The organism is Massilia sp. UYP34, from assembly GCF_056279385.1.
Map to the genome: position 1 here is coordinate 1 of NZ_JBWBRF010000002.1, position 115,343 is coordinate 115,343.

At 68.4% G+C, this 115,343-nt stretch carries 86 protein-coding genes and 2 pseudogenes (1 of these 88 running past the window's edge); 51 read left to right on the plus strand and 37 right to left on the minus strand.

Annotated features, from left to right (window positions below; translation table 11 throughout):
* Positions 1 to 173: 173 nt before the first annotated feature.
* A pseudogene (locus tag ACZ9AQ_RS03490) lies at positions 174 to 386 on the minus strand (IS481 family transposase); the annotation flags it as partial.
* A 724-nt stretch (positions 387 to 1,110) separates the two neighbouring features.
* Positions 1,111 to 1,608, minus strand: coding sequence for a hypothetical protein (locus tag ACZ9AQ_RS03495; RefSeq protein ID WP_429202821.1), 498 nt, complete (start codon positions 1,606 to 1,608; stop codon positions 1,111 to 1,113).
* A gap of 664 nt (positions 1,609 to 2,272) precedes the next feature.
* Between ACZ9AQ_RS03495 and ACZ9AQ_RS03500 the strand changes: the two genes are divergently transcribed.
* The 3 genes from ACZ9AQ_RS03500 (at position 2,273) to ACZ9AQ_RS03510 (ending at position 5,138) form a co-directional block, all read left to right on the plus strand.
* The gene (locus ACZ9AQ_RS03500; protein WP_429202819.1) at positions 2,273 to 3,763 is read left to right on the plus strand and encodes an arylsulfatase; all 1,491 of its coding nucleotides are present in this window, start codon (positions 2,273 to 2,275) and stop codon (positions 3,761 to 3,763) included.
* A 92-nt stretch (positions 3,764 to 3,855) separates the two neighbouring features.
* On the plus strand, positions 3,856 to 4,716 hold the full coding sequence (locus ACZ9AQ_RS03505) for a bile acid:sodium symporter family protein (protein WP_429202817.1): 861 nt from the start codon (positions 3,856 to 3,858) through the stop codon (positions 4,714 to 4,716).
* A gap of 38 nt (positions 4,717 to 4,754) precedes the next feature.
* On the plus strand, positions 4,755 to 5,138 hold the full coding sequence (locus ACZ9AQ_RS03510) for a DUF1622 domain-containing protein (RefSeq protein WP_429202815.1): 384 nt from the start codon (positions 4,755 to 4,757) through the stop codon (positions 5,136 to 5,138).
* 20 nt (positions 5,139 to 5,158) lie between these two features.
* On the opposite strand, the gene ACZ9AQ_RS03515 is transcribed toward ACZ9AQ_RS03510, so the two are convergent.
* Positions 5,159 to 5,998: a universal stress protein gene (locus tag ACZ9AQ_RS03515; RefSeq protein ID WP_429202813.1), complete on the minus strand. Its 840-nt coding sequence runs from the start codon at positions 5,996 to 5,998 to the stop codon at positions 5,159 to 5,161.
* On the opposite strand from ACZ9AQ_RS03515, the pseudogene ACZ9AQ_RS03520 reads away from it, so the two are divergent.
* Positions 5,903 to 7,516, plus strand: a pseudogene (locus ACZ9AQ_RS03520) (cation:proton antiporter domain-containing protein); the annotation flags it as partial. The gene ACZ9AQ_RS03515 and the pseudogene ACZ9AQ_RS03520 sit on opposite strands and share 96 nt — an antisense overlap.
* A gap of 202 nt (positions 7,517 to 7,718) precedes the next feature.
* Positions 7,719 to 8,156, plus strand: a complete 438-nt coding sequence (locus ACZ9AQ_RS03525) for an NAD-binding protein (protein WP_429202811.1) — start codon at positions 7,719 to 7,721, stop codon at positions 8,154 to 8,156.
* 34 nt (positions 8,157 to 8,190) lie between these two features.
* On the opposite strand, the gene ACZ9AQ_RS03530 is transcribed toward ACZ9AQ_RS03525, so the two are convergent.
* Positions 8,191 to 9,363 carry a GGDEF domain-containing protein gene (locus ACZ9AQ_RS03530; RefSeq protein ID WP_429202809.1) on the minus strand — a complete coding sequence of 391 codons (1,173 nt, stop codon included), beginning with the start codon at positions 9,361 to 9,363 and terminating at the stop codon, positions 8,191 to 8,193.
* Positions 9,364 to 9,732: 369 nt separating this feature from the next.
* Here ACZ9AQ_RS03530 and ACZ9AQ_RS03535 point away from each other — a divergent pair, with 369 nt between their 5' ends.
* A complete protein-coding gene (locus ACZ9AQ_RS03535; protein ID WP_429202807.1) occupies positions 9,733 to 10,179 on the plus strand; it encodes an Hsp20/alpha crystallin family protein in 447 nt (148 codons plus the stop codon).
* 430 nt (positions 10,180 to 10,609) lie between these two features.
* On the opposite strand, the gene ACZ9AQ_RS03540 is transcribed toward ACZ9AQ_RS03535, so the two are convergent.
* The 3 genes from ACZ9AQ_RS03540 to ACZ9AQ_RS03550 all read right to left on the minus strand — a co-directional run bounded on the left by ACZ9AQ_RS03540 (position 10,610) and on the right by ACZ9AQ_RS03550 (position 14,925).
* Positions 10,610 to 11,461, minus strand: a complete 852-nt coding sequence (locus ACZ9AQ_RS03540) for a universal stress protein (RefSeq protein ID WP_429202805.1) — start codon at positions 11,459 to 11,461, stop codon at positions 10,610 to 10,612.
* Between the two features lie 13 nt (positions 11,462 to 11,474).
* The gene (locus ACZ9AQ_RS03545; protein ID WP_429202803.1) at positions 11,475 to 12,287 is read right to left on the minus strand and encodes a universal stress protein; all 813 of its coding nucleotides are present in this window, start codon (positions 12,285 to 12,287) and stop codon (positions 11,475 to 11,477) included.
* A 112-nt stretch (positions 12,288 to 12,399) separates the two neighbouring features.
* Positions 12,400 to 14,925: a cation-translocating P-type ATPase gene (locus ACZ9AQ_RS03550; protein ID WP_429202801.1), complete on the minus strand. Its 2,526-nt coding sequence runs from the start codon at positions 14,923 to 14,925 to the stop codon at positions 12,400 to 12,402.
* Positions 14,926 to 15,730: 805 nt separating this feature from the next.
* Between ACZ9AQ_RS03550 and ACZ9AQ_RS03555 the strand changes: the two genes are divergently transcribed.
* Positions 15,731 to 17,041 carry a hypothetical protein gene (locus ACZ9AQ_RS03555; RefSeq protein WP_429202799.1) on the plus strand — a complete coding sequence of 437 codons (1,311 nt, stop codon included), beginning with the start codon at positions 15,731 to 15,733 and terminating at the stop codon, positions 17,039 to 17,041.
* Positions 17,042 to 17,125: 84 nt separating this feature from the next.
* Here the strand turns inward: ACZ9AQ_RS03555 and ACZ9AQ_RS03560 are convergent, their stop codons facing one another.
* From ACZ9AQ_RS03560 to ACZ9AQ_RS03570, 3 genes are all read right to left on the minus strand, one after another.
* A complete protein-coding gene (locus ACZ9AQ_RS03560) occupies positions 17,126 to 17,431 on the minus strand; it encodes a DUF1330 domain-containing protein (protein WP_429202797.1) in 306 nt (101 codons plus the stop codon).
* A gap of 177 nt (positions 17,432 to 17,608) precedes the next feature.
* Positions 17,609 to 19,291: a response regulator gene (locus ACZ9AQ_RS03565; protein WP_429202795.1), complete on the minus strand. Its 1,683-nt coding sequence runs from the start codon at positions 19,289 to 19,291 to the stop codon at positions 17,609 to 17,611.
* Complete coding sequence (locus ACZ9AQ_RS03570; RefSeq protein WP_429202794.1) at positions 19,281 to 20,768, minus strand: ATPase domain-containing protein; 1,488 nt, start codon at positions 20,766 to 20,768, stop codon at positions 19,281 to 19,283. The genes ACZ9AQ_RS03565 and ACZ9AQ_RS03570 overlap by 11 nt, the downstream gene beginning before the upstream one ends.
* A gap of 217 nt (positions 20,769 to 20,985) precedes the next feature.
* Between ACZ9AQ_RS03570 and ACZ9AQ_RS03575 the strand changes: the two genes are divergently transcribed.
* Positions 20,986 to 21,237, plus strand: a complete 252-nt coding sequence (locus ACZ9AQ_RS03575; protein WP_429202792.1) for a hypothetical protein — start codon at positions 20,986 to 20,988, stop codon at positions 21,235 to 21,237.
* A 102-nt stretch (positions 21,238 to 21,339) separates the two neighbouring features.
* Positions 21,340 to 22,728 (plus strand): FG-GAP repeat domain-containing protein, encoded by a 1,389-nt coding sequence (locus tag ACZ9AQ_RS03580; RefSeq protein WP_429202790.1) that lies wholly within the window; start codon positions 21,340 to 21,342, stop codon positions 22,726 to 22,728.
* Between the two features lie 13 nt (positions 22,729 to 22,741).
* On the opposite strand, the gene ACZ9AQ_RS03585 is transcribed toward ACZ9AQ_RS03580, so the two are convergent.
* A complete protein-coding gene (locus ACZ9AQ_RS03585; RefSeq protein ID WP_429202788.1) occupies positions 22,742 to 23,869 on the minus strand; it encodes a metallophosphoesterase in 1,128 nt (375 codons plus the stop codon).
* Positions 23,870 to 24,212: 343 nt separating this feature from the next.
* Between ACZ9AQ_RS03585 and ACZ9AQ_RS03590 the strand changes: the two genes are divergently transcribed.
* From ACZ9AQ_RS03590 to ACZ9AQ_RS03635, 10 genes are all read left to right on the plus strand, one after another.
* On the plus strand, positions 24,213 to 27,398 hold the full coding sequence (locus ACZ9AQ_RS03590) for a TonB-dependent receptor (RefSeq protein WP_429202787.1): 3,186 nt from the start codon (positions 24,213 to 24,215) through the stop codon (positions 27,396 to 27,398).
* Positions 27,399 to 27,460: 62 nt separating this feature from the next.
* Entirely contained in the window at positions 27,461 to 30,196 is a 2,736-nt protein-coding gene (locus ACZ9AQ_RS03595) for a beta-mannosidase (protein WP_429202786.1), read from the plus strand.
* Between the two features lie 14 nt (positions 30,197 to 30,210).
* Positions 30,211 to 33,552 carry a GH92 family glycosyl hydrolase gene (locus ACZ9AQ_RS03600; RefSeq protein WP_429202784.1) on the plus strand — a complete coding sequence of 1,114 codons (3,342 nt, stop codon included), beginning with the start codon at positions 30,211 to 30,213 and terminating at the stop codon, positions 33,550 to 33,552.
* A gap of 213 nt (positions 33,553 to 33,765) precedes the next feature.
* Positions 33,766 to 34,764, plus strand: a complete 999-nt coding sequence (locus ACZ9AQ_RS03605) for a LacI family DNA-binding transcriptional regulator (RefSeq protein ID WP_429202782.1) — start codon at positions 33,766 to 33,768, stop codon at positions 34,762 to 34,764.
* A gap of 21 nt (positions 34,765 to 34,785) precedes the next feature.
* On the plus strand, positions 34,786 to 36,003 hold the full coding sequence (locus tag ACZ9AQ_RS03610) for an AGE family epimerase/isomerase (protein WP_429202780.1): 1,218 nt from the start codon (positions 34,786 to 34,788) through the stop codon (positions 36,001 to 36,003).
* A 10-nt stretch (positions 36,004 to 36,013) separates the two neighbouring features.
* Positions 36,014 to 36,919, plus strand: a complete 906-nt coding sequence (locus ACZ9AQ_RS03615) for a carbohydrate kinase family protein (protein ID WP_429202846.1) — start codon at positions 36,014 to 36,016, stop codon at positions 36,917 to 36,919.
* A complete protein-coding gene (locus ACZ9AQ_RS03620) occupies positions 36,916 to 39,390 on the plus strand; it encodes a GH92 family glycosyl hydrolase (RefSeq protein WP_429202778.1) in 2,475 nt (824 codons plus the stop codon). Before ACZ9AQ_RS03615 ends, ACZ9AQ_RS03620 begins: the two co-directional genes overlap by 4 nt.
* Before the next feature lie 40 nt (positions 39,391 to 39,430).
* Positions 39,431 to 40,705 carry a sugar MFS transporter gene (locus ACZ9AQ_RS03625; RefSeq protein ID WP_429202844.1) on the plus strand — a complete coding sequence of 425 codons (1,275 nt, stop codon included), beginning with the start codon at positions 39,431 to 39,433 and terminating at the stop codon, positions 40,703 to 40,705.
* A gap of 243 nt (positions 40,706 to 40,948) precedes the next feature.
* Positions 40,949 to 41,758, plus strand: a complete 810-nt coding sequence (locus tag ACZ9AQ_RS03630) for an ankyrin repeat domain-containing protein (RefSeq protein WP_429202776.1) — start codon at positions 40,949 to 40,951, stop codon at positions 41,756 to 41,758.
* A 71-nt stretch (positions 41,759 to 41,829) separates the two neighbouring features.
* Positions 41,830 to 42,366 carry a hypothetical protein gene (locus ACZ9AQ_RS03635; protein WP_429202775.1) on the plus strand — a complete coding sequence of 179 codons (537 nt, stop codon included), beginning with the start codon at positions 41,830 to 41,832 and terminating at the stop codon, positions 42,364 to 42,366.
* A 54-nt stretch (positions 42,367 to 42,420) separates the two neighbouring features.
* On the opposite strand, the gene ACZ9AQ_RS03640 is transcribed toward ACZ9AQ_RS03635, so the two are convergent.
* A complete protein-coding gene (locus ACZ9AQ_RS03640) occupies positions 42,421 to 45,183 on the minus strand; it encodes a TonB-dependent receptor (RefSeq protein ID WP_429202773.1) in 2,763 nt (920 codons plus the stop codon).
* Between the two features lie 364 nt (positions 45,184 to 45,547).
* Between ACZ9AQ_RS03640 and ACZ9AQ_RS03645 the strand changes: the two genes are divergently transcribed.
* Positions 45,548 to 46,027 (plus strand): nuclear transport factor 2 family protein, encoded by a 480-nt coding sequence (locus ACZ9AQ_RS03645; protein ID WP_429202771.1) that lies wholly within the window; start codon positions 45,548 to 45,550, stop codon positions 46,025 to 46,027.
* A 113-nt stretch (positions 46,028 to 46,140) separates the two neighbouring features.
* Positions 46,141 to 47,475, plus strand: a complete 1,335-nt coding sequence (locus tag ACZ9AQ_RS03650) for an MFS transporter (protein WP_429202770.1) — start codon at positions 46,141 to 46,143, stop codon at positions 47,473 to 47,475.
* A 61-nt stretch (positions 47,476 to 47,536) separates the two neighbouring features.
* Here the strand turns inward: ACZ9AQ_RS03650 and ACZ9AQ_RS03655 are convergent, their stop codons facing one another.
* Positions 47,537 to 48,688: a sugar diacid recognition domain-containing protein gene (locus ACZ9AQ_RS03655; protein WP_429202768.1), complete on the minus strand. Its 1,152-nt coding sequence runs from the start codon at positions 48,686 to 48,688 to the stop codon at positions 47,537 to 47,539.
* Between the two features lie 212 nt (positions 48,689 to 48,900).
* Here ACZ9AQ_RS03655 and ACZ9AQ_RS03660 point away from each other — a divergent pair, with 212 nt between their 5' ends.
* From ACZ9AQ_RS03660 to ACZ9AQ_RS03680, 5 genes are all read left to right on the plus strand, one after another.
* On the plus strand, positions 48,901 to 50,235 hold the full coding sequence (locus ACZ9AQ_RS03660) for an MFS transporter (RefSeq protein WP_429202766.1): 1,335 nt from the start codon (positions 48,901 to 48,903) through the stop codon (positions 50,233 to 50,235).
* Positions 50,236 to 50,245: 10 nt separating this feature from the next.
* Positions 50,246 to 51,391 carry a glycerate kinase gene (locus ACZ9AQ_RS03665; protein ID WP_429202764.1) on the plus strand — a complete coding sequence of 382 codons (1,146 nt, stop codon included), beginning with the start codon at positions 50,246 to 50,248 and terminating at the stop codon, positions 51,389 to 51,391.
* A gap of 158 nt (positions 51,392 to 51,549) precedes the next feature.
* On the plus strand, positions 51,550 to 52,140 hold the full coding sequence (locus ACZ9AQ_RS03670) for a nitroreductase family protein (RefSeq protein WP_429202762.1): 591 nt from the start codon (positions 51,550 to 51,552) through the stop codon (positions 52,138 to 52,140).
* Between the two features lie 239 nt (positions 52,141 to 52,379).
* The gene (locus ACZ9AQ_RS03675) at positions 52,380 to 54,581 is read left to right on the plus strand and encodes an NADP-dependent malic enzyme (RefSeq protein WP_429202760.1); all 2,202 of its coding nucleotides are present in this window, start codon (positions 52,380 to 52,382) and stop codon (positions 54,579 to 54,581) included.
* Between the two features lie 61 nt (positions 54,582 to 54,642).
* On the plus strand, positions 54,643 to 55,410 hold the full coding sequence (locus tag ACZ9AQ_RS03680; protein ID WP_429202758.1) for a sulfite exporter TauE/SafE family protein: 768 nt from the start codon (positions 54,643 to 54,645) through the stop codon (positions 55,408 to 55,410).
* A gap of 33 nt (positions 55,411 to 55,443) precedes the next feature.
* Here the strand turns inward: ACZ9AQ_RS03680 and ACZ9AQ_RS03685 are convergent, their stop codons facing one another.
* Positions 55,444 to 56,340, minus strand: coding sequence for a LysR substrate-binding domain-containing protein (locus tag ACZ9AQ_RS03685; protein WP_429202756.1), 897 nt, complete (start codon positions 56,338 to 56,340; stop codon positions 55,444 to 55,446).
* A gap of 95 nt (positions 56,341 to 56,435) precedes the next feature.
* Here ACZ9AQ_RS03685 and ACZ9AQ_RS03690 point away from each other — a divergent pair, with 95 nt between their 5' ends.
* On the plus strand, positions 56,436 to 57,599 hold the full coding sequence (locus ACZ9AQ_RS03690; protein ID WP_429202754.1) for a mandelate racemase/muconate lactonizing enzyme family protein: 1,164 nt from the start codon (positions 56,436 to 56,438) through the stop codon (positions 57,597 to 57,599).
* A 51-nt stretch (positions 57,600 to 57,650) separates the two neighbouring features.
* On the opposite strand, the gene ACZ9AQ_RS03695 is transcribed toward ACZ9AQ_RS03690, so the two are convergent.
* Positions 57,651 to 58,472, minus strand: coding sequence for an SDR family NAD(P)-dependent oxidoreductase (locus tag ACZ9AQ_RS03695; RefSeq protein WP_429202752.1), 822 nt, complete (start codon positions 58,470 to 58,472; stop codon positions 57,651 to 57,653).
* A gap of 69 nt (positions 58,473 to 58,541) precedes the next feature.
* Complete coding sequence (locus tag ACZ9AQ_RS03700; RefSeq protein WP_429202750.1) at positions 58,542 to 59,630, minus strand: tartrate dehydrogenase; 1,089 nt, start codon at positions 59,628 to 59,630, stop codon at positions 58,542 to 58,544.
* A gap of 92 nt (positions 59,631 to 59,722) precedes the next feature.
* Between ACZ9AQ_RS03700 and ACZ9AQ_RS03705 the strand changes: the two genes are divergently transcribed.
* The 3 genes from ACZ9AQ_RS03705 (at position 59,723) to ACZ9AQ_RS03715 (ending at position 63,511) form a co-directional block, all read left to right on the plus strand.
* Positions 59,723 to 60,679 carry a LysR substrate-binding domain-containing protein gene (locus ACZ9AQ_RS03705; protein WP_429202749.1) on the plus strand — a complete coding sequence of 319 codons (957 nt, stop codon included), beginning with the start codon at positions 59,723 to 59,725 and terminating at the stop codon, positions 60,677 to 60,679.
* Positions 60,680 to 60,974: 295 nt separating this feature from the next.
* On the plus strand, positions 60,975 to 61,625 hold the full coding sequence (locus ACZ9AQ_RS03710) for a YitT family protein (protein ID WP_429202747.1): 651 nt from the start codon (positions 60,975 to 60,977) through the stop codon (positions 61,623 to 61,625).
* Positions 61,626 to 62,155: 530 nt separating this feature from the next.
* Positions 62,156 to 63,511, plus strand: coding sequence for an amidohydrolase family protein (locus ACZ9AQ_RS03715; protein WP_429202745.1), 1,356 nt, complete (start codon positions 62,156 to 62,158; stop codon positions 63,509 to 63,511).
* 4 nt (positions 63,512 to 63,515) lie between these two features.
* On the opposite strand, the gene ACZ9AQ_RS03720 is transcribed toward ACZ9AQ_RS03715, so the two are convergent.
* The 8 genes from ACZ9AQ_RS03720 to ACZ9AQ_RS03755 form a co-directional block, all read right to left on the minus strand.
* A complete protein-coding gene (locus ACZ9AQ_RS03720) occupies positions 63,516 to 64,820 on the minus strand; it encodes an ATP-binding protein (protein ID WP_429202743.1) in 1,305 nt (434 codons plus the stop codon).
* 100 nt (positions 64,821 to 64,920) lie between these two features.
* Complete coding sequence (locus ACZ9AQ_RS03725) at positions 64,921 to 65,601, minus strand: response regulator transcription factor (protein ID WP_429202741.1); 681 nt, start codon at positions 65,599 to 65,601, stop codon at positions 64,921 to 64,923.
* Between the two features lie 7 nt (positions 65,602 to 65,608).
* On the minus strand, positions 65,609 to 68,794 hold the full coding sequence (locus tag ACZ9AQ_RS03730) for an efflux RND transporter permease subunit (RefSeq protein WP_429202739.1): 3,186 nt from the start codon (positions 68,792 to 68,794) through the stop codon (positions 65,609 to 65,611).
* Positions 68,795 to 68,800: 6 nt separating this feature from the next.
* Positions 68,801 to 70,000: an efflux RND transporter periplasmic adaptor subunit gene (locus tag ACZ9AQ_RS03735; protein WP_429202737.1), complete on the minus strand. Its 1,200-nt coding sequence runs from the start codon at positions 69,998 to 70,000 to the stop codon at positions 68,801 to 68,803.
* A gap of 121 nt (positions 70,001 to 70,121) precedes the next feature.
* Entirely contained in the window at positions 70,122 to 71,438 is a 1,317-nt protein-coding gene (locus ACZ9AQ_RS03740; protein ID WP_429202736.1) for a TolC family protein, read from the minus strand.
* A complete protein-coding gene (locus ACZ9AQ_RS03745; RefSeq protein WP_429202734.1) occupies positions 71,435 to 71,752 on the minus strand; it encodes a DUF3240 family protein in 318 nt (105 codons plus the stop codon). The genes ACZ9AQ_RS03740 and ACZ9AQ_RS03745 overlap by 4 nt, the downstream gene beginning before the upstream one ends.
* Positions 71,749 to 74,844: an efflux RND transporter permease subunit gene (locus tag ACZ9AQ_RS03750; RefSeq protein ID WP_429202732.1), complete on the minus strand. Its 3,096-nt coding sequence runs from the start codon at positions 74,842 to 74,844 to the stop codon at positions 71,749 to 71,751. The genes ACZ9AQ_RS03745 and ACZ9AQ_RS03750 overlap by 4 nt, the downstream gene beginning before the upstream one ends.
* Positions 74,844 to 76,034, minus strand: a complete 1,191-nt coding sequence (locus ACZ9AQ_RS03755; RefSeq protein WP_429202731.1) for an efflux RND transporter periplasmic adaptor subunit — start codon at positions 76,032 to 76,034, stop codon at positions 74,844 to 74,846. The genes ACZ9AQ_RS03750 and ACZ9AQ_RS03755 overlap by 1 nt, the downstream gene beginning before the upstream one ends.
* A 130-nt stretch (positions 76,035 to 76,164) precedes the next feature.
* Between ACZ9AQ_RS03755 and ACZ9AQ_RS03760 the strand changes: the two genes are divergently transcribed.
* The gene (locus ACZ9AQ_RS03760; RefSeq protein WP_429202729.1) at positions 76,165 to 76,845 is read left to right on the plus strand and encodes a response regulator; all 681 of its coding nucleotides are present in this window, start codon (positions 76,165 to 76,167) and stop codon (positions 76,843 to 76,845) included.
* Positions 76,833 to 78,215, plus strand: coding sequence for an ATP-binding protein (locus ACZ9AQ_RS03765; RefSeq protein ID WP_429202727.1), 1,383 nt, complete (start codon positions 76,833 to 76,835; stop codon positions 78,213 to 78,215). Before ACZ9AQ_RS03760 ends, ACZ9AQ_RS03765 begins: the two co-directional genes overlap by 13 nt.
* A gap of 100 nt (positions 78,216 to 78,315) precedes the next feature.
* Here ACZ9AQ_RS03765 and ACZ9AQ_RS03770 read toward each other — a convergent pair whose 3' ends face one another.
* The 4 genes from ACZ9AQ_RS03770 to ACZ9AQ_RS03785 form a co-directional block, all read right to left on the minus strand.
* Complete coding sequence (locus ACZ9AQ_RS03770) at positions 78,316 to 79,155, minus strand: alpha/beta fold hydrolase (RefSeq protein ID WP_429202725.1); 840 nt, start codon at positions 79,153 to 79,155, stop codon at positions 78,316 to 78,318.
* 255 nt (positions 79,156 to 79,410) lie between these two features.
* Positions 79,411 to 79,773: a VOC family protein gene (locus ACZ9AQ_RS03775; RefSeq protein ID WP_429202723.1), complete on the minus strand. Its 363-nt coding sequence runs from the start codon at positions 79,771 to 79,773 to the stop codon at positions 79,411 to 79,413.
* 183 nt (positions 79,774 to 79,956) lie between these two features.
* On the minus strand, positions 79,957 to 80,616 hold the full coding sequence (locus ACZ9AQ_RS03780) for a response regulator (RefSeq protein WP_429202722.1): 660 nt from the start codon (positions 80,614 to 80,616) through the stop codon (positions 79,957 to 79,959).
* Positions 80,617 to 80,925: 309 nt separating this feature from the next.
* Positions 80,926 to 84,120, minus strand: a complete 3,195-nt coding sequence (locus tag ACZ9AQ_RS03785) for a hybrid sensor histidine kinase/response regulator (protein WP_429202720.1) — start codon at positions 84,118 to 84,120, stop codon at positions 80,926 to 80,928.
* A 109-nt stretch (positions 84,121 to 84,229) separates the two neighbouring features.
* Here ACZ9AQ_RS03785 and ACZ9AQ_RS03790 point away from each other — a divergent pair, with 109 nt between their 5' ends.
* A complete protein-coding gene (locus ACZ9AQ_RS03790) occupies positions 84,230 to 84,916 on the plus strand; it encodes an SOS response-associated peptidase family protein (protein WP_429202718.1) in 687 nt (228 codons plus the stop codon).
* Here ACZ9AQ_RS03790 and alr read toward each other — a convergent pair.
* Positions 84,913 to 86,112, minus strand: coding sequence for an alanine racemase (gene alr, locus ACZ9AQ_RS03795; protein ID WP_429202716.1), 1,200 nt, complete (start codon positions 86,110 to 86,112; stop codon positions 84,913 to 84,915). The genes ACZ9AQ_RS03790 and alr overlap by 4 nt on opposite strands.
* Positions 86,113 to 86,116: 4 nt before the next feature.
* On the minus strand, positions 86,117 to 87,406 hold the full coding sequence (locus ACZ9AQ_RS03800) for a D-amino acid dehydrogenase (protein ID WP_429202715.1): 1,290 nt from the start codon (positions 87,404 to 87,406) through the stop codon (positions 86,117 to 86,119).
* Between the two features lie 108 nt (positions 87,407 to 87,514).
* Here ACZ9AQ_RS03800 and ACZ9AQ_RS03805 point away from each other — a divergent pair, with 108 nt between their 5' ends.
* The 3 genes from ACZ9AQ_RS03805 (at position 87,515) to ACZ9AQ_RS03815 (ending at position 90,980) form a co-directional block, all read left to right on the plus strand.
* Positions 87,515 to 88,000 carry an Lrp/AsnC ligand binding domain-containing protein gene (locus ACZ9AQ_RS03805; RefSeq protein ID WP_005667188.1) on the plus strand — a complete coding sequence of 162 codons (486 nt, stop codon included), beginning with the start codon at positions 87,515 to 87,517 and terminating at the stop codon, positions 87,998 to 88,000.
* A 77-nt stretch (positions 88,001 to 88,077) separates the two neighbouring features.
* Entirely contained in the window at positions 88,078 to 90,276 is a 2,199-nt protein-coding gene (locus ACZ9AQ_RS03810; RefSeq protein WP_429202713.1) for a hybrid sensor histidine kinase/response regulator, read from the plus strand.
* 161 nt (positions 90,277 to 90,437) lie between these two features.
* Positions 90,438 to 90,980 carry a flavin reductase family protein gene (locus tag ACZ9AQ_RS03815; RefSeq protein ID WP_429202711.1) on the plus strand — a complete coding sequence of 181 codons (543 nt, stop codon included), beginning with the start codon at positions 90,438 to 90,440 and terminating at the stop codon, positions 90,978 to 90,980.
* A gap of 110 nt (positions 90,981 to 91,090) precedes the next feature.
* Here ACZ9AQ_RS03815 and ACZ9AQ_RS03820 read toward each other — a convergent pair whose 3' ends face one another.
* Both ACZ9AQ_RS03820 and ACZ9AQ_RS03825 read right to left on the minus strand, forming a co-directional pair.
* Complete coding sequence (locus ACZ9AQ_RS03820) at positions 91,091 to 91,558, minus strand: hypothetical protein (protein WP_429202709.1); 468 nt, start codon at positions 91,556 to 91,558, stop codon at positions 91,091 to 91,093.
* Between the two features lie 34 nt (positions 91,559 to 91,592).
* Positions 91,593 to 92,420, minus strand: coding sequence for a universal stress protein (locus tag ACZ9AQ_RS03825; protein WP_429202707.1), 828 nt, complete (start codon positions 92,418 to 92,420; stop codon positions 91,593 to 91,595).
* A 198-nt stretch (positions 92,421 to 92,618) separates the two neighbouring features.
* Here ACZ9AQ_RS03825 and ACZ9AQ_RS03830 point away from each other — a divergent pair, with 198 nt between their 5' ends.
* Complete coding sequence (locus ACZ9AQ_RS03830; protein ID WP_429202706.1) at positions 92,619 to 93,386, plus strand: ThuA domain-containing protein; 768 nt, start codon at positions 92,619 to 92,621, stop codon at positions 93,384 to 93,386.
* A 103-nt stretch (positions 93,387 to 93,489) separates the two neighbouring features.
* Here ACZ9AQ_RS03830 and ACZ9AQ_RS03835 read toward each other — a convergent pair whose 3' ends face one another.
* Complete coding sequence (locus ACZ9AQ_RS03835; protein WP_429202705.1) at positions 93,490 to 94,734, minus strand: metal-dependent hydrolase; 1,245 nt, start codon at positions 94,732 to 94,734, stop codon at positions 93,490 to 93,492.
* Between the two features lie 165 nt (positions 94,735 to 94,899).
* On the opposite strand from ACZ9AQ_RS03835, the gene ACZ9AQ_RS03840 reads away from it, so the two are divergent.
* Positions 94,900 to 96,477, plus strand: coding sequence for a methyl-accepting chemotaxis protein (locus tag ACZ9AQ_RS03840; protein WP_429202703.1), 1,578 nt, complete (start codon positions 94,900 to 94,902; stop codon positions 96,475 to 96,477).
* A gap of 158 nt (positions 96,478 to 96,635) precedes the next feature.
* On the opposite strand, the gene ACZ9AQ_RS03845 is transcribed toward ACZ9AQ_RS03840, so the two are convergent.
* Both ACZ9AQ_RS03845 and ACZ9AQ_RS03850 read right to left on the minus strand, forming a co-directional pair.
* A complete protein-coding gene (locus ACZ9AQ_RS03845) occupies positions 96,636 to 97,034 on the minus strand; it encodes a TraR/DksA family transcriptional regulator (protein WP_429202701.1) in 399 nt (132 codons plus the stop codon).
* 344 nt (positions 97,035 to 97,378) lie between these two features.
* Complete coding sequence (locus ACZ9AQ_RS03850; protein WP_429202700.1) at positions 97,379 to 98,335, minus strand: arsenic resistance protein; 957 nt, start codon at positions 98,333 to 98,335, stop codon at positions 97,379 to 97,381.
* Between the two features lie 136 nt (positions 98,336 to 98,471).
* On the opposite strand from ACZ9AQ_RS03850, the gene ACZ9AQ_RS03855 reads away from it, so the two are divergent.
* From ACZ9AQ_RS03855 to ACZ9AQ_RS03875, 5 genes are all read left to right on the plus strand, one after another.
* Positions 98,472 to 98,825, plus strand: coding sequence for a hypothetical protein (locus tag ACZ9AQ_RS03855; RefSeq protein WP_429202699.1), 354 nt, complete (start codon positions 98,472 to 98,474; stop codon positions 98,823 to 98,825).
* A 208-nt stretch (positions 98,826 to 99,033) separates the two neighbouring features.
* A complete protein-coding gene (locus tag ACZ9AQ_RS03860; RefSeq protein ID WP_429202697.1) occupies positions 99,034 to 100,863 on the plus strand; it encodes a DUF885 domain-containing protein in 1,830 nt (609 codons plus the stop codon).
* A 419-nt stretch (positions 100,864 to 101,282) separates the two neighbouring features.
* On the plus strand, positions 101,283 to 103,571 hold the full coding sequence (locus tag ACZ9AQ_RS03865) for a catecholate siderophore receptor Fiu (protein ID WP_429202695.1): 2,289 nt from the start codon (positions 101,283 to 101,285) through the stop codon (positions 103,569 to 103,571).
* A gap of 85 nt (positions 103,572 to 103,656) precedes the next feature.
* Positions 103,657 to 103,965, plus strand: a complete 309-nt coding sequence (locus ACZ9AQ_RS03870) for a YciI family protein (RefSeq protein ID WP_429202693.1) — start codon at positions 103,657 to 103,659, stop codon at positions 103,963 to 103,965.
* A 33-nt stretch (positions 103,966 to 103,998) separates the two neighbouring features.
* The gene (locus tag ACZ9AQ_RS03875) at positions 103,999 to 104,832 is read left to right on the plus strand and encodes a metallophosphoesterase (protein WP_429202691.1); all 834 of its coding nucleotides are present in this window, start codon (positions 103,999 to 104,001) and stop codon (positions 104,830 to 104,832) included.
* Between the two features lie 9 nt (positions 104,833 to 104,841).
* Here ACZ9AQ_RS03875 and ACZ9AQ_RS03880 read toward each other — a convergent pair whose 3' ends face one another.
* A complete protein-coding gene (locus tag ACZ9AQ_RS03880) occupies positions 104,842 to 107,121 on the minus strand; it encodes a penicillin-binding protein 1A (protein WP_429202690.1) in 2,280 nt (759 codons plus the stop codon).
* Between the two features lie 218 nt (positions 107,122 to 107,339).
* Between ACZ9AQ_RS03880 and ACZ9AQ_RS03885 the strand changes: the two genes are divergently transcribed.
* Both ACZ9AQ_RS03885 and ACZ9AQ_RS03890 read left to right on the plus strand, forming a co-directional pair.
* The gene (locus ACZ9AQ_RS03885; RefSeq protein ID WP_429202688.1) at positions 107,340 to 108,386 is read left to right on the plus strand and encodes an SDR family oxidoreductase; all 1,047 of its coding nucleotides are present in this window, start codon (positions 107,340 to 107,342) and stop codon (positions 108,384 to 108,386) included.
* 100 nt (positions 108,387 to 108,486) lie between these two features.
* Complete coding sequence (locus tag ACZ9AQ_RS03890; protein ID WP_429202686.1) at positions 108,487 to 109,302, plus strand: transporter; 816 nt, start codon at positions 108,487 to 108,489, stop codon at positions 109,300 to 109,302.
* A gap of 105 nt (positions 109,303 to 109,407) precedes the next feature.
* Here the strand turns inward: ACZ9AQ_RS03890 and fnr are convergent, their stop codons facing one another.
* Positions 109,408 to 110,169: a fumarate/nitrate reduction transcriptional regulator Fnr gene (gene fnr / locus ACZ9AQ_RS03895; RefSeq protein ID WP_429202684.1), complete on the minus strand. Its 762-nt coding sequence runs from the start codon at positions 110,167 to 110,169 to the stop codon at positions 109,408 to 109,410.
* Between the two features lie 198 nt (positions 110,170 to 110,367).
* On the opposite strand from fnr, the gene ACZ9AQ_RS03900 reads away from it, so the two are divergent.
* The 6 genes in view from ACZ9AQ_RS03900 to ACZ9AQ_RS03925 are tightly spaced (at most 17 nt apart) and all read left to right on the plus strand, a layout consistent with a single transcriptional unit that may run on beyond the window.
* Positions 110,368 to 111,051 (plus strand): TorD/DmsD family molecular chaperone, encoded by a 684-nt coding sequence (locus ACZ9AQ_RS03900; RefSeq protein WP_429202683.1) that lies wholly within the window; start codon positions 110,368 to 110,370, stop codon positions 111,049 to 111,051.
* Positions 111,038 to 111,253 carry a formate dehydrogenase gene (locus tag ACZ9AQ_RS03905; protein ID WP_429202681.1) on the plus strand — a complete coding sequence of 72 codons (216 nt, stop codon included), beginning with the start codon at positions 111,038 to 111,040 and terminating at the stop codon, positions 111,251 to 111,253. Before ACZ9AQ_RS03900 ends, ACZ9AQ_RS03905 begins: the two co-directional genes overlap by 14 nt.
* Positions 111,254 to 111,270: 17 nt before the next feature.
* Entirely contained in the window at positions 111,271 to 114,090 is a 2,820-nt protein-coding gene (locus tag ACZ9AQ_RS03910) for a formate dehydrogenase subunit alpha (protein ID WP_429202679.1), read from the plus strand.
* Between the two features lie 15 nt (positions 114,091 to 114,105).
* Positions 114,106 to 114,789: a formate dehydrogenase FDH3 subunit beta gene (fdh3B, locus tag ACZ9AQ_RS03915; protein WP_429202677.1), complete on the plus strand. Its 684-nt coding sequence runs from the start codon at positions 114,106 to 114,108 to the stop codon at positions 114,787 to 114,789.
* Positions 114,786 to 115,028, plus strand: coding sequence for a hypothetical protein (locus tag ACZ9AQ_RS03920; protein WP_429202675.1), 243 nt, complete (start codon positions 114,786 to 114,788; stop codon positions 115,026 to 115,028). Before fdh3B ends, ACZ9AQ_RS03920 begins: the two co-directional genes overlap by 4 nt.
* Positions 115,029 to 115,037: 9 nt before the next feature.
* Positions 115,038 to 115,343, plus strand: the start of a protein-coding gene (locus ACZ9AQ_RS03925; protein ID WP_429202674.1) for a formate dehydrogenase subunit gamma. The gene runs 798 nt beyond the window's last position; the window shows 306 of its 1,104 coding nt (coding positions 1–306); the start codon lies at positions 115,038 to 115,040; the stop codon falls past the right edge of the window.

Here is a 115,343-nt window from a genome sequence, read left to right on the forward strand (position 1 = left end):
CCGGCGTCATTCCACTATCGGCTACATCAGCCCGGTACAGTTTGAAAATCTAAAATGCGCCTAACGGAAGTGTCCGTGACGATGGGGGAAGGCCAGTGTACCGCTTACCGCTCATATCTTCTCCTTGTGCCCGATATTATGGCTCAGGAGTGTCTACGATAGTCGTGGCGATTCACAATGGCTTCCTGGGCCTGGCTCAAGGTCGTATGCAGTGTGTGAGCGCGGTGCGAGCGATCCTGTACATCGTCGCGTCCCAGCCACTTCTGTGCAGTGGCTCGCGTGATGTTGAAAACCTTGGCGGCTTCTCTGGAAGACAGGCCGGAATCCTTGATCTCCTGGCGGATCTTCGGTGTGGTACGGGCCTGCGGGTGAATGCGTGAACTCATGCTGCCAACTGCTCCTGGTGCGATTGAATGCCGGGACTGCTGAACCCAGCAATCAAGTCGCCCAGCATAGCCTTTGCACGAAACAAAGGCCAGCTACGGCGAGGAATATGATCGCACGATACTAAACACGTAGACATGAGGGCACCCGAGAGCTGTGGTGCGCACGCGAATAAGCACCTCTGCATCGTTCCTTGTTCTGTTGCTCTCCATGGCTGATGCTTTTCTGAGGCACGTATTGAGCACGTTCGATCGTGAGACCGAAATATGTGGACACACTGTTGACGAGTGGGGGCATCGGTGCGGCATCCAGGCCAGCAAATCTGTACGATGCTCCTGCATCTTACACAGCACCTGGAATTCGCACGCTGCATCGCACAGTAGGCTTAAGAGGAGGTTCCAATGCAACTCCCTGATTTTATTGATGAGATACGGCCTGCAAAGCCGTCTAGACGGGTTCGACTCCCGTCCTCGCCTCCAGATTATTTCATGTCCAACATCGGGCATCGATCCGAATCAGCAATATACCTATCGCCGGCCTTTGCCGGCGATTTGCTTTGGCATCCTCAATCTGTGATCGTGAGCCTCGTAAATGCTTGGCAAATTCGTGGCGATTCACAACCGTTAAGAAAACGAGCGGCACGTAAAAAGAGCGGCATATATGCCGCTCTTTTCACTGAGTCCTCCATGCCGCAGCTTCAGCGCAGCCTGATGCTGTTTTCAGCGATCACTTCCGCTTGTAAGAAACACGACCCGATAACGCAATCGTACCGGCGCCATTGGACAAGTCTTCGGTTCCGCTCAGGTAGCCGCCGCCGGTCGCACGAGCAAAGGTGCCGGAGCCGCCGGTGATGGTGAAGGTGCCGCCGTTCATGACGTAGGCAGTGCCTTCGCCGGTGGGGAGGAACTGACCGCTGTAGTTGGCGAAAATCTGGTCGCCGTTTGGATACAGCAGGATGAACTTGCCATTGCTGAAGGTGAATGTCGTGCCGGACTGGGCAAAGCAGTCTCCGCCGATAAATGCGACTGGCGTGCCTTCGGCCGTCTCACCGTGGCCGGCGAGCTTGCCGCCGAGGGTGGATGCACATTGCGGCGCAGGACCAATTTTTTCGTTGAATACGCCTTTGACTTCAAGCGCCCTGACCACGGTCGGCCCGGCTGAGGCCGAGAACGAAGCGGCCATCAGGACCAGGGAGGACAGGAGTCGGATCGGGACAGTGGTCATTACAATATTTCCTTGGCTATTAAAAAAATGTTAAGTACACATACTAAGATAAGAGAAGAATCTTGTTATGCGCACGATTCAATTTTTTAACGTTGTTGCAAGTTGTGTACGCTTATCGCGTAGAGAGCCTGATCTCCAGGGATCGCGCCGACCGTGCCAGCCTCACGTACGGTAATTCGATGCTGCAGTCACCGGACGCTCGTCCACGACGAGTCGACGTCGTCCTGTTGGTTTCCGAGCGAGCTCTGGCATACCGCTGCCGATACGACCTGGCGCACTGGTCTACGGCGTTCGCTGACCGGGGTGTCATTCTGAATGACAGGTCCGATCCCGCTCCAAAGGCGGCGAAGAGGAGCCGCGACTCGGCGCGGTCCCCGTTTCCCCGTTCGCCGCATCAGAAGAAATAACCGCAGCGACGCACCGCCGCTGGCCTGCGGCACGGGAGTCACCAGGTCCTGGCTCTTGACGTAGTTGGCGGTTGGCTGGCGGAAGATGTAGCTCGCGCACCAATAGGATTAGTCGTTGGTCCCATTGCGCATGCGCCGTCGGCAAATCATCCTGTCTTCAGGTGTGACGTCCCGGCGACGCCGGGCCGGCATTTTGTTTTCTTCTTGAGATTCGGGCGTGGCGAGGTTCGCCTGCGTCGCCCAGATTGGAGAATTTCATGGCAACGAACAAACCAAACATCCTGGTGCTGTGGGGAGACGACATCGGCTGGTGGAATATCAGCTACAACAACCGGGGGCAGATGGGCTACCGTACACCGAACATCGACCGGGTGGCGAACGAGGGCGTGGCCTTCACGGATTACTACGGCCAGCAAAGCTGCACGGCCGGACGCGCGGCGTTCATCACCGGACAAAACCCGATCCGCACCGGATTGACCAAAGTCGGTATGCCGGGCGCCACTGTCGGCTTGCAGAAGGAAGATCCGACCATCGCCGAACTGCTCAAGCCGCTTGGCTACACCACCGGTCAGTTCGGCAAGAATCACCTTGGCGACAAGGACGAATTCTTGCCGACCATGCATGGCTTCGATGAGTTCTTCGGCAACTTGTATCACCTCAACGCGGAAGAAGAGCCGGAGGACGAAGACTACCCGACCGATCCTGCCTTCAAGAAGCGCTACGGCCCGCGCGGCGTGCTGCACAGTTGGGCAAACGGCGCGAGCGGGCAGAAAGTCGAGGATACCGGCCCGTTGACCCGGCAGCGCATGGAAACCATCGATGAGGAGGTCACCGGCAAGGCGCTGGACTTCATCGACCGGGCCACCAAGGCCCAGAAGCCGTTTTTCGTGTGGTACAACACGACCGCGATGCACTTCCGCACCCATCGCGCGGAAAAGCACAAGGGCAAGAGCGGCCAAGGCTTCTACAACGATGTGATGGTGGCGCACGACGAGAACATCGGGCGCATGCTGGACAAGCTGGATGAACTGGGTATCGCCGACGACACCATCGTGCTGTATTCCACCGATAACGGTCCGCACTTCAACGCCTGGCCGGACGGCGGCATTACACCGTTCCGCGACGAAAAGAACACCAACTGGGAAGGCGCCTGGCGCGTGCCGGCCTTCGCGCGCTGGCCCGGCAGGTTCAAGCCCGGCACCGTGCTGAACGGCATCGTCTCGCACCAGGACTGGTTCCCGACGCTGCTGGCCGCCGCCGGCCAGCCGGATGTCAGGGAGCGGTTGCTGGGCGGCTACCAGGCCGGCGACAAGCACTTCAAGGTGCACCTCGACGGCCACAACATGCTGTCCTACCTGAGTGGCGAGACGCAGACATCCCCGCGCAACGGCTTCTTCTACGTCAGCGACGACGGCGACATCATGGCGGTGCGCATGGGCGACTGGAAGGTCGTGCTGCTCGAGCAGCGTGCCAAGCAGTTGATGTGCTGGCTCGAGCCGCCGGTGAAATTGCGCGCCCCCAAGCTGTTCAATCTGCGGCGCGACCCGTTCGAGCGCGCCGACCAGAGTTCGAACACCTATTGGGACTGGTATATCCAGCATGGCTACGCCATCTACGCGATGCAGGGGATGGTCGCGGATCAGATTGAGGCTTTCAAGCAGTTCCCGCCTCGTCAAAAGCCGGCGGCGTTCAACCTCGACGAGGTGCTGCGGGCGCTGCAGGAAGCAGGTTCGTCCGCCAACCATTGACCGCCGCCGCAGCCATGCGCCAGCAAAGCTTGCCGTACGAATCGCGCTGGCCGGCCTCACGCGCGATCGCCATCCCTGGATAAGGCTTGCCCATGGAAGTGTTGAAAGAGATCTGGCTGCCGGCGCTCCAGGGCAGCCTGATGCTGCTGGTGCTCGCCGTCGGGCTGGATGCGACGATGCGCGAAGCCGCCTTCGTGCTCAGGCAGGCCAGGCTGCTGGCGCGCTCGCTGCTGGCGTTCGCGGTCGCCGTGCCCGCATTCGCCGCGCTGGTGGTGGCGGCCATGCCGCTCGAGCGTCCCGTGAAGATCGCGATCCTGCTGATGGCGGTGTCGCCGCTGCCGCCGCTCATGCCCGGCAAGGAGGTCAAGTCCGGCGGCCGGCGGCGCTACGTCTATGGCTTGCTGGTCGCGGTATCGTTGCTGGCGGTCGCGCTGGTGCCCATCACCGTGGCGATCCTCGCGCGGGTCTTCGGAGAGGAAGTGTCCATCAGTCCGTGGCAGGTCTTGCGGGTCATCCTCGCGTCCGTGATCGCGCCGCTGGCCCTGGGCATGGTGATCCGTCATTTCGTGCCGGACGGCGCGCGCCGCGCGGCGCCGTTCGTCACGCGGCTTGCCAACGTCATGCTGGTGGTCACGCTGCTGCCGCTTTTGTTCAGGGTGCTGCCGACGATGTGGCAGCTGGTCGGCAATGGCACGCTGGTGGCCATGATCGTGGTGCTCATCGGCGCCTTGCTGGCCGGCCACGTCATCGGTCGCCGCTCGGAGCCGCACGACCAGCAGGCGCTCGCGGTCGCCTGCACGATGCGCCATCCCGGGATGGCGCTGGTGATCGCGCACGCCAATTTCACGGAACCCGAGATCAGCGCCGCGATCCTGATGTTCCTTATCGTCGGCATGCTGGTCGGCTTGCCTTACCAGGGCTGGTATAAACGCCATCGCCTGGCGCCGCAGTGACCCTGCGTGGCGCCCCGGTGCGCATGAATGGGAGAGCCATGATGGAAGCCGCCCTGTACACGCTGGCGCGCAATCTGGAGCTGGCGCTGGGGGCGATCGCGCTGTTGATGATCGCCGCCGGTGCGCTCAGAGCCCTGGCGGGCATGGCGCTGGCGCTCGTGCACAAGAGCCTGCCCGGTGACCGCTTGCGTGCCATCTTCATTGAATTCGCACGCTGGCTGGTGGCCGCCCTGACCTTCCAGCTCGGCGCCGACATCGCCGCCACGACGATCGCGCCCGGCTGGGACGAGCTGGGCCGGCTCGCGGCCATTGCCGGGATCCGGACCATGCTGACTTATTTCATCGACCGCGACCTCGACCGGGCGCGTGAAGAGCAGCGTGCGCAGGGCGAGCAAGCCAAGGTGCTGCACGGCGTACGGTGAGCCGGTGGGGGCGGCGTGGGCTAGTGGGCGAGCAAGAGCGGAATCTGCGCCTGGCTCAGCAACGCGCGGGTCGTCCCGCCCAGCACCCATTCCCGATACCGGCTGTGGCCATACGCGCCAGCCACGATCAGTCCGGCGCCGTTCTGCCCGGCGAGCGTCATCAACGCCTCGGCTGGCGCCGCGGCCGTCCGCTCGAGCACCACTTCGGCCTCGACGGCGTGGCGTGCCAGGTAGAGCGCCATGTCGGCGCCGGCTTCCTCTCCATGCAGCGCCGACAGTTGGTCGGGATTGATCAGCGCCAGCTTGACGTTCTCGGCCGTGGAGAGGAGGGGCAGGGCGGCGGCCAGGGCGCGCATCGCCTGGATGCGCCCATCCCAACCTGCAACGATGGTCTTGGCGATCGGGGCCGAATGGTATCCCGGCGGCACCACGAGAATCGGACGGGGACAGTGGACGGCCAGCTGTTCCGGCAGATTGCGCCGTCTCGGCCAGTGGTCCGAGGCGGCGTCGGGGTCCTGGCTCAGCACGACCAGGTCCGCATACCGCGCCTGCAACGCCAGGCTGATGTCGGGAAGATCGTCCTCCAGCCGTGTTTCCACCGATGCGACGCCCAGCTGCTCCGCTTGCAGGGCGAACTCCTCCAGAAGCCTGGCGCCCCGTGCGCGCAGCGCCTCGAAATCGACCAGAGGCGAAGGGGCGTTCATCGATCCTGCGGACAAGGACAGGTCGAGCCACGTGATCCCCGTCGAATTGCAGCCGATGAGATGGGAACCCTGCGCTTGGGCGACGACGGCGGCGGCGCGCACCCGGCTTTCCTGCTGGGGGCTGCCGTCGACGTCAACAAGAATGGTTTTATACACTTTGCGCTCCTGACCGGTTGTGAATGTCGTGACGGGCCGGCAACGCGCACAGGCGACGTCGCGAACGCCGGCAAGGCCCCGTCGGCCCGCTGCGCGGGGAGGAGCCTCTTGCCAGCATGCGCCGTGCATGATCATAAAGTTTGCGCTGCATCAGATGGATCGATAACGGTTTGCCGGTGGGGCGGTGGCGGGTATCGAGGTTCAGGTGTATGTCACTCGTCGTCCAGCGCGCGAACACCCCGCGCGAGGGCATGCCCGCGCTGCTGCGCGAGCCGATGCTGCTGGCGCCGGCCATGCATTTCGTCGAGGCGCGCCGGCGCCGTCAAGCGTCCCTGGCCGCTGCCGTATCGCTTAGAATCGAAGACGCCAGCCGCCTTGCCGTCCGTCGAAGGAGCGCCCGTGCACGACGCCCCCGCTTTTCCTTTTCTGCGCGAGATATTGCTGTTCCTGATCCTGGCGGGCGTCCTCGTGCCGACCCTGCAGCGCCTGCGCGTCAACCAGGTGCTCGGCTTCCTCGCGGTCGGCGTCCTGCTCGGGCCGTTCACCGCCGGGCCGCTGGCCGGCGCGCCGCCCTGGCTGGCCGCGCTCGCGTTTCCTGCCGGGCCGGGCGTGTCCCTGCTGGCCGAGATTGGCGTGCTGTTCCTGATGTTCTCGGTCGGGCTCGAACTCACGGCGGGCCGCCTGTGGTCGATGCGGCGCTGGGTGTTCGGCGCCGGCAGCGCCCAGGTCGCGCTCACGGCGTGCGCGCTCGGCGCCGCGCTGTTCGCCTGCGGCCTGCCCGGCCCCGCCGCGGCGATCCTGGGCCTCACGCTCGCGCTGTCGTCCACCGCCGTCGTCATGCAGCTCCTGCGCCAGCAACACATGACCGGCACCGCGCTCGGCCAGGCCGTGTTCGCCATCCTGATGCTGCAGGACCTGGCCGTGGCGCCGCTGCTGATCCTGACCGGAGCGCTGGCGCCCGGCGCCGGCGCGGACGGCGCCGGGCTCGCCATGCAGGCAGCCGGCGCCATCGCCAAGGCGGCGCTGGGGCTGGCCGTGATCTGGCTGGCGGGCCGCAAGATCGTGCATCCGCTGTTTCGCGTCCTCGCGCGCACCTACCAGCCGGACACCTTCATGGCGCTCATCCTGCTCACGACCTTCGGTCTCGCCGCCCTGGCGGCCGCGGCCGGGATGTCGATGGCGCTGGGCGCCCTGGTCGCCGGCCTGCTGCTGGCCGAAACCGAATTCAGGCACGAAGTCGAATGGATGGTGGAACCGTTCAGGGGCTTGCTTATGGGCCTGTTCTTCATGACGGTGGGCATGACCATCGACCTGCGCCTGGCGCTCGCGGCGCCGTGGGCGGTGGCCGGCGCCGTCGCCGCCCTGGTGCTGGTCAAGAGCGCCGTCGCGGCCCTGGTGCTGCGCGCCGGCGCGCTGCCGTGGGGCCGTGCGGCCGAGGGCGGCCTGCTGCTCGGGCAGGGCGGCGAGTTCGCCTTCGTCGTGATCGCCTACGCCATCGGCGCGGGCGTGCTCGCGCCGGCGACGGGCGCATCGGCCACGCTGGTGGTCGGCCTGTCGCTGTTCGTCACGCCGATGCTGGCGCGGCTCGGCCGCCTGCTGGGAGAGCGCGGCGAGCGCGCCGGGCGCGGCCTGGCCGAGGGCGGCGGCGCCCCGTGGCCGGCGGCGCCATCCCGGGTCGTCATCGCCGGCTTCGGCCGCGTCGGTCAGCAACTGGGGCAAATTGCTGGCGGCGCAGGGCATCCCGTACGTGGCCGTCGAGGCCGATGCGGCGCTGGTGGCGCGCCTGCGCGCCGACGGGCTGCCGGTGTGGTTCGGCAACGCCGCCCGCGCCGACCTGCTGCGCAAACTGCACGCGGGCGCGGCGCCGGCGATCGTGCTGACGATGGACCAGCCGGCGGCGGCGCTGCTGGCCGTGCGCGGCATCCGGCGCGCCCTGCCGCACGCGCGCCTGTTCGTCCGCGCGCGCGACGAAGCGCATGCGCGTGCGCTGCGCCTGGCCGGCGCCAGCGTGGTCGTGCCCGAGACGCTCGAAGCCAGCCTGCAGCTGTCGGCCTTCGTGCTGGAAGCCGTTGGCGTCGAGGAGCGCCTGGTGGAGGAGATCGTCGGGCGCGAGCGCGACCTGTTCGCAGCGGGCCTGCCGGTATCGCGCCCGCCCTGAGCCGGCCGCCCAGCGGGCGGCCGCGTGGCGCCGATCAGCCGCCCGGGCGCGGCGTGGGCGCGAGCACGGAGCGGTTGCGGCCGGTCTCCTTGGCGCGGTACAGCGCGGCGTCGGCGGCGCGCAGCAGCGACTCCCAGCTGTCATGGTGGCGGTCGAGCACGGCCACGCCCAGGCTGACCGTGATGTGCAGCGGTCCGGCGTCGGTCGGCACCGCGAGCGCGGCGATGTCGGTGCGCATGCGTTCGGCGCACGCCAGCGCGTCGGCGGTCGAGGCCTCCGGCATCACGCACACGAACTCCTCGCCGCCGATGCGGCCGAAATAATCGCTGGCGCGCATGCCGGCGGTGCAGGTCTGCGCCATGGCGGCCAGGACACGGTCGCCGATGTCGTGGCCATGGGTATCGTTGACGTGCTTGAAGAAATCGATGTCGAGCATCGCGATCGCCAGTGGCCGCCCGTGGCGCCGGGCCAGCGCGATGTCGCGCGCCGCCAGTTCGGTCAGGTAGCCGCGCGACAGCGCGCCGCTCAGGCTGTCGTAGCGGCTCGCGCGCAGCAGGGCCTGCTCGGCCAGGTAGGTGCGGCGCCAGAGCCGCAGGTGGATCGCCGCGACCGCGCCCGCCAGCAGCCATGCCAGCGCGTACAACAGGGCGCCGTTGAGGAAGTCCGCGGGCGGCAGTGCGCGCGCCGCCAGCGCCAGAAACAGCAGGGCCGGGGCCAGCGTGCACGCCAGCCAGCGGCGCGGGCGCGGCTCGATCAGGGCGAGGACGAGCGGGGCGCCGGTCAGGGCCGGCAGGGCCAGCAGCATGCCATGGTCGAGCAGGCCGGCCGCGGCCGTCATCGCGCCGACGTGGGTGACGTACAGGAGCAGGCAGCGGGTGCGCACCGCCAGCCGTGTATCGGCGTAGGCCGGGATGCCGGCCGTCACGAGGATCAGGCGCCAGGTCAGCGATGCGCGGGCGTGAGCCGGGTCGATCCAGGCATCCCAGGCACTGAACAGGATCACGAAGGCGCCGAGCAGCGGGCCGAGCACTGGAAGCCAGCGGGCGATGTGGCGGTCGAGCTGGACGTCGAAACCCGTGCCGTCGGCGGGTGTGCGCTGCAGCGCGCTGTCCGGCGTCGGACCCGGCGGCGGACCCTGCAGCCGGGACGCCGCTGCGCGGCAGGCACGCGAGACCCGGACTCGCCAGGCGGAATCGGGTTTGCTCATCGTGTCGTCGGTACGGGCCGCAGCATTGGATGGCGACGCGAATGGCGACGCGAATGGCGACGCGGACGGCGACGGTCGGCATGGCGGCCACGCTGGTTCGATGGCCGGCATGGCCGATAAGTTCCGCGGCGCGCACCCGCGGCGACGCCGTAACCCGGACAGCCCGCGGATGCAAGCGGCGCACTTTGATTCAACTCATAGAGATGGTGGCCTCGCATCCTACGATGGTCCAGGGCAGGGCAGTCTGCCGCCGTGGTCAGGGCGGTCGTCACCATCCGGGCACCATTCAGGGACCCTCCGGGCGCGGCCGGCATGATCGCGCTTCGTGGGATCGCCCCTCTTTTCATCATCAACTTCCGAGAGGACATCATGGCAAACAATCTGACACGCTACGATCCGATGCGCGAACTGATGCGCATGGACCCGTTTCGCGGCCTGGAAGACATCATGCGCGATTTTCCGCTCGCATCGGCGTTGCGCGGCCTCGATACCGACCGCCGGATCCGGGTCGACGTGACCGAGACCGACCAGGACTACCTGGTCAAGGCCGACATCCCGGGCGTCAAGAAAGAAGACATCCGGGTCTCGGTCGACGGCAACGTGGTCTCGATCAGCGCGACGCTCCAGGGCGAACAGCAGCAGAGCACCGGCGAAGCGGTATACAGCGAGCGCTACAGTGGCGCGCTGTTCCGCAGCTTCAGCCTGCCGCAGGAGGTCGACGACGCCAAGACCGCCGCGAAGTACGAGGACGGTGTCCTGTACCTGACCTTGCCCAAGAAGCAGGGTACGACGCGCAAGCAGATCACCATCCAGTAAGCGGGCGTCGCCCGGGCGGCGCGAGCGCAACGCCCGTCGCGGTGCCGGTGTCCGACGAAACGCGGGCTGGCAAGGCGCCTCGCTCCCGAAGTGCGCAGCCATGTCGCGAATACCAGGCACAGCAGATGGGGATGTGAACGTGAGACGACCTGCCTGCCTCCTGCACGATGGCACGGAGAGACGGCTCGCCACCGGCGCCCTTCGCGGCGCGATCGGCGCTACCCGTGGCGAGCCTGATGGCGACGTCAAGCGCTGTCGTCGGCGTGGTGCCCGCGAGAGGCGGGGAAGTGGCGCCTGGATGGCCGAAGCCGGTGGGATGGACGAAGCCGGTCGCGGCCCCGGCGGTCCCGGTGGCCCCGGCGGCCTCGACGGCGGCGCGCGCCCGGTTGCCGCCGCAAGCGGTCGATGATGGGCAGCCCTTGCGGTCGCGCTAGTGGGCCAGCAGCACCGGCAGCGTGGCCTCGGCCAGGATGGTGCGGGTGGCGCCGCCGACGCACAGCTCGTGGAAGCGGCTGTGGCCGAAGCAGCCCATGACCAGCAGTCCACAGTCCAGCTCTTGCGCGAGGGCGAGCAGGTCGCGGCCGCTGCCGTGGCGCTGTTCGCGCGTGCAGAAGTGGGCGGGAACGCCGTGCCGATGCAGGAAGCCGGACAGTTCGGACTGGTCGGACGCGAACTGCGGTTCACCCCCGCTGCGGTGCGGCAGGGTGAGCCCGACCACCATCACCGCGAGCGCGCGCTGCAGTAGCGGCAGGGCCGCCGCCAGCGCCCCGGACGCTTCCTTGCTGCCGTTCCACCCGACCAGGATCCTGGGCGCGAGCGCCGGGGCCGGCGGCGGCGCCGGATCCGTGCGCGGCACGATCAGCACCGGACGGGCGCTGTTGAGAATGACGTATTCGGGCAGCCGGGTGCCCGTGCCCGGGACCGACTCGTCCGGGTCGTCCTGGCTGATGACGACCAGGTCGGCGCTGCGCGCCTGACGCGCCAGGCCGTCTTCGGCCAGGTCGCACACCAGCCGCGACTCGCACGACACCGCCGCCTCGCCGGCGATGGCGCTGAAGTGCGACAGCGCGGTTCTGGCGTTGTCGGCCAGCGGCTCGAAGTAGCTGGCCTCGATCGAACCGGGCTGCCAGTGGCAGCCATGGGGGAGAATGGTGCGCGACACGCCCAGCATCGCGGCGCCGACCAGGTGGGCGCCATGCGCATGGGCCAGGGTGGCGGCCCAGCGCATCCGGGCGGGGGCGTGGGACGAGAGGTCCGCATGGACGAGAATGGTCTTGTACATGATCGATCGTTTCCTAGTGGGCCAGCAGGATGGGGCAGGCGGCATGGCGCAGGACGAGCGCGCTGGCGCCATGGAACAGGGTTTCGCGCCAGCGCGCACGGCCATAGGCGCCCATCACCAGCAGGTCGGCGCCCTCCTGCGCCGCCGTGTCGAGCAGGGCGGCGCCGGGATCGGGCGCCGCCGGGCGCAGCGCGGTCCGGGTGACGACCCCGTGGCGCCGCAGGAATGCGGCCAGGCGGGGGGCCGACTCGTCGCCGGCGTCGTCGCCGTCCATGAGCCGCAGCACGGTCGCGTGACGCGCCAGGCGCAACAGGGGCAGGGCGCCGTCCACCGCGCGGGTCGCTTCGGTGCTGCCGTTCCAGGCCACCAGCGCGCCGCCCCCCGGCAGCGCGGCGTTGCCCCCGGTGGGCACCACGAGGACCGGGCGGCCGCCGGCGAGCGCGAGGTGCTGCGCCAGGTCGGGCGGACGCAAGGGCGTGGCGTCATGGCCGGCCGGCCCGACCACGACCAGATCGCAGTAGCGGGCGTCGAGGACCAGCGCCGCCCCGGCCTCGTCGTCGGCCAGGCGCGTCTCGACCGAGGCCACGCGCTCTTCGCGCGCCAGCCGGTTAAAGCGCGCCAGCGCCTGCTGCGCGGCCGCGCGCAGCGCCGCGCACGGCGCGGCCAGCAAGGCGCGCGTCGCATCCGGGGTGTAGCGCGAGATGCCGGTCGGCGCGCTGCCGATCAGGTGCGCGTCCATGGCGTGCGCCAGCCGGGCCGCCAGCCGGATGCGGCCCTGCGCCTCGGCCTCCGGCGCCGCGTGGACCAGAATCGTCTTGTATGCCATCGAAGCGCCCGCCGATCGCGTCCGTTGCCCTTGGTGCCGGCACGTCGACCCGCGCCGGCGCCGTCACAAACATCACCAATACCGGTTGCCGGGGTGTCGAAACTGACATGCATCAAACTCGCGCCGGTGCTTTCCAGGGGGCGCGGCGCGCCAGCTGGACGCCCACCGCCATGATGACGGGCAGCAGCACGGCGAATCCCATCCACGCCGCCGGTGCGGGGGCCATTCGGAACAGGCTGCCCAGCGGCGGGAAATACAGGGCCAGCGCGAGCATGCACAGCGTCGTCAGGATGACCGCCAGCAGGAGGCGGTTCCCGGGCAGCGCGGCGCCGCGCGACCCAGGCGGATGGCGGTACAGCAGCAGGAGGGCGAGGTTGCACAGGGTCAGGCCGCAAAACGCCACGGAACGCGCCTGCGGCTCGCTCAGCACGGCGAGCGCCAGGCCGTAAGCGCCCGCCAGCAAGGCCGCCGCCCACAGGCCGCTGGCCAGCGCCGACATGAACGCCTTGCGCCCCAGCAGCGGCTCGTTGCGGGGCCGGGGCGGACGGCGCATCAGGTCCGGGTCTTCCGGCTCGCTTTCGAAGGCGAGCGAGCAAGCCGGACTGATCACGAGTTCCATGAACGCGATGTGCATCGGGTGCAACAGGATGGGCCAGCCGGCCAGCGGCGGCAGCAGCGCCAGCATGGCGATCGGCACGTGGACCGCGCTGACGTAGCGCATCGACTTGCGCATATTGTCGTCGATGCGGCGGCCCGCATGCAGCGCTTGCACCAGCGAGGAAAAGCGGTCGTCCAGCAGCGTGAGTCCGGCGGCCTCGCGCGCGACGTCCGTGCCGCGCTTTCCCATGGCCACGCCGACGTCGGCGGCGCGCAGCGCGGGCGCGTCGTTGACGCCGGCGCCGGTCATCGTGACGACCGCGCCGCCTTGCTGGAGCGCGCGTACGATGGCCAGCTTTTGCCGCGGGCTGGTCCGCGCGCAGACGCCGACGCCCTCGAGCCGGGAAGCGAGTTCGCCCGCAGCGAGACGAGCGATCTCGCTCCCGGTGAGCGTGGCGCCGGCGGACAGGCCCGCCTGGCGTGCGATCGCCTGGGCGGTGGCGGGGTGGTCTCCGGTCACCATCAGCACCCGCACCCCGGCCGAGCGGCACTGGGCGACTGCCGCGGGAATATCCGCGCGCAAGGGGTCGCTGAAGGCAAGCAGGCCGGCCAGCCGGAAGTGGAGCTCCCCCGGGTCGTCGGGCCAGGGCGGGTCGATGCGTCCGGTGGCGGCCACGGCCAGCACGCGCAGCCCTTCCGAGGCCAGTGCGGCGGCGGCGCGCAGGGCGTCGGTGGCGCCGCCGTTGCGGCACAGCGCGGCGATCGTCTCGGGCGCGCCTTTGGCGAACGCCTGCGCGCCCTCGGCGCCACGGCGGATGTGGATGGTGGCCGCGCGGGTGTCGCTCAAGCCGTATTCGCGTTCCGGAACCCATTGGCCGAGCACGGCCGGCCCGGCCTCGGGCAGGCGCGCGGCGACACGCTGGAGCGCCTGTTCCAGCGGATCCGTCGTGGGTGCGCGGCTGGCCAGCACCGCCTGCCACAACAGCGCGCGATGGGCGGGCGGCGGGACGCCGGCATCGACCTCGAAGGCGGCGCCGTCATGCCACAGCAGGCGCAGGTCCATCCGGTTCTCGGTCAGCGTACCGGTCTTGTCGACGCACAGGACCGTGGTCGTCCCGAGGATCTCGATGGCGGCCAGGCGCCTGGTCAGCACCTGGCGCCGCGCGAGCCGCCAGGCTCCGAGGGCGGGAAAGATGGTCAGGATGACGGGGAACTCTTCGGGGAGCATCGACATCGACAGGGCCACGCCGGCGAGCAGCGCCTGCAGCCAGTCGCAATCGCGCATGCCCAGCAGCAGCACGAGCAGCACGCTGACGGCCAGCCCCAGCAATGCCAGCCGGTGCACCAGGATGCGGGTCTCGCGTTGCAGGCTGCTGGCCGGCGGATCGATATGCGCGAGTGCGCTTCCGATCCGGCCCAATTCGCTCGATGCGCCGGTGGCGCGCACTTCGGCCAGGCCGTCGCCCTGGACGACCAGCGTGCCGGCGAACACCCGCGAGTCCCGTTCCTCGCCGGGAACGGGCGGCGCGTCGTCGCTGCTCCGGGCGCGCTTGAAGACGGGGGCCGATTCGCCGGTCAGCAGGGATTCGTCGACCATGATGCCGGTCGCTTCGAGCAGCTCGGCGTCGGCCGGCACACGGTCGCCTGCAGCCAGGACGATCAGGTCGCCCGGAACCAGGGCGGCGGCCGGTATGCGCAGATGGCGGCCGTCGCGCACGACGTTGGCGAGCGGGGCGCTCAGGTCGCGCAGGGACTGCAAGGCGCGTTCGGTGCGGCCCTCCTGGTAGAGCGTCATGCCGAGCATCGCCACCACCATTGCCAGCAGGAAGACGCTTTCGCGCGGCTCGCCCAAGGCGAGGTAGAGCAGCGCAGCGCCGATCAGCAACAGGAACATCGGCTCGCGCGCAGTGTCCGCCAGGATGGCGGGCCAGCCGCGCCGCGCCTGATCCGGCAGCGTGTTGGGACCGCTGGCGGCGAGCCTGCGCTCGGCCTCGGCGCTCGAGAGGCCCTGCCGGACCGGCGTGGCTTGGGTCGCAACCATGATCGGACGATGCGAATGAGGCGGGCTACGACAGCCTGCGGACCCCGGTGGCTCCGGTTTGCCCCGGCCAGGCCTTTTCGCCACGATCATGCGCCGGGTCGAAGATGTCAACGATAGGGTAGAAGCCTCATCGATGTTTGAGTTGCGTCAACAGTGCGCCGGCGCAGCGGTGGCGCTCCCCCTGGCCCGATCTGCTCCGCATGACCGGGCCGCTTGGCGCCGAATGCCAGCGGTGTCGTAGGCGAAGTAGTCAGTTCTTTCGTTTAAAAGCGCTGCATTCTTGTCGTTCGTGCCGTGAATGGCTGGAGCGGTGTTCCGGCGCGACCGGGCATGCACGGGTGCGGAAACGTCGATTATTCGTTGTATAATATACATGTATATTTGTACGAATCTTCATTGCTGGGTTACAATATGGTTTTGCGCCGTCAGTCGTGGCCTGGCATTCATCAAGGTCCCCGAGTCGATGCGGCGCCGGGCGCCGCGTACGGCGCCATCACCCATGCGGGCGACCCTGGCCCCGGATTCTCTCCATGGCGATGCCATTGCCGTGGCCATGCCAACCACCGCGGGCAGTCGCGGGCCGTTGCGGTCTCGGGAACCCAGGCCGGGCGTCGCATGCCGCTCGACACCAGGCGCTGCCGCGCCGTCAACAGGCCGCAGGCCCGCGATGCCTCGTCAATGGCGTCATCGCCGGCGCGACGACGGCCGCTGCACGCCGATCATCATTCAGGAAATCTACGTGAATTTGCACCACATTATTACCTTGCAAGACATTGATTCGACAATGGCGGCGTTCGCCGCGCGCATGAAAATGAAGACGGCGACCGGCTTGTGCGCCGCGCTGGCGGGCGTTGCGGTGCTCGCGTCCGGCCCTGTCGCTGCTCAGGAAGACGCCCCGGAGAACGCCCCGGAGAGCGCCCAGCGGAGCGTCCATGAGAACGGCCATGAGAATGCTGGGGAAAACGCCCAGGAAAACGCCGAGGATCGCGCGAGCGCCGCATCGCCGCTGACGATCGGCGGCGCGATCCGCTTCAATTACGTCCACAAGAGCTGGCAGGACGACTACCGCAGCGGGTTCTTCGGCCTCGATACGGCGCGCCTGGACGTCAACTACGATGACGGCCGGATGATCGGCTCGGCCCAGTACCGCTACAATCGTTATCCGAAGGGGCAGGGCGGATACTGGCAGCATTTCCTGCACCATGGCTGGGGCGGCGTGCGCTTTGACGACAAGAGCGAGCTGCATGTCGGCCTGGACAGCAATCCCTTCGGCCTCCTGCCGTTCGCCTCGAATAACTTCTACGAGTCGATCGCCTTCTACGCCGGCTTCGAAGACAAGTACGACCTCGGCGTGAAATACATCAGCCGCCCCGGGCCGGTCGAATGGCAGCTCGCATTCTTCCCGCGCGACGGCGGTTCCTATGGCGGGGGCGGCAATACGGCGGGCGCCTCGAACCGCTACTCCTACAATATCGTCAAGGATGACGACGAGCAGGGCTACGGCACCGGCCAGACCGACAGCGAGCGCAACACCCTGGTGGGACGCGTGGTATGGAACCTGGGGCCGGAGGGCCGCCATGAATTCGGTTTTTCCGGCCTGACCGGTGAGATCGACAATGGCCGCGGCACCGATACCCGGCGCCACGCCGGCGCGGTCCACTATCGCGGCAACTATGGCCGCGTCAACGTGATGCTGCAAGCGATGCGCTATCGCTACCGCACCGCGCACGGCCCCGAGCAGACCTATGGCGGACTGGACCCCAACAGCTTCGTCCTGGTCGGCGGCTTCGGCTATCCGTTCCCGGTCGCCACGGCGGGCGACATCCATATCGCCAACGTCAGCTACGACATCCCCGGCAGGCTCGGCCCGTTCAGCCAGTTCAAGGTCTATAACGACTACAGCGTCCTGAAAAAGCGCAGCGGCGCCTACCGCGACTCCGTGCAGAACGTGACCGGGATGAGCTTCGCGGCGGGGAAGTGGTCGTTCTATGCGGACTTGATGATGGGCAAGCACCACCCCTATATGTCGCCGGATTTCGGCGGCCTGGCCGCGACTTCGTCCGAGCATCAGGGGTTTTCGCGCCGGATCAACCTGCAGGCGGGCTATTATTTCTGACTTGCCCTGGATCGGGCGACGCGCACTGCGCGTCTTCCATGACAAGCGCCAACCGCCGGAAGGCGCGGCTGGCGGCTGGCCCGGCTATCGGGCCGGCGCGGCGTCGCTGCCGTCCACCAGCAGCACCCGGTAGTCGGCGCCGAGCTGGCGGTGCTGGCGCGCTTCCTGGTAGGCCGGGCTGTCATACCATGCCCGCGCCGCCGCCATGTCGGGAAAGCGCAGGATGGCGACGCCTTCGGCGGGCGGGCCCTCCAGCACCTCGAGTTCGCCATAGAAGGCAAGCCGGGTGATGTCGTGGCCGGCGCGGGCCGTGGGCGCCATTTGCGCGTACTGGTCCATCTCGGCCTGGTCGGTGGTTTTCTCGCGGATAAAGACGACATATGCTGGCATGGATTCTCCTCTGGTTCGGTGGTCGTTGACGGGTCGGCGGCGCCATGGTGGCCCGGTCGCCACGGCCCGGTGCTGAAAGTGAAAGATGGTCATCCTGCGGTGATGGCCCGGGATCCATTTTGACCGGGAAGTATCCGGCCGTGGCGCCCGCTTCGCGCCAGGCCGCCAGCCGCCGCGTCAGCGCGGCTGGCGTGCGCCGCCGCCAGATTCGCGCTTGCGCAGCGCGCTGACGAAGGCGTCGTGGATGGCGCCGAGCGACGCGGGTTTGCGCACGAACTGCACGCGCAGGTCCTGCAGCCGTTCGGGCGACAGCATGTAGCCGCTGGTGAGCACCACCGGCAGCGCCGGATGGTGCTCGGTCAGCCAGCGCGCCAGGTCGATGCCGTCCATCTCTCCCGGCATCATCACGTCCGAGAACACCAGGTCGACCTGCGCCAGGTCGCTGGCCAGCGCCGCATCGGCGCTGGCGGCCAGGCGCACCTGGACGCCCAGCGACTGCAGCAGCGCGCCGGTCGCGTCGGCCACGTCGGGGTCGTCCTCGACGTACAGTACGCGCAGGCCCTTCAGGCCGTCGGCGCGCAGGGCGGACGGGTCGCTGTCGGCGGCCGTGGCCCGCTCCTCGCTGCGCGGCAGCAGGATGCCGATCGTGGTGCCGACCGGATCGCGCCGGATGAAGGCCAGGCCATGGCTCTGGATGGCGAAGCCGTACACCTGCGACAGCCCCAGCCCGGTGCCCTTGCCCATCGGCTTGGTGGTGAAGAACGGCTCGAAGGCCTGGCGCGCGGTCTCCTCGCTCATGCCCTGGCCCTCGTCGCCGACGAACAGGCCGACGAAGTCGCCGGCCAGGCGACCGCCTTCGGGCAGCGCGGGGTCGGGCAAGGTCCAGTTGCGCGCCTCCAGCGCCAGCACGCCGCCGTCCGGCATGGCGTCGCTCGCGTTGCCGGCGACGTTCAGCACCGCGGCGTCGAGCTGGGCCGGATCGACCACGACCTGCCACAGGTCGGGTGCGACCTCGCTGCGCAGCTCGATGCCTGGGCCCAGCGTGCGCAGGATCATGTCCGAGGTCGCGCGCAGCTGCGCGCGCAGGTCGACCGCGACGCTGGCCAGCGGCTGGCGCCGGGCATAGGCCAGCAGTTGCTGGGTCAGCGAAGCGCCGTGGCCGGCGGCGCGCCGGATGCCGTCCAGCGCGCGCGCCACGCGCACGTCAGGGCTGTCCGCCAGCAGCATGCGCAGCAGGGTTTCGCTGCCGGCCACCACCTGCAGGATGTTGTTGAAATCATGGGCGATGCCGCCCGTGAGCTTGCCGATCGATTCCAGCCGGCGCGCCTCGGCCAACGCCTGTTCGACCCGGCGCCGCTCGAGCACCTCGTGCTCCAGCGAGGCGGTGCGCCGCGCCACCGTCGCCTCCAGTTCGCCGGCATGGCCGGCCAGCTGCGCCAGCTGGTCGCGCACGGCGAACTGCAGGCGCCGCGTGCGCAGCGCCGCGCGCAAGGCCATCGCCAGCGCGAGGCGGGCGGTGGGGCGGATGAGCAGGGTGACGTTGCCGAGTTCGCCGAGGCGCCGGAAGCGGCCGTCGTCGACGTCGCGGCTGTCGGCGTCGGCCAGTACCAGGAGCGGCAGGTCGGACCACACCGGCTGGCGCCGCAGCCGGTCGGCCAGGTCGTGCAGCGCGCAGCGCGCCAGGCCTTCTTCGGTGATGACGATCGCGAGCGCGCCGTCGCCCAGCGCGGCGTAGAATTCAGGGACGCCGGCGGAGACCGTGGCCGCCACGCCCTCGTGCTCGACGATCGCGCGCAGGGCGGCGGCGTCGCCCGCCAGCGGGGCGAACACCACCACCGCCTGTGTCGCGTCAGGCGCCAAGGGCCGCCACCCCGCGATCGTCGTCCTGGCGCTGCACCCGGGCGCCGATGCGGATGCCGTCGGCGGTCAGCTCGAGTTCGCGGATCTCGTGCACGTGCGGTCCCTGGCGCTTCTTGAGCACGCACAGCGCCTTGCACACCACGTGGTCGCGCTCGTAGTAGCGCAGCGAAATGATGTTATCGGTGATGATGCTGACCGCATCCGGCTCCTTCGAGGTGTCCAGCGTCTGCGAATGGGCGCCGACGATGATCGAGGACACGCTCATGTTGCTCAGGTAAGAGAACAGCTCGTTCATCTGCGGCAGCAGCGACTTTTCTTGCCGGATCACGTCGAGGTAGGAGTTGATGCTGTCGATGATCACCAGCTTGACGCCGTGGTCTTCGACCAGGCGCCGCACGCCCCAGATGAATTCGCCGGGCGAGATGCGCGACGGATTGACGCGGCGCAGGAAGAAGCGGCGGTTGTCGCCCGGGTCCGCCGCGTCGCCGGCGCCGGCGTCGCCGATGTCGAGGTCGCGCACCGGCCCTTCGCCCATGTCCGCGACCAGGCGCGAACGCAGCGTCGACTCGGATTCGTCGAAATTGAAGTACGCCACCTGCAGGCCCGCCTTGACCGCCGAGCGCGCATACTGGAGCGCCAGCGTCGTCTTGCCCACGCCGGAGGGCCCGAGCACCATCGTCGAGCTGCCGGCGACCAGCGGGCCTCCGACCAGTTCGTCGAGGGCCGCGTTGTCGCTCACGATGTCGTTGCGTTGCGGCGGGCGGTGATGCTCCTGCGCGATCAGGCTGGGAAAGACCAGGATCTCGCCGGGAAGGATCTTGTAGTCGTGCCAGCCGGTCTGGAAGCTGCCGCCGCGCATCTTGAGGACGTGCAGGCGGCGCCGGGCGGCGCCGAAATGGGGTTCCATGTACTCCAGCGAGATCACGCCGTGCACGGCGCTTTGCAGCTCGTATTCGCGGCCGTCCGAGGTGATGTCGTCGAGCAGCAGCACGGTCGCGCCGATGCGGCTGAGGCGTTCGCGCAGCGCGATGATCTGGCGCCGGTAGTGGGCGCTGTCGCGCGCCAGCAGGCGGATCTCGACCATCGAATCGATCACCACGCGCGCCGCGCGCGTCTGCTCGACGCGTTCGGCGATGCGGTTGACCAGCTCGGCCAGCTCGCTGTCGGTGGGCAGCAGGATGCTCTGCGGCGCCGGCTGCGCCGGCACCGGGATTATCTCGACGATCTCCACCCCTTCCAGGGTCCAGCCGTGGTTGGCCGCGGTGGCGCGCAGTTCTTCTTCCGCTTCGGACAGGCTCAGATACAGGCCGGCGTCGCCGCCGGCCACGCCCTCGATCAGGTAGCGCAGGCCGAGCGTGGTCTTGCCGGTGCCGGGCCGGCCTTCGATCAGGTGAATGCGGTTACGCAGCAGGCCTCCGTGCAGCACTGCATCGAGTTCCGGGATTCCTGTGACAACGCGTTGCGGACTATGGGTCATGTCGGTTTCTTCTATGGCGCAATAGGCCTGCCGGGTTGCGGGGCAGGATGGGTATTCTGATGAAAGTATGATAACAATCCCGGCTGGACAGCGGCGCAAGATTGAAGCTCCCGGGCATTTATTGGCATATGGCAATGTTTCATGCCAGTGGCGCGACTACCATGCGGGTAGCGGCGCGGGCGCCGCGCGCCGGTCCCGTCCAGGAGGTGACACTGCCATGATCGATGACATGAAGTTCGTCAGGGAAGTCGCCACCGGGCTGCGGCAAGTGTGGCGCGCGGCGTCCGGATTCCTGCTCAGCATCGAGCTGTGGCTGATGGTGCTGGTGGCCGCCAGCATGGTCGCGGGGGTCTGGCTGGCCTTCATGGGCCAGCCATGCTGCCTGCCGGCGTTCGGCTTCGCGCTCGGCTACCCGGCGCTGCGCATCGTCCTGCACATCAGGGGGCGCGTCGCCTGGCCGTTCTTCTGAAGCGGCCGGCCGGCGCCCGTCTTGCCGGCCCCGGCCGGCTCGTCGAGGGCGCCATTGCCAGGTCTGCTATGCTGCCCGTTCGCAGCGACAGGAGGAGCATCGATGACGCCAGAACCCTGCGCCAGGCCGCGCATTGCCCGTTGGATCCGTCTCGCCACCGCCATGGCGCTGGCCGCCACGAAGATCGGGGGCGCCGCTCTGCACGCCCGGACCCCAAGCCAGGCCGCCACGGCGCCCGTGCGCGATCCTGCGTATGACGCCTTTGCGCTGATCCCCGAGGCGCCGGGATCCGGCTGGATCGATGCGACCCTGCCCAAGGTGCCGGTCGCACCGGCCCTGCACGCGACCGACTCGGTGTTCATCGATGTCGACCACGACGCCGACCTGGATGTCGTGGTCTCGGTGGAGCACGGCGTCAACCGCCTGTACCGCAACGACGGCGGCGGCAGGCTGACCTACGTGCCGGATGCCTTCGGCGCCCGCATGCACGACAGCGAACACGTGCGCGCCGCCGATGTCAACCGCGACGGCCATATGGACGTGGTGTTCGTGGCCGAGGCCGACGAATATCACCAGCTTTACCTGGGCGACGGCAAGGGCGGCTTCATCGACGCCAGCGCGCGCCTGCCGGCCCACAGCCAGGGCAATGGCCTCGCGGTCGGCGACGTCGATGGCGACGGCCTGCCCGACATCTTCATCGGCAGCACCGGCGAGGCGGGCGGCGGCAAGGAGGCGCCGGCGAAGAACCTGCTGTTCCTGGGCGACGCGACGCGTCCCGGTTACTTCATCGACGCCTCCGCCACCCACCTGCCGCAGGCGAACGACCAGACCGAGGGCGCGGTGCTGGCCGACATGGACGGCGACGCCGACCTCGACCTGGTACTGGCCAGCCCCAGCCAGCCGAACCGGCTCCTGATCAACGACGGCAAGGGCCGATTCAGGGACGAGTCGCACCGGCTCGAGCTGAAGACGCCGATGCAGACGCGCGAAGTGCACGTGCTGGACGCGAACGGCGACGGCAGGCCCGATATCGTCTTCTTCAACATCACCAGCAACAATGCCGGCTGGGAAAAGGATCCGCAGACCCGCCTGCTGGTCAACGACGGCAAGGGCCGTTACCGCGACGAGACCGCGGCGCGCCTGCCGGCGCACACCTTTTCGAGCTGGGCCGGCGCGGTGGTCGATTTCAACCACGACGGCGCGCCCGACCTGCTGGTCGGCGCGATCCAGGTGCCGGGTTTCGTGCCGCTGCAGCTGCGCGCCTGGCAGAACGACGGCAAGGGACACTTCAAGGACGCGACGCTGTCCGTGATCCCCGGCGTCACCGTCGGCCGCAGCTGGAGCATGGGCAAGGGCGACCTCGATGGCGACGGCAAGGACGATGTCTTCGTCGGCGGCTGGGGCACCCAGGCGCGCCTGCTGCTCAGCGACATCGAGCGGCACCGGGCGTCGCTGCCGCCGGTGCCGGCGCTGGAAAAGCGGCCGCGCTGATCCAGGCACTCACTCAGCTTGCCGGCCTGAGGATGAATTCGGTGATCTCGGCCGGCACGCCGAGCCGGATCGGGAAGCCGTTCCACAGGCCGGTACCGTTGCTGACGTACAGCTGCATGCCCCCGATGCGGTAACTGCCCGAGACGTAGCCGCCGTTGGCGCGCTTCACGACCTGGTCGACGCCCCGGATCATGCCGCCATGGGTATGGCCCGACAGCTGGACGTCGATCCCCGTTCCGGCATTGGCGGCGATGCCGATCGGCTGGTGGCTGAGCAGCACGACCGGGACATCCGGCGCCGCGCCTTCGAGCGCGCGGCGCGTGCTTGGTCCTTCCATGCCGAAGCGCGGCGCCACCCGGTCGGTGACGCCGGCGATGGTCAGGCGCCCGCCCGCGTGGTCGATCGTGATGTGGCGGTTGGCCAGCACGCGCATCCCGAGCGCTTCGAAGGCGCCCGTCCAGCGCTCGGCGCCGAAATAGTATTCGTGGTTGCCCAGGCTCGCGATGACGCCGTGGCGGGCCACGAGGCCGGCCAGCGGCCGCACGTCGCCCGCGCGCGCCTGCGGCGAGCCGTCGATCAGGTCGCCGGTGATGACGACCAGGTCGGGCCGCAGCGCATTGCTGCGCTCGACCACCTCGCGCACCCAGTCACCGTGCATCAGGCGGCTGATGTGCAGGTCGGTCAGTTGCACCATCCGGAAGCCAGTCAGGGCCGGCGGCAGGTCGCGGATCGCCAGCTCGACCCGGCGCACCTCGGGCGCCTGGATCGCCTGGCCCACGCCGACGGCCGACAGCAGCGCGCCGGCGGCGACCACGGCGTAGCGCAGGCGCATGGTCACGCGCGCATCGATGGCGCGCCCGCGGCGCAGCGCCCACGCGGCCAGCAGGGCCAGGTCGGCCAGCAGCTGCAGCAGAAGAACCAGTAAAAAGCCGCAGTACAACCAGCCCAGCAGGATGATGAAGATGCGCGGGATCTCGGGCGAAAACATCGTGCCGTAGACCCAGCGCTGGATCATGTGGTGCTGGCACACCAGCAGCAGGGCCAGTCCCAGGCCGATCCGGGTGGCGCGGTGCAGGGGAAGGGGAACGATCAGGCGCAGGACGAGGTACAGGTAGGCAACGTAAACATAGGGGAAAAACACAGCGGAGGCACTCTTGTCTCTGGTTAAGTTGCCGCGATGATATCGCACTCGTTGCCATGGACCGGGGGTGCGCACGGTTTATCGGCGTTTACTAAACTTCGCTAAACTTCGCCGCTTCCGCGAAAGAATGTTGAGTGTAAGTTCTTTCCTTTGTATAAATTCGCTTGTTGTTACACGAAGACCCCTGCTATGCGCGCGGCATCACTGCCGTTTAGTAAATCCCTGTGAACGCTATCATTCCAGCGTGTCGCATCCGGGGAGAGCAGGGCAAGTCGCTTCATGGAGCCCCGACAGGTTCCGCCTAAAAGAAAGCCCGCTACAGGGCACGATCAGGAGACGCACGATGACTTCAAGAACCCAAGCCGCTTCCCGGCAGCCGAGCTGCCGCGTCACGCCCATCGCCATGGCGGTCGGCGTCGCGCTGCTGTCGCTTTCCAACGCCTATGCGCAGACCGGCGCCGCGTCCGCGCCGCCGGCCGACCAGCCGGTCCAGCCCGCCGTGCAGTCGCCGGCCGGATCTGCGCTGCCGACCCCGGCCCAGCAGAACGCCGCCAGCCCGGCAGCGACGGTCATGGTGACCGGCTACCGCTATGCGATCGAGAAAAGCCTCGACCAGAAGCGCGAGGCCAACTCGATCGTCGAGGTGGTCACCGCCGAAGACGTCGGCAAATTCCCCGACAAGAACGTGGCCGACGCGCTGCAGCGCGTGCCGGGCGTGGTCGTCACCCGCAGCGGCGGCGAAGGCAAGAACGTCAGCGTGCGCGGCCTGTCGTCCGATCTCACCCTGACCCAGCTGAACGGCAACTACGTCGCCACCGCCGAATCGAACGGCGATCCGAGCCGCTCGTTCAACTACATGCTGATGCCGTCGAACATGCTGGCCAGCGCGGAGCTGTACAAGACGTCCGAGGCGCGCTTCGACGAGGGCGGCATCGGCGGCACCGTGATCCTGCGCACCCGCCGTCCGCTGGACGTCGAGTCCGGTTCCGGCTTCGTCAACGTCGAAGGCACCTGGGCCGACACCACCAAGAAGACCGACCCGCAGTATTCGGGCCAGTACGCCTGGCACGACGAGAGCAACCGCATCGGCGTCCTGGTCGGCTTCACCCAGCAGAAACGCACCACGCGCACCATGGGCGCCAGCACCGAGAACTGGCAGTGGTATGCCGACGACTACAGGACGCAGCGGCCGGTCGACGTCAACGGCAACCCCTCGGGCCTGAATTCGTTCTGGTGGGGCCAGTCGGGCTTCTATGACCAGTCGGGCAAGTACTACAGCAAGTTCGCGATGCCGACCTCGGTCAATATGGACGTGCGCGAGACCGAGCGCGAACGCAAGGGCGGCCAGATCACCCTGCAGTTCAAGCCGCTGCGCAACCTGAACATGACGGCGAATTACTTCCGCTTCGACCTGCAGCAGAACAGCCAGCTGAACCAGCTGAAGGTCCCGGAATGGAATATCGCGCGCTACGACGGCGACGGCAACTGGCCGGGCGGACGCCTGCTCGACGGCTTGAGCTTCGACCCGAGCGGCACCGTGGTCACCGGCGCCCAGTACAGCGTTCACCCCGGCAAGGCCTATTACTGCAACAGCGCCCAGGCCGGCGCGGGCGGCCTGACCAATACCGGCGGCTTCGGTCCGGACGACTGCACCATCCCGACCCCGCAGATCACCGGCAGCTACAGCCGCGAGAAGGCGCTGTCGCAGACCGCCGACTTCGAAGTCGAATGGAAGGGCGATTCGATCGACGCCAGCTTCAAGGCCGGCCGCACCTGGGCCAAGGGCGGTCCCGCGCTGCAGTTCGGCATGCCGATCAAGCCGCGCGTGCAGAACGCCGACGGCAGCTGGACCCTCGGCAACACCGCGACGTCGTGGGACGTGTCGGGAACGCCGACCATGACCTTCGCGCCGGAACTGATGCAGAACCTGCGTAACGGCATCGGCGAGATCGACCTGGGCTCGACCTCGTCCTCGTGGACCCGCAACAGCACCGAGCAGAATTACGCCCAGACCGACCTGACCTGGCATGCCGACAGCAACTGGCTCGATTCGATCCAGTTTGGCGCCAAGTACCGCGACGGCGGCACCAGCCGCAGCACCGGCAACAACTACTGGGTGTGCCAGGGCGCCGACCCGGGCGACTACGACAGCCGCTACCAGAACGGCTGCGACGCCAACGCCAACAAGTTCCGTCCCGAGTTCCTGTACAACGCATCGCTGGGCAACCTGACGAACGGCCTGAAGGCCAGCGCCTTCCCCGGCATCGACTACCCGGCCTACATCTCGTACCTGAACCAGACCTACGGCGCCATGCAGACCCGCAACGAGGACAACTTCATCTACAACGTGGACGAGAAGATCACCTCGATGTACCTGCAGGCCAACATCAAGACCGACCGCCTGCGCGGCAACTTCGGCGTGCGCGTGGTCCGCACGAAGCAGCATGCCGATTCGACCGACAAGGTCGACTACTTCAACGACTACTTCTTCGACGGTCCCGACGGCACCCCGGCGCCTTGCCAGGCCGGCGGCCTGCCGGCGGCCGGCGCGCCCGCGGGCTCGGGCTGCACCAGCGGCTTTACCGTGGTGCCGGACAGCCAGACCAATCCGGCCACCGGCCATGTCTCGACCTATGTGGTCAGCTCGCTCGACCGCAACTACACCGACGTGCTGCCGAGCCTGAACATCGCGTACGACCTGACCGACACGCTGCTGCTGCGCGCGGCGGCCTCGAAAGTGGTGGCGCGTCCGAGCTACAACGACATCGGCGCGCCGGGCGCCCTGAACTACTACAGCCAGGAATACGTCGAAGACCGCCGCCTGATCGGCGGCGGCGACCGCCAGGGCTGGTATGGCTCGGGCAGCAACAAGGACCTGGAGCCCTACCAGGCGACCCAGTACGACGTGGGACTGGAGTGGTACTTCCAGCGCGGCTCGGTGCTCGGCATGGGCCTGTTCCGCAAGAACGTGCAGAACTTCGCGGTGCCGGTGGTGCGCGACGTGACCCTGAACATCGGCGGCGACGCGATCGCGGTCCAGAACTACGCGACCAGCGCCGGCGGGCGCGACGCGGTGTCGAAGGGCATCGAGCTGTATGGCCAGCACACCTTCGACAACGGCTTCGGCATCCAGGCCAACTACACGTACAACAAGACCAACCAGGCCGCGATCACGCTGGCGAACGGCACCGAGATCGGCACCTCGCCGCTGGTCGGCAGCGCCAGGAACCAGGCAAACCTGACGGTGTTCTACTCGAACGACAGGCTGATGCTGCGCGCCTCGTACAACCGCCGCGGCGAAGTGGTCAACGGCCTGATGAACGGCTTGAACGTGTACGAGGAACCTTACAGCCAGGTCGACCTGAACGCCGCCTACAACTTCACGCCGCAACTGAGCCTGACGGCGTCGGTCCTGAACCTGACCGAGGAAGAGTCGCGCTCGCACCTGGGCAACGGCACCAAGCAGCGCTTCTACTCCAACAGCTACGCGGGCCGGGTCGCGTACATGGGCCTGAACTACAAGTTCTGATCCCCGTTCCATCCTCCCCGCGCCGCCACGGCCGGGGAGGATTTTCTCATTCTGGACAAGCCATGCAAGCCATGCACGCCATGAACATGCACGAACGGGCCCGCGCAGCCGCGCCCTGGCCGGGGCGATGGTGCGCGCGCCTTGTGTCGGCATTGATCGTCGCCCTGGCGGCCGCCATGGCGGCCGCGCCAGCCGCCGCCTCCCGGCTAGCGCTCGACCAGGGCTGGACCTTCCGTCTGCTGCCCGGCCACGCCCAGGGCAACACCCATGTCGAAGCGCTGCCGTCGCGCGCCGCGACCGTGCCGGGCACGGTGCATACCGACCTGCTCGCGCACGGCGTGATTCCGGACCCTTACGTCGGCGCGCCCGAAGCCGGCCTGCAATGGATCGGCCTGGCCGACTGGGAATACCGCACCAGCTTCGACGTCCCGGCCGCCACCTTGCGCGCCGCGCGCAGCGACCTGGTGTTCGAGGGCCTCGACACCTTCGCCGAGGTCTGGCTCAACGGCGTCAAGCTGTTCGAGGCCGACAATGCCTTCCGCACCTGGCGCGTGCCGGTCGAAGGGCGGCTGCGCGCCGAGGGCAACATCCTGCGCGTCGTGCTGCGCTCGCCGATCGCGAAGATGCTGCCGCAGGTGGCCGCGATGCCGCACAAGATCGCCGGCAACTACCCGTCTCCGTACGGCGACGAGCCGAAGGACGCCATGACCGGCAACTTCGTGCGTAAACCCGGCTATCACTATGGCTGGGACTGGGGCCCGCGCTACGTCGGCGCCGGGATCACGAAGCCGGTAACGCTGCACAGCTGGGATGCGGTGCGCATCGACGACCTGCAGCTGCGCCAGGACCGGGTCGATGCCGCGCGCGCCGAGGTCACCGCCATCGCTTCGCTCGACGTCGTGCACACGGGGCGCGCCGAACTGCGTCTGTGGCAGACGGCGCCCGACGGCAAGCGCACGCTGGCGGCGTCCAGGCGCGTCGCGCTGGACGCCGGCGCCAACCGGATCGCGCTGCCGGTGCGGGTCGACTACCCGCAGCGCTGGTTCCCCAACGGGTATGGCGCCCAGCCGCTGTACCGTTACGAACTGGAGGTGCGCGAGGTCGGCGGCGGCAAGGCGCCGCTGGCCACGCATACCGCGCGCACGGGCCTGCGCAGCGTCGAACTGCGGCGCGACCCGGACGATCGCGGCAGCAGCTTCTACTTCGTCGTCAACGGCATCCCGGTGTTCGCCAAGGGCGCCAACACCATCCCCTTCGACATGTTCCAGCCGCGCGTGAGCCGCGCGCAGCTGCGGCGCGTGCTGGAAGCGGCGAAGAACGCCAATATGAACATGCTGCGCAGCTGGGGCGGCGGCTATTACGAGGGCGAGGATTACTACGACCTGGCCGACGAGCTGGGGCTGATGGTGTGGCAGGACTTCATGTTCGGCGGCGGCATGCAGCCGGCCTACGACGAGGCTTTCCGCGCCAGCGTGGTGCACGAGGCGCGCGACCAGGTGCGGCGCCTGCGCAACCGCCCCAGCGTCGTGCTCTGGTGCGGCAACAACGAGGAAGAGATCGCGTGGAAGTACTGGGGCCACCGCAAGACCCTGGAACAGGCCGACCCGGCCTTCGCCGACCGGGTATGGAAAGGCTATGTGCAGCTGTTCGGCGTCGACCTGCGCAAGGTGGTGGCGCAAGAAGGCGGCGGCATCGGCTACTGGTCCAGCTCTCCCGGCAACGACCTGCAGGAAGTGGCCAACACGCCGGCCGCCGGCGACATGCACTACTGGGAAGTGTGGGGCAATCCGGCCCATCCCGTGTCGGCCTACCTGGACGTCACGCCGCGCTTCATGTCCGAGTATGGCCTGCAGGCCTGGCCGGTCCAGCGCACCATCGACGCCTTCGCCCACCGCGCGCAGCAGCGCATCGACCATCCGGTGATCGAGGCGCACCAGAAATTCATGGCCGGCCGGGGCAACGAGCGCCTGCTGAAATACGTGCGCGAGGAGTTCGGCGAGCCGGCCGATTTTTCGGGCTTCGCCTACCTGAGCCAGGCGATGCAGGCCGAGGGCATCGAACTGGCCGCGCTGCACCACCGGCGCAGCCGTCCGACCACCATGGGCTCGCTCTACTGGCAGCTCAACGACGTGTGGCCGGGGGCCTCATGGTCGGGCATCGACTGGTTCGGCCGGCCCAAGGCGCTGCAGTTCCACGCCCGGCGCTTCTTCGCGCCGGTCGCGCTGGCGGCGCTGCGCGACCGCACGGGCATGACCCGGGTCAGCCTGCTCAACGACCGCACGCATCCCGCGCGCGGCGAGCTGCGCACGCGCGTGATGACGCTTGGCGGCCGGGTGCTGCGCGACGAGCGCAAGGCGGTCGAGATCGCGCCGCTGTCGGCGTTCGATGCGGCCGGCTACCCAGACGCCGACCTGCTCGGCGGCGCCGATCCGGCGTCCACCGTCGCCGTGTTCGAGCTGCGCGCCGCGGGTGAAGCTCCCTCGCGCGGGGTCGTGTATTTCGCGCCGGCCAAGGACATCGCCTGGGTTGACGCCGGCCTGCGCGCTCAACTGCACGCTGAGTTGCGCCGCGACGGCGATGGCTACGTGGTCGAGATCGAGGCCGCCCGGCTCGCGCGCGCCGTCTGGATCGATTTCGGCGCGCTGGACGCCGAGCTGTCCGACAACGCCCTGACGCTGCTGCCGGGCGAGCGCGTCCGGTTGCGCTTGACCGCCACCGCCAATGAAGGCGCGCTGCGCGCCGCCATGAACATCCGCTCGCTGTCCGACGCCGTGCGGGCCACTACAACAACACCATAGGAGACCGTCCTCACATGAAGAAGACGCACACCATATCCGCCGCCGTGGCGCTGCTGTTCGCCGCCGCCGCCGCCGGCGCCGACACCGCACAACTCCGCTTCTCGTCTTCCTTCGAATCCGGCCAGCCCTCGCCCGCCTCGCTGGCGGGCGAGGGCGTGAAGGTGGCCCTGGGAGAGGGCCCGGAACGCCCCTACGCCGCCAAGAAGAAAGCCGGCTATACCGGCGCCCGGGCCTTGCACTACCATGCCGAAGGCCAGGGCGGCCGCCTGCGGCTGTACGCGGTCGATATCGACGTCAAGCCCGATACGGTGCTGTCGTGGATGGTGCTGCCCGAGATCGTCGACGGCGACATCGACACGTCGACCAACGTCTCGCTCGACCTGGTGCTGGACGATGGCCGCCGGCTCTCGAGCCTCGACTTGCGCGACAACCATGGCGTGCGCCTGGGCGCCGCCGCCCAGGGCCAGTCGAAGACGCTGTATCCGCAGCAGTGGGCGCGCAAGGCGGTGCGGCTGGGCAGCCTGGAAGGACGCCGCATCAAGGCGATCGAACTGGAGCTGCGGCCCACCGCCAGGGGCGGCGCCAGTGGCTGGATCGACGACGTCGAGGTCAAGGAACAGGCCGTCGCCAGGGTCGCGCGGCTGTCCGACCACGTGCTGACCACGCGCGGCACCCAGGCCAACGGCACTTTCTCGCGCGGTAACAACATCCCGGCCACGGCCGTGCCGCACGGCTTCAACTTCTGGACCCCGGCCACCGACGCCGGCACCCTGAGCTGGCTGTATCGCTGGAACGAGCAGAACGACGCGAACAACCGTCCGCGCCTGCAGGCGCTGTCGCTCAGCCACCAGCCCAGCCCATGGATGGCCGACCGCCAGACCTTCCAGGTGATGCCCTCCAGCGCCCAAGGCCGCCCCGACGCCGACCGCCAGCGCCGCGCGCTGCCGTTCTCGCACGACCAGGAGCTCGCGCGGCCCTACACCTACCGGGTGGACTTCGACAACGGCATCCGCGCCGAGGTGGCGCCGACCTCGCGCGCCGCGATCTTCCGCTTCCGCTTCCCCGAGAACGGCGACGCCAACCTGCTGTTCGACAACGTCGACGAGCGCGGCGGCTTCACCCTCGACGCGGCGACCCAGACCCTGCGCGGCTATACCGACACCCGCAGCGGCCTGTCGAACGGCGCCACGCGCATGTTCGTGTTCGCGCGTTTCGACCAGCGCTGGCAGGACAGCGGCCTGATCGAGACCGGCCGTCCGACCGGCTACGTGAAATTCGCCGACAAGGGCGAGGTGCGGATGCGCATCGCCACCTCGCTGATCTCGGTCGAGCAGGCGCAGCGCAACCTGGACCTCGAGATCGGCGACGCTGGCTTTGACGCCGTGCGCGAACGCGCGCAGGCGGCGTGGGATGCGGAGCTCGGCCGGGTGAAGGTCGACGGCGCCAGCGAAGACCAGCTGACCACCGTCTATTCGAACCTGTACCGCCTGTTCCTGTATCCGAACGTCGCCCACGAGAACGTCGGCACCGCCGCCAGGCCCGACTGGCGCCATGCCGACCAGAGCGGCTGGTCGAAGGACAAGGCCGGCGGCGATGCGATGCGCACGTCGGCGCCCGTGCTCCCCGGCCAGGTGTATGTCAACAACGGCTTCTGGGATACCTTCCGCACCACCTGGCCGGCCTATGCGCTGTTCGCGCCGAAGCGCGCCGGCGAGATGGTCGACGGCTTCCTGCAGCAGTACCGCGACGGCGGCTGGGTGGCGCGCTGGTCGTCGCCGGGCTACGCCGACCTGATGGTCGGCACCAGTTCCGACGTGGCCTTCACCGACGCCTGGCTCAAGGGCGTGCGCGGCTTCGACGCCCACCAGGCGTACGAGGCGGCGCTGAAGAACGCGACCGCAGTCCCGCCGGTCTCGAACGTCGGCCGCAAGGGCCTGGCGCAGTCGATGTACCGGGGCTACGCCGACACCTCGGTCCACGAAGGCATGTCGTGGACGCTGGAAGGCGCATTGAACGACTTCGGCCTGGCGCAGCTTGCCACCGCCCTGGCCGCCGAAGAAGGCAAGGATGGCAACGACAGCGCGCGCGGCCGCCGCTACCGCGAGGAAGCCGCCTACTTCCGCGCCCGCGCCGCGGATTACGTCCACGTCTACGACCCGGCGACCATGTTCTTCCGTGGCCGCGACGCCAAGGGCGGGTGGCGCGTGCCGGCCAGGCAATTCGATCCGCGCCGCTGGGGCGGCGACTACACCGAGGCCAATGCCTGGACCTTCGCCTTCACCGTGCCGCACGACGCGCAAGGGCTGGCGAGCCTGATGGGCGGGCGCCAGGTGCTGGCCAGCCGGCTCGACGAGTTCTTCGCCACCCAGGAGACGGCGGAGGCGAAGTACTCGGGCAGCTACCGCCAGGTGATCCACGAGATGACCGAGACGCGCGACGTGCGCATGGGCATGTACGCCCACAGCAACCAGCCGGCCCACCACATCCCGTGGATGTACGTCGCCGCCGGCCAGCCGTGGAAGACGCAGCAGATCACCCGGGAGATCCTGCGCCGCCTGTACCTGGGCAGCGAGATCGGCCAGGGCTATGCGGGCGACGAGGACAATGGCGAGATGTCGGCCTGGTACACCTTCGCCATGCTGGGCCTGTATCCGCTGCGGATGGGCTCTCCCGAGTACGTGATCGGCTCGCCGGCGTTCGCGCGCAGCGAGGTCAAGCTCGAAAATGGCCGCACGCTCACCGTCGTCGCCCATGGCAACAGCCAGGACAACGTCTACGTGCAGTCGCTGAAGGTCAACGGCAAGCCGTGGAACCAGCCCTGGATTCGCCACGCCGACATCGCCGCCGGCGCCACGCTGGAATTCACGATGGGCAGCAAGCCCTCGACCTGGGGCAGCGCGGCCGGCGCCTTGCCGGCGTCGATGACCGCCGCCGGCCAGCGTCCCGCCGGCCTGATCGACCGCAGCAAGGGCGCGACCGGCACGCTGGACGGCAAGCGTCTTGACGCCGCGCTGGTCGACGACGATGCGATGACCACGGCGCAGCTCCCGGCCAGGGCCGCCATCGGCTTCGCCTTCGCCAGGCCCACGACGATCAGCCACTACACCATCACCGGCGGCAAGGCGGCGCTGGGCAAGGCGACGTGGACGCTCGAGGGGCGCGACGGCAAGGGCGCCTGGGTGGCGCTGGATGCGCGCGAGGACGAGGTGTTCGCCTGGGAGCGCCAGCTGCGGCCGTTCGGCATCGCCAGGCCCGGCGCCTACCGCGAATACCGCCTGCGTTTCGCCCAGGGCGCGGCGTTCGAGCTGGCCGAGCTCGAGTTGCTGGAGGCCGGTCCCGTCGCCGCGCCGAAGTAGGCAGGCGCGCGTGCAGCGAAGCGGGCAAACCTCCGTGTTTACAGCCAATACACGGTGTTTACTAAAAATTGCTAAAACGACCGGCGTTTTGCCCTGCTTTGTTGACCGCGCCGAAACGCGGCTGCTATAAATTGAATTACAAGAACGCGACCATAAGCGTTTATTAAACCAACTTCTGGAGACGATCATGCACACGATCCCGATGCCGGGACCATGGGTGGCGCGGTGAGCCAGGTCACGCTGCGCGACATCGCGAGCGAGACCGGGCTGTCGATCGGCACGGTCTCGCGCGCGCTCAAGAACCAGGGCGGCATGACCGAGGCGACCCGCGGCGTGGTGCGCGAGGCCGCCATCCGGCTGGGCTACGATTTCTCGCTACTGAAGAAGGGCCGCATCCGCCGCATCGCGTTCCTGCTGCACAGCCAGCACAACACGCTCACCTCCAGCCCGTTTTTCACGCCGGTGCTGCACGGCGCCGAAGAAGCCTGCCGGCGCGAGGGCATCGCGCTGTCGCTGATCGTGGTCGGCCCGGCCGAGCCGGTGCTCGAACAGATCCGCCTGCACCAGCCCGACGCGATCCTGTGCGCCGGCTTCTTCGAGCCCGAGGTCCTGAGCGCGCTGCAGCAGACGGGCCGGCCAATGGTGCTGGTGGACATGCACCGGCGCGGCTTCACCTCGATCAATCCGGACAATATGTGCGGCGGCTACCTCGCCACCCAGCACCTGCTGCGCTGCGGCAAGAAGCGCATCGCCATGTTGTCCGGCTCCCTGGCCCACTACAGCATCCAGCAGCGCAACCGGGGCTTCCGCCAGGCGCTGTTCGACGCCAGGGTGCATGCCGATCCGAGCCTGGAAGTGATCGTGCCCACCATGGGCGAGGGCGAGGAGGGCGTGATCGAGGCCGTGCGCAGCCTGCTCGCGCTGCCGAAGCGGCCGGATGCGCTGTTCTGCTACAACGACAGCACCGCACTGGTCGCCATGAAGACCTGCCTGGCCGAGGGGCTCAAGATCCCCTACGACCTCGCGATCGTCGGCTTCGACGATATCGCCGCCTCGGCCGCCGCCATTCCGCCGCTGTCCACCGTCCACGTGGACAAGGAAGCGCTGGGGCGCGCCGGGGTCGACTCCCTGCTGCACAAAACCGACGACAACCCATCCCAGATAACCCTGCCAGTCGAGATGATCGTGCGCGAGAGCAGCTACGACGACTAGCGCACAGCAACCTTAGCCACCATGACCCCTTTCCCGAACTTTCGCAGCCCGGACGTGCTGCTCGACCATGCGCGCCACACGATGCGCTTCTATCATCCGCGCGCGGTCGATCCCGCCGGCGGCATGTACCACTACTTCAAGGACGACGGCGCGGTCTACGACCCGCGCCACCGCCACCTGGTCAGCAGCACGCGCTTCGTGTTCACCTATGCCATGGCCTGGCGCCACTTCGAGGATCCGGCCTATCGCGCGGGCCTGGAGCACGCGGTGCGCTTCGTGCGCGAGGCGCACCGCGCCCCCGATGGCGACGGCTATGCCTGGATGCTGGACGGCCGCGAGATCGAGGACGGCACCCAGCATGCGTATGGCGAGGCCTTCGTGCTGCTGGCCTATGCGCATGCCGCGATGGCCGGCATGATCGATGCGCGGCCCTGGATCGCCGAAGCCTTCGAGCTGATGGAAAAGCGCTTCTGGATCGCAGCAGATGGCCTGTACGCCGACGAGGCGAGCCAGGACTGGCGCGCGCTGTCGACCTACCGCGGCCAGAACGCGAACATGCACGCCTGCGAAGCGCTGCTGGCCGCGCATGCCGCGACCGGCGAACGGCGCTACATCGAGCGCGCGTACACGGTGGCCCATAACATCACCCAGCGCCAGGCCGGGCGTTGCGGTGGCCTGATCTGGGAGCACTACGACACGAACTGGCAGCCCGACTGGAAGTTCAATATCGACGACCCGGAAAACCTGTTCCGTCCCTGGGGCTACCAGCCGGGCCACTTCACCGAATGGGCCAAGCTGCTGTTGCAGCTGGAAGCGCGCGGCAAGGACGTGCTGGAGCACGACCTCAACTGGCTGCTGCCGACCGCGGAAAAGCTGTTCAAGGTGGCGGTGGAGCAGGGCTGGGACCCGGAACATGGCGGCCTGTGCTACTCGCTGGCGCCGGACCTGAGCGTGTGCGACTTCCACAAATACTTCTGGGTGCAGGCAGAAAGCGCCGCGGCGGCGGCCATGCTGGCCGCGCGCACCGGCAACCGGGAGTACTGGACCTGGTACGACCGCCTGTGGCAATACAGCTGGACCCATTTCGTCGACCACGAGCATGGCGCCTGGTACCGCATCCTCGACCGCGAGAACCGCAAGCTCAGCGACGAGAAGAGCCCGGCCGGCAAGGTCGACTATCACACCATGGGCGCCGCCTACGACATCGTGGCCGTGCTGAAGGGTGGTGCGCGTGCTTAATCCTCCCCGGATGCTGTGCGCCGGCGAGGCGCTGACCGACATGATCCACCAGGGCGACGAACGGTGGGTGAGCCGCGTGGGCGGATCGACCTGGAACGTGGCGCGCGCGCTGGCGGCGCTGGGCGAACCGACCGCTTTCGCCGGCGCCATCAGCCTGGACCGCTTCGGCGACGCGCTGTGGCGCGCCAGCGAGGCCGTCGGCCTGGACACGCGGCTGCTGCAGCGGGTCGACCGTGCGCCGCTGCTCGCCGTGGTCGAACAGGGCGAGCCGCCGCGCTACTTCTTCATCGGGTCCGATTCCGCCGACCTGCACTTCGAGCCGGCGCTGTTGCCGGCCGGCTGGGCCGAGGGCCTCTGCTGGGCCCATTTCGGCGGCATCAGCCTGGCGCGCGAGCCACTTGCTTCTAGGCTTACTGCGCTGGCGCGCCAGCTCAAGGCCCAGGGCGTGGCGATCAGCTACGACCCCAACTACCGCAACCTGATGGACGAGCGCTATACGCCGACGCTCGAAGCGATGGCGTCGATCGCCGACCTGGTGAAAGTGTCGGACGACGACTTGCGCGGCCTGTTCCCCGGCGTCGACCTGGACGACGCGCTGGCGCGCCTGCGCGCCTTCAATCCGGCGGCGTATTGCCTGCTGACGCGGGGGAGCCAGGGCGCGAGCCTGTTCCACGGCGCCGAGCGCTGCGATGCGCAGGCGCCAAATGTCACGGTGGTGGACACCGTCGGCGCCGGCGACGCCAGCGCCGCCGGCCTCTTGAGCAGCCTGGTGCGCCATCCGCAGCGCCGCCTGCAATCGCACCTGCACGCGGCGCTGGCCGCCGGCTCCGCCGCCTGCCTGCAGGCCGGCGCCACGCCGCCGCCGCCCGCAGCCATGCAACAACTGTTCGAACAGCTCGAAGGAGACGCAGCGTGACGAATCAACCCCGCACCAACCCATTCCAACCCGCGATCCGGGGATTCTGCTTCGCCCTGGCCGCCTGCCTGCTGCCGCTGTCCGCCATCGACGCGACGGCGGCTGGCGCACCGGCCAAGGCGACGATCGCAGCTGGCGCCATGCCGGTCAATACCTTCATCGGCACTCAGGACGAAGGCAATACCTTCCCTGGCGCCTCGGCCCCGTTCGGCATGATCCAGGTCAGCCCGATCGCCGACCACTACGCCGGCTACCGCTACACCGACAAGAAGATCCGCGGCTTCGGCCACTCCTTCATTTCCGGCGCCGGCTGCTGGGAACAGGGCGGGCAGCTGTCGGTGTTGCCGGTGACCGGCGCCATCGGCCCCGGCGGCGACTTCGACACCAGCAAGAAGGGGACGTTCGACCACAAGAAGTACGCCGCCGAGTACACGCACGACGGCGAAGTCGGCGAGGCCGGCTACTACAAGGTCAGGCTGACCAGCTACGGCGGCATCACGGCCGAAGCCACCGCGCTGACCCGCGCCGCCGCCGAGCGCTATACCTTTGCGCCGGGGACGACGACCGGCCACCTGCTGCTCAACCTGGGACAGGCCAATGAGCGCCATGGCGTCATCGGCAGCGAAGTCAGGATCGTGGGCGAGCGCAGCGTCGAGGGCCGGATCGTCACCCGCAGCTTCTGCGGCGGCGCCAAGTACACGACCTGGTTCCGCATGGAGTTCGACCAGCCGTTCGCCAGGCGCGGCATCTGGGACGACCGCGCCGGCTGGCCGGACGTCGACGGCCCGAGCCAGCAGGGCGAGGCCAAGCCGCACGGCGTGTGGCTGAGCTTCGACCTCGCGAAAGGCCAGGCGGTGACCGCCGTCAGTGCGATCTCGCACGTCGACGCCGAAGGGGCGCGCATCAACCTGAAGGCCGAGGGCATGGAGGGCGGCCGCTTGACGAGCTTCGATGCCATGCGAGCGAAGGCCCAGGCCAACTGGCAGCGCGAGCTGGCCAGCGTGCGCGTCGAGGGCGGCAGCAAGGATGACCGCACCGTGTTCTACACCGCGCTCTACCATGCACTGCTGCAGCCACTGACCGGCAACGACGCCGACGGCCGCTACCGCGGCTACGACGACGCCATCCATACGGCCAGGGACTGGACCTATTACGAATTCTTCTCGCTGTGGGACACCTACCGCGCCCAGAACCAGATGCTGGCGCTATTGCGTCCGGAGCGCGCGCGCGACATCGCGACCTCGGTGCTCAAGATCCGCGAGCAGGGCGGATGGCTGCCGCGCTGGGGCTATGCCAATTTCGAGACCAACATCATGACCGGCGACCCGGTGACGCCGTTCCTGGTTGACCTGTGGCGCTACGGCGCACTGAAGGGCCGCGAGGCCGAGGCCTACGCCGCCCTGCGCGAGAACGCCTTCGGCGTGCCGGCGCACGGCATCCGTCCGCAAGGCCGTTCGGGCAACCCGAGCTACATGGAGCAGGGCTTCGTGCAGTACGACCGCAGCTTCATCTCGAAGGGCATGGACACCGATCCGCACCACGGCGCGTCGGCGACGCTCGAATACGCGGCGGCCGACGGCGCGCTGGCCGGCATGGCCCAGGCGCTCGGCCATCTGGATGATGCGAAAGTGCTGGCGCAGCGCGCCCTGAACTGGAAGACGATCTGGGACCCGAGCGTGGTCGACGCCGAGACCGGCCAGAAAGGCTTCCCGCGTCCGCGCCTGGAGAACGGCAGCTGGTTCGGCGACGTCGGCAGCGGCTACGATCCGCGCGGTGACCATGGCTTTCATGAAGGCACGGCCTGGCAATACCAGTGGCTGGTGCCGCAGGACGTGCCGGGCCTGGCCGCCGCGATGGGGGGTGTCGCGCCGGCGCTGGGGCGCCTGGACCAGTTCTTCGACTATCCGGCGGTGCTGGCCGACCCGAACGCGGTGCGCAAGTCGTGGGTGGTGGGACCGTACAGCTACTACGCCCAGTTCCGCTACAACCCGAACAACGAGCCCGACCTGCACGCGCCGTGGATGTACACCCTGATGGGCCAGCCGTGGAAAACCACCACCGTGGTGCGCGCGGCCGAGACCCTGTTTACCAACGGTCCCGGCGGCGTGACCGGCAACGACGACCTGGGCACCATGTCGTCCTGGTACCTGTTCAGCGCGCTGGGCATCTACCCGGACATGCCGGGCAGCGGCCGCTTCCTGCTGCATGCGCCGCGCTTCGCCAAGGCCGAGATCGACCTGCCGCAAGGCCGCATCCTGCGCATCGAGGCGCCGGGCGCCAGGCCGGGCGAGCGCCGCTTCGTCAAGTCGGTGAACTATGGCGGCCGCGCGGTCGAGCGCGTGTGGCTGGACTGGGAGCAGCTGCAGTCGGGCGGCGTCCTGCAGTATCGGCTCACGACCCAGCCGGACACGCAAGGCTGGGGCTCGCGCGGGCGTGACCTGCCGCATCCACCGGCCGGCCTGGCACACTAAGCGCCACAAAAAAAATATATAAGGAGACAGCATGGCCAATATGCCATACAAGGCGGCGCCTGCCGCCCCTAACCAGGGCGCGGCGACGCAGCTGGACAACAATACGAGCGCGCTCGTCATCGTGACGATCCTGTTCTTCATGTGGGGGCTGATCACGTCGCTCAACGACGTGCTGATCCCGCACCTGAAGGCGGTCTACACCCTGACCTATGTCCAGGCCATGCTGGTGCAGTTCTGCTTCTTCGGGGCCTACGCCATCGTTTCGCTGCCGGCCGGGGCGCTGATCCGCCGCATCGGCTACCAGAAGGGGGCGGTGGCCGGCCTGCTGGTGGCCGCTGCCGGCTGCAGCCTGTTCTATCCGGCCTCGTTCGGCGGCTATGGCCTGTTCCTGCTGGCGCTGTTCGTGCTGGCCTCGGGCATCACGGTGCTGCAGGTGGCGGCCAACCCTTACGTGGCGGTGCTCGGTCCGGCGCGCACGGCGTCGAGCCGCCTGACCCTGACCCAGGCCTTCAATTCGCTGGGCACGACGATCGGGCCGGCCGTCGGCGGCCTGTTGATCCTGTCGGCGGCGGGGGCGGTCGCGGTCACCGGTGTCGATGCGGTCGCCGAGGCGGCGGCAGAAGCGGCATCGGTGCGCGGGCCCTACCTGGTGCTGGCCGGCGTGCTGGTGCTGCTGGCGGTGCTGTTCTGGCTCGCGCGCCTGCCGGCGATCGCCGACACCGATGACCTGCCGCTGGCGGCCGAAAGCCAAGGCTCGGCGCTGGCGCACCGCCACCTGGTGCTCGGCGCGATCGGCATCTTCCTGTACGTGGGCGCCGAAGTGAGCATCGGCAGCTTCCTGATCAACTTCATCGGCGAGCCGCACATCGCCGGGCTGTCGCATGCCGACGCCGCGCACTACGTCAGCATCTACTGGGGCGGAGCGATGGTGGGGCGCTTCATCGGCTTCGCCGTGATGCGCGTGGTCAGCCCCGGCAAGACGCTGGCCTTCAACTCGCTGGCGGCGATCGCGCTGGTGCTGGTGGGGACGTTTGCCGAAGGCGACCTGGCGATGTGGGCGATCCTGGCGGTCGGCCTGTGCAATTCGATCATGTTCCCGACCATCTTCAGCATGGCGCTGCATGGGCTGGGCAGGCACACGGGGCAGGCCTCGGGCATCCTGTGCATGGCGATCGTGGGCGGGGCGCTGGTGCCGTTCGCGCAAGGGGCGCTGGCCGATGCGTTCAACGTGCAGGTATCGTTCCTGCTGCCGGCGGCGTGCTATTGCTTCATTCTGTACTTTGGGACGAAGTACGCACGGATGTACAGCGCTTAATCATCAGCACGACTTTCTGGACCACGCGAGTGGGTTGGATGGGATGCGCTGCCGAAGTGTGCATCGCCATCCAAACCATTTTAAGTATGGTTTCTTGCTGGAAACCATTCTGCTAGAATGATACGCGGACATTCGGTCGATCGATACGCCTTGGGCACGATTTGACGTCTCATCGCTTGCCACGACCGTGGGGTAGCCATCGTGATGCATCACGAGGGTTCGTGTACATTCTCCAGGAAGTTCATGATGTTTCATATCAACCTTGGCCAATGCAGCGCTTGCGAAACGAATGGCGCGGTGTTGGAAGCCTGTCGCGTTTGCAGCGGGTGCCTTACCAATTTGGACCGCTTGTGCGAGGCCTGTGCGGATCAGTCCTGTCCTGGGTGTGGCGGCAAGCTCGGACGTCGCAATGACGTGTTTCCCTACTCGCTGTTCAGCGCAATCGAGCGCGGTGACCTGGATGCGGTGGACTACCTCCATCACGCACATGGGCAGGACATCAATGCACAGCGAGACCGTTCGGGCAGGTCCCCGCTGTCATTTGCAGCGAGCAGTTCATCGGTTCCGGGCAAGCGCCGGCTGGAGCTGGTCAGATGCTTGCTTGATCTCGGTGCGATGCCCACGCAAGGGGATCTCGGTGGCCGCACTCCGTTGATACATGCCGCGATGAACCGCACGTTGACGCAGTCCTTGTCTGAAATTCTTGCGGAGGCGGTTAACTGCCAAGACAGCGCGGGCAAGACCGCGCTCATGTATGCGGCCAAAGGACACAATGCTGTCAATACCAAAGCTGGTAACCGCAGCGTTGCGCGATTCTTGCTGGAGAGCGGCGCGGATACCCTGGTCCAATGCCACCGCGGACGGACGGCGCTAGGCTACGCCATACACGCGAATGGCAGTGGCACGAACGAGGAGATGGTGCATTACTTGAAACAGGCGATGCTGCGTCAGGCAGCCGAGCGCATCTTCCGGAGCGAGTACAAGGCGACCTTCGATGCCGATGGTGGCGTTGTGGTTAAGAATAAGAGCGGCGCGGTCGTGCCGCTGGCCTGATTCGTTGCAGGGAATATGCGGTAGCGGCACAGGCATCGGGTGAATGCGATCCATCCCCAGTCAAGCAAAAAATGAGCTACACCATCCAAGAACATCGACATCGATTTTCTGCCTGGGCCGCAGGAAGGGCTGCGAACGTCATTGGTTGCAGATTCTCGGTCGAGCAAGGAAAAGCGATTCTGGAAGAAGCGGGCATGCATGCATTGTTGGCTGGCCCTACAAGGTTGCCAGCACCAGATGCGATGGATGCGGCACATCGTCAGTGGCGACATGATGTCCTTGCTTCGGCTGCACTACACAAGCTGAACTTCACCCACGGCGTAGCGGCCAAGCTGATCAATATTTATCTGAAGGCCGGGTTCGTGTGTGGCGGGTACGATACGCATGAACGGGTGCGCGCGCTGCATCCTCCAATCGACAGCATATTGCTGAAAGAACTCGCACGGAGGAATATCGGTGGCGCGCGCCAGGTCTGGGTTGATGCTCAGGCGTGGCGCTGGTCGAAGCTGGATTCTGACCAATACGAAACAATCATTCACAATATCCGCATTGCAATTCCTCACCTTGCATTGTGGGAGATAGAGCGATATTGGCAAGGCCACCAGTGATTTCGCAAGATAGGGTTGGCGCCCGTGGTATGCGGCACCAACCTCCAAGCCAGCTCAATCGAACGCGTAATTCACGCTGGCATAGAACCGCCGCCCGCGCGGATCGGTGTAGCTCGGATCGTAGCCGGACAGGAAGAAATAGGCCTGGTTCGAATACGGCGGGCTCTCGTCGAACAGGTTCTGCACGCCGGCGCGCAGCTTCAGGCGCGGCGTCGCCTGATATGCCGCCGACAGATCCCACAGCGAGTACGACTTGACCTTGTTGGCCGCCACCACCGAACCGTCGTCGATATTGATCGCCGTGTTCTGGTCGTCGTAGCCGCTCGACCAGGCGTTCTGCAGGCTGGCCGAGACGGGGCCGCGCTCCCAGTCGAAGCTGACCGTATGGCGCCAGCGCTGCACCACGCCATCGGTCACGAACTTGTTCAGGTTGCTCACAAAAAGGTCGCCCGGCGCGTTCTGGATTTCGGACGACAACACATACGTGCCGTTCAGGCGTCCACCGAGGCGCCCCAACGGCGTGTCGACGCCGCGCACCGTGACCGCCAGGTCCAGGCCCTTGGCCACCTGGGCGCCGCGGTTTTCCTTGCGCAGCTCGATGTAGTCGATCACGTCGTCCTCATCGCGGTGCACCAGGTCGCCATACCTGGCCAGGTTGCCCAGGATGATGTCGTCGCCGATCTCGCTGATCAAGTCGGTGCGCTTGATGTTCCAGTAGTCGAGCGAGGCGCTCACGTTGCGCCCGGCCGCGACCACGGCGCCGACCGAGAACTGGCGGCTGCGCTCGGGTTTCAGGTCGGCATTGCTGTAGCGGCGCGTATCCCAGTTGTCGGCGCAGTCGGCGTAGTTGTTCTCGACGGTGGCGCAATACACCGGATCGGGCAGGGTCGCGGTGCTGCTGTAGACGGTGGGGCGGAACAGCTCCGTCATCGTCGGCGCGCGGAAACCCCGGCCGCCCGATGCGCGCAGCAGCACGGCGTCGGTCGGGCGGTAGGAGAGGCCGATCTTGGGGCTGGCCGCGCCGCCGACTTCTTCGTAATGATCGTAGCGCGCCGACAGCTGCGCCTCCCACCGCTGCGCGAATGGCACCAGCAGTTCGCCATACAGGCCGGCGACGTCGCGCTTGTCGCTGGTGGCGCGGCCGCCTTCCGGCGCGGCATCGTTGTTGATGTTGTCGGAGAGGAGCAGGGCGGAAGGCGTGAAGGCGTTCTTTTCGCGCCGCACTTCGCCGCCGATGGCGACGGCCAGCTCGCCGCCGGCCAGCGGCATGAGCGCGCGCGCGAACTTGAAGTCGACCGCGTCGAGCGTGCCGCGCGCGCGGCGCACGACGTCGTCGACCTGGATGCTGTCGATGAGGGCGCGGCCCTCGGGGCTGGATGGGCCGAAGGGATTGATGCGGCCGTCCATGATGCCTTCCATCAGTTCGTTGTACAGCACGTAGCCGTTGGTGTCGCGGTCCTTGACCGTGTTGACGCTGTGGTTGAGCGCGGCGTCGTAGTCCCAGCCGCCCACGGCGCCGCTGACGCCGACCACGAAGCGCATGCCTTCGCTGGTCAGTTCGCTGGTGCGCTGGCCGGCTTCGGACAGGCGCATGCGCAGTTCCAGTTCGCCCGGATAGTCGTCGTCGAGTTCATGGAGGCCCGTGCCGGCCAGCTGCGGCACCAGGCGGTAGTCGATATAGCCGGTCACGCGCGCCGACGAGCCGGTGTACCACGACTTGGCGCGGCTGAGCGCGACCTCGGCATAGGCTTGGTGGCCGCCGCCGAGCTTGAGCACGCCGCGGCTTAGCAGGCTCGCTTTTTCGGTCCTGGGATAGAGCTCGGTGTCGCCCATGTAGTTATAGGTGCAGGCGTCCACGCCGCCAGTGCCGTCGGGCAGGTAGACATTGGCCGGCGGTGCGCAATCGGGCGCCGCCAGGTTGATCAGGCGGTTGGTGAGCGGGCGCCCGTTGATGGTGAAGCCGCGTTCCTGCAGGTGGTCGCGCTGGTTCGAGGTCAGGCGGATGTTGGCCGGGCCGGTGTAGCCCGACAGCAGATGGCCCAGGCGCTCCTCGACCCGCAGGCCCGGGATGAAGCTGCGCTGCGAGGTATTGAGCGCGTTGGTGCGCTGGAAGTCGGCCACCGCGAACACGTTGTAGCCGTCGCGCTCCAGGTCACCCTTGCCGGCGCTGATGCTGGCGGTGCGCTTGCCGGCGCCGCCCTCGTCGGTGGTGCTGCCGTAGGCGTTCAGTTCCAGGCCCTGGAAATCCTTGCGGGTGATGAAGTTGATGACGCCGCCGATCGCATCGGTGCCGTACAGCGCCGAGGCGCCATCGAGCAGCACCTCGACCCGTTCCAGCGCGGCGGCCGGGATGTTGTTCAGGTCGACGCCGCTGTCGTCGCCGGGCGAGGCGAAGTTGGCCATGCGCCGGCCATTGAGCAGGACCAGGGTCGACGAGGTGCCGATGCCGCGCAGGTTGGCGCTGTTGAAGCCCCGCTGGTCGCCGCCGACGTTGATGCTGGCGCCGTCGGTCAGGCCGTTGACGTTGCTCGATACCCGGGCCATCAGCTCGGAGGCGGTGGTCACGCCGGCCTTCTCGATCTCGGCGCGCGAGACGATCTGCACCGGCAGCGCGGTCTCGGACTGCACCCGGCGGATGGCGGAGCCGGTGACTTCGACCTTCGGCATCTCGGCCGGCGCCGCCGCCGGCGCGATGTCGCTCGCCTGCGCCGGCGTTTGCTGCGCCAGCGCGCTGCCCGATACCCCCGCCGCCATCCAGGCGCCCGCCAGCAGGGCGCCGCGCACGGCGCGCGCAGCCGCCTTCAACTTCATATTCATCAATTATCCTTGTAAAACTTCGTCAATATCGACGAGTGTAATCGCGCGGCGAGCCGTCAAGACGACTATCGTTGCGGGAAACGAAGGATGTTGCGAATCTGATACGTGGGGGCGATCCGGCCCGGCATTCGGTTTGGAGAAATCATGCATTACGGGTTGCAGCGGTTCCATGCGTTCGCATCATTCGGCCACGGCCCCGCGGTCCAGAAACGCGATGATCGAGGCCGGCGTGCTCGTGCCCGACGAAGGCGGGCGTGATTGAACGCGGCAACTGCTATGCTGGCATGGCGTCGGCCGGGCCGGGAGCCGCTGCCGGAGCTCGACCCGTGAGCCGCCTTTTCCACCACTAACCATGAGGTCCACCATGACAACGTCCAACGAAGTGCGCCCGCCGCTGCCGCCGTTTACGCGCGAATCGGCGATCGAGAAGGTCCGCCTGGCCGAAGACGGCTGGAACACGCGCGACGCCGCCAGGGTAGCGCTGGCCTACAGCCTCGATACGCGCTGGCGCAACCGCGCCGAATTCGTCAACAACCGCGACGAAGCGCGCGCCTTCCTCGAGCGCAAATGGAAAAAGGAGCTCGAGTACCGCCTGATCAAGGAGCTGTGGGCCTTCGCCGACAATCGCATCGCGGTGCGCTACGCCTACGAGAGCCGCGACGATTCCGGTAACTGGTACCGCTCGTATGGCAACGAGAACTGGGAATTCGGCCCGGACGGCCTGATGGTCAACCGCTACGCCAGCATCAACGACATGCCGATCAGGGAAGAAGAGCGCAAGTTCCGCTGGCCGCTGGGACGCCGGCCCGACGACCATCCGGGGCTGTCCGACCTGGGGCTGTGAGCGTCGGGTTGCCCGCCGCGCGACCGCTCGCGCGCGCGCCGGGCAAGCGGGCTTCCTGCCGTCTCCGGTTCAGACGATAATGTCGGGGTTCATCTAGCAAACTTGGAGACAGCATGCTCGACACCGCAGGCCGGCCCGGCGCGTTCGCGGCGGGGACCGGCCCGGCCACGTTGGAAGGGGCGTACCGCAAGGCCACCTGGCGCCTGATCCCCTTCATCTTCGTCTGCTACCTGTTCAACTACCTGGACCGCGTCAACGTCGGCTTCGCCAAGCTCGAGATGCTCGACGCGCTGCAGTTCAGCGAGACCATCTATGGCCTGGGCGCCGGCATCTTCTTCATCGGCTACGTCAGCTTCGGGGTGCCGGGCAACCTGATCCTGCACCGGCTGGGTGCGCGGCGCTGGATCGCCATCATGATGATGGCCTGGGGCTCGCTGTCGGCCTGCATGCTGTTCGTGACCACACCGCTGGAGTTCTACCTGCTGCGCTTCTTCACCGGCGTGGCCGAAGCCGGCTTCTTCCCCGGCATGGTCCTGTACTTCACCAAGTGGTTCCCGTCGCACAAGCGCGGCCAGGTGATGGCCTTGTTCATGTCGGCGATCCCCGTGTCGGGCCTGATCGGCGGCCCGCTCTCGGGCTGGATGCTGGGCCACTTCGCCGACGGCCAGGGCGGCATGGCTGCCTGGCAGTGGCTGTTCCTGCTGCAGGGCCTGCCCACCGTGTTCCTGGGGCTGGTGGCGCTGTTCTACCTGAACGACGGGGTTACGCAGGCCGGCTGGCTCGGCGCCCATGAAAAGGCCGCCTTGCAAGAGGAGCTTGCGCGCGACGAGCGCGAACGTCCGCCCGGCGCGGCCACCGTGCATTCGCTGCGCGCGCTGCTGCTCGACCGCCACGTGTGGATGCTCGGCTTTATCTATTTCAGCATCAAGATGGGGGCGTATGCGATCAACTTCTGGCTGCCGTCGATCATCCAGGAGCTCGGCTTCGAGGACGTCGGCACGATCGGCTGGCTGAGCGCCATTCCCTACCTGTTCGCCTGCGTGTTCATGGTGCTGGTGGGGCGCTCGGCCGACCGCCTGCGCGAGCGCCGCTGGCACCTGTCGGCGCCGCTCCTGATGGCGCTGGCGGGGCTGGCGATGGCCGCGTATTTCTCGGACAACGCCATCGTCGCCATGATCGGCCTGTGCCTGGCCACGATGGGCGCGCTCGCCGGCCTGCCGATGTTCTGGCCGCTGCCGGCCGCCTTCCTGAGCAGCGCGGCGGCGGCCGGCGGCCTGGCCCTGATCAACTCGATGGGACAGGTGGCGGGGTTCGCCAGCCCCTTCCTGGTCGGCTGGATCAAGGACCTCACCGGGAGCACCGACGTCGCGCTGTACATCCTGTCGAGCGTGATGCTGGTCGGGGCCTTGCTGGTGCTGACCGTGCCGGCGCGGCTGGTGAATCGGTGAGCACTGCGCGGTAAGCACTGCGCGGTGAGCACTGCGCGCTGAGCGCAACAAAACCGGGCGCTCAGGCGGGGCTGAGCAGCGCCGACACGTACAGCAGCAGCTTGTCTTCGCTGCGCCCCAGGTCCAGGCCCGTCAATTCGCCGATGCGGCGCAGGCGGTAGTCGAGCGTGTTGCGGTGGATGCCGAGCGTGGCCGCGGTGGCGGCCGAGTTTTCGTCCTGGGCGAACCAGGCGTCGAGCGTGGCGCGCAGCATGGCGCGGCTCTTGTCGCCCGCCAGGCGCGCGATCGGCATGCGCAGCTGGTGCGCCTGCCAGCCGCTGTCCAGCCCGGACAGCAGGACCGGCAGGGCCAGGTCGTAATAGCTGAACACCTGCTGGCGCGGCAGGCGCAGGCGCCCCAGCCGGCTGGCGCTGCGCGCGCTCTGGTAAGAGACGGCGGCGCCGTCCAGGCCGGGCAGGGCGATGCCCATCGCCAGCGTGAAAGGCAGCTCGCATTCCTCGCGCACCAGCTGGGCCAGCAGGTCCAGGCGCCGCTGCGGCGTGGTCTCGAAGCCCTTGCGCGCCGGGTCCCAGGAATCGAGCAGCACCATCTCGGACGGGCCGACGGTGGCGGTCAGCGCATCCTCGCGCCGCGCCAGGAGGCGCATCTGCAGGCGCTGGATGTCGTGCAGCGCGGCACCGGCGTCGGCGCCGTCCGGCGGCTGCAGCTCGAGCAGGAATACCAGCTGCATGCGCTCGAGGTCCAGCCCCAGGCGCCGCGCCCAGCCTTCGAGCCCGGGCCGCTGCGCGCTGTCGTTGCGGATCAGGTTCAGCACGAAGGCTTCGCGGTAGCGCGAATTGTTCTGCAATTCGTTCGCCAGCGCCGCCTGTTCCAGGATCATCTCGGCCGTCAGACGCACCAGTTCGCCGAACTGGCGCACGTCGTCCGGCGCGCCGGAGAGGCCCACCGCGCCGCATAGCTGTCCGCCCAGGCTCAGCGGCAGGTTGGTGCCCGGCTGCGCGCCATGCAGCTTGCGCGCGGCCGCCGCGTCGATTTCCACGGTCAGCTTCTTGGCCAGCGCGAGCAGGGCGCCCGCATGCAGTTCGCCGACCCGCTCGCGGTTGCCGCTGGCCAGGATCACGCCGCTGGCGTCCATCACATTGACGTTGAACGGAATGATCCGCATGGTGCGGGTGACGATTTCCTGGGCGAGCCGGGTGTCGAGGATCTGCATGGGTGTGGTCTGGAGGGGGAACGATCCTTGTGATTATGCACAAATCCGCATGCGCCGAGGAAGGATTCTTCGGCGGACGATCGCGCGTATTGTGAATTTGCACGAAAAATGCCGCCCATTCTCCCTTCGGGTTTGTGTGTGTCGCCGACGCCCGATGTCCCATGTTTGGCCGATAATCTTGCAGATCAACCTATTAGAAACTCGGAGACAGCATGAGCACCACCGCAAGCACATCCGGCATCCAGGGCGGCGCCGCCGGCGCGGCCCTGTTGGATGGCGCCTACCGCAAGGCCACCTGGCGTTTGATTCCCTTCATTTTCGTCTGCTACTTTTTCAACTACCTGGACCGGGTCAACGTCGGCTTCGCCAAGCTCGAGATGCTCGACGCGCTGCAGCTCAGCGAAACCGTGTATGGCCTGGGGGCCGGCATCTTCTTCATCGGTTACGTGACCTTCGGGGTGCCGAGCAACCTGATCCTGCACCGGCTGGGCGCGCGGCGCTGGATCGCCGTCATGATGATGGCCTGGGGTTCGCTGTCGGCCTGCATGCTGTTCGTGACCACGCCGATGGAATTCTATGTGCTGCGCTTCTTCACCGGCGTGGCCGAAGCCGGGTTCTTCCCCGGCATGGTCCTGTACTTCACCAAGTGGTTCCCGTCGCACAAGCGCGGCCAGGTGATGGCGCTGTTCATGTCGGCGATCCCCGTGTCGGGCCTGATCGGCGGTCCGCTCTCGGGCTGGATGCTGAGCCACTTCGCGCACGGCCAGGGCGGCATGGACGGCTGGCAGTGGCTGTTCCTGCTGCAGGGCCTGCCGACCGTGTTCCTGGGCGTGGCCGTATGGTTCTACCTGAACGACGGCATCAAGCAGGCCGGCTGGCTGAGCGAGGCCGAGAAAACGGCGATGCAGGACGCGCTCGACCAGGACGAACAGCAGCGCTCGAAAGGCGTGCACGCGGTGCATTCGTTCGGCGCCGTGCTGCGCGACTGGCATGTGTGGATGCTGGGCTTCATCTACTTCAGCATCCAGATGGGCGTCTACGCGATCAACTTCTGGCTGCCCTCGATCATCAAGTCGCTCGGCTTCGAGAACGCGACTACGGTCGGCTGGCTGAGCGCGATTCCCTACCTGTTCGCGGGGGTGTTCATGGTGCTGATCGGCCGCTCGGCCGACCGCCGGCGCGAGCGCCGCTGGCACCTGTCGGCGCCGCTGCTGATGGCGCTGGTGGGCCTGCTCATGGCCGCGAATTTCTCGGACAACGCGGTGATCGTGCTGGTCGGCCTCTCCCTGGCGACGATGGGCGCGCTGACCGGCCTGCCGATGTTCTGGCCCTTGCCGGCGGCTTTCCTGGGCAGCGCGGCGGCGGCCGGCGGCCTGGCCCTGATCAACTCGATGGGCCAGGTGGCAGGCTTCGTCAGCCCGTTCCTGGTGGGCTGGATCAAGGACGCCACCGGCAGCACCGATATCGCGCTGTACATCCTGTCGACCGTCCTGTTCATCGGCGCCATGCTGGTGCTGGTCGTGCCGGCGCGCCTGGTCAATCGCTAAAGGAGACACAATGAACATCGTCATCGCTCCAGATTCGTTCAAGGAAAGCTTGTCGGCGCTGGAAGCGGCCAGCGCCATCGAGGCCGGGTTTCGTGAGGTCTTCCCCGCTGCGACCTACGTCAAAGTGCCGGTGGCCGACGGCGGCGAAGGCACGGTCGAGGCCATGGTCGCCGCCACCGGCGGTCGGCAGGTGGCGTTGCAGGTCACCGGTCCGCTGGGCCGGCCGGTCGCGGCTTTCTATGGCTTGACCGGTGACGAGTCGACCGCCGTGATCGAGATGGCGGCCGCCAGCGGCCTCGAACTGGTGGCGCCCGCCGAGCGCGATCCGCGGGTGGCGACCACCCGCGGCACCGGTGAACTGATCCGCGCCGCGCTCGATGCCGGCGCGCGCCGCTTCATCCTGGGCGTGGGCGGCAGCGCCACCAACGATGGCGGCGCCGGCATGCTGCAGGCGCTCGGCATCCAGCTGCTCGATGCGCACGGCGCGCAGCTGGCGCCGGGCGGCGCCGCGCTTGCCTCGCTCGCGCGCATCGACGTGTCAAAGCTCGATCCGCGCATCGCGGACTGCGTGTTCGAGGTGGCCTGCGACGTCAGCAATCCGCTGGTGGGCCCCACGGGCGCGTCCGCGATCTTCGGGCCGCAGAAGGGCGCCACGCCCGCGATGGTCGAGCAGCTCGACGCCAGCCTGCGCCACTATGCGGACGTGATCGCGCGCGACCTGGGCCAGGACGTGGCCGACGTACCCGGCGCCGGCGCCGGCGGCGGCATCGCCGCGGCGATGCTGGTGTTCCTGAAAGGGCGCCTGCGTCCCGGCAGCGAGATCGTGGCCGACGCGGTCGGCCTGGACGCTGTCGTCCGCGACGCCGACCTGGTGGTCACGGGCGAAGGGCGCATCGACAGCCAGACCGTCAACGGCAAGACGCCGATTGGCGTGGCGCGCGTGGCCGCGCGCCACGGCAAGCCGGTGATCGCCATCGGCGGGTGCCTCGCGAACGACGCCAGCGCGGTGCACGCGCACGGCATCGCGGCGACCTTCAGCACCGTCATGAAGGCGGGGACGGTGGCTGAGGTGCTGGCGGGCGCGCAGTTCAACCTGCAGTGCACGGCGCGCAATATCGCCGCCGCGCTCAAGCTGGGCATGGACTTGCACCGCTGAACCAGTCCTGATGGGTGAGAGTCGGGCCGAGAAGGCCTGGCAAGCGTGCGCTGCGTTGCTCGTCGTTGCGTGGCGCGCCAGCCGTATGCGGCAGGCAGCCATTCGGACGCCGCCGCGCGGCGCCTGCAGGGTGGCGCCGCTCTCGCTATACTGCGCGCATGACTACCCCCCAACCCGACGCCGGCGGCGATTTCCAGGCCCTCCTGGCGGCGCGCCGCAATTTCACGCTGCGGCGCCTGCAGGCGCCCGGACCCGATCCGCAGGCGCTCGCACGCATCATCGAAGCGGCCGCGCACGCGCCCGACCATGGCCTGCTGCGGCCGTGGCGCTTCGTGCTCATCCCGCAAGAGCGGCGCGCCGACCTGGGCGAGGTGTTTGCCGACGCCCTGGCCGAGCGCGATCCCGGCTGCGGCGAAGAAGCGCTGGCCACCGCGCGCGACAAGGCCCGGCGCGCGCCCTGCCTGCTGGTGGCGGTGCTGCGCGACGATCCGGCGGCCAAGGCGATTCCGGTGGCCGAAAAGCTGGTGTCGCTCGGCTGCGCACTGCAGAACCTGCTGCTCGCGGCGGGCAGCGCCGGCTTCGCGACCGGGCTGGCCAGCGGCGCCGCGATGGACGTCCCCGGCATGCGCCGCCTGCTGCGCCTGGCGCCGCACGAGCGCGCCATCTGTTTCATCGGCCTGGGCACGGCCGCGACCGACAAGCCGCCGCGCCCGAGGCCGGATGCGGCCGATTACCTGAGCAGCATCTAGCTCGGCATCCGTTGCCGCATGAAGGTGGGCGGCATGCTTTTCGCACATGTCGAAGCACGCGATGCGGGCTGCGCGCGGTGCCTGCCGGCGTCCATGGGCCTGGGCCTGCACGGCGTGACCCCGGATGTCGAATCCATACGTGACCGCGTCCGCACGCGATGGTGTCGCTTCGGCTAGAATGTTTGCCCATGAATGGAAGGCCACCTTCCATGCCGCGACACCCAAGTTATAGGAAGACCATGAGTACCGATAGTAATCTGAACGAAGCCCAGAACACCCAGTTGCGCATCGACGCGCTCGAATATCACCGCAGCCCGACCCGCGGCAAGATCGAAGTGGTGGCCACCAAGCCGTTGTCGAACCAGCGCGACCTGTCGCTGGCCTACTCGCCGGGCGTGGCCTACGCCTGCGAGGAAATCGCCGCCGACCCGGCGACCGCCTTCGATTACACCTCGCGCGGCAACCTGGTGGCCGTGATCACGAACGGCACCGCGGTGCTGGGCCTGGGTAACATCGGCCCGCTGGCGTCGAAGCCGGTCATGGAAGGCAAGGGCTGCCTGTTCAAGAAGTTCGCCGGCGTCGACGTGTTCGACCTGGAGCTGGACGAAATGGATCCGGACAAGCTGGTCGACGCCATCGCTATGCTCGAGCCGACCGTGGGCGGCATCAATCTCGAAGACATCAAGGCGCCGGAATGCTTCTACATCGAGAAGAAGCTGCGCGAGCGCATGAACATCCCGGTCTTCCACGACGACCAGCACGGCACCGCGATCATCTCGACCGCCGCGCTGCTCAACGCGCTGAAGGTGGTCGGCAAGGACATCGGCCAGATCAAGCTGGTCGCCTCCGGCGCCGGCGCGGCGGCCATCGCCTGCCTGGACATGATGGTGCTGCTGGGCGTGAAGCAGTCGAACATCTACGTCACCGACTCGAAGGGCGTGATCTGGCAGGGCCGCGAAGCGAACATGGAAGCCAACAAGGCGCGCTATGCGCAGGCGACCGATGCGCGCGTTCTTGCCGACATCGTCAAGGACGCCGACGTGTTCCTGGGCTGCTCGACCGCCGGCGTGCTCAGCGCCGACATGGTCAAGACCATGGCCGACAAGCCGGTGATCCTGGCCCTGGCCAATCCGGAACCCGAGATCCGTCCAGAAGTGGCGAAGGCCGCGCGTCCGGACGTCATCATCGCCACCGGCCGTTCGGACTATCCGAACCAGGTCAACAACGTCCTCTGCTTCCCTTACATCTTCCGCGGCGCCCTCGACTGCGGCGCCACGCGCATCACCGACGAGATGAAGCTGGCCTGCGTGACCGCGATCGCCGAGCTGGCCGAGGCCGAGGCGAGCGACGTGGTGGCGCTGGCCTACGAAGGCCAGGACCTGACCTTCGGCCCCGACTACATCATCCCGAAGCCGTTCGATCCGCGCCTGCTGGCGGCGATCGCGCCGCGCGTGGCCGAAGCCGCCGCCGCATCGGGCGTGGCGACCCGTCCGATCGAGGACATGGACGCCTACCGCGACAAGCTGGGCCAGATGATCTATCACACCGGTTTCTTCATGAAGCCGGTGTTCAACAAGGCGCGCGCCAAGGTGCGCAAGGTGGCCTACGCCGAAGCGGGCGAGCCGCGCGTGCTGCGTGCGGTGCAGGCGGTGGTGGACGAGGGCCTCGCCCGGCCGGTGCTGATCGGCGACGAGACCGCGATCGCGCGCGCCGTCAAGCAGGCCGGCCTGCGCCTGCAGGCGGGCGTGGACTACACGGTCATCGCGGCGGAAAGCGACACCACGCTGCAAGGCACGCGCCTGCTCAAGTCGGGCCAGGTTGACGCCCTGATCTGCGGCATGACCGGCAGCTACGACAGCCACCTGGAACACGTCCGGAACGAGATCGGCGTGGCGCCGGGCGCCGAAGTGCTGGCCGCGATGAATGCGCTGGTGCTCGACAAGCTGACCCTGTTCATCACCGACACCTACGTCAACGAGACCCCGAGCGCGCAGGAACTGGCGGCGATCACCCGCCTGGCGGCCGAGACCCTGCAGCACTTCGGCCTGGAGCCGAAGGCGGCGCTGCTGTCGCATTCGTCGCAAGGCTCGTCCGAGCGTCCATCGGCGCGCCGCATGCGCGAGGCGCGCGCGCTGCTGGCCGAACAGGCCCCTGATCTGGCGGTGGTCGGCGAGATCCACGGCGACGCCGCGCTGTCGCAGGAAATCCGCGACATCTACGGGATCGACGCCGGCTATACGGGCAGCGCCAACCTGCTGGTGATGCCGTCGCTGGACGCGGCCAACATCCTGTTCAATGTGCTCAAGGTCGCCAGCGGCAAGGGCGTGACGGTGGGTCCGATCCTCCTGGGCGCGGCCAAGTCGGTGCACATCCTGAGCCCGAGCGCCACCGTGCGCCGGATCGTCAACATGACGGCGCTGGCGGCGGCGCAGGTCGTTTAAGGCGGTAACCTTTCCCATCCGGCGGCCCCTTGCGAGGGGCCGCTGTGTTTTGGCGCCAACCATGATTTCCGTGATCGACCTCGCATTGAACTTCGGCCTGGGCGCCTCGCTCGGCGTCGCCGGCGGCATGCTGGGCATCGGCGGTGGCCTGATCGCCATTCCGGTGCTGGGCCTGCTGTACGGCATGAACCAGCACCTGGCCCAGGGCACGGCGCTGGTGATGATCGCGCCCAACGTGGCGATCGGCTTCTGGCGCTATCACCAGAAGCACCCGGTGGACCTGCGTTCGGTCGGCGTGGCCGGCCTGTTCTCGATCGGGACCGCCTGGCTGGCGGCGCGCTGCGCCGTGGCGATCGACGCCCAGGCGCTGCACTATGCCTTCGCGCTGTTCCTGCTCGCGCTGGCGCTGTACTTCGGCTGGCCGTCGCGGCGCAAGACCGGCGCGCCGCCCGCGCCGGTGAAGGAAGTGCCGCGCCGGCTGATGCCGGCGATCGGTATCGCCAGTGGCGCGGTGTCGGGCTTCTTCACGATCGGCGGCGGCATGGTGGTGGTGCCGGCGCTGGTGAGCCTGTTCAGGATGCCGCAGACGCGCGCCCAGGGCATGGCGCTGGCGCTGGTGGCGCCGGGCGCCTTCGTGGCGCTGGCCACCTATGGCCACGGCGGCGCGGTCGACTGGGAGGTCGGCCTGCCGCTGGCGCTGGGCGGCGTGCTGACCGTGTCGTGGGGCGTGCACCTGGCGCACTCCCTGCCGCCACGCCTGTTGCGGGCGGCGTTCAGCACGGTGCTGCTGGTGGCCGCGGTCACGATGCTGGTGACCGGCGGCGCCTGAGCCGCATGAAACGAATGCGCCGCATGGGCGGCTTCAAGCCGGCGCGAACTGCGCGGCCAGGAAATCGATGAAGGCGCGCGCCCGCGCCGACTGCCGGCGTCCGCCCGGATAGACCACGTACAGGTCGGCCGCCGGCTGCACGTACTGCGGCAGCACGATGCGCAGGCGCCCGCTGTCGAGGTATTTGTTCAGATCCCATTCCGAGCGCACCAGGATGCCGTGGCCGTCCAGCGCCCAGCCGAGGGCGATGTCGCCGTCGTTGCTCGACAGCGCGCCCTGCACCTTGACCGACACATTGCGCCCCTCGTGCACCAGGCGCCAGACGCCGTGCGCATCCTCGTTCTGGCGGTGGACGATGCAGCGGTGCCGGGCCAGGTCGGCCAGGCTGCCCGGCTCTCCATGCCGTTCGAGGTAGCGCGGCGAGGCGCACAGGAAGCGCCGGTTCGACATGATGCGGCGCGCCACCAGGCGCTGGTCGGGCAACTCGCCGAAGCGGATCGCCAGGTCGATCCCGTCCGCGACCAGGTCGACCGGGCGGTCGGTGACGTCGAGCTGCACTTCGACCTGCGGATAGCGCTGGGCGAAGCTGGAGACCAGCGGCGCGATCGTGGTGCGCCCGAAGCCCAGCGACGCGTTCACCTTCAAGAGGCCCCGCGGCACCGAGCGCGTGCCGGATACCGCTTCTTCCATCTCGCGCAGCTCGGCGAGAATCCGGGTCGCGTAGTGCAGATAGGTTTCGCCTTCCGGCGTCAGGCTGCTGGTGCGGGTGGTGCGGTTCACCAGGCGCACGCCCAGGTGTTCTTCCAGCTGCGCCAGGCGCTTGGTGGCGGCGGGCGGGGTCAGGTCGAGTTCGCGGGCGGCCGCCGACAAACTGCCGTGGCGCGCCAGCAGGACGAAGAATGCGAGGTGGGAGGCGAGGTCGTTTTTCACCGCAGGTTAATAATCTAGTGAATCCGACTCAATCATAACCGCCTTTGGAGCGAATAATCTGGTGGCTGGTTCAACCGCAAGCGAAGGAACACCAGATGAGAATCGTCGACATCCGCGAAAAAACCGTCCCGATCAGCTCCCCGATCCGCAACGCCTACATCGACTTCAGCAAGATGACGCTGAGCGTGGTGGCCGTCGTCACCGACGTCGTGCGCGACGGGAAGCCGGTGATCGGCTACGGCTTCAATTCCAACGGCCGCTATGGCCAGGGCACGCTGATGCGCGAGCGCTTCATCCCGCGCATCCTCGAGGCCGAACCCGGCGCGCTGCTCGAGGACGGCGCCAACCTCGACCCGCACAAGGTGTGGCAGGCGATGTTTACCAACGAGAAGCCGGGCGGGCATGGCGAGCGCTCGGTGGCCATCGGCACCATCGACATGGCGATATGGGACGCGACCGCCAAGATCGCCGGCAAGCCGCTGTTCCAGCTGCTGGCCGAGCGTTACGGCAACGGCGAGCCTGACCGGAAGGTGTTCGTGTACGCGGCCGGCGGCTATTATTATCCGGGCCAGGACCACGGCAAGCTGAAGGACGAGATGCGCAGCTATCTCGACCGCGGCTACACGGTGGTCAAGAAGAAGATCGGCGGCGCCTCGCTCGACGAAGACCTGCGCCGCATCGACTCGATCCTCTCTGTGCTGGGCGATGGCCAGAAGCTGGCGGTGGACGCCAACGGCCGCTTCGACCTGGACACCGCGATCCGCTACGCCAAGGCGCTGTCGCAGTACGACCTGTTCTGGTACGAGGAAGCCGGCGACCCGCTCGACTACGAGCTGCAGGCCACGCTGCGCAACTATTACGACAAGCCGATGGCCACCGGCGAGAACCTGTTCTCGATGCAGGATGCGCGCAACCTGATCCGCCACGGCGGCATGCGAGCCGACCGGGACTGGCTGCAGTTCGACTGCGCGCTCAGTTACGGCCTGGTGGAGTACCTGCGCACCCTCGATATGCTGCGCCAGCATGGCTGGTCGAGCAGCCGCTGCATTCCCCATGGCGGGCACCAGATGTCGCTCAATATCGCGGCCGGGCTGGGACTCGGCGGCAACGAGTCCTATCCCGACCTGTTCCAGCCGTATGGCGGCTTTCCGGATGGCGTGAAGGTCGAGAATGGGTTCATCACGATGCCGGACCTCCCGGGTATCGGCTTCGAGGGCAAGGCCGACCTCATTGCCGAGATGCGGCGCCTGACCGATTGAGCAGACGAATGCGAGGTCGAATGCGCGGACGAATGCGCGCGGACCTAAGCGTCAATCCTTCAGGCCCGACCCCGGCCTGGCCTGGGCCGCGTGCAGGTCGGCCTTGACCGTATCGGGCGCCAGGTTGTTGACGACGTTGCCGATGAACTTGCTGCTCGTCAGACCCGCGACGATGCGATCCTTGCCTTCCTTGAACGCGGCGTAGCCTTCCTCGGCCACTTTCGCCGGCGAGGCCTTTTCTCCCACGCCGAGCTTGTTGGTGAGCATGTCGGCGCGCGGCCAGAAATTGGTGTCGACCTGGCCCGGCATCAAGAGCGTGATGGTGACGCCGCTGACGCCACTGTCCTTGAGCTCGGACTTGACAGCCTCGGCGAACGACACCAGGAAGGCCTTGGTCGCGCCGTACACGGCCTCGTACGGCGTCGGCATGGTGCCGGAAATCGACGCGGTAAACAGCAGCTTGCCCGCGCCTTGCGCGACCATGTCTGGCAGGATGCGCTTGGTCAGGTGGACTTGCGAGATCGTGTTCAGCTGGATCATCGCGATTTCGCGTTGCAGGTCGGTGCCGCCGACGAAGTGGCCGCCCAGGCCGACGCCGGCATTGAGCGCGGCGGCGGCCAGCGGGCGGCCAGCGGCGCGCACCGCCGCGTACAGGGTTTCGACGCCGTCGAAGTCGGTGAGGTCGGCCACCACGGTGGTCACTTGCGCGCCGCGGCTTTCCAGCTCTCCGGCCGCGGCGTCCAGGCCGGCCTGCGTGGTGGCGGTGATGATGAGGTCATGGCCGTCGGCCGCGAACTGGTGGGCCAGTTCGTAGCCGATGCCGCTGGAGGCGCCGGTGATCAGCGCCAGTGGACGTTGGGTTCGTTCTGTCATTGCTGGCTCCTTCGATTGCTCGTCGGGGCCAGCGTAGCATGGTGCAAGAATCGTCCTCGTCCGGCTGGGTCAGCCTTGCGTGTCGAGGTAGCGTGCGACCGCCTGGCCCACTTCGGTCGTATTGGCGGCGCCGCCCATGTCCGGCGTGCGCGGACCCTCGACCAGGCATTTCTCGATGGCGGCCAGCATGGCGTCGTGGGCCGCGGTATAGGTGGCGTCGCCCTGGCCCAGGAACTCGAGCATCATCGCGCCGGACCAGATCATCGCGATCGGGTTGGCGATGTTCTTGCCGTAGATGTCGGGCGCCGAGCCGTGCACCGGTTCGAACAGCGACGGGAAGGTGCGTTCCGGATTCAGGTTGGCCGATGGCGCGATGCCGATGGTGCCGGTGCAGGCCGGGCCGAGGTCGGACAGGATGTCGCCGAACAGGTTCGAGGCCACCACCACGTCGAAGCGTTCGGGCGAGATCACGAAGCGCGCGCACAGGATGTCGATGTGGTACTTGTCCCATTTGACGTCGCCGTAGTCCTGGCCGACGGCGGCCACGCGCTCGTCCCAATACGGCATCGAGATCGAGATGCCGTTCGACTTGGTCGCGGCGGTCAGGTGTTTTTTCGGGCGGCGCTGGGCCAGGTCGAACGCGTACTTGAGGATGCGGTCGGTGCCGTGGCGGGTGAAGACCGATTCCTGCAGCACGAACTCGCGCTCGGTCCCCTCGAACATCTTGCCGCCGACCGAGGAATATTCGCCTTCGGTGTTTTCGCGCACCACGTAGAAGTCGATGTCGCCGGGCTTCTTGTTCGCCAGCGGGCAGGGCACGCCGGGCATCAGCCGCACCGGGCGCAGGTTGACGTACTGGTCGAATTCGCGGCGGAACTTCAGGAGCGACCCCCACAGCGAGATATGGTCGGGCACCGTGTCGGGCCAGCCGACGGCGCCGAAATAGATGGCCTCGAAGCCGTCCAGTTGCTGGCGCCAGTCGTCCGGCATCATCTTGCCGTGCTGCGCGTAATAGTCGCAGTCGGCCCAGGCGAAGTTGGTGAACTCGAGCCCGATGCCGAAGCGGCGGGCGGTCACTTCGAGGGCGCGCAGGCCCTCGGGCATGACTTCCTTGCCGATGCCGTCGCCGGCGATGACTGCGATCTTGTGGGTCTTCATGCGTGCTCCTGATTGCTGGGTAAGTGCAACCAGCATAATCCAAAACGCGCTGTATATAATATGGCATTGCGTGGCATCAAGGAACACGAATCGTGAATAATCTGGTGGAGCATGCTGATCTGCGTGTCTTTGTGACCGTCGTGAGGAAGGGCTCGTTCGCCCAGGCCGCCGCGGAGCTGGGCATGTCGGCGGCCTATGTCAGCAAGCGCATCGGCGTGCTGGAAGAGGCGCTGGGCGCGCGGCTGTTCGAGCGCACCACGCGCCGCATCGTCATTACCGAGGAGGGCGAGCAGGCCTTCGGCCGGGCCCAGGCCATCCTGGAGAGCCTGGACGACCTGGTCGACGAGGTATCCGAGCGGCGCCGCGAGCCCAGTGGCCGGGTGCGCATCTGCAGCAGCTTCGGCTTCGGGCGCAATGTGGTGGCGCCGGCGATTGCCAAGCTGGTGCGCGCTTATCCGGCGCTGCAGATCCGGTTCGAGGTGTTCGACCGCCTGGTCGATCCGGTGGCCGAGGGGTTCGATCTCGACGTGCGCATCGGCGACGAGATCGCGCCGCAGCTGATCGCGCGCCGTTTGATGGCGAACCACCGCATCCTGTGCGCGGCGCCGGACTACCTGGCACGCCATGGCGCGCCGCGCTCGCTGCAGGAGCTGTCCGGCCACCAGTGCCTGGTGATCAAGGAGCGCGACCATCCGTTCGGCGTCTGGCGGCTGCGCGCGCGCGCGGGCGAAGAGACGGTGAAGGTGTCGGGCGCGCTGTCGACCAACCATGGCGAGATCGCGCTGCGCTGGGCGCTCGACGGCGCCGGCATCATCCTGCGCTCGCGCTGGCATGCCCAGCCCCATCTCGATGCCGGGCGGCTGGTGCAGCTGCTGCCCGACTTCACCCAGGAGGCCAATGTCTGGGCCGTGTATCCGCAGCGGCTGGGCAATTCGGCGAAGGTGCGGGTGTGCGTCGAGTTCCTGGAGCGCGAGCTGGCGACGCAGGCGCCGAAAATAGGGATGCCTGCCGTCGAATCCGCACTGGAACAGACGAAGGATGCACCGTGATAGTGCGCTGCACAAGGGTATTGCGTCGGGTGTTTCTCATCTGGTACGTCCCGATGCGTGGCGTATCGACATTGCGCCGCAACATGAGCGATAATAGCGACCCGAAGCACACCGTACCCCGTGCGTTTCGCGCATCTGCGCCTACCCGGCGCGCCCGGCATCCCTGTTACTACCATATCGCAAGGAACATGAAACTCAGCTCTTCGCTCGTCGCTACCCCCTGCACGGTCACCCGGCGGACCCCGTCCGCTCGCGTGGCAAACGCTTTCATCGTCGTCGATGCGGCGGTGCGCGGATGAGCCAGTCTGCCATGTTCCCCGGCCCGTCGTCGCCAGCCCCGAGCGCGGTGGTGGTCAAGCCGCATTCGCCACTGGACGACGTCTATGGCATCACCGTCGGTGTGCTCTTCGTCGTGATCGGTATCGTGCTGCTGCAGGCGGCCCAGCTGCTCACTGGCGGCGTGGCCGGCATCGCGCTGCTGACGTCCTACGCGAGCGGGCTGCCGGTCGGCACCCTGTTCATGATGATCAACGTGCCGTTCTTCCTGTTCGGCTACCTGTTCATGGGGCCGCTCTTCACCTTCAAGTCGCTGGCCGGCAGCGCGCTGGTCATGGGCCTGCTCAAGATCATGCCCTACGTCCTGGTGATCGATCACATCCACCCCGCAGTGGCGGCGCTGGGCGGCGGCACCTTCTGCGGCATGGGCGTCCTGGCCATGGCGCGCCACGGCGCCGGCGTCGGCGGCACCGGCATCGTCACCCTGTGGCTGCAAAAGAAGTACGGCATCAACGCCGGCCGCAGCCAGGTCATGATCGACAGCGTCATCCTGTTGCTGGCCCTCGGTCTGGTGGCCCCGCACCTGGTCGGCTGGTCGGCGCTGAGCGCGGTCGCCATGAGCAGCATGGTCATGGTCTGGCACCGCGCCGGCCGCTACTTCGGCAGCTAACCCATCCTAATTAGGGTCAGAGTAGAATTATTGAGCAATTTCCCAGATTGACTAGCGGCTATTCGCGATGAGCAGCTGCCAGGAATCAGGTAGCGGAATAATGAGGGTCAGTGTCGAATTGTTTTCCAATTGATTTTCAAAAATTGGCAAACAATTCGACACTGACCCTCTTTGTTTTGGCCTCGTGCGATCGCTATCATCAATGAAAATAGTTCTCTGTTCTAACTTGTTCTCCCTGTATAACGCACAGGGCGCTAAACCCGGTGTAAATAAATAGGGTCAGAGTCGATTTGTTGAGCAATTTTTCAGCTTATCGATCAGTTCGCCACCAATTTCTCGGCTCGCTCAGAGATATTGTCTAGCAATTAGGGTCAGAGTCAAATTATTCGCCAATTGATTTACTGAAGTTGTCAAACAATTTTACTCTGACCCTAATTAATGATTGACGATTCGGTGGCGGGCGTAAGCGCGCGCGGCTCGGCGGTATTGGATTGTAGAATTGGCAGCAATCCCATTGTCTGGAAATTGCCATGCCGCCTTTCTTGCATTGTGTCGTGTTCGCCCTGTTGTTGGCGTCGTGCCAGGCCGCCTTCGGCCAGTCGGGCGCCTTGCTGATCCAGAATGCCCACGTCGTCAGCCTCGACCCGCAGCAGGGCGACCGGCGCGATGCCGACGTGCTGGTGCGCGACGGGCGGATCGTCGCCGTCGGGCGCAAGCTCGAGGCGGCAGGGGCCGAGCGGATCGATGCGCGCGGCATGATCCTGCTGCCGGGGCTGGTCGATACCCATACCCATCTGTGGCTGAGCGCGGCGCGCGGCCAGTTTCGCAATACCCCCGACACCGATTACTTCGCGCTCAAGAAACGTTTGGGGCGGCATTACACGCCCGAGGATATCCGCATCGGCACGTATGTCGGCGCCGTTGAGACGCTGGCGTCGGGCGTCACGACCACCGTCGATTTCTTCCATAACCTGCGTAGTCCCGCGCACCTGGAGGCGGCCGAACAGGCGCTGCTGCAAAGCGGCATCCGCGCCAGGCTGCTGGCCGGCGCGCATGACGACCTTGGCGCGACCGAGAGCATCGACCTCGACCTGCTCGCCGCCGTGGCGGCGCGGGCGCGCCCCGGGCGCGTCACCCTCGGGCTGGGCTGGCGCGGCGTGGGCGAGGGCAAGGCCGACGTCGTCGCGACCGGCCGGCGCGAGATCGCCGCCGCGCGCAAGCTCGGCCTGCCGGTCTCGGTGCATTCCGGCGGCAAGCGCAATGGCGCCCTGGCCGCCAGCGGCCTGTTAGGTGCGGACGTGCAGATCGTGCACGCCACCGGCGCCACGCCCGCCGAGCTGGCGGCGTTTCGACAGGCCGGCAGCGCGCTGTCGCTGACGCCGGTCACCGAGCAGCGGGTCGGCTATGGCCTGACCGTCCTGAGCGACTACGCGGCCGTGGGCCGCATCGGCCTGGGCATCGACGGCACTGCGCTCGCCGGTAGCGCCGACCTGTTCGCCAATATGCGCCTGCTCGCGCTCACCGAATCCGGCGCGCGCAAGAAGGAAACGGCGGTCGCGCCGCGCCGCATCCTCGAATTGGCGACGATCGAGGCGGCGCGCTCGATCGGGATGGACGACCAGATCGGCTCGATCACGCCCGGCAAGCGCGCCGACCTGATCCTGCTCGACCCCGGCGCCCTGAACATGTCCCTGGCGGGCGATGCCGATCCCTATGCCCTGATCGTGTACTCGGCCACGCCCGCCAACGTCGACACCGTGATCGTCGACGGCGTGGTTCGCAAGCGCGGCGGGCGCCTGCTCGGCGTCGACGTGCCACGGCTGATGAACGAGGCGCGCGCCTCGATCGACGCCATCTTCGAACGCGCCGAGGGGGCTTCCCGATAAGACCTCAGTAGGTCTGCGCAGCCGGATTGGCGTGCAGCAGCAGGGTGGCGCGCAGGCCCGGATGGTTGTCTTCCAAGGTCAGGCTGCCGCCATGCAGGCGCGCCACGGCCGAGACCACGCTCAGGCCCAGGCCCACGCCCGGCGTGCCGCGGCTGGCGTCGACCCGGTAGAAGCGCTCGATCACGCGCGTGCGCTCGTGCTGCGCAATGCCCGGGCCGTTGTCGGCCACCACCACTGCCACCCGGTCGGCGTCGACGCGGCGCGCGGTGATCGCGATCGCGCCGCGCGCCGGCGCGAATTTCAGGGCGTTGTCGACCATATTGCCCAGGGCCTGGGCCAGCAGCACCGGGTCGCCCACCACCCGCAAATCCTCGGGGGCGTCGAAGCCGAGGTCGATGTCCTTCAGTTCGGCCACCGGGCCGTAGAATTCGGTGACCTCGGCGCCCAGCGCGGCCAGGTCGACCTCGACGAAACCGCCGCGCCGGCTGCCGCTGTCGATCTCGGCCAGGCGCAACAGCGCATTGAAGATGCCCATCACGCGGTCGACGTCGTCGATGGCGGCGTCGATCTCGGCGAAGGTTTCGTCGGCGGCCGGACGCGCCACCGACAGTTCTTCGAGCCGCGCGCGCAGCTCAGACAGCGGCGTGCGCAGGTCGTGCGCGATCGCATTCGAGACGTCCTGCACCCCCGTCACCAGGTGCTCGATCTGGTCCAGCATGCGGTTGACGGTGCGGGTCAACTGCTGCAGCTCTTCGCCGTCGCGCGGCTCCACCAGGCGGTGCGACAGCTTGCCTTCGATGATCGAGGCGGTGGTCTGGCTGATGCGCTGCACCCGTCCCAGCAGCGCGCGCCGGATCAACACGCCGCCCAGCGCCGCTCCCACCAGCACCACCAGCGCGCAGCCCAGCAGGCCGTAGGCGAACAGGCGCTCGAGCTGCTGGAAGCGATCCAGGTTGCTGGCCACCAGCAGCATGTAGCGGTCTTCCAGGGTCACCCGCACCAGCTCCACGTTGCGCGGCTTGTCGTCGACCCGAATCGTCACCCGGCACAGGCCGTCGCGATCGGGCACGCCCTCGGGCCACTCCGGCAGGTTGCCGGCCAGCTTGGCGCCGTCGGGCGCCGCGAACAGCATGATCTTGCGCACGCCGTCGTTGACGCCATGGACCTGGCTGTCGATCGCCGCCGCCAGCGCCGGCGGCCCCTGGCGCTCGAACAGGTTGCTCAGGTGCCGCGCGTCCGTTTTGAGCAGCTGGCTGCGCACCTCGCCGATGTTCTTGTGCCAGGCGAACCACAGCGGCGCGGCGAACATCGCCAGCACCAGCAGGGTGACGACGGCGTAGCCGATCGCGATGGTGCGGGCGGAAAAGCTGGGCAGGCGCAGGTTCAGGGCAGGTGTCTCACGACGTGCGTCAAGGCTGGTCGGTCAGCATGTAGCCGGCATTGCGCACGGTGCGCAGCAGCGGCGTCGAAAAGCCGGCGTCGATCTTTTGCCGCAGCTTGCTGATGTGGACGTCGATGACGTTGGTCTGCGGGTCAAAGTGGTAGTCCCACACGTTTTCGAGCAGCATGGTGCGCGTCACCACCTGGTTCGCGTGGCGCAGCAGGTAGGTGAGCAGCTTGAATTCGCGCGGCTGCAGCGCCACCGGGCGGCCGGCGCGCGTGACGCGGTGCGACAGCATGTCGACCGACAGGTCGCCCAGGCTCATCACGGTTTCCACGGCCTGGCTCTGCGAGCGGCGCAGCAGGGCGTCGAGCCGCGCCAGCAGCTCGCCGAAAGCGAACGGTTTGGTCAGGTAGTCGTCGCCGCCGGCGCGCAGGCCGCGGATGCGCTCGTCCACGCCGTCCAGCGCGGACAGGATCAGGATCGGCACCCGGTTGCCCTGCTGGCGCAGGGCTTCGACGATGCCGAGACCGTCGATCCCGCCCGGCAGCATGCGGTCCATCACGATCGCGTCGTAGGGCTCGCTGACTGCATGGTACATGCCGTCGCGGCCATTGTCGGCGTGGTCGACCGTATGCCCGGCCTCGGTCAGCCCCTTCCTGACGAAGCGGGCCACGCGTTCATTGTCTTCGACGAGTAGCAGTTTCACGGGAGTCTCATTGGGATGCCGGCATTGTATCCGATGCCTCGGCCTCGGCCTCGGCCTTGGTCGCGGGGGCCGCGGGCGGCGGCGTGTGGGCCACCGGCGGCTTCGAGCGTCCGGCGACGATCACGTAGAACAGCGGGATCATGAAGGTTGCCAGGAAGGTCGCGGTCATCATGCCACCGATCACGCCGATGCCGAGCGCATTCTGGGCGCCGGAGCCGGCCCCGCTGGCAATCGCCAGCGGCGTCACGCCGAGCATGAAGGCCAGCGAGGTCATGATGATCGGACGCAGACGCACCTTCGACGCTTCGAGCGCCGCCTCGAGCGCGCCCTTGCCCTGCAACTGCAGCTCGCGCGCGAATTCGGCGATCAGGATCGCGTTCTTGGCCGACAGGCCGATGGTGGTCAACAGGCCGACCTGGAAGAACACGTCGTTTTCCATGCCGAAGGCGGTGGCCGCGCCCAGCGCGCCCAGCACCCCGATCGGCACCACCATGATCACCGAGACCGGGATCGCCCAGCTCTCGTACAGCGCGGCCAGGCACAGGAACACGACCAGGATCGACAGGCCGTACAGCAGCGGCGCCTGGGCCCCGGCCTGGGATTCCTGCAGCGAGATGCCGCTCCATTCGTAGCCGATGCCCTGCGGCAGCTGCTGGCTCAGGCGGTCCATGATCTCCATCGCTTCGCCGGTGCTGTAGCCGGGCGCCGGCTGGCCCACGATCTCGGCCGAAGTCAGGCCGTTGTAGCGCTGCACCGACGGCGCGCCCCAGGTCCAGCGCGCGCTCGAGAACGACGAGAACGGGACCATTTCGCCGTCGCGGTTGCGCACGTGCAGCAGGCGGATGTCGTCCGGATTCATCCGGTACTCGGCCTCGGCCTGCACATACACGCGCTTGATGCGGTCGTCGGTGTCGAGGAAGTTGTTCACGTAGCGCGAACCCCAGGCGGTGGAGAAGGCCGCGTCGACCTCGGTCAGGTCCACGCCCAGCGCCGCCGCCTTTTCGCGGTCGATGTCGATCTTGTACATCGGGTTGTCGGACAGGCCGGTGAAGCGCACCCGGGTCAGGGCGGGTTCGTTCGCCGCCAGCGCCAGCAACTGGTCGCGCGCGTCGGACAGCGCCGCCCGTCCCAGGCCGCCGCGGTCCTGCAGCTGCATGGTAAAGCCCGTGGCCGAGCCCAGGCCGCGGATCGACGGCGGCTCGATCGGCACCACCTGGGCGCCCTGGAAGTCCTGGTAGCGCGCGGCGATGCGTTCGCTCAGGCTCGAGACGTGCAGCTCGTCGTCGCCGCGCTCGTCCCACGGACGCAGGCGCACGAACATGCGGCCCACGTTCTGGCCGCGCTGTCCCTGGGCCGCGCCGTTGATGATCATGGTCGCCTCGACCATCGCTTTTTCGTCGACCAGCAGGTACTGGCTGATCTCTTCCAGCACCTTGCCGGTCGTTTCCTGGGTGGTGCCGGCCGGGGCCTGGACCTGGACCAGCATGTAGCCCTGGTCTTCCTTGGGCAAGAAGCCCCCCGGCAGGCGCAGGAACAGCGCCACCACGACGCCGATCATGACCAGGTAGACCACCATCCAGAGCGCGCGCCGGCCGAGGATGCTCGACACCGCGCCCAGGTAGCGGTCGCGCGTGTTGTCGAACGAGCGGTTGAACCAGCCGAAGAAGCCTTTTTTCTCGTGGTGGCCGGGATCGACGGGCTTGAGCATGGTGGCGCACAGGGCCGGGGTCAGGCTCAGCGCGATGAACACCGACAGCAGCATCGAGGACACCACGGTCAGCGAGAACTCGCGGTAGATCGCGCCCACGGTGCCGCTGGAGAAGGCCACCGGCACGAACACCGCCGACAGCACCAGCGCCACGCCGACCAGCGCGCTGCTGATCTGGCCCATGGCCTTGAGCGTGGCTTCCTTCGGCGACAGCCCGTCCTCCTGCATCACGCGCTCGACGTTCTCGACCACGACGATGGCGTCGTCGACCAGCAGGCCGATGGACAGCACCAGGCCGAACATCGACAGCGTATTGACCGTGAACCCGAGCGTCGCCATGATGCCGAAGGTGCCGAGCAGCACGATCGGCACCGTGATCGAGGGGATCAGGGTGGCGCGGAAGTTCTGCAGGAACAGGTACATGACCAGGAACACCAGCACGATGCCTTCGATCAGGGTCTTGATCACCTCCTCGATCGAGGACTCGATGAAGGGCGTGACGTCGTTCGGATACACGGTGCGCAGGCCGGGCGGGAAGAATTCGCCCAGCTCGGCCAGGCGGGCGCGCACCGCGACCGCGGTGTCGAGGGCGTTGGCGCCGGGCGCCATCTGGACGCCCAGGCCGGAGGCCGACTTGCCGTTGTAGCGCACGTCGACGAAATAGTTCTCGGGCCCCAGCTCGACCCGCGCCACGTCGCCGATGCGCACGCTGGCGCCGTCCGGCTGCACCTTGAGCAGGATGCGGCGGAACTCGTCGGGCGTGCGCAGCAGGGTGGCCTGGGTGATGGTGGCGTTGAGCGCCTGGCCCGGCACCGCCGGCGTCGCGCCCAGCTGGCCGCCGGAGATCTGCACGTTCTGGGCGCGGATCGCGTTGGTCACGTCGATCGGCGTGAGCGCGTAGCCCGTGAGCTTGACCGGATCGATCCAGATCCGCATCGCATACTGCGTGCCGAACACGTTCAGGTCACCGACGCCGGGGACGCGGCTGATCGGGTCCTGGATGTTCGACGACACGTAGTTGGCGATGTCGAACTTGCTCATGCTGTCGTCGTCGGACACGAAGGCGGCCACCATCAGGAAGTCGCTGGTCGACTTGGTCACGCGCAAGCCGTTCTGCTGGACCTCGGCCGGCAGGCGCGGCACGGCCGCCTGCAACTGGTTCTGCACCTGGACCTGGGCGATGTCCGGATCGGTGCCGGCGGCGAAGGTGAGGGTGGTGGTCGACTGGCCCGTGTCGTCGCTCGACGAATCCATGTACAGCAGGTTGTCGATCGCGGTGAGCTGCTGCTCGATCACCTGGATGACCGTGTTCTGCATGGTCTCGGCGGACGCGCCCGGGAAGTTGGCGCGGATCTGCACCGCCGGCGGCTGCACGGCCGGGTATTGCTCGATCGGCAACTGGAACAGGGCGATGCCGCCGCCCAGCATGATCAGGAGCGAGATGACGATCGCGAAGATCGGGCGGAAGATGAAGAATCGTGCCATCGCCGCTCAACCTCGCGCCGCTGGCGCCGCGGCGGCGCCAGCCGTTGCTGCCGCTGCCGCCGGCGCCGCCGCACGCACCCTGACCGCCATGCCCGGCTTGAGTTTCTGGACGCCGCCGACGATCACGCGTTCGCCTTCCTTCAGGCCTTCCTCGACCAGCCAGTGGCCGTCGACCAGCGGCCCGGTGCGCACGATGCGCAGCTGGGTCTTGTTGTCGGCGCCGACCACCATCACGGTGCCCGCGCCCTGCGGATTGCGCGTCACGGCCTGGGCCGGCACGCGCATCACCGACTGACGCACGCCCTGGCTGACGGCGGCGCGCACGAACATGCCGGGCAGCAGCAGGCGGTCGGGATTCGGGAAACGCGCGCGCATGGTGACCGAGCCGGTGGCCGGGTCGACCGTCACGCCGCTGAATTCCAGCGTGCCTTCGCGCGCATAGGTGCTGCCGTCTTCCAGCGTCAGGACCACCCGGGCGGCATTGGCGCCGTCCATGCGCACCTTGCCGGCGGCGATCTCGCGCCGCAGCGCCAGTCCTTCGACGCTGGACTGCTGCAGGTCGACGTACATCGGATCGATCTGCTGGATGGTGGTCATCAGGGTCGCGGCGCCGCCCTGCACGTAGGCGCCCTGCGTCACCGCCGAGACGCTGCTGCGGCCGGTGATCGGCGCGCTGACGCTGGTGTAACCGAGGTTGATGCGCGCGGTCTCGACGGCCGCCCTGGCGGCGGCGACGTCGGCCGCGGCTTCGAGCTGGGCTGCCTGCGCGTTTTCGAATTCCTGCTTGCTGACCGCGTTTTCCTTGACCAGCACCTGGTTGCGCCTGAGCTGGGATGTGTTGCTGGCCAGGGTGGCCTGGGCCCGCTGCAGTTCGGCCTCGGCGCTGGCCAGCGCCGCGCGGTAGGGCGCCGGGTCGATCAGGTACAGCGGGTCGCCTTTCCTGACGTCGGCCCCTTCGGTGAACCGGCGCTCCTGCACGATGCCGTCGACCCGGGCCCGGACCTCGGCCAGCAGGAACGGCGAGGTGCGGCCCGGCAGGGCGATGTCGAGCGCCACGTCGGACGTGTTCATCGTCATGACGGCCACCTCCGGCACGGTGGGCGCGGCGGGTTGCGGTTCTTTGGCGCAGGCGGACAGCAGCAGCGCCGCCAGCACGGCGGCGCCAAGAGCCGGCTGGCGCCGGCGCAAGGAAGTGATCGAGGGCATGTGGTCGGATCCGGATTGCAAGGTTGAGAACGGTATTTTCCCTACCTTCGATCATGCCCGGCGCCGGCTTAAGCGGGGGTGGTTGAATGATTAATTTTCGTTAATGTTCAACGTTCGGCCGTCAATCCCTGGCCCACAGCGCGTGCGCGTCGAGCGCGACCCGGGCCGCCGCCGCCAGCGCATCGATGTGCGCCGCCTGCGCCGCCAGGCTCGCTTCCAGCGCCTGGCGCCGGCCGAGCAGGGCCTCGGCCAGCGTGCATTCGCCCGCTTCCCAGGCGCGCGCCATCAGGTCGGCCTGGCGCGTGCTTTGCGCCTCGACTTCGCGCAGCCCGGTCCAGATGCGGTAGCTGTGCTCGCGCTCGGCAAGGCTGCGGCGGCTCGCCAGCCGCACCCGCTGGGCGACCAGCGCCACCTGCTCGTCGGCGATGCGCGCGCGCAGCACCGCCGCGTCTCGCTCGGCCGAGCGGGCCGCGCCGGGCAGGGGAATGGCCAGGCTCAGGCCGACGGTGCGTTCCTCGCCGTCGCGCTCGCGCACCAGGTGCAGGCCGACGGTGGGGTCGGGCATGCGTTCGCTGGCGGCGCGGCGCGCGCGCAAGCCTTCCCATTCGGCTTCGCTGCGCGCCAGCGCCAGCTCGTGGTTGTCGGTTTCGAGTCCGGCCTCCAGCGCGGCCCGCGCCCCCGGATCGGCGCCGGCCGGCGGCAGGTTCGGCTGTGGGTCCGGCAGCGCCGCGCCCTGCGGCGCCGGCAGGTCGCGGTAGGTGGCGGCCAGCAGCGCCAGCGCCTGCTCGGCTTCCCGGCGCGCCTCGGCCAGCCGGGTCGCCGCGCGCAGCAGTTCGGTGTCGGCCTGCATGCGCTCCAGCGCCGGCGCCTCGCCGGCCTGGACCCGGCGCGCGGCCGCTGCGGCCAGTTGCCCGACCAGTGCATGCTGCCGTTCCAGCGTGCGCACGCCGGCCTCGGTCCGCAAGGCCGCGTACCAGTCCTGCATCAGGGCGCGTCCGGCCTCGTGCCAGGCATCGGCGCGGCGCGCCTCGGCGACCGCGATGCCCTGGCGGCCGATGGCGCGGTCCTGGTCGGCCTTGCCGAACCAGCGCAGACCCCGTTCGAGGCTGGCTTCCTGCTCGCGGTAGCGGTCGCGGCCGGGTTCGGCGGCGCGCACCTCGCGCCGCAGCACGCCGGCGCGCGCCACCCATTCGTGCGGGCCGGCATCGAGCCGGGCGTGCTCGGCGCCGGCCAGCTCGCGCTGCAGGCCGTGCTGGCGCAGAGTGGGCAGCGCCTCCAGGGCGCGCCGCACGCTCGCTTCGGGCGGCAGCGCGTACAGGGGCGCGCCGGCCAGCGGCAGGGCGGGACCGGCCAGCGCGTGCGGGGAGGCGGCCAGTGTGATGGCGGCCAGAGCGTGGGCGGCCAGGGCGTGGGCGGCCAGCAAGGCGCGCGCCTTCATGCCAGCCTCCCGCTCGCCAGCAGCGGCGTCATCCAGTACGCCACCTCCGGGTTCGGGATTTCCTGCGCCAGGGTCGCCAGCAACTGCTGCAGGTCGCCCAAGAGGCCGGCCACCAGCACCAGCTTGCGCCGGCTGCGGCCATGGACCAGCTCCATGTTCGAGCGCAGCAGGGCGCCCTGGCCCATGCCCTGGGCGTCGATGATCGAGAAACCGCTGGCCCAGACCGGGTGCAGCAGCAGGAAGTCGAGGATGTCTTCCTCCAGCGCCAGCGGGATGGTCAGCGTCAGGAGGGTATCGTGGTTCAGTTCTTTCATGCGGGTTCGGTCACAGTGGAGGTATCGGAACGCGGGGCGCCGGGCATGCCGAAACGGCGGAACAGCAGCGGCAGCAGGATCAGGGTCAGCGCGGTCGCGCTCAGCAGGCCGCCGATGACGACGATGGCGAGCGGTTTCTGGATCTCGGAGCCGGGGCCGGTCGCCAGCAGCAGCGGAACCAGGCCCAGGCCGGCGATGCAGGCGGTCATCAGCACCGGCCGCACGCGGCGTAGCGCGCCCTGGCGCACCACCTGGTCGAGCGCCACGCCGCGCGCGGCCAGGCCGTTGAAGCCGTTGATCATCACCAGGCCGTTGAGCACCGCGATGCCCATCAGGGCGATGAAGCCGACCGAGGCCGGCACCGACAGGTATTCGCCGGTCAGGGCCAGCGCCGCCACGCCGCCGATCAGGGCGAACGGGATGTTGACGAACACCAGCAGCGCCTGGCGGATGCTGCGCAGGGTGGAAAACAACAGCAGGAAGATCAGGCCCAGGGCCACCGGCACCACCAGGGCCAGGCGGGCGGCGGCGCGCTGCTGGTTCTCGAACTGGCCGCCCCAGCCCAGCCGGTAGCCGGGCGGCAGCGGCACCTGGCTCGCCACGGCGGCGCGCGCCTCGTCGACGAAGCCGACCAGGTCGCGTCCGCGCACGTTGGCGCGCACGGTCGCCAGCCGGCTGCCGTTTTCGCGCTCGACCTTGACCGGACCATCCTGGTGGCGCAGCGTGGCCACCTGGCTCAGCGGCACCGACTGGCCGTCCGCCAGCGGCAGGCGCAGCTGGGCGAACAGCTCGCCCGACAGGCGCAGCGCGTCGCCGCCGCGCACCAGCAGCGGCAGGCGCTGGGCGCCGTCGATCACCACGCCGGCGACGCGGCCCTCGATCATGGCGCGCAGGTCGGCCTGCACCTCTTCGACCGACAGCCCCAGCCGCCCGGCGGCGACCCGGTCGATGTCCACTTCCAGGTACTGCACGCCCTCGTTCTTGACCGTCAGGACGTCTTCGCTGCCGTCGATGTGTTCCAGCACCGTCACGATGCGCCCGGCCAGCTCGCCCAGCACCTTCGAATCCGGGCCGTAGATCTTGACCGCCAGGTCGCCGCGCACGCCGGACAGCATCTCGGAGGTGCGCATCTCGATCGGCTGGGTAAAGCTCAGGTTAATGCCGGGGAAGTCGGCGGTGGCGGCGCGCAGGGCGTCGACCAGGTCTTCCTTGCGCGGGCTGCGCCATTCATCCGGCGGCGCCAGCACCAGGAAGGTGTCGGTCTCGTTCGGCCCCATCGGGTCCAGCCCGAGCTCGTCCGAGCCCAGGCGCGCCACGATGCGCCGCACTTCCGGCACCTGCTCCAGGATGCGGCGCTGGATCGCCAGGTCCTGGCGCGCCGATTCGTCCAGGTCCACCGACGGCAGCTTTTCAATCTGCATGATGATGTCGCCTTCGTCCAGCACCGGCATGAAGGATTTGCCGACCACCATGAACAGGCCAACCGCCAGCGCCAGCGCGGCCAGCGCGGCGCCGACCACCAGGCGTTCGCGCGTCATCGCCTGCTCCAGCAGGCGGGCGTAGCCGGCCTCGATGCGCTGGACGATCTTCGGCGCCGGACCGTGGTGCTCCTTCAGCATGAGCGAAGCGAGCACCGGGATCACCGTCAGCGACAGCAGCAGCGAAGCGCCCAGGGCGAAGATGATGGTCAGCGCCACCGGAGCGAACAGCTTGCCTTCGAGGCCTTCCAGCATCAGGAGCGGCACGAACACGATCATGATCACGGCCATGCCGGCGGTGACCGGCACCGCCACGTCGCGCACCGCGCGGTAGATGACGTGCAACCTGGACATGCCGGGCGCGACCCGCGCGCCATGGGCCTCGATGTTCTCGACCACCACCACGGCGGCGTCGACCAGCATGCCGATCGCGATCGCCAGGCCGCCCAGCGACATCAGGTTGGCCGACAGGCCGAAGTGGCGCATCAGGAGGAAGGTGGCCAGCGCCGACAGCGGCAGGATGCAGGCCACCACCAGCGCGGCGCGCACGTTGCCGAGAAAGACGTACAGCAGCACGATCACGAGCACGGTCGCTTCCAGCAGCGCCCGGGTGACGGTGTCGACCGCGCGCTCGACCAGGTTGCCGCGGTCGTAGAAAGTGTTCAGGGTCGTCCCCTGCGGCAGGGTCGGCTCGATCTCGGCCAGCCGCGCCCGCACCTGGTCGACCACGTCCAGCGCATTGGCGCCGCGCATGGCCAGCACCAGCCCTTGCACGCCCTCGCCCTTGCCGTCCTGGGTCACGGCGCCGTAGCGGGTCAGGGCGCCGATGCGCACCGTGGCCACCTGGCCGACCGTGACCGCGGCGCCGTCGCGCTGGGCGATGGCGATCGCGCGCACGTCGTCCAGCGTGCGCACGCCGGCGTCGCTGCGGATCAGGAACGATTCTTCGCCGTCGCCCAGGCGGCCGGCGCCGTCGCTGCGGTTGTTGGCTTGCAGCGCTTGTTCCAGCTGGGCCAGCGAGATGCGGCGCGCGCCGAGCGCCGCCAGGTCGGGCACCACCTCGAAACTCCTGACCTGGCCGCCCAGCGCGTTGACGTCGGCCACGCCGGGGATGTTGCGCAGCTGCGGACGGATGGTCCAGTCGAGCAGGGTGCGTTTTTCCATCAGGCTCAGGGGCCCTTCGATGGTGAACATGAAGATTTCGCCCAGCGGCGTGGTGATCGGCGCCAGGCCGCCGCTGACCGACGGCGGCAGGTCGCCCATGACGGCGCCCAGGCGCTCGCTGACCTGCTGGCGCGCCCAGTAGACGTCGGTGCCTTCCTGGAAGTCGAGCGTGATGTCGGCGATGGCGTACTTCGACTGCGAGCGCAGCATGCTCTGGCGCGCGATGCCCAGCAATTCCTGTTCGATCGGCGCCACCACGCGCGCCTCGACTTCCTCGGGCGTCATGCCGGGCGCCTTGAGGATCAGCTTGACCTGGGTGCTGGAGACGTCGGTGAAGGCGTCGATCGACAGCGCGCCCGCGGCCCTGAGCCCGGCGCCGACCATCAGGAGCGCCAGCACCAGCACCAAGAGGCGCTGGGACAGCGACAAGGCGATGAGACGGCCCAGCATCACGGCCGTCCTTTCTCGTCGGTCCCGGCTGGTCCGGCCTGTTCGCCCAGGCCGCTCCAGGCGCCCTTGAGGGCGGCCAGGCCGCGCACCGCGACCGGCGCGCCCGCGGCCAGCGCGCCGCGGATCCAGACCTGGTCGCCCGCGCTCGCGCCGACCGTGACCGGCACCGCCGTGAAGCCCTGCGCATCGCGCACGAACACATGGCTGGCGCCGCCGCGCCGCACGAGGGCGCCGGCCGGCACGGCCAGGGCGCCCGGCTGGCTCGGCGGCAGCAGCAGGCGCGCCTCGACGAAGGCGTTCAGGGTCAGGCACGGTTGGCGCCCGACCTGCTCGGCGCGCACCTGCGCGGTCTGGTTGGCGCCGTTGATCGCCGGCGACACGGCGGCGACCTTCAGGCGGCAGCCCGCGGCCACCTCGAGCTCGGCGCCCGGCCGCAACAGCGGCAACTGCTGGCGCGTGGCCTGCAGCTCGACCCACAGCGGGCCGTCGCGCACGATTTTCGCCAGCGCCGTGCCGGCGCCGGCGTGCTGGCCGATCGCCAGCGGCAGCTCCAGCACGGTGCCGGCGGCGCCGGCGCGCACCGTCAGCAGGGAGGCCGGTTGGCCGCCGGGCCGGGGCAGGGCGGCGATGTCGGCCTGGGTCATGCCGCCGGCGCGCAGCGCCTGGGCCGCCTGGCGCGCGGACAGCGCCGCCAGCTGGGCGGCGGCGCGGCTTTCGTCCACGCGCACCCGGGCGACGATGCCGTCGTTGAACAGGCTTTCGTCGCGCGCCAGCTTGTCGGCCGCCAGGCGCGACTGCGCCGCCAGCTGCACGTAGTCGCGCTGGGCCGCCATCCAATCCTGGCTGAACAGCGTCGCCAGCGGCGTCCCGGCCTTGACCCTCTGCAGCGGGGTGGCGTGCACCTGCTGCACCACGCCTTCCCAGGCGCTGGCGCTGACCACCATGGCCGTGGTCGGCGCCACGACGGTGCCCGGCAAGACGACGCCGTTGCCGCCCGCCGCCTGGCCGGTCAGGGTGGCCAGGGCCGGCGCGGTGGCGATGCCGGCCCGTTCGACCTGGGCCGGGGACAGGCGGATGCGCTGCCCGGCCGGCTGGGCCAGGGCGCCGGCCACCGCCAGCGTGCTTGCGAGTAAGATGGCAGCCTGCGCGGCCGTGCGCCGGCCACGCGGGCCGGATGAGAGAAGAGTCATGGGTTTGTTGGAAGTTGCACAGAAGACATCCGGCGATGTTGCTCAGAGGTTCTTAAGAGGTTCTTAACAAGTGCCCACTACCATCGAATCACGATCGTTTCCGTTCTTTCCGTAATTACATTTACTACCGATGCGCATCCTGTTGACCGAAGACGACCCCCAACTCGGCCGCGCCACCCAGATCGGCCTGGAGCAGGCCGGCTACGCGGTGGACTGGGTCAGTGCCGCCGAGCAGATGCATACGGCGGTCAGGCTGCACGACTACGGTTGCGTCGTGCTCGACCTCGGCCTGCCGGCCCAGGACGGCATGGAGGCGCTCGCGCAATTGCGCGCAAGCGGCTACGCGGGCACGATCGTGATCGTCACCGCGCGCGACAAGATTCCCGACCGCATTGCCGGACTGGACGGCGGCGCCGACGATTTCCTCGTCAAGCCCTTCGACCTGGACGAACTGGCGGCGCGCATCCGCAGCGCCAGCCGGCGCGCCGCCGGCCGGCTGCGCGAAACGGTGGCGCATGGCGACCTGGTGCTGGACGTCGCCGAGCGCCGGGTCACGCAGGATGGCCGGCCGGTCACGCTCACCGTCAAGGAATTCCGTATCCTGCTGCTGCTGATCGAGAACCGCGGCCGCGTGCTCAGCCGCGAGCAACTGGAGAAGAACCTGTATGGCTGGGGCGACGAAGTGGAAAGCAATGCGGTGCAGGTGCACATCCACCACCTGCGCAAGAAGCTGGGCCGCGCGCTGATCCGCACCGTGCACGCGCTCGGCTACTGCATCGACCAGCCGGCGGCGCACGCATGCGGCCGGTGACAGGCGGGCGCTGGTCGCTGCGGCGCACCCTGCTGTCGGTACTGCTGGGCCTGACGATCGCCCTGTGGGCCAGCAGCGCCGCCATCGTCTACGTCGAGGCGGAGCAGGAAAGCCACGAGCTGTTCGACCAGTCGCTGGCGGAGACCGCCAATCTGCTGCTGTCGCTGGTCGGCAACGAAGTGCGCGAGCACGGCTACATCAAGCTGCCGCTGCAGGGGCATCCGAATCCGGAGCGCTACCTGCTGTTCCAGGTGCTGGATGCACACGGCAAGGTGCTGTACCGGAATGCCGGCTCCCCGGACGCCACGCTGGCGTCGAGCTTGCCGGACGGATTTTCGTGGGGCGAGATCGGCGGCCAGCGCTGGCGCTTCCATTCGCTGTGGGACAACGCGCGCTCGCTGCAACTGGTGGTGGCCGAGCCCATCACCCACCGCGAAGACATCAGCAGCCGCTTCTTCTACAAGATACTGGCCTTCGGCACCTTGCTGGTGGTGCTGGCGGCGGCCGTGATCTGGTGGAGCGTCAACCGCGTGTTCCGTGTGCTGCAGGGCTCGGCGGACGAGGTGGCGCGGCGCACGCCGAACGACTTGCTCGACGTTAATCTCGACGGCGTCCCGAGCGAGGCGCTGCCCCTGATCGAGTCGATCAACCGCCTGTTCGCCCGGGTGCGCCGCACCATGGAATACGAGCAGCGCTTCACGGCCGACGCCGCGCACGAGCTGCGCACGCCGCTGGCCGCGATCAAGACCAATCTGCAGGTGCTGCAGCGGGCGCGCAGCGTGGCCGAGCGCGACGAGTTCATCGCGGCCCTGGGCGTGAGCGTCGACCGCGCCGGCCGGCTGGTCGACCAGCTCCTGACGCTGGCGCGCCTCGACCCCCAGGGCGAGACCGGGCTCGCCCTGGCGCCGGGCGACCTGGCCGACCTGCTGCGCGAAGGGCAGGCCGGCTGGCGCGTGGCCGGCGCCAGGGGCGCGCTGATGGTGCAGCTGGACATCGCGGCCGCGCCATGCGCGCTGGAGGTGGATAGCGTACGCATGCTGATCCGTAACCTGGTCGACAACGCCTTGCGCTACACGCCGGCGCCGGGCACGGTGCGCATCGCCTGCGGCCTGGAGGACGGCCGCAGCTTCCTGCGCGTGGTTGACTCCGGGCCGGGCATTCCGGCGGCCATGCAGGAGCGGGTGTTCGAGCGCTTCGTGCGCCTGGCCGGTTCCCACCAGCCGGGCAGCGGCCTCGGCCTGTCGATCGTACGCCGGATCGCCGAGCGCCATGAAGCGCGCATCGGGCTCGGCCCCGGCCTGGAGGGAAGGGGACTGACGGTGAGCGTCGACTTTCCCGCCATGCCGGCTCAGCGCACGGATGAGCGATAGCATTTTACGGATGCCGGCCGCACCGCGGCCGGGCCGCATCGCCCGCCTGCGCGCAGGGGCAATGCGCGCCGGCCACGTCGAGGCAGGGCGGTATCCGCGCCTAATGTCCGACGGTGTCGCCGCGCGCGAAGGCCAGCAGGTCGGCGTTGACCCGGTCCTTGTGCGTGTCGGTCAAGCCATGCGGGGCGCCGGCGTAGGCGATGAAGGTCGCATGCGGCACCAGCCGCGCCGAGGCCCGGCCGCCGACGTCGATCGGCACCACCTGGTCGTCGTCGCCGTGGATGATCAGGGTCGGCTTGTCGAATTTCTTGAGGTCATCGCGAAAATCGGTTTCGGAAAACGCCGCGATCGAGTCGTAGGTATTCTTGTGTCCGCCTAGCATTCCCTGCAAGAACCACGACTGGATCAGCCCCGGCGAGGCCGTCGCGCCCGGCCGGTTGAAGCCATAGAAGGGGCCGGACGGAATGTCGAGGTAGAGCTGGGCCCGGTTTTCGAGCTGGCTGGCGCGGATGGCGTCGAACACCTCGCGCGGCACGCCGTCCGGATTATCGGGGCGCTGCACCATCAGCGGCGGCACGGCGCCGATCAGGGCCAGCCGGGCGATGCGGCTGGTGCCATGGCGGCCGACGTAGCGCGCCACCTCGCCGCCGCCGGTCGAGAAGCCGACCAGACACACGTCGTTGAGGTCGAGCAGTTCGAGCAACTGGGCCAGGTCGTCGGCGTAATGGTCCATGTCGTTGCCGTCCCAGGGCTGGCTCGAGCGCATATGGCCGCGCCGGTCGTGCGCGATCGTGCGGAAACCGTTGTGCGCCAGGTGCAGCATCTGCGCTTCCCAGCTGTCCGCGCCCAGCGGCCAGCCATGGCAGAACACGACCGGGCGGCCGTGGCCCCAATCCTTGTAATAGATGTCGACGCCATCGCGGGTGGTGAAATAGGCCATCGTGCTTCCTTTCGACGTGGTGGTGGGGGCTCGGCATGGATCAGACGCCGGGCCTCGTCGATTGTTCCGCATCGGCGCGAAGGCATTGCCGATCGGATCAAGGATCAGAACTGGTGGCGCAGTCCGAACACGATCTATTCGCCGCCCCCGGGGCGGTGGAGGTGACGCTGGCGGGCAGCAGCCGCCTGCGCATCACCGTGGCCGGTCGCGGGCCGGGCATCCCGCCCGCGTTGCGCGCGCTCGCGGCGTGGCGTGTCAGGCGCCTGCGTCGGCCGTCCATACGGCCAGCTCGTAGCCGTCCGGATCGATGAAGTGGAAGCGCCGTCCGCCGGGGAAGGAAAACGTGTCCTTGCTGATGCGGGCGCCGGCGGCGACGATCCGGCGCCGGGTCGCTTCCAGTTCGGCCGAATACAGGATCACCAGCGGTCCGCCGGCGCGCACCGGCGCGTCGGTCGTGAAGCCGCCGGCCAGACGGCCGTCGCGAAACTCGGTGTAGCCGGGGCCGTAGTCGACGAAGGACCAGCCGAACACCTCGCCATAGAACGCCTTGCTGCGCGCGATGTCGGCGACGTTGAATTCGATGTTGTCGATCTGATGGTGATGGACTGGTGCGCTCATTGTCGTCTCCAGGGGGAATGGGAGACGTCATGATACGTCAGTACGCGACTGAGCCATTCGGCAGGCCTGCCACTGCCGCCAGCGCCTCTGGACTGAAGGGTCAGCCGGGTGATGCGGTCGAAGCCTTCCCCAGGCGGGGTGTCGAGCAGTTGCGGCGCGTGTCGCGTGCCTGCCTGGTCCTGGTTACCTCTCCATGGTCCGGTCGCCCGCGCCCAGGATCTGTTCGACCCTGGCGCGCAATTCGGGGAAATGCACCGGTTTGGAGAACACCGGTATGTCGGCCGGTAACCCCATCGAAGCGATCGTTGCCGGGTCCAGCCCGCTGATGACGATGATTGCCATCTTGCCGTAACGCGGATCGGCACGCAGCGTGCGTACCATGCGGAAACCATCCATGCCCGGCATGTTCAGGTCGCTGATCAACAGGTCGGGTTTTGCTTCGCCAATGCGGATCAGGGCGTCGAAGCCGTCGTGCGCCTTGATCAGTTCGGCATCCAGGCCCCAGCCCGATATCTCGAGCTCGTACAGGCGCAGCAGGGTGGCGTCGTCTTCGGCGATCACGATGCGGCGCGCCGTAGGCGGCGCCGCCGGCGCGCTCGCCAGGGAGGCGGCCGCGCCGCCCGTCATTGCCTGGTTGCGCTGGTCTACCAGCCGGTGCACCGAGGAGAGCAGGATGCGGCGGTGGCCGCCCGCCGTCTTCCATGCCTGCAGCACGCCGCTCTCGACCCACAACTGCACCGTGCGATGCGAGACACCGAGCAGGCTCGCGGCCTCCTTGGTCGAACAGACTTGCGAGGAAACGGGATCTGGCTGCGCCGGCGCTGGACTGCTGTGCGATTTCATGGATTCAGGTGTGCATATGGTTAAGTACCCTACCGGCAAGCGGGCGAAAATGCGCAGCGCCCGCGCGCCGGATGGACAAGCATGCAGGGCGGACATCATGCGAGCATGCCACATGCGCAACAAAATACGCACGGGCAAGTCAACAATCTATCAAATTCTCACACTTTGCGATAGCGAAACGCAATAATTTGTTTCTTAACCGTAACTTTTGGTAGCAAGGAGAAAGCCGGATTGGATGCCTTGCTGGAAAAGGTGGCGCGCGTGGCGACCTATGCAGCGGTCGACGCCGCGCCCGGGCGAGCGCCCGGATCAGCCCAGTTTTTCCAGCAGCGCCTGCAGCTGCCCGGCGTCGTAGGGCTTGGGCAGCAGTGCGTCGGCGACGCTCGATGCGTGGCTGGCCCCGCTCACGAAGGCGATCCGCGCGCGCGGCAGGCGCTGTCGCACCGCGTGTGCCAGCGCTTCACCCTTCATGCCCGGCAGCTGCAGGTCGGTCAGCACGATGTCCGGCTGCTCGTCCAGCAGCGCCAGCGCCGCTTCGGCGCTGGCCGCCTCCAGCACGTCGTACCCCATGAAGCGCATCAGTTCGGCGGTGTTGCCGCGGATGTCGTCCTCGTCTTCCACCAGCAGCACGCGCGCCTTCGGGCCGGCCGGCGCCGCGGCGCCGGCAGTGGGCTGCGGCGGGGCCGCGTTCTTCTGCTGCTCGTTGGCCAGCACGTGCCGGATCTTGCGCGCCAGGGCGTCGCGGGTATAGGGCTTGCCGAGCAGTTCCACGCCCGGGTCGAGGCGCCCGCCGTGCACGATCGCGTTCTCGGTGTAGCCCGAGGTGAACAGCACCGCGACGTTCGGCAAGCGCGCGCGCGCCTTCTGCGCCAGCTCCGGGCTGCGTAGCGGCCCCGGCATCACGACGTCGGTGAACAGCAGGTCGATGTGGACGCCGCTGTCGATCACGGTCAGGGCCGAGGCGGCGTCGCCGGCGCGCAGCACGCGGTAGCCGAGGTCGGCCAGCATGTCGACCACGGTCAGGCGCACCTGCTCGTCGTCCTCGACCACCAGCACGGTCTCGTGGCCGCCGCTGGCCGGCTGCGCCGGCGGCTCGCTGGCGAGATCCTCGGCCTGCAGCGAGCGTGGCAGGTAGATCTTGACCGCAGTGCCTTCGTCGACCTCGCTGTAGATCTTGACGTGGCCGCCCGACTGCTTGACCAGGCCGTACACCATCGACAGCCCCAGCCCCGTGCCCTTGCCCTCGGGCTTGGTCGAGAAGAAGGGCTCGAAGGCCTGGTCGATGACTTCCTGCGGCATGCCGCTGCCGGTGTCGCTGACGGCGAGCAGCACGTACTGGCCGGGCGCGACCTCCGGGTGCGCGGCGCAGTAGCCGGCGTCCAGGGCGGCGTTGGCTACCTCGATGGTGAGCTTGCCGGCGCCGTCCATGGCGTCGCGCGCGTTGATCGCCAGGTTCAGGATCGCGTTCTCGAGCTGGGCCGGGTCGACCTCGGTGGTCCACAGGCCGCCCGGTGTCACCAGCGCGATGTCGATCTCCTCGCCCAGGGCGCGCCGCATCATGTCTTCCATGCCGCCGAGCAGGCGGCCGATCTTGACCGCCTTCGGCTCGAGCGGTTGGCGGCGCGCGAACGACAGCAGGGAGCTGGCCAGCTTGGCGCCGCGCTCGACGCCGTTCATCGCGTTCTCGACGCGCTTCCTGATCTCGGGCAGGCCGTCGGCGCGGCGCGCGATCAGTTGCAGGTTGCCGCCGATGACCTGCAGCAGGTTGTTGAAGTCGTGCGCCACGCCGCCGGTCAGCTTGCCGATGGTTTCCATCTTTTGCGCCTGCTGCAGTGCGGCCTCGGTGCGGCGCATGGCTTCCGCCCGGGCCAGGTCGGCGCTGATGTCGCGGCCCACCGCGTGGATGTAGTGCTGGTCGGGCGAGGCGGTCCAGGACAGGTGGCACCAGCTGCCGTTCCTGCGCCGGTAGCGGTTCTCGAAGCGGTTCACCTGGCCGCCCAGGCGCAGGGCCTCGATCTGGCGCATGGTGGGTTCGTGGTCGTCCGGATGCACCAGGTCGAGCAGCGGGGTGGCGAGCACCTCGGCCTCGGTCCAGCCAAGGATGGTCGTGAAGGCCGGGTTTACGGCGAACAGGATTCCTTGCAAGTCGGCCACCAGCATGATGTCCTTCGACAGCCGCCACATGCGATCGCGTTCGGCGGTGCGGTGCGCGACCCGTTGCTCCAGGGTGGCGTTGACCGCGGCCAGCGCCTCGCTGGCGCGCTTTTGCTCCTCGATGTCGATGCTGCTGCCGATCCACAGGGCGCTGTCGTCGGCCTCGGAGCGGCGCGCGCGCACCAGGTGCCAGCGGTATTGGCCGTCATGGCGGCGCAGCCGGATCTCGGCGTCGAGCGGGGCGCCGGACGCCATGCTGGCGTCCCACAGCGCGCGGTAGCGCGGCGCGTCGTCCGGGTGCACCAGCGGGCCCCAGCCATCGCCCAGCATGGACAGGGGCGCGGCGCCGGCGCTGGCATATTCGTGCACGCGGTCGTTGATCCAGTCGACGCTGCCGTCCTCGCGTGCCGCCCACACGTGATTGGGCATGGCCTGGGCGAAGGTGCGAAAGCGCGCCTCGCTCGCTCGCAGCGCGCGCTCGGCGCTTACCCGTTCGGTGACGTCGTTGCCTTCCACGAAGGTGGCAAACACGGCGCCGTTCGCGTCCCGCAGCGGCTGCAGCACGAAGTCGATGAAGAAGTGCACCGGCGCGTCCAGGCCCGGATTGCGCAGCGTGAGTTCGACGGCCTCGGCGCGGAAGGTCGTGCCTTCGGCGAAGCAGCGGTCGAGCACCTCGACGATGCCGCGTTCGGCCAGTTCCGGCACCGCCTGCGCCACCGGCATGCCGAGCAGGGGGCGATTGCCGGTCAGCGCGCGGTAGGCGTCGTTGGCCAGGGCGTAGCGGTGCTGGCTGCCCTCGAGCAGGCAGATGAAGCCGGGCGCCTGCTCGAACATCGTGCTCAAGCGCTCGCGCTCGGCGCGCACGTGGCGCTCGGCCTTGACCATGCTCGAGGTTTCCACCACCACCGACATCACGCCGGCGATGGCGCCGTCCTGGTCGCGGATCGGCGAATAGTCGAGGTTCATCCAGACCTGCTCGGGCTGGCCGCTGCGGTGCAGGGTCAGTTCCTGGTCCCGGTAGCTGAGGGTGTCGCCGGCCAGGCCCACCTTCATCACCCGGTCGTTGAAGTCGGCCACCTCGGGCCAGCCTTCGCGCACCTTCGAGCCGAGCAGCACCGGGTGGCGAGCGCCGGCGAACACCCGGTAGGCGTCGTTGTAGATCATGTAGCCGTCCTCGCCCCACAAGGTGACGATCGGCGTCGGGGTGGCCATGATCAGGGCCACCGTCGTCTTGAGCACGGTCGGCCAGCCTTCGATGGCGCCCAGGCCCGTGGTGTCCCAGGGGAACGCCAGAATCAGTCGCGATGTTTCGTCGGTGGCGGGCAGGAAGGGAAGGCTGGCTGGCGGCATCGGTGCGCATGCTGAAAGGTGGACGCCGCATTCTACACTTGAGCTAACATGGGGCACGCCGGGTTCGTCGGCGCTGTTATTTTCAGGCAACAATCACCAGGTTTTCCCCATGTGCGTTAATTATCGTCCTCCGACGCCCGAGCAATTCAACGGCCGCATTGGCGCCTTCAGCATCCTCCCGCGCGACTGGCGCTGGCCCGAGGAGACCTGGAAGGATTACGCGGCGCCGATCCTGCGCGCGGCGCCCAGCCTGGCGCTCGAGGCCTGCGTGGCCAGCTATGGCATGGTGCCGCGGCGCCACATCCCGCCCGGGGTGAAGCCCTTCGACACCATGAATGCGCGCGCCGAATCGCTGCTCGAGCGGCGCTCGTTCGCCTTCGCCTTTCGCCGCCTGCAGCTGTGCGCGGTGCCGATGCTGTGGTTCTACGAGCCGTGCTACGAGAGCGGACGCGCCGAGCGCACCGCGATCGGCCCGGCCGACGACGCCCTGTTCTGGGCAGCGGGCCTGTGGCGCGAGTGGCAGGAGGCCGATGGCGCGGTGTCCACCGCCTTCACCCAGATCACGATCAACGCCGACGACCATCCCCTGATGCGGCGCATGCACAAGCCGGGCGACGAGAAGCGCTCACTGGTGCTGCTGGCGCAGGAGGAAGTGGGGGACTGGCTGGCCTGCCGCGATACGGACGTCGCGCGCAGCTTCCTGCGGCATTATCCGGCCGAGGCCATGAAAGCATGGCCGGCGCCGCTCTCGCCGCGGCGGGCGGCGCCGCCATCCCTGAACGGAGAGCTGCTCTAGCCGATGGATTCGCCGACGTATTCGCCGACGCATTCGCCGATGTACTCGCGCTTGAAACGCGACCCCAGGCGGGTCAGCACCTCGTAGCCGATGGTGCCGGCCTGGATCGCGACGTCGTCCACCGTCTGCTGCGGGCACAGGAGGTCGACCGCCTGGCCCGGCGCGATCCGCTGTTCCGGGATGCCGGTGACGTCGAGCGTGATGCTGTCCATCGACACGGTGCCGACGAAGGGCACGGCCACGCCGTCGACGAAAGCCTGGGAGCGGCCGGTGAGGGCGCGCAGCCAGCCGTCGGCGTAGCCGATGGCGATGGTGGCGATGCGGCGCGGGCCCGGCGCCACGTAGCGCGCGCCATAGCCGACCACGTCGCCGGCGGCCACTGTGCGCAGCTGCACCACGCGCGCCGTCAGCGACACCGCCTGCGCCAGCGGATTGGGATGGCCGGGCTGGGGATGGATGCCGTACAGCGCGCAACCCGGGCGCAGCAGGTCGAAGTGCCAGGCGCCGCCCAGGAACACGCCCGAGGAATTGGCCAGGCTGGCCGGCACGCCGGGCAACAGCGCGCGCATCTCGTCGAAGCGCCGGCGCTGGCGCTCGTTGAGCGGGTGCGCCGGCTCGTCGGCGCAGGCCAGATGGCTCATCAGCAGGTGCAGGCGCAGGCCAGCGAGCCAGTCCGGATCCTGGCGCAGGCGTGCGAGATCGGCCGGGGCCAGGCCCATGCGCGCCATGCCGGTGTCCACCTGGAGCGCGGCCGGCAGCGCGCGGTCCAGGCTGCGCGCCAGCGCGCGCCACTCGGCGAGCTGGCCGGGATCGTTCAGCACCGGCACCAGGTCGTGCGCCAGGCAGTCGCGCGCCGCGCCCGGCATGGCGCCGTGCATCACGTAGATGGTGCAGTCGCCCGGCAGCAGCGGGCGCAGGCGGATGCCTTCGTCGAGGTGGGCCACGAAGAAGCTGCGGCAGCCTTCGCGCACCAGCGCCGGCGCGACCCGGTCCATGCCGAGACCGTAGGCGTCGGCTTTCAGGACCGCGCCGCAGGCCGCCTTCGCGGCGGCGCCGCGCTCGCGCAGCAGGCGGTAGTTGGCGCGCACCGCGCCCAGGTCGATCGTGAGCGTGGCGCCGGCCCGCGTCGCGGCGGCATGCTGGTCGATGTGCTGGTGCTGGTGCTGGTGCATGTGCTGATCGGTGCGCTGCTCCATGCGCTCAGGCCTGCGCCAGCTTGCCGCCGGCGGCGGCGCCGCTGCCCGCGTAGCGGAACACGGCCAGGTCGTCGGCCCGGATCGACGGCGCCTTGCCGCCCACCAGGTCGGCGATCACGCTGGCCGAGCCGGCCGCCATGGTCCAGCCCAGGGTGCCGTGGCCGGTGTTCAGGTAGAGGTTGCGCAGCGGCGTGGCGCCCACCACCGGGGTACTGTCCGGCGTCATCGGGCGCAGTCCGGTCCAGAAGCTGGCGCGGGCGGTGTCGCCCGCGCCCGGGAACAGGTCGTTGACGACCAGCTCCAGGGTTTCACGGCGGCGTGGATTCAGGCCGAGGTTGTAGCCGGAGAGCTCGGCCATGCCGCCGACGCGGATGCGGTCGTCGAAACGGGTCACGGCGATCTTGTAGGTTTCGTCGAGGATGGTCGACACCGGGGCGCGCGCCGGATCGAGGATCGGCACCGTCAGCGAATAGCCCTTCATCGGATAGACCGGCAGCGGGAACCAGCGCTGCAGCAGCAGGCGCGAGTGGCTGCCCAGGGCAAGGACGTAGCGGTCGGCCTTGAACTCGCCCTTGTCGGTCATGACCGAGACGATCTCGCCGCCCGCTTCTTCCAGGCGCAGGATCGCGGTATCGAATTCGAAGCGCACGCCCAGGTCGCGCGCCATCGCGGCCAGGCGCGTGGTGAACAGCTGGCAGTCGCCGGTTTCGTCGTTCGGCAGGCGCAGGCCGCCGACCAGCTTGTCGGCCACGTTGGCCAGCGCCGGTTCGGCCATGGCCAGCTGCGCGCCCTCCAGCACCTCATAGGCCACGCCGGCGTCGCGCAGCACCTCGATGTCCTTGGCCGCGCCGTCGAACTGCTGGCGGGTGCGGAACAGCTGCACCGTGCCCTGCTGGCGGCCTTCGTAGGCGATGCCGGTGTCGCGCCGCAGCGCGCGCATGCAATCGCGGCTGTATTCGGCCAGGCGCACCATGCGTTCCTTGTTGACGGTGTAGCGGCCCGGATCGCAGTTGCGGTACATCTCCCACATCCACTGCAACTGGAACAGCGAGCCGTCGGGACGGATCGCCAGTGGCGCGTGGCGCTGGAACAGCCACTTGGCGGCCTTGAGCGGAATGCCGGGCGCGGCCCAGGGCGACGCATAGCCGGGCGAGATCTGGCCGGCATTGGCGAAACTGGTCTCGCGCGCCGGACCGGGCTGGCGGTCGATCACGGTCACCTCATGGCCGGCCTGCGCCAGGTAATACGCGGTGGTGACGCCGACCACGCCGCTGCCCAATACAATGACTCGCATACGTTCCCTCGAAAGCTGAATCCAGAAAATGTTGCCATCGTAGCGCGGGTAAGGGGATAATTGTTTCTGTTAATAGTTCAATTTTCAGAAAATAATCTGGATTCCCCCGTGCGCGTACAAAAAGCCTCGAACCGTATCCTGGACCGGATCGACCTGCACATCCTGTCCATCCTGCAGCAGGACGCGCGGATCGTGATGAAGGACCTGGCCGAGCAGGTCGGCCTGTCGCTCACACCCTGCATCGAGCGGGTCAAGCGCATGGAGCGCGACGGCGTGATCCAGGGCTACTATGCGCGCATCAATCCGCAGGCGCTGGGCATGCAGATCCTGGTGTTCGTCGAGATCAACCTGCACCAGAAATCCGACAAGGCGTTCGAACGCTTCCGGCGCGCGATGCTGGCGATTCCCGAGGTGATGGAATGCCACCTGGTGTCGGGCGACTTCGACTACCTGATCAAGGCGCGCATCCCCGAGATGTCCGAATACCGGCGCCTGCTGGGTGAAATCCTGCACGTGGCCGACGCCGGCCAGTCGAAGAGCTATGTGGTGATGGAAGAGCTGAAGGAAACCCTGGCGTTGTCGATTCCACGCTAGTATCCGGCGCCAATCCGGTAAACGGGAGGGCTTGAGGCGGCGGAATCTATAATGGCTGGTTCCTCATTGGAACGACCATGCGCGCCGTTGCCGGCCCCGTCCTGTCCCTTCGCCACCTTTTGATCCTGCTCAACGCGATCGGCCTGCTGCCGCTCGTACTGCTCGGCGTCTGGACCATCCACGGCGCCGGGCGGTACCTGGAGCAGGAACAGGAAAGGATGATGGTCGGCCATGCGCGCGCGCTGTCGAGCGCCGTCGACGCCGAGCTCGACGCCACCGTGGCCGCCCTGAGCGGCATCGCCAAGAGTCCGCAACTGGCGGCCGGCGACCTGCGCGGCTTCCATGAGACCGCCAAACGCCTGTCGCGCGCCGACTGGCTGGGGGTGGTGCTCTCCGACGCCACCGGCCGTACGCTGTTTCGCACCATGGCGCCCTACGGGGCGCCGGCGGCGCGGGTCGCCGACCCGGACAGCCTGCACCAGGCGATGGAGCAGCGCCGCCCGATGGCCGGCCGCGTCGTGCGCGGGCCGGGCGGACGCCCGGCGGTGCCGGTGCGGATCCCGGTGCGCGGGCCCGATGGCCAGCCCTGGGTCTTGAGCGCCGTGGTCCGGCCGGACCGCTTCCTGGACGTGATCGTGCGCCAGCAGACGCCGCCCGAGTCGGTGATCGCGGTGATCAACCACGGCGGTGCGCTGGTGGTGCGCTCGCGCGACCAGGAGCGCACCGTGGTCGGCGCGCCCAGCGCCTCGCTCGCGGCGCTGATGAAGAGCGGCGGCCCGGAAGGCGTAGGCGCCACCCGCACGCTCGAGGGCGACCAGCTGATCAGCGCCTACACCACTTCGCCGCGCTATGGCTGGGTGGTGGCGGTGGGCGCCCCCAGCGCCGGTTTCGGGGTGGCCTTCTTCCAGCGCTTCGCGGTGTACGTGCTGGGCGCCTGGGCGGTGCTGACCGCCTGCATCGCGCTGGCCTCGTGGCTCTCCGGCCGCATCGTGCGCCGCATCGAGAGCGTGCAGGCCGGCGCCGCCGCCCTGGGCAACGCGCGCGCGGTGCGGGTGGCGCCGTCGCGGATCAAGGAAATCCGCGAGATGGGCCAGGCACTGGAGGCCGCGGCCGACCGGCGCGCCACCCAGGAAGCGGAACGTTCGCGCCTGCTGGCGTCGCTCGAGGAAGCGCTGGCCCAGGCGCGCCAGGCCGGCCAGTCCAAGGACGCCTTCCTGGCCATGCTGGGCCACGAACTGCGCAATCCGCTCAGCCCGATCCTGACCTCGCTCGACCTGATGGACTTGCGCAATGAGCCGGGCAGCCAGCGCGAGCGCGCCGTCATGCGGCGCCAGGTGACCCACCTGCGGCGCCTGGTCGACGACCTGCTGGACGTCTCGCGCATCGCCTCCGGCAAGCTGGCGATCGACACCCGGCCGCTGAACCTGGCCGAACTGGCGCGCCACGCGGTGGCGGCCCTGCCCGGCGAGCCCATCACCCTGGAAGCGCCGGCGCAGGTCTGGGTCATCGGTGACGAGACCCGCCTGGCCCAGGTGCTGGGCAACCTGCTGTCGAACGCGGCCCGCTTCGGCAGCAGCGACACGCGCGTCACGCTGGCGGCGCGCGACGGCGAGGCGGTGTTGAGCGTGAGCGACAACGGCACCGGCATGGCGCCGGAACTGCTGGCGCGCGTGTTCGAACCGTTCTACCAGGCGCCGCAGACGCTGGCGCGGCGTACCGGCGGCCTGGGGCTCGGGTTGGCGATCGTGCGCGAGATCGCGCATCTGCATGGCGGCCGGGTCGTGGCCTACAGCGCCGGTCCCGGCGCCGGCAGCCGCTTCGAGGTGAGCCTGCCGCTCGGCGCGCCGCCTGCGTCGGCTGGCGCGGCCCTGCCGGCGCAGGCGGCGCCGGGACGCCGCATCCTGCTGGTCGACGACAACGAGGATGCGGCCGCGGCCGGCGCGCTGCTGCTGCGCCACCTGGGCCATGCGGTGCGCGTCGCCCACAGCGCGGGGGAGGCGCGCGCGCTGGCCCTGGCCGAACCGCCCGAGGTGGCGATCCTCGACATCGGCCTGCCCGACATGGACGGCTATGCGCTGGCCGCGGCCTTGCGCGCCGATGCGGGCGAGCCGGAGGAAGGCGCCGCGCAGGGAGGCGGACTACGACTGGTGGCGCTGACCGGCTACGGCCAGCAGGCCGACGTGGCGCGTGCGCTGGCGGCCGACTTCGACGTGCACCTGACCAAGCCGGCGACCATCGGAGCGCTGCAGGACGCGGTGGCGCCGGCTGGCGCCTGAGCGTCCTGCCGGCTTCGTGGCGAAGTCAGGCCAGGGTCGCGGCCAGGGTCGCGGCCAACCTCGGCGCCGTGCGCCGTGCGCCGTGCGCGGTCGGGGCGGGGCGATAATAGAGACGGGGTCGCGGGACGGGCTCACCGGACGGGGTCACGACGGGAGGATGGATGGCGCGCAAGCACGACCTGCCGCTGCACGAGGTGCGGCGCTACCTGGAACCGGGACCGGTGGTGCTGGTGACTTCATGCCACCGCGGCGAGCGCGACGTCATGGTGATGGGGTGGCACACGGTGATGGAATTCAGTCCGTCGCTGATCGGCTGCGTGATCTCATCGGGCAACCACAGCCACGGCCTGATCCGCGCCAGCGGCGAATGCGTGATCAACCTGCCGACGACGCGGCAGCTCGACGCGGTGCTGGGCGTCGGTTCGACTTCCGGCGCCGGGATCGACAAGTTCGCCGCCTTCGGCCTTACGCCGGAGGCGAGCGAGCAGGTGGCGGCGCCGTCGATCCGCGAGTGCCACGCCCAGTTCGAGTGCCGGCTGCACGACGACAGCCTGGTCGGGCGCTATGATTTCTTCATCTGGGAAGTGGTGGCGGCGCGCGCCTCCGCGCGGCCCCGCCATCCCGAAACCCTGCACTACAAGGGTGACGGCACGTTCATGGTGTCGGGCAAGGTGATCCGGCGCCGGCGCGCCGGGCTGAAGTAAAGGTTGGCGGATTGACGCCGACGCGGCGATCGCGATCGCGATCGATGTCGATCTCGTGCCGGATGCTTCTGCCGCCAACCATCACCGCGTCGGCAGCACAGCTGCCGACCCTACCGCGACCGCGACCCGGCGTGACCGCCCCGATGCAGCAGGATGCGCGGCACCCGTCCGCCGGGCCGGCCGGCCGGCGCGCGCGACGCCGTGGCCAGCGCCAGATCGGTGCTGATCCGGTGCAGCGACAGCAGGTCGTGCAGCGCCGCCACCAGCTGGCGGCCGAGCGCGACGTCGCCATCCTCGACCAGCGGCATGGCGCGGTGCAGGGCGGCCAGGATGGTGGCGTTCTCGGCGCGGTGCTCGTGCAGGCGTTCGTAGTCGAGCGATTCCATGACGCTTTCCTCGTGCCGGAACCCGACCTCGACCGCAGTGACGATGGCCGGGAAGGCCTGCACGAAGCGGTCGTCCGGCGTGCAGCTGCTGTCGGCCGTGTCGGCCAGGCGGGCGCACAGGTGGCGGCGGGCATGGCGGATCGCGGCGCCGACGGCGCCAGCGTTGCCTCCTGGATAGTGGTGGAAAGTCATGGCGGAAAATAGTGGCAAAGGTGGTCGGTGAGATTCAATGGGCGATGAGGAGCGGCGTCGGCGCGTGGTCGAGCACGTCGCGCGTGACGCCGCCGAGGATCCATTCGCGGTAGCGGCTGTGGCCGAAGGCGCCGGTGACCATCAGCCCGGCGTGGCAGTCGCGCGCCATGTCGATCAGGGCGTCGCCCTCGCTGGCGCGGGTATGCGCGACGTCGACGTCGACCTTCAGGCCATGGCGCGCCAGGTAGTGCGCCATGTCGGCGCCCGGTTCGTCGCCGTGCAGACCGGATTGCAGATCGGGGTTGACCAGCGCCAGATGCACGGTGCCGGCGTGGGCCAGCAGGGGCAGGGCCGCATTGATCGCGCGCTCCGCCGGCATGCTGCCGTCCCAGCCGACCAGCGCATCGCCGGGGATCGGCTTGCCGTGGTAGGTGTCGGGCACCACCAGCACCGGGCGGACGCCGTGCAGGGCGAGGTATTGCGGCAGGCCCCGTTCGGCCCAGGCGCGGCCATGGTCCTGGCTGACCACCACCAGGTCGGCATAACGCGCTTGCAGCAGCAGGCCGTCGCGGTCGGCGTCCTCGACCATGCGCGTCTCGGCGCCGTGGATGCCGAGGCGCTCGGCCTGGGCCACGAACTCGTCGAGCTGGCTGGCCACGGCATCGCGCAAGGCCTGGAATTCGCGGTTCGAGACCGGCATGGCCATCGAGCCGTTCAGCACCGCGTAACTGGCCATCGACAACCCGGTGGCGGCGCTGCCGACCAGGTGGGCGCCGTGCGCGCTGGCGAGCAGCAAGGCAGCGCGCAGGCGGCTCTCCTGGCGGGGGCTGCCATCGACGTGGACGAGTATGGTCTTGAACATATGCAGACTCCGTTCGGTGGTCTGGAACGCGGCGCACTACATTTGACTATACGCGGCGCAAGAGGGCCTGTCAGGCACACATTTGATTGCGATCAAACATGGGTGAAATATCCGGGCGACCTTGGCTGGAATGGTTTGTTGACAAGAAAGAAGTGAAGGATTAGCGTTGACCGCTTCGCCACTTGCCAGCCCACGCCGATGATCCGTCCGTTCGCCGTCTTCTTTCTCGTCTGCACGCTCGCCTTGGCAACCCCGCTGCGGGCGGCCCAGTTCAACGTGCTGTTGTTTACGAAATCCACGGCCTGGCACCACGATGCGGTGCACGCCGGCGTGACGGCGGTGCAAGAGCTCGGCAAGTTGCACGACTTTGAGGTGTTCTGGAGCGCCGACGCCGGGCGCGTGATGAACGATGCCGAGCTGTCCAGATACCAGGCGGTGATCTTCCTGCTCACCACCGGCGACGTCCTCGACGAGGCCCAGCAGGCGGCCTTCGAGCGCTTCATCCAGCGCGGCGGCGGCTACGTCGGCGTGCACAGCGCGGCCGACACCGAGTATGACTGGCCGTGGTACACCAGGATGGTGGGCCATATGTTCCACGTGCATCCCGCGGTGCAGACCGCGATCGTGAAGGTCGAGGACGCGCGTTTCCCCGGCATGGAACGCTTCGCGCCGCGCAATCTGTTCACCGACGAATGGTATGAATTCGGGCCGGCGCGCTCGACCGACCTGGTTTACCTGCTGAGCGTGGACGAGAGTACCGATCGTCCGCAGGCCACCTGGCCCGACCGCGCGGGCAAGGGCATGGGCGCTTTTCACCCGATCAGCTGGTACCAGCATTACGACGGCGGCCGCGCCTTTTACACCGGGATGGGCCACATGGCAGCGACCTACCGCGATCCGGTCTTCCTGCACCACCTGTACGGCGGCATCTACTGGGCCGCCAGCGGGCGCGGCATCGTCATATGATCCAGGCTCGGCGCGGCCGATCGCTTCCTTTCCCGGTCGCGGGCGGGCTGCGGTCGCTCATGCGTCAGAGAGTGCATCGGTCCGCTTTGCCTCGGGACCTCGCTCACGGACGAAGCGCCCGCTCTCCAGCCCGCTCTCCATCCAGCAAGTCCTGGCGCGGCCGCTCCCACTGCGGCACCGGCGCGGGGCAGGGCCGGTCGGCCATCCTGGCGTAGGGCAGGGTCGAGAAGTTATCGACTCCCGGCGCGCTGAAGCGGATATCGGTGGCCTTGCCGTCGATCAGGGAGGGCACCCGGGCAAAGCGCAGCCAGCCGTCGACGTGGCAGTTATCCCGCTGCAGCGCGCGCAGGCTGGGCAGGCTGCCGTCTTCCTTGTATTTCCAGGCCAGCGTGCGCGCTTCGGCGCCGGGTTCGCCGCCGAAGCGCGTCGGGCAGGCGGCGACGTCGGTCACGCCCGGGGCCAGGCTCAGCACGCCCAGGCGCACCGCATAGCTGCCGGCGGCGCCGTTGTCGGTGATGGTCGCGAACGACCAGCACAGGGGATTCGAGGGGAAGGCCGACAGCGGCATGTCGAGGATGCGGCTGCCCGGCTCGACCTGGGCCAGGGCCGTCCGGATCTGCTCGCGCGCGAGGTGGCCGGCCACGCCCTGCACCGCGATGAAGCCCAGGCACGCCACGAGCGCGGCGACGACGCCGGTCGATCCCCCGCGCCGCGCCATGACGGCCACGACGCCAGCGAGCAGCAGCAGGCCGGCCAGCGAACCCCACTGCAGGAAGCCCATCCAGGTAAACAGCAGCGGCGCGGCCAGGATCAGGCCCAGGAACAGCGCGCGCAGCACCCGGTTCGGCGCCAGGAGGGCGAGCGCGACCCCGAGCGCGGTCCAGAACACCGGTTCGATGATGAACACCATGTCGCCGTACAGCCAGGTTGAATCGAGCGGGTGGAACGGGTGCACGCCATACACGTTCAGGAAGTCGAGCGACAGGTGCAGCACCATCCCGAGCGCGGCGGTGGCCAGCACCGCATGGCGCGCCACGCGGTCGTCGCGCATCAGGCGCCGTGCCCCCGGCCACAGCAGCCAGAGCAGGCCGAGCAGCAGTGCGATCTGGGGCAGGGCATACAGCAGCGTGTGCGTATGGCCGCGATGGTGCAGCAGATAGCCGAGCGGCGGCGCCAGCAGGGGCGTGAGCACCAAGTCCAGGTCGGGGAAATTACTGGCCAGCGCGCCGGTGGCGAGCAGGACGCGGCGGCGCGTGCGCGCCTGCTGCGGATCGGGATGGGCGGGCAGGGCGCGGTGGGCGAGTTCGCCCAGCGCCAGCCCCAGCAGGGAGTGGGTCAGATTGTCCATCCCACGAGTTTACCGTGAAAGCACGAAATTGATCCAAATCAAGACTTTTTCAGTTATATCGCTTGGTCAACCATCATGTTTTTGATGTAGGTCATATTTTTTGCATTTCCTCGTCATTAGAATGCAAGAAACGATATTTCTTAAATGCAACACGAGGAGTGCACAGTGCGCAACAACCAGCCGGTCACGGGGACTGAATACCTGATGCAGGCGGGACAATCGATCGTCTCGAAGACCGACACCAGGGGCCGCATCACCTACGTCAATCCGCGTTTCGTCGACGTCAGCGGCTTCAGCGAGGACGAATTGCTGGGCAAGGCCCACAACCTGGTGCGCCATCCCGACATGCCGCCCGAAGCCTTCGCCGACCTGTGGGCGACCCTGCAGGCGGGCGAGCCCTGGACCGGCATGGTCAAGAACCGCCGCAAGAACGGCGACTTCTACTGGGTGGTGGCGAACGTGGTGCCGATCCAGGAGCACGGCCGCGTCACCGGCTACATGTCGGTTCGCACCGCGCCCACCCGGGCCCAGGTCGAGCAGGCCGACCTTTTGTACCGCCAGATCCGCGCCGGCCGGGCGCGCGGCCTGGGCATCGTGCGCGGCCAGGTGGTGCGGACCGGCTGGCGCCGGCGCCTGAACATCCTGCTCGCCCTGCGCGAGCTGCCGCTGCGCCAGCGCCTGGGATGGACGATGGGAGCCCAGGCCCTGCTGCTGGCCGCGCTCGCGGCGGCGGCCGATGGCGCGCTCTGGCGCATACTGGCCGGCGCCGGCGTGCTGGCCGCGCTGGCGCTCTGGCATGCGCTCGACCGCGGCATCGCGCGGCCCTTGCAGGATGCCGTCGCGACCGTCCACGCGCTGGCCGGCGGCGACCTGGCGCGTCCGCTTCCGGCGCCCGGCGGCGGGGAAATCGGCCGCCTGCAGCTGGCGCTGCGCCAGCTCAACATCAACCTGACCGCGATCATCGGTGACGTGCGCGACAACGTCAGCTCGATCGAGCTGGCCACCCGCGCGATCGCCGCCGGCAATGCCGACCTGGCCAGCCGTACCGAAGCCCAGGCCGCCAGCCTCGAGCAGACCGCGAGCAGCCTCGGCAATATCGCGCGCGCCGCCGGCCGCAACACCGACAGCGCGGTGCAGGCCGACGGCATGGTGCTGGCCGCCAGCGCGGTGGCCGGCCAGGGCGGCCAGGCCGCCGTGCGCATCGGCCAGACCATGGACCGGATCAGCGGCTCGGCCAACCGCATCGGCGACATCATCGGCCTGATCGACGGCATCGCCTTCCAGACCAATCTGCTGGCGCTGAACGCGGCGGTGGAGGCGGCCAGGGCCGGCGAACAGGGGCGCGGCTTCGCCGTCGTGGCCGGCGAAGTGCGCAGCCTGGCCCAGCGCACCGCCGGCGCCGCCAAGGAGATCAAGGGACTGATCGAGGACTCCAGCGGCCATGTGGGCGAGGGGGCCGAACTGGTGGGCCAGGCCGGCCAGACCATGCGCGCGGTGGTCGACAAGGTGGCCGAGGCGGCCGCGATCATGGGCGCCATCACCGCCGCCAGCCGCGAACAGGCCCGCGACATCCTCGACGTCAACGCCGCGATGAACGCACTGGACGCGATCACGCGGAAGAACGCCGCCCAGGTCGAGGAATCGGCCATGTCGTCGGGCAGCGTGGCCGACGAGGCGGCCCGCCTGTCGCTGGCGTTGTCGGTGTTCAAGTTCAGGCAGGGCGTGCGGCCGAGCCAGGGTTGACGCTCGATCCGTGGCCGGCGGGGATCGGCATGGCGGCCGGTTCGACGAGCTGGAAGGGCCGGCGTGGCGCGTCTTGCGGGACGATGATCGCGGCCGATGATGCAGGGGTCGCCGTGGGTGGACGGATTGCGCGCCCACCCGCGGGGCCCGGCCGGTGATCACATGGTCGGACCGCGCCCGGTGTGGGTTTCCTTTTCGATGCGGTTCTGGCATTCGATGCAGGTGCGCACCGTCGGCGTGGCCAGCAGGCGCGCGTCGGGGATCGCGCAACCGCACGACTCGCAGATGCCGGCGCCGCCAGCTTCGAGCTTGCCGAGGGCGACGTCGATCTCGTGCAGCAGGTTCGCATCGTGTTCGGCCAGGTGGACTTCGTCGTGGCCGATCATCTCGGCGGTATTGCCGTCATCGCCCTGCGCTTCATGCGCGAGCGGACCGATCGGCGGCGCATCGCCCTCGTCGGCCGTGGTGCGCGCACGGACGGCGCCGAGCAGGTCCTCACGCGCTGCATTCAGGCGCTTGGACATTTCTTCGTGAACGGATTGGGAAAGAGGCGGCATGGCGATTCCTGATTGGTTGGTGAGGAAAAGCCCTCCGGAAGATGGCGGGCCGTCGGTTTGGACTTGATTCATCTCAAAACGATGTCCGTGGAATCGGGGAAGAAAGCGTCGCAGCCGGGCGCACAACCGGGCGACAACCGTCGTTCCAATAATCTATCCATCAAGGAACATTTTGATACACATCAAGGATTGTTGAGCGTCGTAAACGCCCACTCCCGACGGTCACGCAATCGTGTCATTTCAGGAGAGCATCTTGAAGGGCAGTCTAAACGATAACGACAAGACCGCGCGCCAGTTTGCCGAACCGCGCGACTGGTCGAGGCCGACCTCCGCCAGGCCGGCTGTCAGCGCCGTCCGAGGCGCGCGATGGCGCGCACGTAGACCAGCTCCGCCACCAGTTCGACCAGCGTCTGCGTCACGATGATCGCCGGCAGCAGCGGCACCGCGCCCGGCACCGCCAGCGCCAGCGGCAGCACCACCAGCGAGTTGCGGGTGGCGCCGCTGAAGGCGACCGCGCGCCCGGCGGGCGCGGCCAGGCGGAACAGGCGCGCCACGAGCCAGCCGGCGGGCGGGGCCAGCAGCGCGAAGGCGGCGTAGACCGGCGCCACCCGCAGCGCCGCATCCAGCGCCTGGCCGAGCTGCGGCAGCACCGACGCCACCACGATGAACAGCACCAGGGCCGTCGCCGGCACCGGCAACAAGCCGAGCACGATTGACGCGCGCGCGCCGGTCGGATGGCGTGCGGCACAGAGCTGCAGCGCGACCGCCAGCAGCAGCGGCGCGGCGATCAGCCACGCGAAGGCGTCGATGAAGGGGCCGGGCTGGACCAGACCGGCCGCGCCGTCTCCGAGGAGGATGCGCAGGTACACCGGCAGCATCAGCATCTGCGCCACCAGCAGGACGGGCGTTGCCGCCAGCAGCAGGCGCGCATCGGCGCGGCCGAGGTGGGAAAAGGTGACCACATAGTCGATGCAGGGCGCCAGCAGCACCAGCAGCACGCCCAGCCGCACCAATGGGTCGGCCGGCACGAAGGGCAGCAGGCCGGCGACCAGCAGGGGAATGACGACGAAGTTGGTCACCAGGAGGGCGCCCAGGAAGCGCGTGTGGGTGAAGGCGCGTCCCAGTTCGGCCAGCGGCACCTGCAGGAAGGTCACGAACAGCATGAAGGCCAGGGCCGGGTTGACCGCGGGCTCCAGCGCGGTGGTCCCCGGCAGCGCCAGCGCCGCCAGCGCGGCCAACGCCACGGCCGCGAAATAGATGCCGATCTGCGTGTTTTCCAGCTTGTCCCGGATGTGCTGCATGCGCTGTCATCGCTTTCTTCGTGAAGGAAGGCACGCCCTTGCAGACCCGCCAAGCGGGCATTATACGGAGCGCTGGGCTGACGCCAGGTGGCCGTGAGGTAAGATGCCGTCCAGTGCGATTCAGCGGGGAGAGGTAGTGCGGTACCGGAACTTGTCGTTGTACTGGCTGGCGATCGGCGTGGGCGGGATGCTGGCGTTTCGCGTGCCCGTGGTCGGCTTTGCGCTTGGCATCGGCGCGCTGCTCTACTTCGTCTACGCGATTGCTTACTGGCTGCTTTTCCTGGTGTTCTTCCACCAGCGTCCATACAGTCGCACGGTGTTCGGCATGACGCGGCGCGCCTTCGCGATCCGGCTCGCGCTGGTGGCCGCGGTGGTGTGCGTCGGCAGCCTGCTGCTGGGGTGGAAGGTGCTGGCCTGCCTCGGCGCGGCGGTGCTGTATTACTGCGGCGAGATCGAGCTCAAGGACCGGATGATCGTCGCCGCCGAATGACGCGTCATTGGCGACACGAAGGCGAGGCCCGCGCCGCCCACCGAGCCGTCCGGCAGCGCGTATCTCCGTCATCGTCGGGCCTCGTACGTACGCAGTCCAACAACATCCGAACCGTTGAACTCGTTGTTGAACTGTTACTTACATGTTAGATTCCTTGGCGCAATTGCACCACCCGCCGCAGAGATCAACCACAAGGAAACTACCCGAGATGCCATCGACCCGCCAGCGCAGCCTGCGCGCCACCATCGCCGCCCTGTTCATTCCCGCCATGCTCGCCGGCGCGTCGCTGCCGGCGGTGGCTGCGCCAGCCGCCACCCAGGCCGCCGCCGTCGCCCCCTACAAGGCCTTCGATGCCTGGAGCGACAAGTTCGCCGAAGACTGGGTACGCCTGAGCCCGCAGCTGGCGACCTCGACACAGTACTTCAGCGGCGCCGAGCAGGCCAGGCTGGACCGCGAGCTGACCCCGCTGACCGCGGCGCACCGCAAGAAGTCGGTCGCCATGGCGCGCGAAGGGCTCGAGCGCCTCGACGGCTTCAAGGCGCAGCCGCTGAACGAGACCCAGAAGATCTCGGCGGCGGTGATGCGCTGGTCGCTGCAGAACGTGATCGCCAACGAGCCGTTCGAGGACCACGCCTTCGTGTTCTCGCAGTTCAGCGGTCCGCAGATCGGCCTGGTCAACTTCCTGACCAACACGCACCCGATGCGCAATGCGGCCGACGTCGACAGCTACCTGGCCCGCCTGGACCAGGTGGCGGTCCGCCTCGACGAAGCGCTGGTGCGCGCCAAGGGAGCAGCAAGCAAGCAGTTGATTCCGCCGCGCTTCATCCTCGAGCGCGCCCAGTTCCAGGTCGACCACTTCCTCAAGCCGGTCGCGGTCGAGAACGTGCTGGTGACCACGCTGGCCCAGCGCACCGCCGAGATGAAGGACCTGTCGCCGCAGGCGCGCAGCGCCGCCATTGCGCGCGCGACCGGCATCGTCGAGCAGAAGATCCGTCCTTCCTACACCCGCGTGCAGGCCTTCATGGCCGAGATCCACCCGAAGACCGGTGACGTGGCCGGCATTTCGCGCCTGCCGAACGGCGCCGCCGCCTACAAGCGCGCGATCGAGAACTTCACCAGCACCCAGCTCACGGCCGACGAGATCCACACGATCGGCTTGCGCGAAGTGGCGCGCATCGAAGCCGAGATGGACAAGCACCTGCGCTCGCTTGGCCTGGCCGAAGGGAATATCGAAACCCGCATGAAGCAGCTCGACGCGCGCTTCCAGCCGAAGGGCGAGGGCGATCCGCGCCCGGCGATCATCGCCAGCTACAACGAGATGGTGCGCGACGCCGAGCGCAGGAGCAGCACGCTGTTCAACCTCAAGCCGCGCGCGCCGGTCGACGTGCGCCGCGTGCCGCCGCTGACCGAGCCGTCGGCCGCCGCCCATTACACCTTGCCGGCGCCGGACGGCAGCCGTCCCGGCATCTTCTGGGTGCCGCTGCGCGGCCCGACCTTCGACATGATCCGCATGCGCAGCCTGGCCTACCACGAGGCCGTGCCGGGACACCACTTCCAGCTCGCCATCCAGCAAGAGATGAACGACCTGCCGAAGTTCCGCAGCCAGCGCATCTTCAGCGGCGGCAGCGCGCACTCCGAAGGCTGGGCGCTGTACACCGAGCGCCTGGCGGCGGAGCAGGGCTGGTATGCGGACGACGTCCCGGGCCTGTTGGGCGCCCTCGGCTCGGAACTGTTCCGCGCCCGCCGCCTGGTGGTCGACACGGGCCTGCACACCAAGGGCTGGACCCGCCAGCAGGCGATCGACTACGGCATGGGCGCCCAGGAGACCGAGCGCTACGTCGTGTGGCCGGGCCAGGCCAATGCCTACATGATCGGCATGCTGCGCATCCTCGAACTGCGCCAGAAAGCGCAGCAGGAACTGGGCGACAAGTACTCGCTGCCGGCCTTCCACGACCTGGTGCTGGGCGCCGGCTCGGTGCCGCTCGACGTGCTGGGCGAGCTGGTCGACAACTGGATCGCGCAGCAAAAGAAGGCTTGACGCCGACCGGCGTGCGGTGAGCACGGCGCGAGTGTCCGACAAATATCCCCGCCAGGAGCGTAATACCGTTAAGTTAAGCTGCTGAGCTAGCCGTCAAATACGTCGTCCCCGCGCAGGCGGGGACCCAAGTTCTCCAAGCGTCCTCGAAACGCTTGCAAGATTGGGTCCCCACCTTCGTGGGGACGACGTTTTTATGCCAACTCAAGAAGACTTTCGCCTTAACTCAACGTCTTTACCGCCACGAGTGGGGATGTCTGCTTTCGACGCTCAAGTAGATGCATCGGGAAGTGGGGCGGAAGCGTTGTGCGAACGCGAATGATAATGATTATCGTTTACATGTAATGACGTTCTCGGTAGAATCATTGTGTTCCTAGCAGTGTTTCCTCTCGTACCACTCATCCGAAAGAGACCGTCTCGCCATGAAAGCAATCAAAAGCCGCAAGCATCCCATCACCCGCAGCCAGCTCGCGGGCACCGCGCTGGCCGCGGCGCTGATGCCGCTCGGCGCGCATGCCGCCGCCGACGCCGCCGCCACCACTGCCGCCGCCACTGCAGCGCCTGCCAGCGTCGCCCCGCAATCGACCGTCGAAATCGTCGGCAAGAACGAGACCGCCTTCCGCGCCGAGCGTGCCTCGTCGCCCAAGTACACCGAGCGCCTGGTCGACACCGCCCAGACGGTGCAAGTGATCAAGAAGGAGCTGTTCGAGCAGCAGGGCGCCCTGACCCTGACCGAGGCGCTGCGCAGCACCCCCGGCGTCGGCGCCTTCTTCCTGGGCGAGAACGGCAACACGAATACCGGCGACGCGATCTTCATGCGCGGCTTCGACACCTCGGGCAGCATCTACGTCGACGGCGTGCGCGACGTCGGCTCGATCGCGCGCGACGTGTTCAACGTGGAGCAGATCGACGTGCTGAAGGGCCCGGCCGGCACCGACAACGGGCGCGGCGCGCCGACCGGCTCGGTCAACCTGGTGACCAAGAAGGCGAATCTCACCGACCTGGTGACCACCGCCATCACCGGCGGCAGCGGCGACCAGAAACGCATCACGTTTGATGCCAACCAGGTGCTGGATGAACAGCGCGGCATCGCCGTGCGCCTGAACGTGCTGGCCCAGGATTCGGGCAGCGCGGCGCGCGACGTGGTCGAGAACAAGCGCTGGGCGGTGGCGCCGAGCATCGGCTTCGGCCTGAACGGCCCGACCCGCGTGCACCTGGACTACCTGCACGTCGACCAGGACAACATCCCCGACGGCGGCGTGTACGTGATCGGCCTGCCCGGCTACACCAGCCCGGACCGCGCCAGGCCCTGGGTCGCCGATGCCCCCAAGGTCGACCCCAAGAACTTCTACGGCTCGGTCGACGACTACGACGACGTGAAAGCCGACATGGCCACCGTGCGCATCGAGCACGACTTCTCGCCGACCATGAAGCTGCACAACACGAGCCGCTACGGCAAGACCAGCCAGGACTACCTGCTGACCGCCTTCCTCACCAGCGCCGCCAACCTGGCCACGCCGGTGCAGGGCGACCCCCGCACCTGGACCCTGGCGCGCAGCATCCGCACCGGCAAGGACCAGGAAAACAGGATTCTCACCAACGTCACGACCCTGACCAGCCAGTTCGACACCGGCGCCGTGTCGCACACCCTGGTGACGGGCCTGGAATTGACCAGCGAACGCCAGACCACCCGGGGCTTGAGCGGCCTGGGCACGCTGCCGGCCGCGAACATCTACCGCCCCGATCCGCGCCAGGCGCCGATCACGCCGGTCGACGTGCGCCGCACCGGTGCCTACAACGAGGGCCAGGTCGACACCCAGAGCGTCTACGTGTTCGACACCGTCAAGGTCGGCGAACGCTGGATCTTCAATGGCGGCGTGCGCCTGGACCACTTCCGCGGCGACTATTCGGTGGTGGCGCTGACCAATAACGTGCTGACCCCGACCCGCTTCAAGGTCGGCGAGAACCTCGTCAACGGCAAGCTGTCGGCCCTGTACAAGCCGACCGCCAACAGCAGCGTGTATGCGATGGTGGCCAGCTCCAGGCAGCCGCCGGGCGCCAGTTTCACCGTGTCGGGCAACGCCAACAGCGCCCAGAACCCGATCTACGAGCCGCAAAAGACGGTCACCACCGAGTTCGGCGGCAAGCTCGACCTGCTCAAGTCCAGACTGTCGCTGTCGGCCGCGCTGTTTCGCACCGACGTCGAGAACGAGGTCGAGCAGGATCCGGCCGACCTGCAGTACTACCAGACCGGCGAGAAGCGGGTGCAGGGCGTCGAGCTGGGCGCGACCGGCGCGCTGGCGCCGCACTGGCTGATCAGCGCCGGCTACCTGTACTTGGACACCAGCGTCGAGCGTGGCCGCAACGTCACCGCCGCCGGCGAGAACAGCCTGACCTACACGCCGAAGCAGTCGTTCACCGCCTGGACCTCGTACGACCTGCCTTGGGGCCTGCGCATCGGCGGCGGCGCGCGTTTTTCCGACAAGCTGGCGCGCGGCACCGACGGCGCGATCGGCACCCCGGCCCATACCGATTCGTACTGGGTGTTCGACGCCATGCTCGGCTACAAGGTGAGCAAGAACGTCGACCTGCGCCTGAACCTGTACAACATCGGCGACGAGAAGTATGTCGCGGCCATCAACAAGAGCGGTTACCGCTACACGCCGGGCACGCCGCGCTCGGCCAGCCTGACGGCGAACGTGCGCTTCTGAGGCGTTCGATGGCAGGGGCGGGCCTGCGGTGCGTCACCGCCGGTCCGCTTCTGCTATGTTGAGTCCACCTTCATGGAGGGACGACATGGAACGATTCCTGATCATCTATCGCGGCGCATCCGAACCGGGCGAGCGCCAGGAAGACCGCTGGGCCGCCTGGTTCGAGGCCCTGGGCCCGGCCTTGCTCGATCCGGGCAGCCTGACGCAGGACAGCATCGAGATCCCGAGCCGCCTTCTCGGCCCCAAGCCGTCCGGCGGCTCGCTGTCGGGCTACTCGGTGATCGAGGCGGCGGACTTCGACGCGGTGGTGCGCCTGGCGCAGGATTGCCCGATCTTCGACGAGCGCGGCTCGGTCGAGATCGCGCGGCTGGGGGCCGGGGCCGGCGCGGCCTGAAGCCGGGCGGCGCCTGCGGTATACTCGGCGCCCATGCGCATCCAGCTTTTCTCCGACCTGCACCTCGAACGCTACCCCGGCTTCCAGCCGCTCATCCTGCCGGACACCGACGTCGTGGTGCTGGCCGGCGACATCGGTTCCTACCAGGCCGGCTCGCGCCTGGAAACCCAGGATTTCGGACTCGAGCGCTTCTCTCCCGCATTGCCGGCGCTGGCCGGCAAGCGGGTGCTGTTCATTCCCGGCAACCACGAGTTCGATGCGCTCGACCATGCCGCCGCCTATGACCGGCTGCGCGCCACCTGCGAGCGGCTCGGCATCGTCTGGCTCGACCGCGAGATCGTGGTCATCGATCACGTGCGCTTCATCGGCACCACCTTGTGGAGCGATTTCGACGCGCTGGCGCTGCGCGAGGCCGACCTCACCAGGCAGCTGCAGCAGCGCAACAAGGCGTTCCGCGCGGCGAACTATTACCTGAGCAAGAACACGACCCTGAAGGATGGCGAGCAGGTGCTGGCCGAGGGCATCCGCGCCATGTCGCTCGATTGCCAGGCCTGGCTGGGCGCGGCGCTGGCCACGCCGTTCGAAGGCAAGACGGCCGTCGTCACCCATTTCGCGCCGAGCCTGATGAGCGCCGATCCGCGCTACGGCCTCTCGGCCGGCACGGCGGGCTTCTGCAATGCGCTCGACGGCCTGTTCAAGCACGCGCAGCTGTGGATGCACGGCCACCTGCACTGCCTGAACGACTACGTGGTCGAGGGCCGCGACGGCCCCCTGTCCTGGTCATGCCGCGTGGTGGCCAATCCGCTCGGCTACCTGAGCAAGGGCGAGCAGGAGGGTTTCCGGCCCGAGCTGGTGATCGAGCTGTAGGCAATCCTGCTACTGCGTCGCCTCGCCGGCCGACGAGAGGGTGCCCATCAGGGCCTCGAATCCGTCGCCTGCCTCTGGCGGGCGTTCCTGTTCCGCATGGTCGGCATACTCGGCATACACCCAGTCGCCGCCGGCGCGCGCCACGCCTTGCGGCGGCAGCGGCTCGTGCTGCGCTGTCTTCGCCAGCGCCACGCGCATGAAGTCGATCCACATCGGCAGCGCCAGGGTCGAGCCGAATTCGCGGCCGCCGAGCGAGCGCGGCTCGTCGTAGCCCATCCACGCGACCGCCGCCACCCCGCCGCCGTAGCCGGCGAACCAGCCGTCGACCGCGTTGCTGGTGGTGCCGGTCTTTCCGGCCAGGTCATGCCTTTGCAGTTGGCGCGAGGCCGCCGCCGCGGTGCCGACGCGGGTGACGTCGCGCAGCATGCTGTCGACGATGAAGGCATTGCGCTCGTCCAGCACCCGGGCGCTTTCCTGGCGCGGCCGTGGCGCCGCATGCTCGAACAGGACCTTGCCGTCGCCATCCTGGATGCGCGCGATCAGCCACGGCTGCACCCGGTAGCCGCCATTGGCCAGCACCGCATAGGCGCCGGCCATCTGCAGCGGCGTGACGGCGCCGGTGCCGAGGCCAAGCGTCAGGTTGCGCGGCTGGCGCGCGGCGTCGAAGCCGAAGCGCGCCAGGTGCGCGCGGGCATAGTCGACGTCCAGCGCGTGCAGCATCCGCACGGTGGGCACATTGCGCGAGCGCGACAGCGCGTGGCGCACCGTGACCGGACCCTCGAACACATTGTCGTCGTTGCGCGGCGACCAGTTGGCATGGGCCTGCCCGGCGTTCAGCTCGAGCGGTTCGTCGAGGATCTGCGTGCCCGGGAAGAAGCCGCGTTCCAGGCCCGCCGAATAGACGAAGGGCTTGATGCTCGATCCCGGCTGGCGCCAGGCCTGGGTCACGTGGTTGAACTGGTGGACCGAGTAATCGAAGCCGCCGACCAGCGCGCGGTAGGCGCCGGTGTCGGTGTCGAGTGCCACGAAGGCGGCCGCCACCTCGGGCAGCTGGGCGATCGACGGGGCGCCGCCGGCGGGCCTGGCCAGCCGGATGACGGCGCCGGGCGCCAGTCGCGTCGCCGGCCTGGCCTTGCCCGACAGGGCGCCAGCGGCGAAGGCCAGCCCCGCTCCGGTGATCTCGACGGCCTCGCCGTTGGCAAGCAGGGCGCGCACCCGCCTGGGCGAAGCGGCGACGACCACCGCCGCGCTCAAGCCGTCGACAAAGGGGCGTTTCTGCAGGGCGGCGGCGATCGCGTCCAGTCTTTCGCCGGCGCCGGCCGGCAGCGCGATGCGCGCTTCCGGGCCACGGTAGCCGTGGCGGCGGTCATAGGCGAGCACGTTGCGACGTACCGCTGCGTAGGCCGCATCCTGCTCGGCGGCCACGATGGTGGTCGTCACCGTGATGCCGCGCTCGTAGGCCGCCTGGCCGAACCGGGCATGGACGGCCTGGCGCGCGAGCTCGGCGACCCAGGCCGCGCGCCGATTCAGGGTGGCGCCGTCGCTGCGCACCTGCAGGCGCTCGGCCAGGGCGTGGCGGTACTGCGGTTCGGTGATCAGCGCCAGTTCGCGCATGCGCCCCAGCACGACCTGCTGGCGCTTGCGGGCCGCCTGCGGATTCGATACCGGGTTGCTGCTGGAAGGGTTCTGCGGCAGGCCGGCCAGCATCGCGATCTCGGCCAGGGACAGTTCGGGCAGCGGCTTGCCGAAATACGTGCGCGCCGCGCTGGCGAAGCCGTAGGCGCGCTGGCCGAGGTAGATCTGGTTCAGGTAGACCTCGAGGATCTGGTCCTTGGACAGCGCCTGCTCGATCTTGTAGGCGAGGGCGACCTCGCGCAGCTTGCGCGGCAGGGTCTTGTCGCGCGACAGGAAGAAGTTGCGCGCCACCTGCATCGTGATGGTCGAGGCGCCCTGGCTGCCGAAGTCGCCGATATTGGCCTTGGCCGCGCCGAGCGCGCGGATCCAGTCGACCCCGCCGTGCTCGTAGAAACGGGTGTCCTCGATCGCCAGCACGGCCGCCTTGAGCAGCGCCGGCACCCTGGATACGGGGACGAACTCGCGCCGCTCGGCGCCGAATTCGCCGATCAGGACCTGGTCGGCGGTGTACACGCGCAGCGGGATCTTCGGACGGTAGTCGGTGACGGCCTTGATGTCGGGGACCTCCGGCAGGATGGAGGCGCCGGCCACGCGAGGGGCGGTCGCGAGCAGCAGGGAGCAGAACAGGATGACGAGGGAGCGGGGTGATTTCATGACGGCTTCGTGGACGGTTGGTCGAACGCGGCCGATCTTACTGTCGCGCGCCGCCCGGGTCATGCGCAAAGGCCCAGGTAGCGCGACATGCCCCAGAGCGCAGCGTCTGGCGCTACCTTGGTAGCGCCGTCGGTGGGCGGCGCATTCGGGGCAGGGGCCGACGCGGGTCGCACGGAACGGGTATCCTTGCGCCAGTCGATTTTAATCAGGAGAGATGGATGAACACCAAATACAGCGCACTGGTCGTCGGCGCCAGCGGCATCATCGGCCATGCGGTCGTGCGCGAGCTGCACGGACGACCCGACTGGAAGGTGCGGGCCTTGCCGCGCACCTTCGTGGACGGCGTCGAGACCGTCAAGGCCGACCTGACCGACGCCCAGGCCAGCGCCAGCGCCCTGGAAGCGGCGCGCGATACCACCCACGTGTTCTACGCCGCGCTCAAGGGCGGGACCGACCTGCTCGACGAGGAGCGGATCAACGCCGGCATGCTGCGCAACCTGCTCGACGGCCTGAAGGCGGTCGGCGCCCCGCTGCAGCGCGTGGTGCACTATCAAGGGGCCAAGGTGTACGGCGTGCACCTGGGCCACGCGCAGGCGCCGTTCTACGAGGACGACCCGCGCCACATGACGCCCAACTTCTATTATGCCCAGGAAGACCTGCTGCGCGAGCGCGCCGCCGCCGGCGAGCTCGAATGGTCGATCCTGCGGCCCGACGTGGTGGTGGGCGACATCGCCGGCAATCCGATGAATATCGCGATGGTAATGGGCATGTTCGCCGCGCTCAGCAAGGACGCCGGCGCGCCGCTGCGCTTCCCGGGAACCGACAAGGTGTATTCGGGGGTGCTGGCCCAGACCACCGATGCCGACTGGATGGCGCGCGCCAGCGTCTGGGCGGCGCTCGATCCGGCGGCGCGCGGCGAAGCGTTCAACCTGGTCAATGAACCGTTCCGCTGGGAGCGCGTGTGGCGCCAGGTGGCGGCGGCCTTCGACATGGAAGTGGGACCCACGCAGCCATTCTCGCTGGCCAGGCAGATGCCGCTCAAGGCGGCGGCGTGGGAGCGCATCGTGCAGCGCCACGGCCTGCAGTCGATGCCTTTCGAGAAGCAGGTCGGCTGGTGGTTCGGCGACTTCGTGTTCAATACCGAGTTCGACATGGTGTCGGACATGGGCAAGATCCGGCGCGCCGGGTTTACCGAAGCGGTGGAGCCCGGCGCGACGATCGTCACCGCCCTCGAGCGGCTGCGCGCTGCAAAATGGCTGCCCTGACGGTGTAGCTGGCGCGGGCGCCGACGGCGTAGAATGGCCGGGTTGCGACGGCGCCGGCCCTGCCTTCGCATCCTGTGTCCAATCTCGCCTATCCGACCGCATGATTTTTCCACCATCCCTTACGCGCCCGCGCCGTCAGGCAGCGCTCCTCGTGCTGGCTTGCAGTGCCGGGGCGGCCCTCGCCGATGACGGCGACGCCATCAATCCCGACCGCCCCGACGTCGCCAACTCCAGCCAGGTGGTCGGCCATGGCCGCTTGCAGCTCGAGATCGGCGTCGACTGGGCTCGCCAGCGCAACGACGACCTGCACGTGCGCACCTTGAGCACGCCGGCGCTGCTGCGTATCGGCCTGGGAGACACGACGGAACTGCGCGTCGAGACCGACGGCCGCAGCATCGAGCACGCCGTCGATCCGGCGACGCGCGCACGCACCACGAGCGCGGGCTGGAACGCCACGTCGATCGGATTCAAATGGCGTTTTGCCGACGGCGAGGGCGTGCGTCCTGCGCTGGGGCTGATCGGCGCCATCGCGCTGCCGACCGGCAGCGCGGCACTGCGGGCCAAGGGTGTCCTGCCGCAGATGGTGCTGGCAGCGGAATGGGAGCTGCCAAACGGCTGGTCGCTGGCCGTGACGCCGGGCGCCGGCGCCGATGTGGACGATGACGGCGCGCGTTACCGCTACGCAATCCTGGCGGCGTCGCTGGGCAAGAAATTCACTGAACGCGTCCAGGGATTTTTTGAAGTGGCGGCGCCGCAGATCGCCTCGGCGTCGCATGGCTGCGATCGGGTGCAGGTCGACGCGGGCGTGAGCTGGCGACTGAACAGGAATTGCCAGGTCGATGCGATGGTGGTGCATGGGCTGAATCGGCATACGCCCGATCTGGGCCTGGCGTTCGGGTTATCGGTGCGACGCTGAGGCCGCAGCGGTTGCATCGGTCATCCGCGGTGCAGCCGATCGCCCCGGCGCACGCGGTCGTCACTGCGCAGGTGCAGCTCGCAAGAGAGCCGCGGCGTCATGGCTTCACGCCATCGGGCTGCAGGCGTCGGTGCCGGCCGCCAGCGCCTTGAGCTTGACCGGATCGAGCAGCGTCACTTCGCGCCTGTCGACGTGGAGCCAGCCCTGCTTCCGAAAGCGCGACAGCAGGCGGCTGACGCTCTCGATGGTCAGGCCCAGGTAGTTGCCGATGTCTTCGCGCGACATGCGCAGCTGGAAGCGGTCGGCGGCATAGCCGCGGGTGGCGTAGCGCGCCGACAGGTTCACCAGGAATACGGCGAAGCGCTGCTCGGCGCGCATGTTCCCGAGCAGGAGCATGACGTTCTGCTCGCGCGTGATTTCCTGGCTCATGATGCGGTGAAAGTGACGCAGCAGGGTCGGCACCTCGCCGAACAGGTCTTCCAGCCGCGTGAATGGAATCTCGCACACCTCCGAGTCTTCCAGCGCCACCGCGTCGCAGTGGTGGGTGCCGCTGATCGCGTCCATGCCCAGCAGTTCGCCGGCCATCTGGAAGCCGGTGATGTGGGCAGCGCCGGCGGCGTTCACCAGGCTGGTCTTGAAGTGGCCGAAGCGCACCGCGTACAGGTTGCGAAACGGCTCGCCCACGCCGTACAGGCGCTCGTCGCGCGCGAGCCGGCGGCGCCGGCCGATGATCTGGTCCAGGCGATCGATCTCGGCGTCGTCGAGGCCCATCGGCAGGCACAACCGGTGCATGCTGCACTGGGCGCAGGACTTGAGCGCATGGAGGTTCAGGTGCGGCTCGGCTTGCCGGGGCAGGGGCTGGCTCATCAGGAATGGTCGTTGTTGTTCGGCACACCGGGAATTATAGACGCCTTGCCTGGCTGATCCTCCTGCACTGCCGCTCGTCGAATTTCTTGCAAGAATTGTGATGCACGCTGCCGGAATGCGTTGGCCGCAACTGTGCGCGCTCGATATGAATCGGCGTCTACACTTGGTCCACAACTTGGACAACTGGAGTGATCGACAGTGTCATCTTCAAGTGCGAGCGGGTCCGCCGATACCGCCTTCTTCGCGGTTGCCGCGCCGGCCGCACCGCCCAGCGGCGAAGACCAGGCCAGGGCCGACCTCTACGCCTTGCTCTCGCGCCTGCTCCTCGCGGCGCCCGACGCCGCCTTGCTCGCCGCGCTCGCCACCAGCGATCCGATCCTGGCCGAGGGCGGCGATCCGGCGCTGGAACGCGCGTGGGAGCCATTGACCCTGGCGTCCGGCGTCATGGACGCCGAGACCGTCCACGCTGAATTCAACGCGCTCTTCGTCAGCATCGGCACGCCGCCGGTCGACCCGTATGGCTCGCGCTACCTGGCCGGCTACATGAACGACACGCCGCTGGCGCTGCTGCGCGCAGACCTGGCGCGGCTTGGCCTCGCGCGCATGCGCGGCCGGGGCGAGTTCGAGGACCACCTTGGCGCGCTGTGCGAGACCATGCGCGTGCTGGCCGCCGGCGCCCCCGGCATCCGGCGCCAGCCGCTGGCGCTGCAGCGGCGGTTCTTCGAGGCCCACATCGGCGGCTGGTGCATGCGCGCGCTGGACGACATCGCCGCTGCCGACGGCGCCAACTATTACCGCCTGGTCGCGCGCTTCGCGCAGGCATTCCTGGCAATCGAGGCGGAAAGCTTTGAAGTGGAAGGGGAGACCGATGAGCAAGCATGACCAACAGACGCCGGGCCAGCCCGATCCGGCGCGGCGCTGCTTCCTGAAGGCGGCTCCGCTGGGCGCGCTGGCGGTGGCCGCCGCCGCCCCGGCAAGCGCGGCCCTGGAGGCCGCCCCGGCGGCGCCCGACCCCAGGGTCAAGCGCGGCTACCACGAGACGGAGCACATCCGCCGCTACTACGAGACCGCCGCCTACTGGTAGGCAAGCCGAGGTATCCCATGTCACTGGTCAAGTCTACGCGCGACAGCGCCCTGAAGCGGCGCCACTTCCTGGTCGGGGCCGGCGTCGCCGCCGGCGCCGGCGCCCTGGCGCGCCACCTGCCGCTGAACGTGATCGAAGCGGCCCAGGCCGATCCGGTGCCGAATACCCCGGTGCCCACCGAGGTCAAGCGCACCGTATGCAGCCACTGCTCGGTCGGCTGCTCGGTGGACGCGGTGGTCGCCAACGGCGTCTGGGTGCGGCAGGAGGCCGCCTTCGATTCGCCCATCAATATGGGCGCCCACTGCGCCAAGGGCGCCTCGGTGCGCGAGCACGCCTTCGGCGAACACCGCCTGCGCTATCCGATGAAGCTGGTGAACGGCAAGTACCAGCGCATCTCCTGGGACCAGGCGATCGACGAGATCGGCGACAAGCTGCTGCAGCTGCGCAAGGACGCGGGGCCGGATGCGCTGATGGTGATCGGCAGCTCCAAGCACAACAACGAGCAGGCCTACCTGCTGCGCAAATGGGTGTCGTTCTTCGGCACCAACAACTGCGACCACCAGGCGCGCATCTGCCACTCGACCACGGTCGCGGGCGTGGCCCAGACCTTCGGCTACGGGGCGATGACCAACTCGTTCAACGATCTGCACTACAGCAAGGCGGTGCTGTTCATCGGATCCAACCCGGCCGAGGCGCACCCGATCTCGATGCTGCACTTCCTGCACGCCAAGGAGCTGGGCGCCAAGATGATCGTCATCGATCCGCGCTTTACCCGCACCGCGCGGTTCGCCGACCACTACGTGCGCGTGCGGCCCGGCACCGATATTCCGCTGGTGTGGGGCATGCTGTGGCATATCTTCAATAACGGCTGGGAAGACAAGAAGTTCATCGAAGAGCGCACCTGGGGCATGGAGGACGTGCGCGCCGAGGTCATGAAGTGGCCGCCGGCGAAGGTGTCGGACGTGACCGGCGTGCCGGAATCGGCCGTGCGCATGGCGGCCGAGATGCTGGCCACCAACCGTCCTTCGTCGGTGGTCTGGTGCATGGGCATTACCCAGCACCATGTCGGCACCGCCAATGTGCGCGCGCTGTCGATCCTGCAACTGGTGCTGGGCAATATTGGCATCCCGGGCGGCGGCGCCAACATCTACCGCGGCCACGACAACGTCCAGGGCGCGACCGACGTCGGCCCCAATGCCGATTCGCTGCCCGGCTACTACGGCCTGGCCGAAGGCGCCTGGAAGCACTTCGCCGCGGTCTGGGGCGTCGACTACGAATGGATCAAGTCGCGCTACGGTTCCCGTGAGCTGATGGAAAAGCCCGGAATCACGGTGTCGCGCTGGTTCGACGCGGTCAACGAGCAGAACCAGTTCATCGACCAGCCGAGCAATCTGCGCGCCGTGCTGTACTGGGGCCACGCGCCGAACAGCCAGACCCGCCTGCCGGACATGAAGGCGGCCATGCAGAAGCTCGACATGATGGTCGTGATCGACCCCTATCCGAGCATGACGGCGGCGATGCACGGCCGCACGGACGGCGTCTACCTGCTGCCGGCGGCGTCGCAGTTCGAGACCCAGGGCTCGTGCACCGCCTCGAACCGTTCGATCCAGTGGCGCGAGCGCGTGATCCAGCCGCTGTTCGAATGCAAGACCGACCAGGAGATCATGTACCTGTTCGCGCGCAAGCTGGGCTTCGCCGAGGAACTGTGCAAGAACATCAAGGTAGTGCACAACGAGCCGGTGATCGAGGACATCCTGCGCGAGATCAACCGCTCGTGCTGGACCATCGGCTACACGGGCTGCTCGCCCGAGCGGCTCAAGCTGCACATGGAAAACAAGCACACGTTCAACCCGACGACGCTGCGCGCCGATTCCGGCCCGTGCAAGGGCGACTACTACGGCCTGCCCTGGCCATGCTGGGGCACGCCGGAAATGAAGCACCCCGGCACGCCGATCTTGTACGACCTGAGCAAGAGCGTGGCCGAGGGCGGCCTGCCGTTTCGCGCCAACTGGGGCGTCGAGCATAACGGCTCGAGCCTGCTGGCGGCCGACGGCTCGGCCAACAAGCACAGCGAGCTGGACTTCGGCTACCCGGAGTTCGACCACGTGTTCCTGAAAAAACTGGGCTGGTGGGCCGAGCTGACCCCGGCCGAGCAGGCCATGGCCGATGGCAAGAACTGGAAGACCGACCTGTCGGGCGGCATCATCCGGGTCGCCATCGCCCACGGCTGCGCGCCATTCGGCAATGCGCGGGCGCGCTGCAACGTCTGGAACTTCCCCGATCCGGTGCCCGTGCACCGCGAACCGCTGGCCACGCCGCGGCGCGACCTGGTGGCGCAGTACCCGACCTACGACGACAAGGCCAACCACTGGCGCCTGCCGACGCTGTATCAATCGGTGCAGGCGGTCGACTTTTCGAAAGACTTCCCGCTGATCATGACGTCGGGCCGCCTGGTCGAGTACGAGGGCGGCGGCGAGGAAACCCGTTCCAATCCCTGGCTGGCCGAGCTGCAGCAACACATGTTCGTCGAGATCAACCCGCGCGACGCGGTCCAGATCGGCGCCAGGCTGGGCGAGTACGTGTGGCTCGAGACGCCGACCGGGGCGCGCATGAAGATGATGGCGATGGTCACCGAGCGCGTGCCGGTGGGCCTGGTATGGGCGCCGTTCCACTTCGGCGGCTGGTGGATGGGCGAAGACCTGGAGCAGCATTATCCCGAACATGGGGCGCCGATCGTGCGCGGCGAGGCCATCAACACTGGCTGGACCTATGGCTATGACGCCGTGACCATGATGCAGGAAACCAAGGTATCGCTGTGCCGCGTGGTGCGCGCCTGAGCTGAGGAGACCGACATGCCAGCAAGAATGAAATTCATCTGCGACACCGAGCGCTGCATCGACTGCAACGGCTGCGTGACCGCCTGCAAGAACGAGCACGAACTGGCCTGGGGCATCAACCGGCGCCGCGTGGTGACCATCAACGACGGCATCCCGGGCGAGCGCTCGGTGTCGGTCGCCTGCATGCATTGCACCGACGCACCGTGCCTGGCCGTGTGCCCCACCAACTGCATCTACCACACCGAGGACGGCATCGTCCTGCACAGCAAGGACCAGTGCATCGGCTGCGGATACTGCTATTACGCCTGCCCGTTCGGCGCGCCGCAATTTCCCGAGTCGGGCCTGTTCAACCACCGCGGCAAGATGGACAAATGCACGTTCTGCGCCGGCGGCCCGGAACCGGACACCTCGGAAGCCGAGTTCAAGAAATATGGCCGCAACCGCATCGCCGAAGGCAAGCTGCCGGCCTGCGCCGAGCAGTGCGGCACCAAGGCGCTGCTGGGCGGCGACGCCGACATCATCGCCGACATCTATCGCCAGCGGGTCGAGACGCGCGGCTATGGCCCGCAGCTGTGGGGCTGGAAGATCGCCTACGGCAGGCCGAAACGCGGCGGCGCGTACAAGGCCGAGGGCAACTTGCCGCGCGTCAACCAGGACCTGCGCGATGCGCAGAACAATCCGCGGAGGTTCCCGACATGAAGCCCTCAACATCGTGCCCGGTGCGCCTGGTCCCGATCCTGCTGACCGTGCTGCCGGCCGTGCTGCTGGCCGGCTGCCTCGAAGTGGACCAGCACCCGCTGTGGCTGCACGGCGAGTACGCCGGCAAGAAGGACGATCGCCACTACCAGCGCCGCTTCCACAACGACCGGCTGGCCTGGTGGGCCACGATCGAGAACCGCAACGGCAAGCAGAACGAATACAACCGGGCCAACCCCTGAGGAGGCGACATGCGAGCGAACACCAAGGCGTCCCGCGCCGCGCCACTCCTGGCGCTGCGCGCCATGCTGTTCCTGGCGGCGGCGCTGGCCTTGTCGTCCAGCTGGGCCGGCGTCAAGAACGAGCGCGCCACGCCGGCGTATGCCGAAGAGCAGACCATGCTGCAGATCGAGGCCGATTCGGCGGTGCCGGATCCGGGCCTGCTGCAGTCCGAATCGGGCCGCGTGCACATGGACCGCCATTACCTGGGCCAGTACGGCAGCACGGAGGGCAACGTCATCGTCCAGCGCGGCGGCAACACCTGGCGCCACTTGCGC

Bases quoted from the DNA above. Each gene is read 5' to 3' on its own strand.
- ACZ9AQ_RS03495 (WP_429202821.1), bottom strand. From the start codon at position 1,608: ATGACCACTGTCCCGATCCGACTCCTGTCCTCCCTGGTCCTGATGGCC.
- ACZ9AQ_RS03500 (WP_429202819.1), top strand. From the start codon at position 2,273: ATGGCAACGAACAAACCAAACATCCTGGTGCTGTGGGGAGACGACATC.
- ACZ9AQ_RS03505 (WP_429202817.1), top strand. From the start codon at position 3,856: ATGGAAGTGTTGAAAGAGATCTGGCTGCCGGCGCTCCAGGGCAGCCTG.
- ACZ9AQ_RS03510 (WP_429202815.1), top strand. From the start codon at position 4,755: ATGATGGAAGCCGCCCTGTACACGCTGGCGCGCAATCTGGAGCTGGCG.
- ACZ9AQ_RS03530 (WP_429202809.1), bottom strand. From the start codon at position 9,363: ATGAGCAAACCCGATTCCGCCTGGCGAGTCCGGGTCTCGCGTGCCTGC.
- ACZ9AQ_RS03535 (WP_429202807.1), top strand. From the start codon at position 9,733: ATGGCAAACAATCTGACACGCTACGATCCGATGCGCGAACTGATGCGC.
- ACZ9AQ_RS03540 (WP_429202805.1), bottom strand. From the start codon at position 11,461: ATGTACAAGACCATTCTCGTCCATGCGGACCTCTCGTCCCACGCCCCC.
- ACZ9AQ_RS03545 (WP_429202803.1), bottom strand. From the start codon at position 12,287: ATGGCATACAAGACGATTCTGGTCCACGCGGCGCCGGAGGCCGAGGCG.
- ACZ9AQ_RS03550 (WP_429202801.1), bottom strand. From the start codon at position 14,925: ATGGTTGCGACCCAAGCCACGCCGGTCCGGCAGGGCCTCTCGAGCGCC.
- ACZ9AQ_RS03555 (WP_429202799.1), top strand. From the start codon at position 15,731: ATGAAAATGAAGACGGCGACCGGCTTGTGCGCCGCGCTGGCGGGCGTT.
- ACZ9AQ_RS03560 (WP_429202797.1), bottom strand. From the start codon at position 17,431: ATGCCAGCATATGTCGTCTTTATCCGCGAGAAAACCACCGACCAGGCC.
- ACZ9AQ_RS03570 (WP_429202794.1), bottom strand. From the start codon at position 20,768: ATGACCCATAGTCCGCAACGCGTTGTCACAGGAATCCCGGAACTCGAT.
- ACZ9AQ_RS03575 (WP_429202792.1), top strand. From the start codon at position 20,986: ATGATCGATGACATGAAGTTCGTCAGGGAAGTCGCCACCGGGCTGCGG.
- ACZ9AQ_RS03580 (WP_429202790.1), top strand. From the start codon at position 21,340: ATGACGCCAGAACCCTGCGCCAGGCCGCGCATTGCCCGTTGGATCCGT.
- ACZ9AQ_RS03590 (WP_429202787.1), top strand. From the start codon at position 24,213: ATGACTTCAAGAACCCAAGCCGCTTCCCGGCAGCCGAGCTGCCGCGTC.
- ACZ9AQ_RS03595 (WP_429202786.1), top strand. From the start codon at position 27,461: ATGCAAGCCATGCACGCCATGAACATGCACGAACGGGCCCGCGCAGCC.
- ACZ9AQ_RS03600 (WP_429202784.1), top strand. From the start codon at position 30,211: ATGAAGAAGACGCACACCATATCCGCCGCCGTGGCGCTGCTGTTCGCC.
- ACZ9AQ_RS03605 (WP_429202782.1), top strand. From the start codon at position 33,766: ATGGGTGGCGCGGTGAGCCAGGTCACGCTGCGCGACATCGCGAGCGAG.
- ACZ9AQ_RS03610 (WP_429202780.1), top strand. From the start codon at position 34,786: ATGACCCCTTTCCCGAACTTTCGCAGCCCGGACGTGCTGCTCGACCAT.
- ACZ9AQ_RS03615 (WP_429202846.1), top strand. From the start codon at position 36,014: ATGCTGTGCGCCGGCGAGGCGCTGACCGACATGATCCACCAGGGCGAC.
- ACZ9AQ_RS03625 (WP_429202844.1), top strand. From the start codon at position 39,431: ATGCCATACAAGGCGGCGCCTGCCGCCCCTAACCAGGGCGCGGCGACG.
- ACZ9AQ_RS03630 (WP_429202776.1), top strand. From the start codon at position 40,949: ATGATGTTTCATATCAACCTTGGCCAATGCAGCGCTTGCGAAACGAAT.
- ACZ9AQ_RS03635 (WP_429202775.1), top strand. From the start codon at position 41,830: ATGAGCTACACCATCCAAGAACATCGACATCGATTTTCTGCCTGGGCC.
- ACZ9AQ_RS03640 (WP_429202773.1), bottom strand. From the start codon at position 45,183: ATGAATATGAAGTTGAAGGCGGCTGCGCGCGCCGTGCGCGGCGCCCTG.
- ACZ9AQ_RS03645 (WP_429202771.1), top strand. From the start codon at position 45,548: ATGACAACGTCCAACGAAGTGCGCCCGCCGCTGCCGCCGTTTACGCGC.
- ACZ9AQ_RS03650 (WP_429202770.1), top strand. From the start codon at position 46,141: ATGCTCGACACCGCAGGCCGGCCCGGCGCGTTCGCGGCGGGGACCGGC.
- ACZ9AQ_RS03655 (WP_429202768.1), bottom strand. From the start codon at position 48,688: ATGCAGATCCTCGACACCCGGCTCGCCCAGGAAATCGTCACCCGCACC.
- ACZ9AQ_RS03660 (WP_429202766.1), top strand. From the start codon at position 48,901: ATGAGCACCACCGCAAGCACATCCGGCATCCAGGGCGGCGCCGCCGGC.
- ACZ9AQ_RS03665 (WP_429202764.1), top strand. From the start codon at position 50,246: ATGAACATCGTCATCGCTCCAGATTCGTTCAAGGAAAGCTTGTCGGCG.
- ACZ9AQ_RS03670 (WP_429202762.1), top strand. From the start codon at position 51,550: ATGACTACCCCCCAACCCGACGCCGGCGGCGATTTCCAGGCCCTCCTG.
- ACZ9AQ_RS03675 (WP_429202760.1), top strand. From the start codon at position 52,380: ATGAGTACCGATAGTAATCTGAACGAAGCCCAGAACACCCAGTTGCGC.
- ACZ9AQ_RS03680 (WP_429202758.1), top strand. From the start codon at position 54,643: ATGATTTCCGTGATCGACCTCGCATTGAACTTCGGCCTGGGCGCCTCG.
- ACZ9AQ_RS03690 (WP_429202754.1), top strand. From the start codon at position 56,436: ATGAGAATCGTCGACATCCGCGAAAAAACCGTCCCGATCAGCTCCCCG.
- ACZ9AQ_RS03695 (WP_429202752.1), bottom strand. From the start codon at position 58,472: ATGACAGAACGAACCCAACGTCCACTGGCGCTGATCACCGGCGCCTCC.
- ACZ9AQ_RS03700 (WP_429202750.1), bottom strand. From the start codon at position 59,630: ATGAAGACCCACAAGATCGCAGTCATCGCCGGCGACGGCATCGGCAAG.
- ACZ9AQ_RS03710 (WP_429202747.1), top strand. From the start codon at position 60,975: ATGAGCCAGTCTGCCATGTTCCCCGGCCCGTCGTCGCCAGCCCCGAGC.
- ACZ9AQ_RS03715 (WP_429202745.1), top strand. From the start codon at position 62,156: ATGCCGCCTTTCTTGCATTGTGTCGTGTTCGCCCTGTTGTTGGCGTCG.
- ACZ9AQ_RS03720 (WP_429202743.1), bottom strand. From the start codon at position 64,820: ATGTTCGCCGCGCCGCTGTGGTTCGCCTGGCACAAGAACATCGGCGAG.
- ACZ9AQ_RS03730 (WP_429202739.1), bottom strand. From the start codon at position 68,794: ATGGCACGATTCTTCATCTTCCGCCCGATCTTCGCGATCGTCATCTCG.
- ACZ9AQ_RS03735 (WP_429202737.1), bottom strand. From the start codon at position 70,000: ATGCCCTCGATCACTTCCTTGCGCCGGCGCCAGCCGGCTCTTGGCGCC.
- ACZ9AQ_RS03740 (WP_429202736.1), bottom strand. From the start codon at position 71,438: ATGAAGGCGCGCGCCTTGCTGGCCGCCCACGCCCTGGCCGCCCACGCT.
- ACZ9AQ_RS03745 (WP_429202734.1), bottom strand. From the start codon at position 71,752: ATGAAAGAACTGAACCACGATACCCTCCTGACGCTGACCATCCCGCTG.
- ACZ9AQ_RS03750 (WP_429202732.1), bottom strand. From the start codon at position 74,844: ATGCTGGGCCGTCTCATCGCCTTGTCGCTGTCCCAGCGCCTCTTGGTG.
- ACZ9AQ_RS03755 (WP_429202731.1), bottom strand. From the start codon at position 76,034: ATGACTCTTCTCTCATCCGGCCCGCGTGGCCGGCGCACGGCCGCGCAG.
- ACZ9AQ_RS03760 (WP_429202729.1), top strand. From the start codon at position 76,165: ATGCGCATCCTGTTGACCGAAGACGACCCCCAACTCGGCCGCGCCACC.
- ACZ9AQ_RS03765 (WP_429202727.1), top strand. From the start codon at position 76,833: ATGCGGCCGGTGACAGGCGGGCGCTGGTCGCTGCGGCGCACCCTGCTG.
- ACZ9AQ_RS03770 (WP_429202725.1), bottom strand. From the start codon at position 79,155: ATGGCCTATTTCACCACCCGCGATGGCGTCGACATCTATTACAAGGAT.
- ACZ9AQ_RS03775 (WP_429202723.1), bottom strand. From the start codon at position 79,773: ATGAGCGCACCAGTCCATCACCATCAGATCGACAACATCGAATTCAAC.
- ACZ9AQ_RS03780 (WP_429202722.1), bottom strand. From the start codon at position 80,616: ATGAAATCGCACAGCAGTCCAGCGCCGGCGCAGCCAGATCCCGTTTCC.
- ACZ9AQ_RS03785 (WP_429202720.1), bottom strand. From the start codon at position 84,120: ATGCCGCCAGCCAGCCTTCCCTTCCTGCCCGCCACCGACGAAACATCG.
- ACZ9AQ_RS03790 (WP_429202718.1), top strand. From the start codon at position 84,230: ATGTGCGTTAATTATCGTCCTCCGACGCCCGAGCAATTCAACGGCCGC.
- alr (WP_429202716.1), bottom strand. From the start codon at position 86,112: ATGGAGCAGCGCACCGATCAGCACATGCACCAGCACCAGCACCAGCAC.
- ACZ9AQ_RS03800 (WP_429202715.1), bottom strand. From the start codon at position 87,406: ATGCGAGTCATTGTATTGGGCAGCGGCGTGGTCGGCGTCACCACCGCG.
- ACZ9AQ_RS03810 (WP_429202713.1), top strand. From the start codon at position 88,078: ATGCGCGCCGTTGCCGGCCCCGTCCTGTCCCTTCGCCACCTTTTGATC.
- ACZ9AQ_RS03815 (WP_429202711.1), top strand. From the start codon at position 90,438: ATGGCGCGCAAGCACGACCTGCCGCTGCACGAGGTGCGGCGCTACCTG.
- ACZ9AQ_RS03820 (WP_429202709.1), bottom strand. From the start codon at position 91,558: ATGACTTTCCACCACTATCCAGGAGGCAACGCTGGCGCCGTCGGCGCC.
- ACZ9AQ_RS03825 (WP_429202707.1), bottom strand. From the start codon at position 92,420: ATGTTCAAGACCATACTCGTCCACGTCGATGGCAGCCCCCGCCAGGAG.
- ACZ9AQ_RS03830 (WP_429202706.1), top strand. From the start codon at position 92,619: ATGATCCGTCCGTTCGCCGTCTTCTTTCTCGTCTGCACGCTCGCCTTG.
- ACZ9AQ_RS03835 (WP_429202705.1), bottom strand. From the start codon at position 94,734: ATGGACAATCTGACCCACTCCCTGCTGGGGCTGGCGCTGGGCGAACTC.
- ACZ9AQ_RS03845 (WP_429202701.1), bottom strand. From the start codon at position 97,034: ATGCCGCCTCTTTCCCAATCCGTTCACGAAGAAATGTCCAAGCGCCTG.
- ACZ9AQ_RS03850 (WP_429202700.1), bottom strand. From the start codon at position 98,335: ATGCAGCACATCCGGGACAAGCTGGAAAACACGCAGATCGGCATCTAT.
- ACZ9AQ_RS03860 (WP_429202697.1), top strand. From the start codon at position 99,034: ATGCCATCGACCCGCCAGCGCAGCCTGCGCGCCACCATCGCCGCCCTG.
- ACZ9AQ_RS03865 (WP_429202695.1), top strand. From the start codon at position 101,283: ATGAAAGCAATCAAAAGCCGCAAGCATCCCATCACCCGCAGCCAGCTC.
- ACZ9AQ_RS03870 (WP_429202693.1), top strand. From the start codon at position 103,657: ATGGAACGATTCCTGATCATCTATCGCGGCGCATCCGAACCGGGCGAG.
- ACZ9AQ_RS03875 (WP_429202691.1), top strand. From the start codon at position 103,999: ATGCGCATCCAGCTTTTCTCCGACCTGCACCTCGAACGCTACCCCGGC.
- ACZ9AQ_RS03880 (WP_429202690.1), bottom strand. From the start codon at position 107,121: ATGAAATCACCCCGCTCCCTCGTCATCCTGTTCTGCTCCCTGCTGCTC.
- ACZ9AQ_RS03885 (WP_429202688.1), top strand. From the start codon at position 107,340: ATGAACACCAAATACAGCGCACTGGTCGTCGGCGCCAGCGGCATCATC.
- ACZ9AQ_RS03890 (WP_429202686.1), top strand. From the start codon at position 108,487: ATGATTTTTCCACCATCCCTTACGCGCCCGCGCCGTCAGGCAGCGCTC.
- fnr (WP_429202684.1), bottom strand. From the start codon at position 110,169: ATGAGCCAGCCCCTGCCCCGGCAAGCCGAGCCGCACCTGAACCTCCAT.
- ACZ9AQ_RS03905 (WP_429202681.1), top strand. From the start codon at position 111,038: ATGAGCAAGCATGACCAACAGACGCCGGGCCAGCCCGATCCGGCGCGG.
- ACZ9AQ_RS03910 (WP_429202679.1), top strand. From the start codon at position 111,271: ATGTCACTGGTCAAGTCTACGCGCGACAGCGCCCTGAAGCGGCGCCAC.
- fdh3B (WP_429202677.1), top strand. From the start codon at position 114,106: ATGCCAGCAAGAATGAAATTCATCTGCGACACCGAGCGCTGCATCGAC.
- ACZ9AQ_RS03920 (WP_429202675.1), top strand. From the start codon at position 114,786: ATGAAGCCCTCAACATCGTGCCCGGTGCGCCTGGTCCCGATCCTGCTG.